The sequence below is a fragment of the Azospirillum sp. UENF 112521 genome (genome assembly GCF_058780665.1).
Genome location: NZ_JBSNCI010000004.1, coordinates 288,119 through 402,024 on the forward strand (window position 1 = coordinate 288,119; position 113,906 = coordinate 402,024).

The window sequence follows — 113,906 nt, forward strand, 5'->3', positions numbered from 1 at the left end:
CCGATTCCGGTGAACGGCAGATGCCACCTTCACCCAAAGCAAAGGGTCCTTCGGCGGCACGATGCGCATCATCACACCGACCACGGGAGTATCGCCTGCGATCCCGAGGATTCGGCGGGCCCGCTCACGGTCGTCCGGATCGAGGGCGGAGCGGAAGCCGGACATGTCGAACCCGCTGGGAATGACGGAAGATCTGGTGGACAGATCTACGCCCAGCCATTCCTGGTAATCGTCGATACAGGTCTGGGCCAATCCGGTGAGATGGACCTCCGGCCGCGTCAGAAGCTGCCGATAGCCCTCGCGGTACCAATGACAGGCGTCCTCATCGTCGATGAAGTCCGGCGGTTTCATATTGTAGGTGCCGATCAGCAGGCGGGGAACGCCGGTCAGAACCCCAGCTAAACCGGCGAGAAGGTTCGGCACCTCGAGATGGGCATAGACGACCGATGGCTTCCTATTGCGGAAATGATTGATCAGCCATTGCTGGGCGTTGGGCATTTGAAGCCAGGTATAAGGGGCGTCGATGTTCTGCAGTTCCGGCTGAACGATCACGTCCGCACGCGTGAGCCCGGCTTCCCGCAGATAGAAGCTGCTGCCCCGTTCGTCCGAGCAATCGAAAAGCAGGAGTTCCACAGGACGCGGTGCAAGGCGGGCACGCAGGCGCTTGAACGCCATGGCCACCAGCCGCTCGGCACCGCCGCGCGCCAAAGTCCAGCTGACGAATACAATCGGCCCGTCCGGTCTCGGTACAGCGAGGGGACTGTTGCGTACGATCTGTTCAAGCACCTTCACGTCGGGAGTCGTGGCGGGTTGTGCCGGATCGACCATGACCAGCGCAAGGGCATCGCCCAGCGTGCCCACGTCGGTCATACTGCCCAACAGGCTCAAGCTTTCGGCACCGTCCATTCCGGACAGTCCGAAAGGTGCGAGCAGCTGGGGGTCACGACGCACGGCATCGAGTGCGTCCTTGATCAGGTCCACATTCCCCGGAAATGCTGCAAGGCCGGCTATGAGCACAGCTACGGCCTCCTTCGGCAGTTCCGCCTTGATCAAGAGGCGGTAGCCGCACAGCGCCCCCGCCGGGTCGGAAACGCCCTGGACAACGGACGCAGCCGCGGCCAGCACATGGTTGGGTGCTCCTCCCTCGATAAGCGCATGCGTCACAAGACGCGCGAGCGGCGGCATGGTGATGCCAAGGAGCAGAACAAGCTCCGCTTCGGCCCTGGCCCAGTTCAGAGCACCCCGTTCGATCAGCAAGCTCAGGGTCTGCAGACGCAGATCCTCCGAGTTGGGATGATGGGCCCGGCCATGAAAAATGGTCCGCAGCGCCTTGTCGGAGTCGCCGAGCGACCGGTAAAGATACATGCAGCGCGTGAAAGCGAAAGCAGGGGGCTTCGGGGTCGCGATAAGCCGCTCGATCCATCGGATTGTCTCCGGGATGTCTCCCGCCCGTTCAGCGATCTGGCTGAGCGCGTCGAGCGCCACCACGTCCTCAGGAGAATCGGCAAGAAGCGCCTTGCAGAGACGCTCGGCCAGCCGGGTTTCATTTTCGCCGAGCAGGCGCGTGATGGCCTCATGCGCCGGCGCGGCATCGCCCGTATTCCGAAAGACATCCAACTGCGACCGGATCTCCGCTTCGCTCTGCACTGCATGAACACTCTGCATAAATCGACCGGCTTCTTTCCGAAATGGTTTGCCCTATCCGAGGATCGCCAAAAAAAATGACAACGCCGAAGATTGCGCAGAACCGCGCAACCAAGCGCCCGTTCCGGTTCCGGCGTCCTCGGCCTCCGGGTTATGCATCATCCTCTCGCGACGACGCCGGATTGCGGAGGAAAATCATGGTGGCTCAATAGTATGCGGGCAACGGCATCACTCACATTCCTGCGCCTGTAAGGTTCGGGAACCTCCCAGGCCGGAGCAAGCGCCAGGACGACGTCGACAGCCTGGAGGATTCCGTCTCGGGTCAGGCCGCTGATCATGTTGCTGCCGCAATCCAGGGTCTCCGGTCGCTCGGTGGTGTCGCGAAGCGTGACGTTCGGCGTGCCAAGGATCGCACATTCCTCCTGGACGGTTCCGCTGTCGCTGAGCACGCATCTGGCGTTCTTCTGAAGCGCCAAGAAATCCACGAAGTTGAAGGGCGGCAGGTAGCGAACACCGCTGTCCTCCTCCTTCAATCCGAAAGCCGTCATCCGGGCTCTGGTTCGTGGATGGGTGCTGACAACGATTGGCATTCCATGCCGCTCGCGCAGCGCTGCGAGCGCATTCATGAGGATGCCGAGCCTCTCCTCGCGGTCGACGTTCTCGGCACGATGCATGGTCGCCAGCATGTAGCGGCCGCGCTCCAGCCCGAGCTGACCAAGCGCTTCGGCCTGTTCGAACCGGGGACGCCAGTGCTCAAGCACTTCGCAGATCGGATTTCCCGTGACGAAGATGCGGTTTTGCTGGATGCCCTCGCGCAGCAGATAGGCACGGCTGTGTTCGGTATAGGGCAGCAACACATCGCTGGAATGATCGACGATGCGCCGGTTCACCTCCTCCGGTACCCGGCTGTCGAAACAGCGGTTGCCAGCCTCCATATGGAAGACGGCGATGCCCATGCGCTTCGCCACCATCGCGGACAAGGCCGAGTTGGTGTCGCCCAGGATGAGGAGGCGGTCGGGGCGGTGTTCGAGAAATGCGCGTTCGCACCCCGTCAGGATCTGGGCAATCTGGTCGGCCGGCGATTTTCCCTGAACCCCGAGATAGAGATCGGGCTGCCTGAGCCCGAGCTGCTCGAAAAAGATATCGCTCAGTCCGGGATCGGAGTTCTGCCCGGTATGGACGAGAACATGATCGCACAGCCGATCGAGCTTCGGGATGATCAGGCTGAGGCGGATGATTTCAGGACGAGTGCCAAGGACGGTGATGACCTTCATCGCAGCAGCTCACCTTTCATTGCCGAGTCGTTTCCGACCATCAACCCGCGGCTGAGGAGGAGTTTTCTGACCTGAGCGGCATCCATCAGCGCCCCTGCCGAACTGTATTCGCCCAAGGCAGGCTCTTGGCCCACCCCGCTGGAGGGGATCTCCGGAATGTCGGGACGAATGACGATCTTGCCGTTGCTGTGTCGAAAGGCGCGCATCCCTTCCTCCTCGGACACGAGGATTTCATGAATCTTCTCGCCGGGCCGCACACCAATGACCTCGATCTCGACCTCACGGCCGTCGATCAGCTGTTCCGCCAGATCGACAACCCTGGCCGACGCTACCTCGGGCACATAGATTTCGCCGGCCTTCGCGTGCTCGATAGCAGAGAAGACGATATCGACGGCATCGTCGAGGCTCAGGAGGAAACGTGTCATCTCCGCACTGGTGACGGTCAGCGGGCCTCCGGTGAGGATCTGATGATGGAACAGGGGAACGACCGAGCCGCGCGAAGCTAGAACATTGCCATAGCGAACGATGACGAAACGGGTGCTGGGACAGCTGAGATTGGCCGCAATGAACACGCGCTCCTGCAGCGATTTGGTCATGCCCATGACGTTGACTGGCTTGACCGCCTTGTCGGTGGACACCCCAACCACCGCCTCCACGTCGAGGCGCAGATCGCGGATCGCCCGCACAATATTCTCGGCGCCGCCGACATTGGTGGCAATAGCCTCGGACGGGAAGTACTCACAACTCGGCACCTGCTTCAGCGCAGCCGTGTGGATCACCACATCGATTCCGTGCAAGGCCCCGGCAACGCTGTGAAAGTCGCGCACATCGCCGATGCGGAACTGCAGGCATTCACGGGCGGCGAGAGCCAGCGCCGCTTCGCCTGGGGTCCGTGCCGTTGCGTAATGCACGCGCATGGAGTGATGCTTCGCCTCGTCGCGGGAGAAGACGACGATCTTGCGCGGCCGCCGGTCCACATCCTCGAGCAGGCGGCGGACCAGGGTCTTGCCGAGCGATCCGGTGCCGCCCGTGATCAGGACCGCCTTGCCAGTCAACGGCATGACTTGTTCTCCTCGGCGCGGGCCTGCTGTATCATATCGCTCCATCCGGGAGGGGCATAGTTGAAGGTCCGGCGGAAGAGGCTGGAATCGAGCGATCGGTCCAAGAGGAACGAATCGTCAGGCATGATCGGAATTGAGTGGTCATAGTTTGCAGAAACGAGCCGCAGCAGATCATATTTGCTTATCGGAGCCGCAGACACATGGTAAAGGCCCTCCGCCTGCGGGTACCCGACCAGCAGATTTTCGACGATCCGCGCCAATTCGACTGTGGTCACGCCGGAGAATATCGCAGAGCTGAAGCCTTTTACCGCCTCCTTTTGGTGGAGGAACCATTCAAGAAGCCCATGCCTGGTGTTGAGTTCGCGCCCGATGATCGAGGTCCGCAGCGTCAAACACCCAGGAGCGTTGACTTCGCCCAGCAGCTTGGTCATGCCATAGACGTCGACCGGATCGGGCTGGTCATCTTCGGTATAGTTGCCGCGACGACCTGAGAAGACGCAGTCGGTGCTGATATGCACGAATCGCGCGCCGGCCGTCCGGCAAAGACTGGCGAGCTGATGGGGGGCTACGCTGTTGACGATGCTAGACGCCACGACCGACTGCCCCATCGGCTTCTGCTTCACCAAGCCCGCGCAGTTTAGGACGGCATCCGGCTTGAACCGAATGAAGACGTCCATGACATCCGTCAAGTTGCATACATCGACATTCGGAAAACACATGTCTGACGGCAGCGCATCGGGCGGGGCATTGCCGCGAACGGTATACGCGACATTATGATTTTTAAGAAAATGCAATACCATTCGGTGTCCCAACATTCCGTTTCCACCGAGAATCAGTATATTCATTTCCTCACCACTCCTTTTTCTTCCATACGATTATTGTTCATCCTTGCCATCCGATGCCGGATGTCCTTTCCTTCACAATTTTCTCGGTTGGACTATCATCAAACCCCTACAAATTAAGTTCCGTTTCCTACCACAGTTCCCCTCATTCCGCGTAATAGGGAGGGTGGTTTCTTAAAGCTTTTTCCCCAGCGGCCGATGTAGTGACGGAACACAAAAAGCGAACCTAGGGAAAATTCAACTCCAAAACGTCTTCTTGCGCCGCACAAACCTAGATGAAATTTATTTAGAGCAAATACACGCGCCATTTCTTGACGTCACCCACAATCTCGCAAAATTCTTTACTGAGATACACGGAATAAACTTGGAACCATCGGAGAAAGCACAATCGATACTCAGCTCAATATTCCATGACATTAAGTAACAATGCATGACCTCCGCGAATCGTGGGCGGACTATACGACATGAGAGCCTCGGCAGGTAGAGCTAAAACCCATTTTAGCTCGAAGAATTCCAGCGTGACCTTGACCAATCGGTTATAATCGCCTGGCTTATGTTGAGTTTGAACACATTGGGCAGATTGAAGAGGCGCCGTTCGGTCAGCGCCGCGCATGGTGCCACGCAAGCGCTATTCGAACGTCCGGTAGTGTTGCTTGAGGATGCGTCAGTCAAACTTATGCACCTCCCGATTTCAATGCACTTAATATGCGGTGGGCATGCCGTTAAACGATCGGGGAGGCTCAGCCCTCCTGGCCTCATGAATTCATAGTTCACCACCAAGAAATTAATCTGAATACATTTCGTTTTCGTTCAGTATCTCAAAATTTCTCCCAAATTTATTATATCTACCCAATCAGATATTCATGCGAGATGCTATATAATTTACAATTGTTACAACTTGATCAATTTCTTATGCGGTGCGACTTTCTTGCAAAACGATCATTTTTCTTGCAGATACGAGGGAGCGCTGATACCCATTGGACGCTATATAGTTTTGAAGACGCGTTGAACCGAGTTGATTTTGATCCAAGGGGAGTAAGATAGCATGGCGGTGGATGTTACCCTCTCTGGCGGCAATGTCTCGAACCCCGAAACCATTGGGGTGAGTTCCTCCGTCATCGGAGCCGTGCTGTCGAACCCCGCCTTGATTCCACAGACCCAGCAGGGTCCCATCTACGTCGCGACCGGACAGGGCAGCGTCACCTCCACCAACATCGACGGCTCCGCCTTCGTCGTGACGGAGCGAGTCCTCGCTGTTACTGTCACGGGGTCGGCGGCGACGAACCAAATCATCGCCGGCAACGACGTCACCGGAACCACGATCAACACGACGACCGGGACCGGCACCGTGATCGCTGGCAATGCCAGCACGCAGGTCGGTCTGGTCGGCGACCAGAACGGGAATGGCGGCAGCTACGTCGTTTATGGCGGACCGCAGAATGACACCGTCCTCGCCTCCTCCGGCAGCAACACGATCACCGGCGGCGCTGGTTCCAATGTCTTCGGCCTGGCTGGCGGCAACAACGCCGTTTACGCGGCCGGCAACGACACTGTGTTTGCTACTGGCGGCACCAACCTGATCGGCGGAGGCACCGGCAACAGCACCATCGTCGCGTCGTCCGGCACCAACACAATTTTCGGCGGCAACGGCACCAGCAACATCTTCGCTCAAGGCGGCCAGTCGACGGTCTTCGCCGGCTCCGGCGTCAACCAGGTCTTCGGGATCGACAACAATGCCCTTTACGCAGTCGGCGGCAGTTCGTCCACCAACACGGCCACGATCGTCGGCGGCAATGCCAACGACACGCTGTTCGGCGGAACCGGCAAGAGCGTGATGTTCGGCGGCGGCGGTGAGAATCTCTTTGCCTTCAGCACCGTGTTCGGCGGCGGGCAGACGGTCATTGGCGATTTCAACGCCAGCGGCGCCAACAACAAGATTCTGATCCAGGGTTATTCGGGTGTGACATCAGCGTCGCTTCTGTCGAACGCGACCGTCACCGGCGGCAACACCGTCATTACGCTGACGGATAACACCACCATCACCGTCGCCGGCGTGACCAACCTGTCCCAGAATTCGATCATCGTACAGTAAGTCCACTGTAGCGGTCCTTCAGTCGTTGCCGGCAAAGGACCGCCCTTGGCAGGAAGCGTCCACGTGAGCGTCCGGCAGCCTTGTTTGTCTTGAGACTTGTGCGACCGTTTTATAGAAGATGGTGGATTTCGAGAGACTGTTCGCCGAATGCCGTCTGGCCGACGCTGAATCCCTGGCGACCCGCCGTTTGGGACAGAATCGCTGGCATGAAGAGGCTTTGACCGTCCTGGCGCGCTGCGCGCTGGCCCGTGGAAATTACGAAGCCGCCTTATCATTCGCCGACCGTAACCGGCGCCTTGAGCCCAAGCGCCTGTCTTTCGCCTGCTTCCTCAGCGTGATCGAACTGGCGCGCGGAAACGCCGCCGCGGCCCTCCAGGCGCTCGACGATTTCCCGGCAGAGTGCCTGAGCGCGGAAGCTGTGGTTGCGCGCACGCGGGCATTGATGCTTCTCGGCAAACAAGACGAGGCACTCGACCACGCGGCGCTGATCCTGCAGCGTTTTCCTGCTTTCCAGAACTCCCTTGTGCGTCGACCTGCTGAACGAGGTCACCGTCGCCTGCGCTTCTCCCGGCTGGGTAACGCCCGATCTTGACGGTAGGCTGAAGGGAACCTTGCACCCGTCCGTCTTTTCACCGTCGGAACGATTCGCCATCTTGCGGCTCGTGATCGAGGGAACAGTCGCCTTCGATCTGCCAACGGACGAATTCGCCAGCCGCTTCGGCGACATGGGTCCGCCGGGCTCCGCCCTGCCCTTCCACATTGCCGATCACCGGGTTGATCCAGGAAGCAGATTTGCGCTGTTTTTCGACGGGCGGCGCTTGCTCGGTTCAGGTGAGGCTCCCGATCACGTTCGGCCGGAAGGCGACTGCTCGATCGTCGAGGATCTGCTTTCAGGCTGGGTTTGGCTGCCGTCCTTGCCGGACAAGCGGCTGGCAGTCCGGGTTTCGGACCAGGGAGGACGGCAAGTCACGATTCAGGCCGACCGCCTGAACCCGCTTTTGCGCCGCAACAACATCGGTGACGGGAGATACGGCTTCTCCCTGGACCTGCGTCAGGCCGGGCTGCGACCGGGCCAGATCACCGCCTGCGCAGGCATCGATGGCCTGACGCCGGGTTCCGGAAAATGGTCCGGAGGGGCTGCCGGCATGGCGATCGGCGACGCTCTGCCATGGAGCGCCACGCCGGCTCGCCCGGCAAGGATTGCACTGACGCCCCGCCCAGAGGTGACAGCAGGTCCGGCCCGGCACGCCGACCGGATGGCGCCGCCGCCTGCCGTGCACATCGACGTCATCATTCCGGTTTACCGAGGGCGGGAAGAGACGCTGGCCTGCATCGAGTTCGGTTCGAGGCAGCGTGACCGGACCGGTGCAGATCATCGTCGTCGACGATGCCAGCCCGGACGCGGCGCTGTCGGACGATTTGAGGCGCCTGGCTGGAGATGGCATCATCCATCTCTTGGTGAATGACCGGAATCTCGGCTTTCCGAGATCCGTCAATCGGGCATTGTCGCTGCATCGCGGACACGACGTTGTGCTGTTGAACAGCGACACGGCGGTCAGCGGCGACTGGCTGGCGCGCCTTCGTCTCGCCGCCTATTCCCGCCACGACATCGGAACGGTCACGCCGCTGTCGAACGATGCGGAGATCCTGAGCTATCCATCGGCGCCGGCCCACCGCCGCGTTCCCGACACAGAAGAAGCTGCGGCGCTGCATCGCCTCGCCCGCAGCCAGAATGATGCCATCAGGATCGAAGTCCCGACCGCGGTGGGGTTCTGCACCTACATTCGTCACGACTGCCTCGCCGCGACCGGGTTGCTGGACGTCGCGCTGTTTGGCCGGGGCTATGGCGAGGAGAACGATTTCTGCCTCCGCGCCAGCGCGCTTGGATGGCGCCATTTGGCCGCAGCCGATGTCTTCGTCGCCCATGTCGGCGGCCGTTCCTTCGGGCGGCGGAAGGCGGTCCTGTCCGAAACGAACCTGGACACGCTCAACCGGCTACATCCGGGCTATGACGGGCTGATCCGGCAATTCCACCGCGACGATCCTCTGTCTGGGGTCCGCCGCCGCCTGGATCTCGCCCGTCATCGTGCCCGCCTTAGGGAAAGCCCTCCCGCTAAGCCCACGGTCCTGATCGTCACCTTCGGCAGAGCCGGGGGCGTGGCGCATTTCGTTTCTCGCAGGATTGAGACCCTCAAGAACGAGGGGCGGCGCGTCGTGGTTTTGACCACTGCCAGCAGTCTGCCCGGAGATGTGCGGCGGTGCCGCGTAGAGGATCGGGACCAGCCCGACCTCCAGGATCTGGTCTTCCAAACCAGCAACGAATTCGACCTGCTGACCGACTTTCTCAAAGGACTTCGCCTGGACTCCGTCGAGGTGCAGCACTACCTGGACCACGACCCTGCCGTGCTGGACCTGCTGGGTCGGCTGGGAGTTCCCTACGACGTCTATGTTCACGACTACAGCTGGTTCTGTCCGCAGATCGTCATGATCGACGCATCTAACCGCTATTGCGGCGAGCCGGACCTGGCGGCCTGCGAAAATTGCGCCCTGACGACACCACCCGCGACCGGCGAGAGGATTTCCGTAGCGGCGTTGCGCAAGCGGTCCGCGCATGTCCTGCACGGTGCCCGGCGCGTTGTCGTGCCGAGCCACGACGTCGCCGGCCGCGTCCGCCGCCACGCCCCCGCCGCGCGTCTGTCGGTGTTGCCCTGGGATGCGGTGCGTCCGCCAACATGCCCCGCTCCGGTCCAGGCATCGGCCGTCAACGGTCGGTGGCGGGTCTGTGTCATCGGCGCCATCGGCGCTCACAAGGGCCACTCGGTGCTGCTCGATTGTGCCTGGGATGCGGCAAGGCGCGACCTTCCCCTCGAATTCGTCGTCGTCGGCTATACCCTGGACGATACGGCGCTTTTTGAAACGGAACGCGTATTCGTCACGGGCCCCTTCTCCGAAGAAGAGGTGACGGACCTCGTCCGTCGCGAGCGCGTGCATCTGGCCCTCTTCCCGTCCCTGTGCCCGGAAACCTGGAGCTACGCGCTGTCCCATGCGTGGGCCTCCGGCCTGACGGCGGTGGGTTTCGATATCGGCACCATAGCGGAGCGTATCAGGGAGTCAGACGGCTATGTCATGCCTTATGACCTGACCGCCGAGGCAATCAATGACCGGCTGATGGCGATCCTGGCGGAAGCCGTTCCGCTGCTGCCCGGCCGAATGGACAATCGAAATTCCATTGGCAAGATCGCCGAGAACGCTGCCTTGGATGCTGCCGGGCTCCATTCCTTCTCCGGCGAGTCATCACTTGTGCAGGACATCCGCATCATTTTTTCAAGCGCGAAGGATTTAGCGAGCATGCCACCGTTCCAGACTTCCGATACCCAGGCACCGGCACAGTATGCGGCCTCGGCCCAGTTGATCACCTTCCATCCTGGCGTCTATGCCGTCACGGTGGTGCGCGGGGAAGCCACGGGGATCGGCGAGAACGGTATGCTGCCGATTCCCAGCATCCACCTGACTCCGCTTCCGGCCACGGCCGCGAACGTCCAGATGCTTGGAGACGGATGGTTGTTTAAAACCGCCGACGCGGTCGCGATTAAGGTTTCCGGCTCGCCTTCGGATGTTCTTCTCACCTCCTATCAGAGGACGGGCGACGGTCGCAGTTTGGGCGTGCAGATCACTCGGATCGACAGCAGCCCGTCCAAGGCACCGCAAACGCAGCCGAAGCCCCCTGCGGTGATCCGCACAAAAATGCTGGCCCATGTGCAGAACCGTGGCGACATCGAGGCACCGGACGGCGGATGGGCCGGCGCGCCGGATCAGAAGTTCGCCATCGAAGGATTCTCCATCACGCCTCTTGATGGGATGCCGGCCGACTTCATCGAATACAAGAGCCTGAACCTCAATGGGCAGGAAACCCCCTGGGTCGGCGGCGGCAGCCTGTGCGGCAGCCGTGGCTTGGGCATTCCGCTGACCGGGCTGGCCATCCGCCTGAAGGGTATGTTCGCTGAACGCTTCGACTGCGCCTATGAGATCGTCTTCCTGAGCGGCGCCCGCAGCCCGGTCCTGACCAATGGCCAGCCCTATCGGTCGGATATCAGCGCGGACCCCATCCTGGCTTTCACGCTTCGGATCGTCGAACGGGCGCCTGCCCTGCCAGCGCCGAGCTTTTCCTGATGCATGGGACGACCGCGAAGGCACAGGCAAGGCCCCGAAGCACGACAAACGCGGGGCTCCGGTGATGAGGCTGCTGAACATCGGTTGCGGTCCCCCTGGGCCTTCGCGCGTCGACCGTCTGTTTCCCGCTCCGGACTGGCAGGAAACCCGCATGGACCTGGACCGGCGGACTGGTCCGGACATCGTAGGCTCGATCACCGACCTGTCGATGCTTCCGGATTGTTCATATGATGCGGTCTGGGCCTCGCATCTGCTCGAACATCTGTACCGTCACGAGATCCTCGGGGCGCTGCGCCAGTGCTGGCGGGTGTTGATGCCCGGCGGCGCCCTGGTCGCGGCGGTTCCGGATCTGCAACGCGTCTGTGAACTGGTGGCGGCCGACCGGCTGGAGGAAACGATCTACACCGTCCCGGCCGGTCCGATCACGGCGCACGACATCATTTTCGGCTTCGGCACCGCCATCTCAACCGGAAACAGCTTCATGGCTCATCGCTGCGGCTTCACGCCGACCGTGCTGTGCCGGGACCTGCAGGGCGCCGGCTTCGATCCGATCCTGGTGCGCCGCCAGTCCATCCTGGAACTCTATGCCGTCGCCTACCGTCCGTCCTCCGACGGGCGGTACATCAATGGTCCATTCTCCTCGGCTTCCGGCGCCGCATGAATTTCCTTTTCATCCACCAGAATTTCCCCGGGCAGTTCCTTCATCTCGTGAGGCACCTGGTTCAGCAGGAGGACCACCGTGTCACCTTCATCACGCAGTCCAACGGCAATCGCATCAACGGCGTCGACCTGATCGTCTATCAGACCTTCCGCGAATCCTCGCCGCAGACCCACCATTACCTGTCCGACCTCGAACGGGGCGTCATCGCTGGCCAAGCCGTCTATGAGATCGGGCTTGGCCTGAAGAAGAACGGGTACCGGCCTGACGTTGTGATCGGACATTGCGGCTGGGGCGAGACCTTGTACGTCAAGGACGTCTGGCCCGACGTGCCAGTGCTGGGCTATTTCGAGTTCTACTATCTGTTCAGCGGGGGCGACATAGGCTTCGACCCCACCACACCGATCCATATCAACGACGCCCCCCGGATCCGAACCAAGAACGCCATCAACCACCTGAGTTTCGACAGCGTCGATTGGGGACTCACCCCCACCCGCTGGCAATGGTCGCTTTATCCGGACCGCATGCGCAGACGCATCAGCATCATTCATGAGGGGGTCGACACCGATATCGTCCGCCCCGAACCGGACGCCTGGATCATGCTCGCTGACGGACGGCGGCTGACGCGGTCCGACCGGATCGTCACCTATGTCGCCCGCAACCTGGAGCCCTATCGCGGCTTCCATATCTTCATGCGCGCCCTGCCCCGGATCCTGCACGACTGGCCGGACGCGCAGGTCCTGATCGTCGGCGGCGACGGCGTCAGCTATGGTCCCCCCCCTCCCCCGGGCAAGACGTTCCGTGAACTCATGCTGGGCGAACTGGGTTCGATCGACCTCTCACGCGTCCATTTCGTCGGCAGCCTGCCCTACGCACGCTATCTGAACGTGCTCCAGATTTCTGCGGCCCATGTCTACCTGTCCTATCCGTTCGTGCTGTCCTGGTCCTGCCTGGAAGCGATGGCGGCTGGATGCGCGGTAATCGGTTCAGCGACCATCCCGGTCGAGGAGGCCGTGGTCGATGGCGAGACTGGCCTGCTGTTCAATTTTTTCGACCCCGATGCTCTTGCCGGGCGGGTCGGCGAAGTGCTGGGCCACGAGGACCGCATGCGGGATATGCGCGACCGCGCGCGTCAATATGCGGTCCAAAATTACGACGTGAAGCTCGTAACGCTTCCACGACAACTAGAACTGATACAAAATGTTTCTGTTGGCAATCTATCAGGGTATGATACAACGAAATTCTTATAGCTTCCGCTGCTCTTTCGCCGACCGAATGAAAAATCCAAACAACAATCATAAATGGGCGTAATGAAAAAAGATAGGAGCGGCGCAATGCGATGTGGATTATATTTTATATTTTGTTTTTCGTATTGTTATTAGGGTTATTCTCGTCTTTTTGGCTCACAATACGGAAAACAAGAGATGCCATCTCTTAGCACGATCAAATGTCTAGTGACAGGCGCCGGCGGCTTCATCGGAAGCCACCTTGCCGAGGCGTTGGTGCGGGAGGGGGCATCAGTGACCGCCCTGGTTCGCTACAATGCGCAGGGCGCGATCGGCAACCTGTCGCACGCGGCGGCCGATACGGTCCGCGACATGCGGATCGTTTTCGGCAATGTCGAAGATTCCGAATTCGTCGATGGCTTGGTGCGCGATGCGGACATCGTGTTCCATTTGGCCGCCCTGATCGGCATCCCCTATTCCTATGCGGCGCCGCGCAGCTATCTGCGCACCAATGTCGAAGGAACGCTGAACATCCTGGAGGCGGCCCGACGGCACGGCACCCGCCGCCTGATCCACACCAGCACCTCCGAGGTTTACGGCTCCGCCATCCGCACCCCAATGGACGAACAGCATCCATGCCGGGGCCAATCCCCCTACTCGGCATCCAAGATCGGTGCGGACCGTTTCGCCGAAAGCTATTTCCGCTCCTTCAACCTGCCTGTGGTGACAATTCGGCCTTTCAATACATTCGGCCCCCGCCAATCGGCGCGCGCCTTCATTCCATCGGTAGCCTCCCAGGCGCTGAGCGATCTCTCATCGGTGCGGGTCGGCTCGCTGGACACGGTCCGCGACATGACCTTCGTCGAAGACACCGCGGCCGGCTTCATCGCCGCAGCGACGGCCGCCGGGGTGGAGGGGGAAGAGATCAATCTCGGCACTGGTACGGGCTACACCATGCGTGAGATCGCCCTGCGCATCCTGGCGCTGTCCGGACGCGGAGAGAACAGCCTCCAAGAGGAAGAGGCGCGCATCCGGCCGGCCGCCAGCGAGGTGAACAAGCTGATCTCGGACAATTCGAAGGCGCGCACCATGCTGGACTGGACCCCACGGTACGATCTGGACCAGGGATTGTCGCTGACCATCGACTTCATCCGTCGCAATTCTGCCCTCTACTCCACTGGACACTATGTGGTTTGAGCATCACAGCCTTCTTGTCAGACAATTAGCGGTACAGTGAGACATCGATGCATGCAGTCATCCTAGCGGGCGGGCGGGGAACGCGGCTGGCTCCCTACACCACGATTCTGCCGAAGCCGCTCATGCCGGTCGGCCAGATGCCCATCCTGGAACTTATTCTCCGGCAACTGCGTTCCCACGGATTCAGCGACGTAACGCTCGCGGTCGGCTATCTGCGCCACCTCATCAGAGCTTATTTCGGTGACGGAGAGCGGCTGGGACTCGACCTCGTTTACAGCGAGGAAACCGAGGCGCTCGGCACAGCCGGACCGCTTGCAAACATTCTGAACACCCTACCGGAAACGTTCCTGGTGATGAACGGCGATGTGCTGAGCGACATCAGCTACATCGATCTTTTCAACTGCCACCAGCGGGTGGGCGCGGCGGCCTCGATCGCCACCTTCGAACGTGAAACCAAAGTCGATTTCGGCGTCCTGCTGACCGATGAAAATGACAGGCTCGTCGAGTATCAGGAGAAGCCCGTCTACCATCATCGCATCAGCATGGGCATCTACATTCTCCAGCGCGAGAAGATCCGTCCGCTGCTGATCTCAGGCCATTATCTGGACATGCCGGATCTCGTGCGCGCCCTTGCGGAGCGGGGTGAGATCGTCCATTGCTACAAGGCCAACGGAATGTGGCTCGACATCGGTCGGCCGGACGATTACGAGTCTGCCCAGACATTGGCCGAGCAATGGACCGTCGACACCGCCGCGCGCTGATGCTGCCCGCCTGCCCCACACTTCTGGGATTTTCCCGTTCCATATCGCTTCGGATGTGACGGATGCGTTTGATCGTAACCGGTGCGCACGGTTTTATCGGGACATGGGCGACGGCGGAACTCCGGCGCCGCGGCCATGGGGTTCTGACGGTTGGCATCAACACTCCGAGCCGTATGCCCCGACCGGAGGCGCGCTATGACGGCATCCTGTCCATAGACCGGCCAGGGGAGGATTTTGCCGTCCTATTGGCGGACTGGCGGCCGGACGGCATCCTTCATCTGGCCGGCACCGTTGATGCCTCCAAACCGGAAAAGTTGTTCGCACTCAATGCCGGCTATGCAGCTATTCTGCTCGAGGCGCTGGCCCGGTCGGAATTTCGCCGGTGCCCGCTCGTCCTGGTCGGCAGCGCGGCCGAGTATGGGCCCTTGCCGAACAGCCTCGTCCCCCTGGATGAGACGGCGCCCACAGAGCCCCGCAGCCTTTACGGCATCAGCAAGCTGGCACAGAGCCGGATCGGGCTTGCCGCCGCCAGATGTGGGCAGCCCGTGGTGGTAGCGCGTCCGTTCAATGTAATTGGCGCCGGAATGCCAAGTATGTTGAGCCTGCCCAGTTTTGCCCAGCGGATCGCGGCGGCGGACACGATGGGACGGCCGCTGCCGGCCGGCAACCTGAACGCGGTTCGCGATTTCATCTCCGTCCAAAGCACGGCCGAGGCCCTGGCGACCCTACTGGAATGCCCGGGCGTCCATGGCCGTGTCGTCAATCTTTGCGGTGGACGGCCCTACCGGATCGGTGACGTGGTCGACCGCATGATCCACCTGAGCGGCAAAGCGGTCAACGCCGACATCTCGAACAGTTGCGACGGCATGACCGACATCGCTTACGGCGATCCAAGTCTCGCCGCCTCGCTGACCGGATGGCGGGCTCCGCCGCTGCGCGACGCCGACCTTCTGGCGGTGATGCGTGAGCACGGATGCCCGCTTGGCAACGGCGAGGAGGATGCCCCGGTGCCGGTGCTGCAGTCCAGCGCCATTCCCTTCCAGCCGACGCCCTGAAACCACGCGAGCCGAAGGCAGCCGAATGTTTCCTTCCGCCATTCACGATCACCATCTCAGCATCGTGGTCTGCGCCAGCCGCGAGGGCAACCTGCTGCACCGCACATTGGCCACCCTGTCCGATGCCATGGCCGATGCGACGCTGGGCGGTTTCCGGTGCGAATTGCTGATCGCCCTGCACAGGGCGGACGAACGGACGGCAGCCCTGGCCCATGACCGCAGAGACACGACAGCCAGGGTGATCGATCTCGGCGCCGTCGACCGGACCGAAGCCCGGAACGCCGCCGTGCAGGCCGCCACCGGTTACTCAATCGCCTGGCTGGATGCGGGCGATGTCTGCTCGAGCGGCTGGCTCCGCGCCGCCGCAGAACGAACGATCCACGACGACCGGGGCATCGTGTGGCATCCCGAGCACTGCGTCCTGCTGGCGGAGAGCTTCGCGGTGACGGCCTGCCGCGACCGTGTGGACGCCAGCCGGGAGCCGGCGACCTATTTCTGGGCGCCGCCCTATCCTTATGCGATGATCGCCCCGCGCGGCCTCCATCTGCAGTTCCCCTTCCGCCCTCATGACTTGGTCAACGGCTATCTTGGGGGCGACTGGCTGTGGATGAGCGAGACCATCCGCGCCGACGTGCCACATCTGACCATTCCACGCAGCATGGTCGCTCTTCTCCCCGACGCGCCTCCGGACCGCATCAATTTCGGGCCGCCGCCGGAGGGAATGCGCCTGGGTCCGGTGCGGCGGGACTGAAGCCGCGTCGCGGAAGCAATGACAACGACGCCGCACGTCTTGCAATGGGCGGCACAGCGGGTGCAACAGGATCGATGATGCGTGTCCCTTCCTTTTTCGGCTTTGGGCATTTGAAGACGGCGTTCCTTGCGAGCAAGGCAGCTCCCTATCTCTACGCCGCCGTCCCCCATGCCGCCTCCTCGGGCACGATGCGGCGTCTGTGGTCGCTGGAACACCGTTACGGCTTGGTAGGAGCGCCGGCGCCGGCGGATTACCGCAGCCTGCAGGACCGGAATGCCGGGATGCAGCCCTGGACCAGCATCGTCGGAGGCGAGCCGCACCGCTTCGTCGAACGATGCGAGGGAGGGGTGCGCTTCGCCTTCGTTCGCAATCCCTATCAGCGCCTGCTGTCCGCTTATCGCGCGCACATCGCAACCGATACCGTCGTCGGCCGCGCCTTCCGCAGGATTGCCGGGCGGGCGGCGACGGAAGAGATCGGATTCGACCTTTTCGTCGCACTGCTGGAAGCCATGCCCGAGCACCAGCGCTTCCCGGCCTTCGCGCCGCAGTCGGACTGGCTGCTCACCGACGACATTCCCTATCACCTGATCGGCGCGCTCGAGCGTTACGACGCCGACTATGCGGCAATCACCGCCCGCATCTCCGCCCCTGACGCGGCGGATCACACGGTGCGCTACGGATTCGATGCGGGTTTCTCCTGCCCGACGCCGACACGGGACGCCATCCTGCGCCTTTATGGCAGGGATTTTTCGGTGTTCGGCTACGATACCGATCCGGCGGCCATCGGCAGGCCGCCCCACGCCTCTGTCGAACGGCACAAAAGCGGCTCACTGTATTTCAAACCCTTCTGGTTCCTGGTAGATAGCCGGATCCAGCTTATGATGGGAAACCGGAGCGTCGCCGTTCTTCAGATCGAGAACGTGATCGAGAATGGCGAAGCCGGCCAAGCCGGACGGATGCCGGCTCTGCGGCTGGACCTGGCGCGGATCCATCTGGAAGCCGGAAGCATTGAGGCGGCGGCGGCGCTGCTGGAGCCGGTTTCCCGCGGCACGGAGCGCAGCAGCCTGCTTGCCGACATCCATCTGCGCCGTCACGCTCCGGAAGACGCATTGGCGGCCCTCAGGGACGGGATGGAACACGGCGTCCAGGACGCGTCCTATCTGCATGAGTTGGGGCGGCTCAGCGTCATGCATCATGATGTCGACCCGGTCCTGCATGCCGGACGCGCCATCGTCGCCACCACGCCACCTGGCAGCACGCGCAACTGGTTGCTCGACGCACTGGTGGACAGCCTCACCCATGCGAACGCCACCAAGTTCGCGCTGGCCGTTCTCGACGAGTTGGAGGGCGTCGAAGACGGCGGTTACGACATCGCCGGTAAATTGGCGGGACTGAACAAGCCGCGCAGCTGGCTGTCGGTCCAGCCCCCCGCTTCCGCAGGCAGCCCGCCCCGCCGGGTGGTCGCAGACGGCGAATTGCGGCGGCTGGCCGAGGAAACCGCGACGGCCATGGAAACTTTGCGCCGCGACCTGCTGCGCAAGGTTCTGGAGACCTATCCCCATCTGTTCGACGCCGACCATTACAGCCGCCGCTGTGCCGACCTCCCGAGAAGCGGCCTGTCGGCGGTCGAGCATTACATCAGGATCGGCAGCCGCCGGCCGGACGGCGAGGCCAACCGCTATTTCAACAACGGCTTCTACACCCATCACATGGCCCGCACCGACATGGGCCACCTGGACCCGCTGGTCCATTACGTCCTGGACGGCGCACCGAACGGCATCGATCCCGGACCGCATTTCGAGAGCGACCGTTTCTTGCGGCAGCGGCCAGACCTGCAGGGAAGCACAGCCAATCCGCTGAACGAATTCCTCGCGCAGGACGCCGACAGCCGAGGCTATTTCGGCGCGCTGCCCGAGCATGTCCTGACCGGCATGAAGGCGCTGTCTCTGTACGACAGAACGCTGTTTCCCCAGGATTGGCTGATCGGCCAGGACACCGCCCCACCCGCTTTCCTCATCGCGGCCAAGCGGCAGGGAGAGGTCTACGGACGCCTCGACCGGGATCTTCCCGACGGCTTCACCCATCTCGTGCTGGTGCCATGGGTCGCCCATCCGGGCGGGGCCGACCGCGTCAGCACCCATGTCCTGCGTCTGCTCGCCGAAGAGCTGGGTCCGCGAAAGGTGGTCGCCATCGGCACGGACCGTCCGGGCCAGGACGGTTTCCCGCTGCCTGCCGGTGTGACGATCCTCTCGCTCATGGATTATGACGCCACGCTCACGGTGACCGAGCGCGTTGAGATCATCGAGCGCCTGATCGTGGAGCGGCGGCCGAAGGTCACCTTCGTCCAGAATTCGGATGTTGCCTGGACGCTGCTGGCGGAACGCGCCGAGCGCCTGCGTTCCGTAACCGCGCTGTATGCCTTCCTGTTCGGAGCGGGCTTCAGCGAGGATGCCGGACCGGTCGGCTTCCACAACCGGCTCGGAAAATGCCTGGACGCCATGACCGCGCTGATCACCGACAACACGCGCTTTCCCGGCCTGCTGCCGAGACTGCTGCCGATGCTGCCGGCGGACGCGGCCAAAATCCACACGATCTTTACCCCCCGCTCCACCGACCTCGACCTGCACGCCCCCAACCCGAGAAGACGGCTCCGGCGGGCTCTGTGGATGAGCCGCTTCTCCAGCGAAAAGCGCATGGACGTTCTCGGACGGATCGCCGCCGCAACGCCGGACCGCGAATACGCGGTCTATGGTGCGCAGAACCCATTTCTGCCGCCAGTCGACATCGACTTCCTGCGGGAGCTTCCGAATGTCACGGTCCATGGATATTTCCGTGACCTGACGGCCGTCGCGTTCCAGAACTGCGACGCCTTCGTCTACACCTCCGATGCCGACGGTCTACCGCTTGCGCTGATCGAGGCGACAGCCATGGGATTGCCGATCATCGCCCCGGACGTCGGCGGGATCTCGGACATGATCACATCCGATACCGGCTGGCTTGTCTCGGGCCCAGACGCCGTCGACGAATATGTGGCCGCCCTGCGCGAGATCGAAGCCAAGCCCGATCTGGTGCGCCTGAAAGTCTCGAGGGCACAGGATCTGCTGATGACGCGCCACAGCTGGTCCGCCTTCAGGGACGCCTACCGGCGTGTCCCCGGATTGCTTCCCTCACAGCACATGCCCGCCCAGAGCACCATGTCCCCCAGGATCACAGCCGTCAGTCTGGGCGAGGATTGCCAGAGCACCTTCCAGATCAGGCGCTATCTGAAGGAACATGTTCCCGTTCCAAGTGGCTGGATCGATACCGCGTCGGAGAGCGCACCCCAGGGCTTCATTCCCTTTCCGCTGGATTGGCTGATAACCCCCCTGCAGTCCCTGCTGCAGGCGATCGACAGCGATTTCAGCGGCTTCCTGCTTCGCGACAATCTCGAATTCGTGGACGCTGAACCGGCACCCTATATTCTCGACAAAGGATACGGGACCATTTTCTATCATTTTTTTGATAGAAATGAGAACTTCCTGAAAGATTATGAAATAGTTTCCGCGAAGTTCGAAAAATCTCTAAAGAACTGGCGGGAAACCCTGCACAGTGGAAAGAAAATCGTCTTTGTCCGGCAAACCCGCTACTCCGGCCACGGCGCCAGGGAGATCGCATCCACCATCGAACGCGCATTTCCCGGTTTGACCTTCGTACTGCTCGTCGCCTCGGAACTGATCGATGAGAACAGCGTGGAAGGCAACATCGTGTACCGCAGCATACCGCTGATTCCTGGTAACTGGCAGGGGTACAATGGTTTGTGGGATGAGGCTCTCGATTTCTGCTGGCATCTTCTGGGGGAAAACGGATCGCGGGTCACTGCCGCAGCCTGACGCAGGAAAAGGCTCTGTTGCAAAGTTGACAGGCCGGCGGCGGAATGGCTGGATGTTAAATAGAACCAAGCGGTGTCGGACTTGAAGGGACATCACCCCGAAGGTGAGATCATGCTCTGCGCGGCGCGCTGGTACCGGCGATATGGCATCGGCTGCCACGATCTCGCGCAGAGGCCGACCACCGCGAGCTGAAGCAGTTGATCCGCCCGGCACGGGGCCTCATCAAGACCCTGAAAACGGCCACTGCGACGATCAAGGGATTTTGCGGTGATGCGGGCCCTCAGCAAAGGCCAAGAAGCGTCCAGCGTCACATTCACCCATGACATGAAAGGCGAAGCGCGCCTTGTCGGACGCGCCTTCAACGTCGGCCTCTGCATGCTGGCCGAAGTCGTGCAGTTCATCGGCCCGCAGTTCGAACTCTAGGCCGTTAGCATCGGCAGGGATGCCGGTGACCATCATCTCTCGCCTACAGTGGGATTTTTGACAGAGCCTCCTATGGCACGTCCTTGTCGATTTCACGCATAACCTCAATGGCACGAGGTTCGCCGGCATCGACAGCCTTGCTCAACAGTTCGCGGGCGCGACCCGGATTGCATGGAGAGCCCCAAATTCCTGCGTGCAACTCGCCCAATGCGGTGACCGCTGCGATCTCGCCTGCCTCCGCTCCCGCCGTCAACCAACGTTCAGCTTCGGCGAAATCCTGCTCGACACCCAACCCCTGCATGAGGAAGCGGCCAAGATTGATCTGCGCGCCCACGACCCCCTGCTCCGCAGCCATGCGGGCCCAGCGGACCGCTTCGCCATAATCCTGCTCCACCCCTGCGTCGCCGGTGGCGTAGATGGCGCTCAACCAGAGTTGGGACGCGGCGTTGCCAGCCGTCGCGGCGTCGCGGTGAGCCGCCACCGCCGCCGCGAAATCGACCTTGCCGCCATAGCCGGCCAAGTGGAGCTGTCCGATGTTGTGCAGGGCATGGTCGTCCCCCTGGTCGGCCGCCTTTGTGAACCATTCCATGGCGCGTTCTAAGGAGGATTCACCGCCGATCCCCTCGGCGTAAAAACGCCCGATCGTCAGTTGGGCTTGCCGGTCCCCCTGTTGTGCGGCCCGCTCCATCCAAACCCGGCTCTCCTGCGGGTCGACCGGCAGCCCCCGGCCCGAGAGATAGAGCTGTCCCAGGATGTTCTGGGCGTTGCGATGTCCGGCTTCCGCCGCCGCGCGATACCAATTCGCCGCTTCGTACAGGTTGGGTTCGAATTCCTCCGTCCCCTGCGTGTGCAAGTCTCCGAGAAGGGTCATGGCTTCGCCGTCGCCTTGCAGCGCGGCGCGGCGTAGCCAAGTCTCGCCATTCTGGATGTGCTTCACCACGGACAGGCCGTGCAATAGCAGCAATCCAAAATGTCGCTGGGCGGCGGCACTGCCGAGCAGCGCTCCCTTCTCGTAGCAGGCCGCGGCTTCGGCGAGCGAGGCTTCCCGACCAAACCCATGTGCCCACAGCTGGCCAAGATAAAACCAAGCGGTGGCAACGTCCTGCCGGGCCGCGCGTTCGAACCAGTCGAAGGCTTGCCCGTAATCCGCCATTCCCAGGTAGCCGCCGGCCAGCAGCGTCCCAAGCCCAAGCTGACCTTGAGGATTGCCGGCTTCCGCAGCTTTGCGGTACCAGCGTTCCGCTTCGAGGTAATCGATTCTCTCGCCAAAGGCATAGTGGCTGCCGGCCAGCGCCTGGGCGGTGGGAAGTCCCTGTTCGGCAGCGGCGAGTGCCCAGCGGAGCGAGGCTTCCGGATCCGCCTTGACCTCCAGACCGGCAGGGAACAGGGCAAGCATGGCGGGATCCCGGTCACTCATGCCGGGAGGGCGGATGCAACCGTTGGCGTGGATGATCGCCAGCCTTTCCTGAGCCTGCGCATGCCCGCTTCCAGCGGCCCTGCTGTACCAGCTCAGGGCGTCGATCGCGCTACCCACCACGCCCTTGCCCTGTTCGTAAAGCAGACCTATGCGATACTGCGCCTCCGCGTTTCCTTCTTTTGCCGCGGCGAGCCAGCAGGTCAGGGCACCCTTCACGTCGCCCTTCTCGTACCGTTTGAGTCCGCTTGCGACTTGGCGCGCCAGTGCGCCCGACCGCAGAAGGCCGACAGTTCCCTTGGCGATTTCCAGGACGCCCTTCATCGAACGGTCTCGCTCCATGATCCCTTCCCGGTCACGGCTCACGCATTCCTTCGGAGATGCTGACGATGGCCTTTTCGACGAGGTAGGACAGGATGGTGCGCGAGCCGACCACGATGTCGGTGGTAAGGGGCATACCAGGGACAAGGCGGAAATCGGACGGCACATTGTGCAGTTTGATGTCCGTCAATTCGATGCGGGCCCGGTAGAACGGCTTGCCCGATCCCACCCCGTCGCGCCGGGTAAAGGAATCCTCGCTGATGGTGCGGACGATCCCCCGGCCCATGCCATGTTCGACGTATTTGTAGGCGTCGAACTTGAGCTGCACGATGTCGCCCGCCTTGACGAAGCCCTGGTCGGCGGCATCGATCTCCGCCTCGACCTCCAAGGCGGTGTTCAGCGGGACGAGCGTCATGATCTTTTCGGCCGTCTGAATGACCGAGCCGACGGAAAGCGGCGCAACATCCAGCACGACGGCATCCTCGACGGCCCGCATCTCCACCAGATCGTGACGCTTGACCGCCTTGGCGTACTCCTCGCTAACGCGGTCGTGCTCGACACGCTTCGCGACAAGCTCCTGCATGATGCGCGAGCGCCACTGCTGGACATATACCTCCTGCTCCGACTGCAGCGCCTCCAGTTCGTGCCTGGCGGACTGGATGGCGCTCTCGCTGGCTGCCATGTTGCGGGAGGCCTCGACCCGAGCGTCACTGGCGAGGAGCGAGTTCAGGCGGCTGCCGGTCTTATTCTCCTCCAGGGTGCGCCGCATGCTTTCGATGTCGCTGATAAGGCGCAGGCGCGTTTTGTAATGGTCGGCGTCATCGCGGCTGCGGGCGAGGGTCGCACGCGCGGCATCCTGTTTCTGGCTGAAATTCACCATGCTGGACGCGTATTCGGTCTTTCGAGCCTTCCAGATCGCGGCCTGGAGCATGCTGTCCGCGTCGCCCGGTCGCTCCACGTAGGTCTTGCCGTCCAGTTCCATCTGGAGCCGCTCGATCTCCGCAGCAAGACTGTCGCGCTGGCGTTCGAAGCGCGCCACATCGGCGGCGGAGAAGGTTGGATCGAGCGACGCCAGCATGTCCCCCTTCCTCACGATCTGCCCTTCGCGCACCAGCGTGCTGCGAACGATGGAGGTTTCCAGTGGCTGGATGACAATCGTCGGGCTTTGCGAGACGACTTGGCCACGCGCGCTGACCACCCGTTCCAGTCGGGCAACGCTGGCAAGTCCCACGGCGACGATGACGAGGGTGGCCAGCAGCCACACGGTCAGACGGGCGGCCAGCGGATCGGCGGCACCGGTCAGCTCCGCGGTTTCCGACTGAAAGTCGTTGATCGTCTGTTCGGAATGGGACTTAGCCATTGATCGCCGTCACGGAATGATTTGCCACATGCATCGAGGGATCGGCGGCCAGATGCCGGTTCTGCTGGAACCAGAGATGGCGGTAGATGTCGCAACGGCCCATCAGTTCCTGGTGCGCGCCGCTGTCGTAGAGGCGACCACGTTCGAGAACGACGATCTTGTCGCAGTCGACCAGCGACGCGAGACGATGCGAAATGACGATGACCGTACGTCCGCGTGCGATCCGCTTGAGGTTGTTGTTGATGATCGCTTCGCTGTCGGGGTCGAGCGCGCTGGTTGCCTCGTCGAAGATCAGGACCGACGGCTTGCCGAGCAGAGCCCGCGCGATGGCGATGCGCTGGCGCTGACCGCCGGACAGGTTCGTCCCGCCTTCCTCGATGGGCGTCTCGTAGCCTTGGGGAAGACGGTCGATGAACTCCTCCGCCCCGCTCAGTCTGGCGGCTTCCGTGACCTCCTCGAAGGAAGCGTTCGGCCGGGTCACCAGAATGTTCTCCCTGATCGTCCCGCGGAACAGGAAATTGTCCTGAAGCACGACGCCGAGGTTCGAGCGGAGATGATGCAGGTCGAACTGGCGCAGATCGATACCGTTGATCTTGATCAGCCCTTCGTAGGACTGATGTAGACCCTGGAGAAGGCGGGTGACGGTGGTCTTGCCCGAGCCGCTCCGCCCCATGATGCCAACCAGCGTGCCAGCTTCGATGTCCAGCGAAATGCCGTCGAGCGCGAAGGTCACCGCTCCCGGATAGCGGAAGCGGACGTCGGACAGGCTGAGCGTCCCGTTGATGACCGGGCGCACCCCGTTCTTCACGGACTGCTCCGGCGGAATGTTGACGACCGATGCCACCTGGGCGATCGCCGAACGGATTTCCTCGGTGTGCTGGATCATGGCGGAAATCTGGACGAGGGGCGCGGTGGCGCGGCCCGACAGCATGGTAAAGGCGATCAGCGTGCCGGCGAACATCTCCACCTGCTGGGTAATCGCCATATAGGAACCCGTCATCAGAACGCCGGCATAGATCAGCTTCTCCAGCGGCTGGAGAATGGTCTGCGGCTGGTTGCCGAAAAGCATGAAAGCCGTCTTTGCACGCACGGCCTCGGCGACGCGGACATCCCATCCCATCTGCTTGCGGTTTTCCAGCGCCAGCGACTTCACGGTCCGCATTCCGTGAAGCACCTCGATCATGAAACTGCCCTTCTCCACCTCGGCCGCGATCACGCGCTGCTGGAGGCGCCCGAGCGGGCGCATGTAGGCGAGCACGATCACACACATCACAAGCCCGATACCAAGCACCATGAAAGTCAGGGTGCTGTTCAGCAGGAACATTGCCGGTATGATCGCCAGCAGAGTTAGCATGTCCAGCATCATCCCGAACATCTGTTCGGTGAGGAACTGGCGCACCCGCCAGATCTCGTTCAGCTTGTAGCTGATCGTTCCGGCAGGCGTCTGCTCGAAGAAGTCCAGCGGCAGCCGGACCATGCGGTTGAATATGTAGGTGTTGATCCGCGCATCCACCCGTGCCGTGCCCGTCACCACCAGATAGCGGCGCAGATAGCCGAAGACCGTGTCGAACAGGATGACGAAGAGAACCCCGACGACCAGCACATAGAGGGTCGAGAGCCGCTGGTAAACCAAGACCCGGTCAACGATGATCAGGTAGGTGAAGGGCGGAACGATCGCGAACAGGCTCATGATGAGGGCGGCGATGCCGACATCGCGGAAGATCCGCCGTTCGCGGGCGACCTGCTGGAGAAGCCAGGGGAAGCCGAACGGCTTTTCGTCGATGCTCGGCTTATGGCGGCGCTTGATGAAGATGGCCTGCCCGTCCCAGGCGGCGGCCAACCGGATCTCGTCGATGGCCAGACAGGATTCGTCGGACTGGTTGGCAGGACGCAGCAGGGCGACGTCGGCTTGGCCCTTTTCTCCCGGCCGATAGCCGACCAGCACCATGGCCGCGCCGTTGCGCAATTGCAGGATGATCGGGAGCGATTGGCCAAGTTGCGAAAGTTGCCGCCAGGACAATCGCGTGGAACGCGCCACCAAGCCGTTCTCATCCGCAATCTTCATGAGTGTGCGTATCGGAGTTTCCCGGCCATCGAGCCCATAGTCTCGGATGATCTGATCGACTGCAATATGCACGCCGTGTGACTGCGCAACCTTTTGCAATGCAGACAACGTCGAACACTGTCCGTCGCTTTCTGCTTTTCCGGACAATGTCTCATTTGATGTTTGGTCAAGCATCAGGTACGCCATCATGAAACGTGTTCGGCGGCGATCCTACCGGAGACCCATGAGAGGTGGCAAGCTGGTCGCGTCCCAACGGATGTACGGTCCGGCAGAAGTCACCTTTTGGTGATTTTTGTTTCATCCCGTTTCTGCAACATAAAAGCCCTATGGTTGATACTGGTGACGCGCTGGGAGCTGACGTTTCATTGCAGAGAATCTACTTGACCGTGACTATGGGATTTGGCCGAAATTTCTTCATGATGCGACTCGCTGGGAATCGTATCGAGACGCCTGCGGACGCTGCCAGCGGCTTTCGACATCGACGAAACTCTGCCTTTCGATTTCGACCGTTGCCGAGACGCAACTTGACGATGATTTTCTTCAGGAGGCGCGCTCGAAAATTGGCTGGTCTGGCTTTCACCGGTACGCTATCCAATCGGCCCAAGCTGCCAAAAGGCTTCAGCCGCGGCTTTTCGCGATTTCGCATCCTGCCGATCCACCCCGCCGCCCCCTGCCACCGGACTGGTCATGACGAAAATTCTGGCACTCGACGGTTCGGAATCCATCCATGGGCGCGGTTTCCTCGTCGTTTCCAGTCTTTACTGGTGTGTCGAGGCCCTTGAGGGCATTGATGTCCGCATTCTGGACGTCACCAGTCGTGACGTGCAGTTGGCTTTGGACGTGTTCCAATGGGATACGGGCGTCAGGTTGACTGTGCGGCCCGATGCCGAAGGACTGGAGGACGCCGCGCTCTATGGCGGAATAGCTTTCCGGTCGGCGGCGCATCTCCGGCTGTCAGAAGCGGCAAGGCACGATGTGCCGACGCTGGTCGCCATCCAGTTCCCGGCTCCGGAATGGATGAGCGCGCCGATTCTTGCTTTGGGCAACGCCGCCTTCGATCCGAAGCTTTTCGGTGAACGGCTCCGCGATGCCGTCCGCTCCTGGGGATAGAATGCCTGCCAATCCGACAAATCGCGCAAAGACGGCGCAGCCGGTGGTCCTGGTCGTGGGCATGATCAACAGCGTCCACACGGCGCGCTGGCTCGACATGGTCCGTGGACGTGGCATGAGGTTCGTCCTGCTCCCCGTCATCGACGCCGCACCCTGCCGCGAGCTTGTCGGCCTGCCCGAGGTGCGGAGCCGGAGCGAACTGGACGCGCTGCCGGAGAATCAGGTCGCTGTGTTCCCGCTCGCGGCTGTAGAGCCGGCCAGGGTGGCCGGTCTGGACGCCTATCTGGGCTATTCGCCCTGGCTGCCGAGTTTCCTGGACAGCGGCGAGTTGCTCGCTAGGCCGGCCCATGTGGCTCAGGCCATCGCCTCCCTGCGGCCCAGCATCGTCCACGCGCTGGAAACTCAATTCGCCGGCTATCTCTGCATGGAGGTCAAGCGCTTCCTGGGTGCTGCCATGCCAACCTGGATGCTCTCCAGTTGGGGAAGCGATTTCTACCTCTATCGCAAGGTACCCGACCAGATCGACCGGCTTCGCGAAATTGCCGGATCGGTGGATGCATACATGGCGGACGGCGAGCGCGATGTGACCCTGTTCCGGGAGTTCGGATTCAAGGGCATGACATTTCCGGCGATGCCGGCGTCGGGCGGGGTGAACATTGACGCACTGCCCAGGCTTGAAAACCTGGCCCCCCCGTCTCAGCGTCGGGAAATCATGGTCAAGGGCCTGCATGGCTGGTCCGGTCGCGCGCTGAACATCCTCAATGCGATTCACCTTGCGGCGCCGGAATTGCGGGGATTTTCAATCAGCCTGTTGAATGCGCCTGCGGTGGTGGCCGAGACCGCGCGGACGCTCGGCGAATGGGACGATCTCCGGATCGCGTGTCTTCCCTCGCTCCCGACCTACCGCGACGTGATAATGCGGATGGGCCGTGCACGCACGATCATCGGGTTGGGAATTTCCGACGGCACCCCCACCGTCATGCTGGAGGCAATGAGTGTCGGGGCCTTTCCCATTCAGAGCGACACGTCGGCGGCGACGGAGTGGCTTGTCTCCGGGGAAACCGGCTTCATCGTCTCGCCCCATGACATCGCCGGGCTGGCGGAACGCATCGTCCGTGCCGCGACCGACGACGCCCTGGTGGACGGCTGCGTCGAACGGAACCGCCGGCTCGTCGAGGAGCGTTGGAACCAGGAGACGAATGCGGTCCTCGCCGCGAATGCCTACCGTGCGGTGTTGGTCGCCTTCTGCGATCGGACCGTGACCGGCTCGCATGACGACATGGGAGGCTTTCCATGAAACGGCACGGCATCGCAATGATGGTGTTGGGCAACGGCGATGCAGCCGCCGCGGCATCAACCATCCAGAGCCTGTTGTTGCAGCGGAGGGTGGACATCGAGTCCGTTCTGCTGCTGGCCATGGCGGGCGAGAAGGCGAGACCGGCCAGCCTGCCGGACGGCTTCGGCGACAGCGTCCACTGGGTCGCGGCGGAGGATCGCGAGCCGGCGGGCCGGACCATGGCGCGGGCGTTGGCGCTGACGGACTGCCGCTGGGTCGGCTGGCTGCAGGCGGGCGACAGTCTCGACCCGCTGGCGCTGTTTTACCTTCTCGAGGCGCAGGCCCAGCAGGCTTCCCCGGCGCTGAGCCTATGCGCCCAGGTGCCGGATGATGGCGATGCGGCCGACAGCGGCGGTTCCGATGCCGACGTGCAGTCACTCCTTGGACGCATTCTGGGAGGCCGGGCGCAGTCGGGAGGTCTCTTGGTTCCACACGCAGAAATCCAGTTGGCCGGTGGATTCCGGTCCGATTGCCTTCTGCCGGAGGTTGACATGCTGGCGCGGCTGTCGCGGCGGCTGACGGTCCGCCATGTGCCCGCAGCCGGATACCGCCCCGTCCCTCCCTCCGTCCCCCCGCGGCGGAGCCGCGTTTGTGGCGGGAGGACCGCGAAAGGATTGCCGCCGCATGGCTCGCACAATCCGATGACAAGGCCCCGCGCTCTGAGCGCGCAGCGCTGATCGAGCTTCAGCGCAGCTTCCAGCCGTCGCCGTCGCCGGATTTGTCGGCGCTGCTCGCATGGCGGATGAGCCGTCTGATCGAACCGGGGGAACTGACCGTCGCCATCCTCGGGCCGTCTGACATTGCTGCGTCGGAACTTGGGGTGCCGGGCGCGCGGATGATCCGCGGAGTGGCATCGACGGTCGATCTGATGGCCGGCTTGGCCTCCTGCGACTCTCCATATGTCGTTGCGGTCGAATCGGGCGCCCCCCCGGCGGTTCCCACCCTTGCCGGCCAACTGCTCCAGCAAATGGCGCTGCGCAGCGTCGCCTGCTTCCCGCCTGCGTCACTGAACCATCTGACTGCCTCGACCTCCCTCGTCGTTGGCACACTGTTCCGCCGCGACGCCCTCACCCGTGACGTTCTCGGGCATTTGCAGCGGGGCGAAGGTGCCTTCTGGTATGCGTTGCAGCGCAGAGGCGTTCTGACTGTCGGTCCATGTCAGTCCGCGGCCGAGCGGGCAGGAGATGGCTTGACACCGAGAGGCCTGCTGCGGGAGGCCAAGACACTCGTCGATGAGGATTGGTACGCGCAGGAGTATCCCGACCGATTGCGCTCCGATATCGATCCGGCAGCACATTATCTCAGCTTCGGATGGAAGGAGGGGCTTAACCCTAACCCATGGTTCCTGACAGCCTGGTACTCTGCGGCCAACCAATTGGAAGGTGGGGACCGCTGCCCGCTTCTGCATTTCATCGAGAACGGAGCCGGAGAGGGGCGACAGCCTCACCCTCACTTCGATCTGGTCTGGTACGCAAGCCGGTATCTGGCTTCGAAGCCAGACCATCGAGCCCTGCGGCATTTCCTGGACATCGGCCGTTACAGTGGCGCTGCTCCGGAGCCGTTGATGAACGACCCATGGGTACGGCGTACGATTCAGCGCTTGCCGAACCTCCGCCGCAGCGCGGAGGAATTTGGCCGCCTGCGCGAAGCGCGAATCAGACAGGTTGCTGAAACTGCCAAGATGCTGGTGGATCGGGATTGGTACCTTGCCCAGTATCCGGATGTGGTCCAGGCGGGAGTGGATCCCTTCTGGCACTACTTGTCCCATGGCTGGAAGGAGAACCGCTCGCCTGGTCCCTGGTTCTCTGCTCACTGGTATCGCGACACCGCCATGGGTGGTCAGCTTCGGGACGTTTCGCCGTTAGAGCATTTCATCGTCGACGGAGCCACTGCCGGACTTCGCCCGACGCCCGAATTCGATACCGTTTGGTATTCGCAACGGTATCTCGGTCTGCGCCACCCCAGCGCCGAGGCCTTACGCCATTTCGTGACATCCGGTCTGGCCGAAGGGCTGGTCCCCGACCCGGCTCTCGACGGGGCGGGGTTGCGCTCGGTGCTTCGGGAAACACCGGCAAGCGAGCGCGCGGCGCTGATCCGGCGGCTGTGGGCGTTGCATAACTCCGGCAGGAGCCATGCACCCGTTACTGGTATCGATATGGTCGAGGACTGGGCGTTGCTTCTGCTGCGCCGCAAGCCGCCTGCCACCCAAGCTGTGCTGCTGCTTGCTCCGGACGCCAGTGATGCGGTGGCGCGTGCACGCGATGCGGCGCGGGCGCTCCCGTTGCATGAGACGGCACTGTTCATGGTGATGCGTGCCGCCGACCGGATCGAGTTTCGCGACCGGATGGAGGAAAATGCCGTTTCAGTGACGATGACACTGGACGACGCATTCCACCTCGTGCGCGCCATGAATTGTACGCGCGTCGCCGCCATCGATCCCGGCCTGCTCGCGGGTCCAGCCGGTGCCGCTCTCGTCTCCGCCCGCCTGACGCCCGTCATCAACGAAAACGGCGCCTGATGGCCCGTCCCTGCTCCCGGACCCTGCCACGATGAACGCCGAACCTCTCGTCTCGATCATCATTCCCGTCTACAACGGCGCCCGCTTCCTGGGCGAAGCGATCGACAGTGCGTTGGCGCAGACCTACGGCAACATCGAGATCATCGTTGTTGACGATGGGTCTGACGATAAGGGGGCGACGCGCGCCGTCGCTATGGGGTATGGGACGCGGATACGCTACGTCCAGAAACCCAACGGGGGCGTGTCGACCGCGCTGAACCTCGGCATCGCATTGATGCGGGGGTCTTTTTTCAGCTGGCTCAGCCATGACGACATCTATCTGCCGGACCGGATCGCATCGCAGATCGCCGTCTGGCGCCGCTTCGGCCGGCCCTGCGTGGTGGTAAGCGACTGGACCCTTATGGAGGAGAACGGCACGCCCCGTCCCGATGTTCTGCCCGACCTCTCGCATCTCGACATGACGGCGCGCCCCTTCGAGGCCTTCTTCCACGGCGCCTTCAACGGCTGCGCCATGCTGATCCCCCGTTCGGTGCTGTCGGATAACAGTTTCGATCCCGGCTTGCCGCGGACCCAGGATAATTTCCTGTGGTTCAAGTTGCTCGGTGTCATTCCATTTGTCCGTTGCAAGGGAATCGGCGTCAGCAACCGGATGCATCCGGGGCAGGGGTCGCGGGACGATGTGATGCTGGACGAGGCGGGGATGTGCTTCGTCCACGCGCTGGACAGGCTGACTCAGGAGACAGTGTTCGCCTATGGCGGTTCTGAGCCTGCCTATTTCTGGAAGTCGATGGAAACGTTGCCCGATTATCCCGGCATCTTTCCCTATGTTCGGCACCGGGTCGACGGGGCGCTGCAACGGCACCCCTTCACTCTCGCATTGATCTGTGCCGCTCCGGCCTCGGACCTTGCCCGGCAATTGGCTCGGTTGGATGCCCGACGGATCCGGCCGCAGCAGGTTCTGGTTATCGACCTTGGCATCACAGGTGAGCGCGGGCTGGTCGAACGGATGCTCGCGCCGTGGTCCGACTCCACCGTCGCGGCACCGGTCTCTCCGACACTCTCCGGATTTCTGGAAACCATCGCGTCCTTAGCCTGCAACGGGATCGTCATAACCGCCACAGCCGTTCCTGAAGAGGATCAGATCGCCGAGGCTCTGAAGGCCCTTCTGTGCACCGACGCCAGGGTGGCTCGTCCTCGGGAGCGGAAGCTTGCGGCTTTGTCCATCGACCGCCACGCATTCCGGCGCGATGCCGACGGATCGCTGGCCGGACTTGTCGAGATGGTCGGTTCCGTCCCCGTGAAAACCGGATTGGTTGAGTACCCGTTACAGGAACCGGAAAGAAGCCCGCCTCCCCGTCGCGCACTTCTGCCTCCGCATGGCTGGGATTTTACGTGGGAAGGCGACCAACTCTCCTTGCTCGACAAATGGCGGGACCGGATGGCTGCGGACCGACCCGCCATCCTGCTGATCACACGCATGGACAGCACCGTCGCCCTCTCGTACCTGATGCGGTGGATCGAGTTGGCCGGACGTGACCCGAACAAGCTGGTGGCCGTGATCGAAAGCGGGGATGCGCCAGCGCTATCGCTGTTCCCGGCGGCTGACAAAGGGGTTTTGCGCCTGCGTTTTCCGCTTCCGGACTCATTCGCCGGCTTGCAGCAGGCCCTGCTTCGCGTCGGCGTGTCCGTCATCCAGGCTCATGACGTGCGGGGCGTTGAAGCCCTTGTGCCCATCCTCGCAGGGCAATTACGCGTTTCTTTCGACATGGTGGTGGCCGACCATTCGATGGTTCCGGTCGACGAAGCAATCCATCGATCACGGCGTATCTTGACCCCCTCGCCGGCTCTGGCCACCCTGCTGCGCGGCCGCTTCCCAGGAACCCCGGTCCAGTGCGAGCCGCTTACCCAGCGCTATCCCCTGGAACACAGGAGCGTACAGCCTTTCGTTCATAGAGCCGGGGACCCCCTGCGAGTGCTCCTGATCGGCGATGCGGGCCAAGCGGAATGGAGCGGGGTGATTGCCGAGGTGGTGGACATCGTCAACCGGCGCAGCCTGCCTATCGAGTTTCATGCGCTGGGCGATATCGCCGGCTTATCTGGCAGCGGTCCGCTTCATTGCCATCCAGCCGTGGATGGCGGCGGGGCCTGGAGCGCGATTGGAGGCATCGCACCCCATCTGGCATGGCTCCCCTACCGAGAACAGAGGGATTGGCTGTGGGAGTTGGACATTGCCATGTGGTGCATGCTGCCGGTCTGTGGGTCGGCCATCGACGCCATGGTGGAGCGCTGTACGGGGCGACGGGACACGTGGCTTTATGCGCCCGATGCATCCGCAGAATTCTGGGTCACTGTTCTGCTGCGCCGGCACGCGGAACGGTGATATGAGGCGCTCCGTTGCAAAGTTTGCCAGGCACCGTCAAGTTCGAGTTGGCAAGGTGGCCGGGGTGACGGTACAGGGCGGGGATGACGACGCGCCCCGATCCGATGTACGCCGGCTACCGCTTCCCTGCCGAGGTAATCAGCTTTGCGGTGTACCTGTACTTCCGCTTTCCGCTGAGTCTGCGCATGGTGGAGGAGTTGCTGGCCTTGCGCGGGATCACGGTCAGCCATGAATCCGTGCGCCAGTGGGGCCTGAAAATCGGCCGAACGATTGCCAGCCGCATCCGGCAACGGCGCCTCGCCCGCGGTGACAAGTGGCATTTGGATGAGGTCGTCATCAGCATCGCCGGCAAGAAGCATTACCTGTGGCGGGCCGTCGACCAGGACGGCTTCGTGCTCGACGCGCTCGTCCAGAGCCGGCGCGACACCAAGGCGGCCAAGCGTCTGCTGCGCAAGCTGCTCAAGAAGCAGGGCCGCGCTCCCCGTGTCATAGTGACCGACAAGCTGAAGTCCTACGCCGCCGCCAAGAGGGACCTGAAGCTGCGCTGCGAGCACCGCCAGCACAAGGGCCTTAACAATCGTGCCGAGAACAGTCATCAGCCGACCCGACGACGCGAGCGGCAGATGAAGCGCTTCAAATCACCATGGCAGGTGCAGCGCTTTCTGTCCATCCACGACCCGATCAACAACCTCGTCCATCTCCGCCGCGATCATCGCTCAGCCTCCGAGTACCGCGCCGCCCGAATTTACGCGTTCGCCGCCTGGGCTGAGGTGTCCGGCGCGCCGCTGGCCGCGTAATCGTCCCGCCCAACGCACATTCCTGGTCAAACCGCGCCCCGCCCTCATCACCAGCGCCAACAACTTGACGGTGCCGCCCCGTCATCCACCCGGTCTCGGCAATCAACTGGATGTGGCAGTCGCGTTGGGTGGGCGCGGTTTCAGCCATGTTGCTGAGCACGGCATCGCGGTGCGGCGGCGCCACCACCGCGGCCTCAAGATGGCGTTCGTGGACCGCCGCATAGACCCCGCTTCGGTCATAGCCGCCGTTGTCGGTTACCGAGGCCATGGGCTCGGCGACGTGATCGAGCAAGTGGGGGCGCCGCTGCCTGCTCCCGGGCTGCCGTTATGAGGCTTGATGCAATCGGCATAGCTTCAGCCGAAAAGGTCCCAGATCCCCACCGTCAGGAACGGGAAGGCGCACACTGCCGCCAGGACCACCAGCACGGCCGCGACGAACACGCCGACCTCGCGGAACACGGCATAGGGCTGGACCTTGGCGATCTGCGCCGAGATGAAGACCAGGATACCGACCGGCGGGGTCACGCCGCCGAGCTGGAGGTTGATGATCATGATGAGGCCGAGCTGGATCGGATCGATGCCCGCCTGGGTCATCAGCGGCAGGAACAGCGGTGCCGCGATCAGCATGGCCGGCGTCAGGTCCAGGAACATGCCCGCCACGAACAGCGTGATGTTCATGATCAGCAGCAGGCCGAACTGCCCTTGCGCGGTCTCCCGCGCCCAGCCGATCAACTCCTGCGGCACACCCTCGGCGATCAGGATCCAGGCGAAGGGAACCGATGTCGCGATCAGGAAGCCGATCAGTGCGGAGTCCGTCGCGCAGTCGATGATGGCCCGGTAGAAGCTGCGCCAACCATAGGCACGATAGACGAATTTTCCCAGGATGAAGGCCCAGACCAGAGCCATGACGCCGGCTTCGGTCGCGGTGGTGATGCCCAGGCGGATGCAGCCCAGGATCAGCACGGCAATGGCCAGGGTCGGGGCTGCCTGCAGGAAGCTGCTCCAGACCACGCTGGCGGGCGCCCGTTTCTTGCCTCCCTCATAGCCGCGGCGGACGGCAAGGATGTAGACGACCACCATCAGGGCAATGGCAACCAGCAGGCCGGGAACGATGCCGGCGGCGAACAGGCGGGAAATCGACACATTGGAGACAGAGGCATACACCAGCATGGCGATGGCCGGCGGAATGATGTTCGGCAGGATCGACGAGACAGCCGTGATCGCGCAGGAGAAGGCCGGCGAATAGCCGCGCTTGATCATCTCCGGCACCGCGACCTTGGTGGTGCTGGCCGCGTCGGCTCCGGAAGACCCGGAAATGCCGCCGATCAGCACGCTGTTGACCACCACGACCTGGGCCAGACCGCCCCGGAAATGGCCGAACAGCGATTCGGCGAAATCGATCAGCCGCTCCGACAGGCGTCCGAGATTCAGAAGATAGCCGGAGGTCAGGAAGAACGGGATCGCCAGCAGGATGAACTTGGTCGACCCGGCGATCATGTTCTGCAGGATCGCCGGAGCCGGCAGCAGATCGGCGCTCCAGGTCGTGATGAACACGCCCAGCATCATGCAGAAGGCGATTGGCACACCGATCAGCATGGTGAGGAAGAACACCAGCGTCATCAGCAGGCTGGGCGACACATCCTGGAACGGCGACAGCGCCGTATCCTGCACGACCAGATACATGGCGCCGGCCAGCAGGACCGACCCGGCCCGCCGCAGCAGCCCGGCCATCGTCGTCTCGCCCAGCAGGAGGAACAGCAGCCCGATGCCGCCGGCCGCCGGCACGACACCATAGCGCAGGGCATTCGGCCATTGCAGCGTGGTGCTGACGCCGCCGATCCGGTCGGCCAGCTCGTAACCGCTGAAGGTGAACAAGAGGAGCGTCAGCGCCACCAGACTGTCGCGCAGGAAATCCACCGCCGGCCGCGCCGATGCCGGCAGATGGTCGACCAGCAGATCGACATGCACATGCCGTTTTTGCCGAATCCCGGTCGCGGCACCCAGGAAGATCAGCCAGGTGAAGGCCCAGATCGAGAACTCCTCGGTCCAGGTGAAGCCGCTGTTGAAGATGTAGCGTGCGATCACGCCGGTGAAGACGACGAGCGTCAGCGCGATCAGAACCACAAAGTTGACGGCTCCGACGGCGTTTTCGATCAGGCGGCAGACCGTTTCTCCCCAGGCCGGAGACGACCGGCCGGGCATTGTTTCAGAACTGGTGGCTTGGACTTCCGACATGATCGGACCTTTCCGATTGGCCAAATCCTTGGCCTAACGTCCCTGCGGGAAGCGCGGCGGTGCAGAACACCGTCCGCGCAAGCGATACCCCGCCCCGTCACTTCACCGCTTCGATTGCCGGGATCAGCGTGTCGGAACCCGGAATCTTCGGCGTGAACTCCGCCCAGACCGGCTTCATCAGTTCACGCCATGCCGCCTTGTCCTTCACCTCGTGGATGGTGGCGCCCTGGGCGACGGTCTTGGCGAGCGCCTCCTCGTCCTGCTTGGCCTGCAGCGGCACGATGTCCGCCTGCGCGTCATGCGCCGCCTTTTCGATGGCGGCCTGCTGGTCGGCGGTCAGCTTCTGCCACCACGGCTCGGACACCACCCAGGCGCCCATCGCGTAGATGTGGCTCAGCTTGGTGTAGTGCGGTGCCACTTCATAAAAGCGGAAGGTCAGATAATTGGTGGCCGTGTTGTCGAAGAAATCGACGACCCCGGTCTGCATGGCGTTGTATACCTCCGGCGCCGGGATCGGCACGGGATTGGCACTGACGGCCTTCCACAGCGCCACATGGATCGGGCTCTGGATCACCCGCATCTTCTTGCCCGCCGCATCGGCCGGGGTGACGATGGGGTTCTTGCTCATCAGCTGGCGGGCGCCGTTGACCGAGAAGCCCAGCAGATGGAAGCCCTTCTCGCGGAAGCTCTCGGACAGCGCCTTGGTCAGCACCGCGTTGGCTGCGACCGCATGCTGGTCGTCGCGGAACAGGAAGGGCAGGTCGAGCACCTGCACCTGCGGAACCCAGGTCGTGAACACCGAGCTGGTGATGATTCCCATCTGGATCGACCCGAGCCGGATGCCTTCCGCCGATTCCGACTCGGCACCCAGCAGGCTGTTCGGGAATATACGGATTCTTGACCGCCCCCTTGGTGGCGTCCGACACCGCGTCGGCGAAGCGGGTCGCGGCGATATGCTTGGGGTTGCCCTCCTGAACGTCGAGCGACATGCGTGCAGTGGTGGCGGCGACGGCCGGCATCGAGATGCCGAGGGCGACGGCTGTCAGAGCCAGCCCTGCCAACAGAGCCTTCTTCATGGTTTTCCTCCTTTTGGGATTGTTTTGAGCGCGACTGGTCGCGACCGGAGTTCCGTCGGCAACGCGACCTGCCCGCCGGGAAGTGGTTCCGGTCACAAGGTGAAGAGCGGCTCGACGCTGCAATCGAGCAGACGCGGGTCGATGCGGGCTTCCAGCTCGTCGAACATGGCGTCGACGAACTGGACGATTTCGTCGGAAGCCTTGACCGCATCGTCGGCGCGGCGGTTGGCGATGGCGTCGGTCAGTGCCAGATGGCAGTCCACGCTGCGGTGGAGCGTCGCCTCGCCGCCGATGTGGTTCTGGTGCAGGAAGCCGATGCGCCGGAAGATCGTGTGCAGCGGACGCAGCGCATTGCCGACGAAGGGCTCGTTGCCGGCCGCCAGGATCAGGTTGTCGATGCTGCGGTCGAATTCGTTGAACTGGTCGATGGTGATCGTCGCCCGCCGTTCCCGCAGCACCCGTGACAGGTGCATCATCTGGTTGCGCTGCGTCGGCCCCGACCGTTCGGCGGCGAGGCGCACGACGAAGCGCTCGATGTCGCGGCGCAACTCCAGCAACAGCCGGTCGCGCGCAAGATCGATGGGAGCGATCTGGATGCCGTTGCGCGGGTTGACGATCACCAGCGTGTCGCGGGCCAGCATGCTGACCGCCTGATGGACAGGCGTGCGGCTGAGACCGGTGATGTCCTGCAGATCCTGGATCGACAGCAACCGGCCGGGCGCCAGCGTGCAGTTGACCAGCAGCTCCTCGAGCTTGCCGTAAGCCAGCTCCAGCAGGTTGGCTTGATTGGCCCGCGCCTGCTTGCGGTCGATCGCGTCCCCCGGCCCGATCAGCACCGGCTTGCTGCGTCCACGTCCCATAACGCCGTCCTCCTTTACCGTAAGCTGCCCGCCATCGCTCGTGCTCGGCATGCGAACAGTGGTACATTAAAACATGTTGTGAAATATCACAAACGGAAATAGGATGCCCTAGCATGCATGGCCATGGGCACGCGGGGGTCGCATCCTGCCCTGATCCTCTGCCATGCCTTTGATTTCCCGAAACTTCTTTCCTCATTCATCGCGGGACGGCTCATGAAAATCACCGCCATCGAAACCCTTCGCACCGAAGAGTTCGCCAACGTCCTGTGGGTGCGGGTCCACACCGATGCCGGGATCGTCGGGCTGGGCGAGACGTTCTACGGGGCCGGTGCGGTTGAAGCCCATCTGCACGACACGCTGTCCACGCGGCTGCTGGGCCGGGACCCGCTGCGCATCGAGGCGATCAACCGCGACATGGTCAACCTGCCTTTGGCGCAGTCTTCGACCGGCACGGAATACCGGGCGGCTTCGGCCGTCGACATCGCGCTGTGGGACCTGTTCGGCAAGGCCTGCAACCAGCCGGTCCACCAGATGCTGGGCGGCCTCTGCCATGACCGGGTGCCGGTCTACAACACCTGCGCCGGCTACGGCTATGTCCGCTCCCATCGCATCAAGCCGGTCGACACCTGGAACCTGGGCGCCAGCCCGGGTCCGTACGAGGATCTGAACGCCTTCATGTCGGACGCCGGCGGACTGGCCGAAAGCCTGCTGGAGCAGGGCATCTCGGCGATGAAGATCTGGCCGTTCGATCCCGCGGCGATCGAGAATGACGGTCGCTTCATCACCGCGGAGCAGATGAAGCGCGCCGTCGAGCCGTTCGAGAAGATCCGCAAGGCGGTCGGCGACCGGATGCAGATCATGGTGGAGTTCCACTGCCTGTGGAACCTGCCGACGATCAAGCGGATCGCCCGCGTCCTGGAAGACTACGAGCCGACCTGGTACGAGGATCCGATCCGCATGAATTCGGTCAATGCGCTGACCGAACTGGCTGCCTCGACCAGCGTGCCGATCTGCGCTTCCGAAACGCTGGGATCGCGCTTCCCCTACAAGGACATGCTGGAGGCCGGCGCCGTCGGCGTGGTGATGACCGACTTGGCCTGGACGGGTGGGCTGACCGAAGGACGCAAGATCGCCGCTCTCGCCGACACCTACCACCGCCCCTATGCGCCGCACGACTGCACCGGCCCGGTGGCCTATGCCGCCGCGGTCCATTCCTCGCTGTCGCAGCCCAACACGCTGATCCAGGAATCGGTGCGCGCTTTCTACACCGGATGGTACAAGGAACTGGTCACCGAGGTCCCCCGCATCGAGGGCGGTTATGTCTATCCGATGGAAGGGCCGGGACTGGGCACAGACCTGCTGCCCTCGGTGTTTGAACGGTCCGACCTGACCCGTCGCGTCAGCTCCCTGGATTGAGGCCCCGCCGCCCGATGGAGACCCACCCCATGAAGACATCCCCGTTCGACCTTTCCGGCCGCACGGCCCTGATCACCGGCTCCGTCCGCGGAATCGGTTTCGCCTTCGCCCAGGGACTGGCGGAGGCCGGCGCCCGCGTCATCCTGAACGGACGCAACGAGGAGACGCTCGCCGGGGCGGTGACGCGGCTGACCGATCTGGGCCATGCGGCGGACGGCAGCCTGTTCGACGTGGTGGACGAGGCGGCGGTCGCCGCCGCCTTCACCGCGCTCGACGAGCGGGGAATTGCCGTCGACATCCTGATCAACAACGCCGGTATCCAGTTCCGCAAGCCGATGGTCGATCTGGCGCTTGCGGACTGGCAGCGCGTCATCGACACCAACCTGACCGGCGCCTTCATCGTCGCCCGCGAGGCGGCGCGGCGGATGATCGCGCGTGGGAGTGGCGGCAAGATCATCAACATCGGGTCGCTGACCAGCGAGGCGGCGCGGGCGACGGTGGCGCCCTACACCGCCGCCAAGGGCGGTATCAAGATGCTGACCCGGGCGATGGCTGCCGAATGGGCGCGCTTCGACATCCAGGCGAACGCCATCGGGCCGGGCTACATCGCCACCGACATGAACGCGGCCCTGCTTCAGGACGCCGCCTTCGATGCCTGGGTGAAGAACAGCAACCCGGCCCAGCGTTGGGGCCAACCGGAGGAACTGGCCGGGACCGCGGTGTATCTGGCGTCTTCGGCGTCGAACTACGTCAACGGACAGATCATCTATGTGGATGGCGGCTGGCTGGCCGTCCTGTGACACAATCGTCCTTGTGGCGTTGTCACGGGAATAGAGCCGGCGCGTAGACCCCCCAAATTTGCAGTTTCGCTCACGCTGCGGTGGTTGCGGCTTCGCAGCCGGCCACGGCCTGTACGCGGGGTGCAGCGAGAGATCAGGCGGAAACCAATGGCGGGCAAACGAGAGCTGCTGCATCCGAAGAAGATGATGTCAAGACCTGCGATCCGCCACTACTCCTGTGACAATGCCCAAACATCTGTTACGAAGATGAGGAACCTGCAAGGCCGGATTGAACACGAACCCAAGTCGTAAATCACCGCCGGATGCGCCTATAATCCTATCAATCCGGTTTGCCAACCGGAAGCTTCGCGCGGCCAGGAGGATCAGTTGCTGAAACCCATTAGCCGCTCACGGTTACTTGCGGTGCTGAGCGCTGATCCGATGGCACCCGTCCGGGTCTGGTCGGCACAACACCGTGACGCGCTGAGCGTGGCACGACAGACCGGCTGGCTGTCCGGTAATCACCAGTTTGCTTTTGGCCGACACACTGACGCCAGAGGACCAGCCGACGATCCCGATCACCCCAGCCCTTATGATTGGATGCGTGAAAGATTGGCGGAGTTGATGCCCCGTTTCTCGGGTGATTATCCCGTCTGGGGGTGGCTGAAGAGGCCGTCCACACGGCCGTCGATCTGGGGGAAAGCGGCGGGTGAGGCGACGGTCCTGGTCAGCGCCATTGTTCCTCGCCATCGCATCCTCCTCTCTGACTTCGACGACTGGCACGCTGTGTTGAACGACTGGTACCTTAGCCGGACGGAAGCGGAAGATAACGAGGTGGAAGCGGCCGGCGGGGCAACGACGTCGCAGCGGCGGAAAAGTTGGCTGCGGGTTTTCGAGACCGGCCACCCGCGCTCGCCGGAGGAGATGCAGTGGCGTGGCCCAGGCCATTACGTACAGGCCTGCATCGACCGCGTTCATCTCAGCGAAATTGTCCACGTGTATGAACAGGTCCAGGCGCCACGGCCCCACGTACGTGGGGTGAACGGTCCTGCGACTGGTTGCGTCGGCGCAGAGCTTGAACGCATCGGGTAGAATGCTGAAGCGGTGAGCACGAGCACTGAGTGAGCCCGCGTGCCGTCGGTTGCGGAAGACAGGAGTTTGATCGTATGGCCGCTGTGCGATCGATCCGAAACGGCACGATCATCATCGCCGAGCACCATGAACCTGATCGGATCATGGACGCCACAGACCACCTCGCTCTGCTGAGCCATGTCCGCTCATTGCCGGCATTCGAACCGGTTTTGACCGTAGCAGAGCTTATACGATGCCTCAGGCCTTGGGCTGACGTGTTGTCGCGCTTGGGGTGGTGCGATTTCAAAGCCTGGGACCGCGCGTTGGCACTGCCCCACCTGGCAGGCTGCGGAAAAACGAACATATTCTGGCCTTTTTCCTCCGTTGAGGCTTAAAAATGGCGTTTCTGACGGCCGTTTTTATCGGAATTGGGCGCCTTTTCGCGCTCCGAGGCCCCCGGAACCGCCGCTTAGGCGGACTCCGGGCATGATTATGCCGCCGCCAGCAGCTTGGGCAGGCGGATCAGGTTGTAGGCGGCGGCGGTCAGCGTGAACATCCAGCCGACACGGCCCGTGCCGCGATGGCGGGTCTTGCGCAGTCCGGCCGTCGATGGGCGAGCGGCGGTTGCGAGTGTTCTGGGCGACATGCGGAGCGGCGCCCAGTTGGCGCAGGTCGGCCACGAAATCCTTGGTGTCGTAAGCCTTGTCGGCACCCACCGTGATGCGGTGGCGGCCGGGGATGGCCTCGACCATGGACACCGCCGCTTCGCGTTCAGCCAGGCCGGTGGCCGCGGTGAGCCGGACATCCACCACCAGGGCGTGGCGGTTCTCCATCAACGCATGGTCCATGAAGGCCAGCTTCGCCGGTTGCCCGTTTCCCTTGCGGTACAGCCGCGCCTCGGGATCGCTGGTCGAGGCATGGGTCTCGTTGGACCGCTTCTCGCCATGGAAGTCGCGGTCGCTGTTGCGCCCCGGCCCCGGCGGCTCGCCGCTGCCGTCCTTGGGCCGGAAACTCTTCACCGACGCCCCGTTCGCCATCGGGCTCGAACCGGTGGCGTCTCGATGGCTCACCGATCAGCGTGCCGTCCACCGAGAAATGCTCGTCCGACAGCAGTGCCTGGACCTTCGGCCGGCCCAGCAGGGTGGCCAGAAACTTGGCCGCCACATCGCCGGCCAGCAGGCGCTCGCGGTTGTTGGTGAACACGGTAACGTCACACACCGGGGCGTCCATAGAAGGCCGCAGCAGCTTCTCCGGCGCGATCGACGGCCGCCCGATCTTGGAGTACAGCCTCTCGAACGCCGACGACATCACCTCCAGCGCCTCGTCCACGATGGCCCGGATCGCCCGCAGAGGATGATCGGCCGGAACCCGAGCCTCACAGCTCACGTGGCTGAAAAGACCCTCGCTCCGCTCATCCGTGCCCCGCATCGTCCCCTCGACACCCGTATTCTCAACAACCACAAAGAATCACGACCCGCCGGCCGGGAGCAGCCCTTTTCCCGCAGCCTGTTAAATCTCCTCCTCCAACCCTCCCTCCCCTCTCGATGCGTCATAGGCTCGCTGTGCTCTTTCCATCGCGGAGCCGTTGGCGAGCGACCAGTTGTAAAGGGCGGCGAAGGGTTCGCGCAGCGAGCAGCCAAGATCGGTAATCGTGTACTCGACGCCGATCGGCTGCGTCGGCAGGACTTTGCGACTGACGAGGCCGTTGCGCTCCAGACGCTTCAATGCCTCGGACAAAGCCTTGTGGGTGATGCCGTCGAGACGGCGCTTGAGGTCGTTGAACCGCGCCGGCTGCGTGCAGAGGACGCTCAGGATCAGCACCGTCCACTTGTTGGCGATATGTTCGAGGATGGGCCGCGTCGCGGTGACATCGAGCGGCAGATCGAGCACGTCTCTGGCCATGGGTATACACCTCAATATCTAGGCACTATCTGGTATCTGAGCACCATCAGGTGCCTTCTTGTAATTAGATATAGGAATGATAGCTGTTCGTCATCACCAGCGATGTGAGGACGCATGAGCGGGCTTTCAGGAAAAATCGCCATCGTGGTCGGTGGCCATGGCGGCATCGGTGGCGCCATCGCAGAGCGGTTCGCGGCGGAAGGCGCCACGGTTTACGCCACCAGCCGTCGCGCCGAAGAGGGAGAGGTCGAGCTTGGGGCCGGCAGGCTGCACTCGCGCCGCGTCGATGCTTCCGATCTGACGGCGCTCGCCGCCTTCTTCGAGGCGGTGGGCAGCGAGGCCGGGCGGGTGGACGTGCTCGCCGTCAACGCCGGCATCTCCGAGTTCGCGACCCTCGACGGCATCGGCGAGGATCATTTCGACCGGACCTTCGGCCTCAACGTGCGCACGCTGCTGTTTGCCGCCAAGGCTGCGGCGGCGATCATGCCGGATGGCGGCTCGATCGTGCTGGTGGGCTCGATCGCCGGCGCGATCGGCACCAAAGGCTATGGCGTCTACGGGGCCACCAAGGCCGCCGTACGCTCGTTCGCGCGGACCTGGGCCAACGAGCTGGCGCCCCGCAACATCCGCGTCAACGTCGTGGCACCGGGGCCAACCGACACCGCCATGATGGCGGCGGCGTCAGACGAGGTGCGCGAGACGCTGACGACGCTGATCCCGCTCGGCCGTATGGGTCGTGCCGACGAAGTGGCCTCGGCCGCACTGTTTCTCGTCAGCGACCAAAGCAGCTTCATCACCGGGGCCGAGCTGCCGGTCGATGGCGGCATGGCGCAGGTCTGATCCGTGCGCCGCCGGGAGGATCTGAGACCGTGGCGCTGATCCGGCCTCAGATCCTCCCGGCGGTCGAACCGGGTGCTGCCGTCGGCTCAGACCTGGTGCGACGCCTGACTGGCCCGCGCCGCGACGTTGTTGCAGCGAGGTGAGGATTGCGGATGGCGGGGTGGCATCGTAGGGGAGGCGTCGTTGACCTTTCCCTGTTCTGATCCAGCCGATGCCGTTCAAAGGCAACGCCGCGCGCCGTCATCACATCCCCAAGCAGCGATACAGGGTTCGCAACTGGCAGAAGCATGATGCTGCGCTGCGAGCGCGTGGCAGCCTGACCGTGTGGTTCAGCGACGAGGCCGTGCCGCCGCGCTCCACCACGGTGCCGAGCGATAGCGCGCAGAGCGATCCGACACCGCGGGACCGGCATCCGCAGGCCATCGCTGACGGTGGTCGCGGGGCATGGCAGGCAACATCCGGCTAAAACTTGCGCGCGCTCGTGGAGGCCATCTTCAGCCGCTACAAACACGTGATCGGGGATGGTCCGCGCTTCCATACCTCCGCGCTTCCATACCGACGACCGGCGGCAGACCGGGATCGGCGTCGCCGTCCCGGTCCTGAACCGCATGCTCGACCTCGGACGCCCGGACTCCATCCGCATCGAGTAATCAACAGCGTCGGCCACGCCGTCAGAAGCTCCACTGCCTCGATGCTGCAACGTCACCTGTCGCGCTCCCCTCGATTGACGTTGCCCTTGGCAGTCAGCGCAAGACTGGCAGGCCTTCCGCCAGCAACGCCCCGGCGCCAGGAACTGCGGGGGTCAGACCCAGACGGGAGAGCATGCCGTACACGGTGCAGACCGCCGTGGAAACGGTAGGAATGCCAAGCATCTCCTCGATGGGGCGGATCGCCGGCAGGGATGGCATCTGCACGCAGGCCGAGGCAACGACGACGTCCGCCCCGGCCGTCTTCAGCGAACGCACGTCCTCGACCAGCCGCATGGGGTCTCGGCGGCCGACCTCCAGGTTGTCGGCGATCTCGAAACAGCGCCAGTCGATCACCTCGATCCCTTCATGCTCGATGTAAGCCACCACCAGTTCGGTCAGGGGACGGGTGTAGGGTGCCATCAGGGCGATGCGGCGCGCGCCGAGCGCCTTCAGCCCCTCGACCAGCGCGCCGGCCGAGGTCATCACCGGCGCCGCGCAGTGGTTCGCGTGGGCGATTTCAGCCAGTTCGCGCTCCACTATGCGGTGGTGGCCGAGGCCCATCGCCATGATGGCGACGAGGCAGGCCGTGCTCATCACGTCGACGCGGGCGTCGGCGAGTTCGGCGGCACAACGCAGCCCCTCGCGGTTCATCGCCTCCAGCTCCTCCTTCACCACCCGGTGCATGCGCATCCGGCTGGAATGGAAGGTGAAGCGTTCCGGCAGCATCGCCTCGCGGGCGCGCAGCATGGCCGGGATTTCAGTTTCCATGGTCGTGTTGGAACTGGGCACGATCTGCCCGATGCGGTAGGTGCGGGTCATGATGCGGGCTCCTCAGCTGCGGGATCGGGCGGGTTGCGGGGCAAGAGCGCCGGCCGTGCTGCCGGCCGTGCGCGGCAGCCGGCCAAGCGCCCAGAGCAGCAGGTTGCCGGCCAGCGCGATCAGGCAGGGAATGGCGGCCACCACCAGAAGGTCGGCGGTGGACCAGTTCAGCCGCATCAGTTCCCCGCCGATGACCGGCCCGAAGATCGATCCCAGCCGGCCGATGCCGAGCGCCCAGCCCGCCCCCGTCGAACGAACCGGTGTCGGGTAGAAGGCGGCGGCGAGCGCGTTCAACGCGGACTGTCCCCCCAGGATGCAGAAGCCGGCCACCGCGATCACCGCGCCCGCGATCCCCAGCGAGCCGGAGACCTGTCCGATCAGCGCCACGCCGAGTGCGCCGGCCAGCAGATTGATCGCCAGCGTCGGGCCGAAGCCGTGCCGGTCGACCAGCCAGCCGAGCAGCAGGTTGCCGACCAGCCCGCCGACCCAGAAGATCGTTCCCACCATCACCGCTGCCGAGGCGGGATGACCGGCCTCCGTCATGATCACCGGCAGCCAGTTGGCGAGGAAATAGGCCGCAAGCAGGTTCATGAAGTTCAGCAGCCACAGCAGCGGCGTTGCCACCGCCATCGTGCCGCGGAACAGCTCCAGGATCGGCGCACCGCGCGCCGGACGGTCGTCTGCGACCAGAACCGTGTCGTCGCGCATGGTCAGGTCCGGCTCGATCCGGGCAAGCCAGCGCCGCACCTGCTCCAGCGTCCGCCCCCTCACCGTCAGGTATTGCAGGGATTCCGGCAGCAGGGCCAGCATCGCCACGCCCAGCAGCAGCGGGGCGGCCGCACCGGCGAGGAACACCGCATGCCAGCCATAGGCCGGGATGAGCAGGCCGGCGACGACCCCGCCCAAGGCTCCGCCGAGGATGAAGCCGGATGAGGCGACCATCATCAGCGTGATGCGCACCCGCGCCGGGCTGAACTCCCCGGCCAGCGCCACGGCATTGGGCACGATCGCACCCATGCACAGGCCGGTCAGGAAGCGCATCCATCGCAACTCCTCGACGCTGGCGGCCTGCGCGGTCGCGAAGCTGGTGAGTGCCAGACACAGCATGGCGGCGATCAGCACCGGGCGGCGGCCGAACCGGTCGGCGATCATGCCCATGACCAGGGCACCCAGGGTCATGCCCAGCAAAGCGGCACCGAATACGGTGCCGAGATCCGCCTTCTGGATGCCCCAGTCGCCGATGATCGCCGGAGCCACATAGCCCATGGCCTGGACATCGAATCCGTCGACGATCATGCACAGGGTGCAGAGCGCGACGACGCGCAACTGCAAGCCGCCCAGCCGGCTGCGCCCGATAACGTCGGAGACGCTGACAATGTTCATGCCGTCCTCCCCAGGGGTTCGTCGGTGTTCTGCGCCTCGTAGGCGGCGGTGAAATGCGGATCGCGGCGGCGCAAATCCTCGTGGCTGACCTGCCCGGTGCGCCGCATGTAGTCGTAGGCGAAGCCGACGGGGTCGAGGTGGAGCTTGCCGGCGACCGTCTCGTACCAGTCCAGGCTGCGCGCGGCGGCGCCCTGGAAGCTGGAGGAGGACCGGCGGCGCTGCGCCTCGAAGACGGCGAAGGCGGCGGTCAGGTCGCCGGGATGGTCGACGATCCCGCGGTGAAGCGCGATGGCGTCCTGCATGGCCATGCGGGTGCCGGACCCCAGCGAGAAGTGCACAGTGCGCAGCGCGTCGCCCAGCAGCACGACGTTTCCGTGATGCCAGCGCTCGTTGCGTACGATGTTCGCCTCGAACCAGTGCGACCGGTTGGTCAGCAACGGGTTGCTGCCAAGGTCGGCTTGGAATATCTCCGTGCAGGCGCGGCTGCTCTCCTCCTCGCTCATCCGGTCGAAGCCGGCGCGCAGCCACGTCTCCGGATCGACCTCGACCAGGAAGGTGCTGAACTCCGGGCTGTACTGGTAGCTGTGGGCGATGAAGACGCCAGCCGCGGTTTCGCGGAAGATCAGCGAGACGGGATGGAAGCGCTGGCGCGTGCCGTACCAGGCGAACTTGTTGCGTCGCCGTTCAAAGCTGGGGCGGAACTGTTCGGCGTAGTGCAGGCGCACCGCGCTGTTGGCGCCGTCGGCCCCGACCAGCAGGTCGGCGTCCTGCGCCAGCGCGTCGATGTCGGTGATGCGTTCGCCGTGGCGGATCTCCACACCCACCCGCAGGCAAGCCTGCTCCAGTGTTTCAAGCATGGCGAGCCGGGCGGTGCGGGAGAAGTGATTGCCGTGGATCTGCACGCGGGTGTCGCGGTGCACGATCTCCATGTAATCGCAGCATTCATGCCCGGCGGTGAATTCGGCGAAGAAGTCCGGGTCCGCCTCCTTCAGAAAGGAAAGGCCGACGTCGGAAAAGACGACACCCCAGCCGTAGGTGGCGCCCCGCGGGTTCTGTTCCAGGATTTGGATGTCGTGCGCCGGGTCGTGCTTCTTGGCGAGCAGGGCGAAATAAAGGCCGGCCGGCCCGCCTCCAATGATGGTGATCTTCATGCCGGGCCTCCTTCCGCCGCACGGCCTTCTGCCGCACAGGCGCCTTGGTAGCGTTCCAGCGCCTGCCGGAATGCCGGGGGGATGTCGATGGAGCGGCGTTCGCCGCGGGCGACGCAGACCGGGGTCAGATGTGCCAGGAACGCGATGTCGCCATCGAGCGTGCGGGCGCAGATCCGCAGCACGTAGGTGCGGCTCCGGATTTCCGCGACCGTAACGGTCATCTCGAACTCCTCGTCCGGCCGCAGCGACCGGCGGAAGTCGAAGTCGAGCGCGCGGGTGGGCGTGCCGAACCCCTGCTCGTCCTTGGCGCGCTGCGGGGTGGTGCCGAACAGGCTGCCGTAGAACAGCTCCGCGGCCGAGATGACGTATTCGCTGAAGGTGACGGTGTAGACGACGCCGGCCGGGTCGCATTCCCCCCATTTCACCCGGCGGCGGATCACCAGGGGGTTGGCGCCGACGATGTATTCGGTTGCTGTGAAGTCGTTGGGAGTCATGCCGCACCTGCCGTGGATTCAGCCGCCAAGATGTCGGCGATCAGTGTTTTCAGCGCCGGCTTGTTCAGCTTGCCGACGCGGGTGAGGGGGAACTCGTCCAGCACCTCGACGCGTTCCGGGCATTTGTATTTCGCAAGCCCGCAACCGGTCAGGAAGGCGCCCAGCTCCTGCACGTTCGGAGCCGGCATGCCTGGCCGCGTGATGATGAAGATGCAGCCCTTCTCGCCATAGACCGGATCGGGCATGGCGACCAGCTTGGCGTCGGCGACGCTGGGATGGCGGCTGACATAGGCCTCCACCTCTTCGCAGCCGATCTTCTCGCCACCGCGGTTGACGTTGTCGCGCAGGCGCCCTTCAAAGGCGTAGCAGGTCTGTCCCTCCACGACATGGGCCGTCATGATGTCGCCCGTGCGGTAGAAGCCATCGGACGTGAAGGCCCCGGCATTCGCCGCCGGGTTGTCGAGATAGCCGCGCAGGCTGGACGGGCCGCGGAAGCACAGCTCGCCCATCTGGCCGGGCGGCACCGGGGTCTCGCTTCCCGGTTCGAGCAGCCGGATCTCGTCGAACGGACAGCCGGATGTGCCCTGCGTGCGGTGCCGCCGCTCAGTCGGGGCGTCCGCCGGCGAGCCGAGAAGCAACCCCTCGGTGATGCCGTAAAGGTTGGAGCAGGGCACGCCGATGTGCTCCTCCAGCTTGTCGGCGCGGCTCATCGTCGCGAACAGCCGGAGGGAGGACAGGTCGTGCCGCCGGATGTCCGCATAGCCCATCAGCTGCGGCGCGATGGGGCCGACCGACAGCGCGTGGGTGACGCGGTGCGCCTCGATCAGCTCCAGCATGCGCCGGATGTCGACCTTCGGCATCAGGACGACGGTCGCGCCGCCGAGCATCATCGGCATCAGCGCATAGACCTGGGCGGCGTTGTGCAGCAGGGGCAGCGACCACAGGATGCGGCTGTCGGCCGTCATCCCGTAGAGCCCCATCAGGTGCCGCACATGGCCGAGATATTCGGCATGGAAGCGCGGAATGATCTTGGGCAGTCCGGTCGTGCCGCCGGACAGCTGGAAGGCCAGGACGTCCTGCGGACCGAAGGGCAGGCCGGCCAGCCGGGCGCGCGCGGTTTCCGCCGGAACGGCAGCGATCAGAATCCTCCAGCGCCAGTCCGGCGGACCTCCCGCCCCGCGCAACCACGAGATGCTGCAAGCCGGTGTGCCGTTCCATCATGGACATGGCGAAACCGACGAGATCGAAGCGGCTGAAGTCCGCCTGGACGAAGTAGCCGCGGGCGCCGCTCTGACGGGCCAGCTCGCCGATCTCCACCTCGCGGTGCTGCGGCAGCGTGCAGACGGGGACGATCCCCGCCTTGAAGCAGGCGGCGAGCGCGATGACGGTCTCGACCGTCGTGCCCATCTGGAATATCGCGCGGTCGCCGGCGGCAAGGCCCAGCGCCAGCAGCGCCGCGGCCAAACGGTCGCTCGCCCCGTCCAGTTCGGCGAAGGTGACGGTCCGCTCGTCGCCGATCAGGGCCGGCTTGTCAGGATGGCGCGCCGCGGTGGCACGCAGCGCGTCCCCGACGGTGGACGGGATCCAGGCTCCGTCGGCAAGGTATCGCTCGGCCTGATCGGCCGGCATGTAGACGACTCCGCTTATGGGATTGCGGATTCCTGTCATCTCTGTCCTCCCCTTGATGCGTTTCGATGCGCGGGCCGCCTTAAGCAGCGGGGGCGATGACGACGCGGTCGCGGTCGAAGATCTCGATCCGGCCGCGGATGCCGCCGGTGAAAAGTCCGTACCAGACCGCCGGCTTCAGCCCGAGCGCACGACGCTGGAACTCGACCGGCCCGGCGGCGTCGATACGGTCGTGGGTGTCCAGCGCGGTGACGGTGCAGTCGCCGCGCCCGCGGGCCGCGCGGGTCAGGCTGGCGAACTCCTCCAGCCGCGGCACGAAGATGCTGACCGCCGCGGAGGGGCCGCCGTCCGCATCGAGCAACCTGGACTTTCTTGTCCAGATCTCGTCGATGGCGGCGACGCGCCGGCCTTCGGCGGATGCCGCGTCTTCGGCATCCAGGGCGGCCCGCAGGGTCAGGGCGGCGTCGGTGGCATCGATGGCGTTCAGCGGCCGCAGCTTGCGGGTGATCTCAACGAAATAACCGTTGGGATCGCGCACGTAGATGGACTCGATCACCTCGTGCGTGGTCTCCACCGAAACGGTCAGACCCTCGGCTTCCAGGCGCCGCTTCCAGTCCTTCAGTTCCTCTTCGCTGTCGACGAGCCAGGCGGTGTGGGTCGCATCGAAGACGTGGTCGTCCGGCAGCGGCGGCATCGCGGCGCGCCCTTCCAGCGCCTCCGGCTGGTCGGACCCGAGATAATAGAAGAAGGCGATCGTGCTGCCGTTGCCGCTGTCGAAGAAGAAATGCAGGAAGTCGGGATGGGTGGCCGGGCCCCAGCCGCGCGCCGAGATGACATGGACGAGCGGCAGGCCCAGCTTGTCGCGGTAGAACTCCACGGTTTCGCGCAGTTTCCAGGTCGGGCGGGCGCTATGGTCCACGCCGCGCAGGCGGAGCCTGGTCGCAGATTGGTCAAGCATGCTGGTCTCCTTGAATTCCTATTCGTTCGCGGCGCTCAGCCGCCGAAATGGTCGCGCAGCCACCCGCCGACCGCCCGGCCTGCGGCGTAGCGCCCCGGCTCCTCATCCGGGGTCAGTGCGCGGCCGTGGTGATCGCCGCGGATGCGCAGATGCGTTTTGCGTCCTGTGGCGAAGCCGTCGAACAGAGACGCGACCCTCGACGGGAAGGTCGAGACGTCGCCGGTGTATTCGACCAGCAGCAACGGCTGTTCGACGGCTGCCGCGGTCTTGTGCAGGGAAGCGTTCGACGACAGGCCCGACCAGGTCGACAGCCACGCCTCAGGGGAGCAGACGCGGGCGAAGCCGACCGCGCCGTAGTTGGAGGCAAAGGGATCCCGCCCCCACAGGGAGCCATAGCCGCGGTCGGACGGATCGAGGCTGGGGTCGAAACAGTGCAGGTCGGCATCGGTCCGCCAAACGGTCATGAGTGGCGTGTGGGCGCCGCGCCGCCGGTCGTCGATGCCGCCGGTCTCCTTGGCGCGCTTGCGCGCCGCCAGCCGTTCCCCGATCAGGGCATGCGCCCGTTCGTCCAGGCGCGCGACCCGGGCCTGCTGCGCGGAGCGGTAGCGTTCGACGAAGTCCGGGGAGTAGCGGGACGGTCCCGGAGGCTCCGCGAAGCCGTTCGCCGGACTGAAGGGATCGAGCGCCGGATCCACCGACAGCGCGTCATCCTCGTCGGTCACCGACGGGTCGATGCATCCCATCAGCAGCATGCCCTGGCCGGGGTGTGGCGCAACCAGCACCAGCCCATCCGCCACCGGCATCTCAAGCGACGCAAGATTGGTCGGCCGCCCGCCGGGCGTGCGGGCGATCCGCCGATCCGGCGTCAACTGCGACTGCTGCATGTAGAAGGCGTAGAGACTGCCGCCGCCGGAGTTGCCGAGCAGGACGATGCGGCGGAAGCCCTGGGCGCGCAGGAAGGACAGCCCTGCGGCGACATCGAACAGAGCCGTCTCGTGCTCAAGCCGGCTGTCGTTGCCGACGGAGCGCGGCGACTGGGACCAGGCGGCGAAGCCGGCTTCCACGATGTCCGGGACAAGGTAATGGCAGGCCATGAATTCCCGCGGGTGCATGATGCACACGACCGTGTCGCTGCGCCCGCTGACATAGAGTGTGCCCCCCGTCGCCGCCCGGTCGGCCGTGCGCAGCGCCACGTTGCGCGTCAGCGTGCCGTCGGGAAGGTCGCGCGGGTTCCAATCGGTGTTGAGAAATCCCGCCGTCGCCGCCTGATCCGCCGACTGATGTGCGGCAGGCGCGGGTGTGCCCGAAACCGGCATGTCCATCGTCTCCCTTACGAAGGGCGGCGCGATCCGCCCGTATGTTGGTCTTGAGGCAGGCCGGCACGGCCATTCATCGATGCTGCCCGCCCTGCATATTTGACATGGTGACGAATAATTGACGGTACCGTCAATAGGTGGAAATTCCTGTCAAGGCGCGCTTTGTCGCACCTGCATTGTGGTCATTGCCGTTCAAGGCAACGTTTTCAAAGCCTTCGATGCCCTTTGGGATTGGGAAGCCCCCGTCAATCAACGCTTCAAAAATTTGACGTTCGCGTCAAAACCTCCCATCCTGCGGCATGGAGAAACCGGATAGGAGGACGGGGTGGGCAGAACATCGGCCAAAGCGGAAACCGGCCGGAAGGCGCTGCTGCGCCAGAGCGTGCTCGACGCGGCGGCAAAGCTGTTCGCAGAACGCGGCTTCGCCGGCACCAGCTTCCAGGATATCGCCGACGCGCTGAATGTCGGACGCACGGCGCTCTACTATTATTTCAAAAGCAAGGAAGAGATCCTGGCTTCGCTGGTGGAGGAGGTCACCGTCGTCAGCGATCGGCAATCCGCCATGCTCTCGGCCCGGACCGACGACGATCCGGTCGAGGTCCTGCGCTCCATGGTGAGCGGCCATGTCGAGCTTCTCCTCTCGCACGCCCTTCATTTCCGGGTCGTGGATCGGACCGAGGTGGAACTGCCCCCCGACCTGCGCGCGGTGCACGAGCGCTCCAAACGGGCCGTGCTCGACCATTTCACGACGCAGATCGCGCGAGGGATCCAGCAGGGCGTGTTCCGTCCTGTCGACGCCCGCGTCGCCGCTTTCGCGCTGATCGGCATGTGCAGTTGGACGACCTGGTGGTTTCACGATGGCGGGCGCAAGACGGCCAGGGAGGTCGCTGGGATTCTGGCGGATCTGGCAGTGCATGGCCTTTTGCGGACGGACGATCAGCGCAAGGCGGCCAGCGATCCCGGCAATCTGTTTCGCCAGTTGCACGAGAGCCTTGATTGCCTGGAACTCCTCTACAAGCGGCAGGATGCGGGAGCGTAAAGGGGTTCCGTTGACTTTGGCGGCACCGTCAAGTTGTTGGCGCTGGTGATGAGGGCGGGCGCGGTTTGAGCAGGAATGTGCGTTGGGCGGGACGATTACGCGGCCAGCGGCGCGCCGGCCACCTCAGCCCAGGCGGCGAACGCGTAGATTCGGGCGGCGCGGTACTCGGAGGCTGAGCGATGATCGCGGCGGAGATGGACGAGGTTGTTGATCGGGTCGTGGATGGACAGAAAGCGCTGCACCTGCCGTGGTGATTTGAAGCGCTTCATCTGCCGCTCGCGTCGTCGGGTCGGCTGATGACTGTTCTCGGCACGATTGTTAAGGCCCTTGTGCTGGCGGTGCTCGCAGCGCAGCTTCAGGTCCCTCTTGGCGGCGGCGTAGGACTTCAGCTTGTCGGTCACTATGACACGGGGAGCGCGGCCCTGCTTCTTGAGCAGCTTGCGCAGCAGACGCTTGGCCGCCTTGGTGTCGCGCCGGCTCTGGACGAGCGCGTCGAGCACGAAGCCGTCCTGGTCGACGGCCCGCCACAGGTAATGCTTCTTGCCGGCGATGCTGATGACGACCTCATCCAAATGCCACTTGTCACCGCGGGCGAGGCGCCGTTGCCGGATGCGGCTGGCAATCGTTCGGCCGATTTTCAGGCCCCACTGGCGCACGGATTCATGGCTGACCGTGATCCTGCGCAAGGCCAGCAACTCCTCCACCATGCGCAGACTCAGCGGAAAGCGGAAGTACAGGTACACCGCAAAGCTGATTACCTCGGCAGGGAAGCGGTAGCCAGCGTACATCGGATCGGGGCGCGTCGTCATCCCCGCCCTGTACCGTCACCCCGGCCACCTTGCCAACTCGAACTTGACGGCGCCGACTAAAAATCTAAGTATCAAGTCAATGTGTGAGGAGAATGATCATGCACGGGAAGGTCCAACGCAAAGCTGGACACCAAATCTTCTACCTGTTGCGGAGTAAGATAGCGCGGATTTAGCCCCCTCAGCATGAGATAAAGCTTCGCCGTTTCTTCCAACTCCTCGACGGCGGAAACCGCCGCCTCCAGCGACTCTCCGGCCACCACAGGGCCATGGTTGGCCAGAAGAACGGATGAATACCGCCCTGCCAGCCCGCGGATGGCGTCGGCGACGGCGGGGTCTCCAGGCCGATGGTAGGGGATTAGCGCGACTTGGCCCGCTTTCATCAAACAATAGGGTGTCATCGCCGGTAAAACCGCCGAGGGGTCTATCTCGGGCAACATCGTTACGGCAACGGCGTGTGTGGAATGCAGGTGCACGACCGCTCGGCTCTCCCGGCGGGTCTCATAGACGGCGCTGTGCAGTGGAATCTCTTTCGTCGCCGGATCACCGGAAAGCAACCGGCCGCCGGAGTCCAGCCGCGACAAACGGGCCGGATCAAGAAAGCCCAATGACGCGTTGGTCGGTGTCACCAACCAGCCCCCGTCGTCCAACCGCAAGGATATGTTGCCCGAGGAGCCGGGCGTCAGGCCGCGCTCAAACAGAGATCGGCCAAACCGACAAATTTCTTCCCGCCATCCGCTCTCCCTCATCTCATGCTCCCTGGAGATGTCAATGATACCGCTGGACCCACGTCCATCATCCGCAGCGCCTGTTCGAAAAAGTCGGGTCCGCCAAAATTTCCGGATTTGAGGGCAAGCGCCAGCGTTGGACCGGTGTGGGTCGCGACGACGGGAACACCTGGGGCAATCTCGGGTCCAACCCTCAGGGCATCGAGATGAAGTGCCGACACCACCGCCCCCGATGTCTCACCACCCGCAACGACAAGACGGGCGAGACCGCCCTCGACCAATCGGCACGCCAAATCGGCAAACAACGCATCAAGCGATTTCGCCACGGCGTCCGTGCCGTAACACGTCTGCGCCGCCACGACCTGTTCCGGCTCGCTGGACGAGTAAATCAGGGGCGCCCGACCGGAATTCTCGCGCACGAACGCAGCAAGGCGCTCCACGTCGACCTTGCCCGTCATGACGTCGGCCACGGACACATTGACGGCGGGATGGCTGATCCGATGCCGCGCAATCTGCGCCAACGTCGCCTTCGAGCAACTGCCGGCAAGGATTGCCTCCGGGCCACTCACCAACGGGAAATCCCGCCTGTCCGTCACGGCCTCCGACCACCGAAGGATGTTGTCCGGCAACCCAAGCGCCAACCCGGAGCCGCCGGTCAGGAGCGGCGCGTCGGCGCAGGATCGCCCAATTGCGACAAGGTCTTCGTCCGTGATCGCGTCAACGACGATCAATCTCTCACCACGGGCAGCGGCGGCGTCCAACGCGTTGCGGATTGCTCCAGAGCCACGCCGCACGATCTCCCATGGCACTAGGCCGACCGGATGCTCCGTTTGCAAACCAAGCCAGCGGCACAGATTGCTGTCGGTCATCGGGGTGAGCGGATGGGCGCGCATGCTGGACTCGGCCAACGGAACCCCATCGACGAAGAGGTTCCCGTTATAGAGCGTGCGTCCGGCTGTAGGAAAGGCAGGGCAGACAACGATCCCCGAGACGTTGAGCGCATCGCTGAGAGCGTCCGCGACCGGCCCGATGTTGCCGGCTGGGGTGGAATCGAAAGTCGAGCAATATTTGAAAAAGATCTGACGGCACCCTTGCGCCTGCAACCACCGCAATGCGTCCACGGATTGCCGAACCGAATCCGCAGCACCAATCGATCGGCTTTTCAGCGCCACCACGCCGGCTTGGCAGGCCGGATCGGCGGACTTCGACGGAACTCCCAGGAACAAGGTCGTCATCAGGCCACATGACCCGGGGAGCCCCTTGGTCAACGTGTTGGCGATGTCGGTGGCACCGGTGAAGTCGTCGGCAATCACGCCAAGAAGCATCACCGGCCTCCCAAGGTTTGAGGCGACGTTCCAAGCACGCGCTGACGCATCCTGGCCACGGCCGCGTCCGGGGCGGTCAGGACGGGCGCACCGATCTTCGTTCGCAGGAGCGGTGCCGCCCGCGAGGTCGAGAAATGCGCCAGCATCACGGCATCGTACCCCTCGAACTGCTTCCCGCGCTCCGCGATCAGCCCGTTGTGCGTCTCGACGTCATGGTGGCGAAGTGCCTCGATCGCTTCGGGAATGACGATGGACGTGAGTTGGGCCGATGCTCCCAGCCGTTGTGATTCCTCGGCGAATTCCTCCTGCATCGTCGCCAGGGCAGGCGGAAAGGTCGCGATCATGCCGATCCGGTTCCCGGCCTTGATCGCCGCCTGGAACATGGCCTCGTTGGGTTTCAGGACAGGAATGCTCATGTCGCGCGCGGCACGCTCGATCGCCGGGCCGAAGGCCGAGCAGGTCACGAGCAGTCCGTCCGCTCCGGTGCTCTCGGCGTACCGGCAGAGGCTGACAAACCGTTCGGTCATCGGTTCCGTAAGTTCGTTCATCCTCGCTCGATCGACGCTCAGCCCGTCATCAAGCAGGTTGACCAATTCGGCGTCGGGCCACAGACGGGCGAACGCGTCATGGACCGGTTCCATGGCCACCGGGGTCGCGTGCAGCAACGCAATGCGGGGGGAACTCATCATCGCACTCCTGTGAATTGAGCTCCCGCATCGCCGGGAGCGGTCGGCAACCATGAAAAACTGGCGGCCGTCGTCAGCGATGGGTGATATTCGCAGCCGATGTAGCCGATGTAGCCAACGGCCTTCAGCGCCTCGAAAATCGGATCGAAGGCGATGGTGCCGGAACCAGGCTCGTGCCGGCCGGGAAAATCGGCGATCTGGACATGCTTGATGATCGCCGCGTGTTCGGTGATCAGCCGAACCGGGTCGTGACCGAGGGACACGCAATGATAGACGTCCATCAGCAGCCCCACGTTGGGGCGCCGGAGGTCATGGATCGCCGTGATCGCCAAACGGGGATCGTCGATGATGTAATTGGCGATGGAGCCCGGGCCGATTGGCTCGATCAGAATATCGATCCCTCTGGTGGCCGCCGCGTCGGCCGCGAAGGCCAGGTTTTCGAGATAGGTTTCCCAAAGCAACGGGTTCGCCACGTCGGCGGGCCTGACGCCGGCCATTGCATGAACAAGGCGACAACCGATGGCTTCGGCATAATCCAAGGTCGGCTGGACGCTCGAGCGGAACCGGGCGACGTGTTCGGGAAGCGCCGCGAACCCTTTCTCGCCACGTGTCACGTCACCGGCGGGAAACCCCGTCTGCGCGAAGCGCAGCCCGGCATCCGACAAGCGACGCGCCAATTCCGGCGCCGGAGTGTCGAACGGGTTCGGATGCTCCACGGCGCCAAAGCCGACGCGGCGGGCCGCCTCCGGGCGCTCGGCGAACGCTTGTTCCGTGAACAGAAATCCAATGTGCGCGCTGAGACGCCCGTCGAAGGAACGAAGGCAGGGGATGGACATGCGCAACTCCGGCTTGGTGGGTCCAGCTCCGTCCATTCCGATCCCAAGGGCCGGCGTGGACGGGTGCCAGACGGCGGTTTGCCTTAGGACGGCCTGACGATCGCTGCCATCTCCTCCACCACCGCGACGTGATCGGCGAGCGGCAGGCGGTCAATCGTCATCTGGAGCTGACCGGGGCGGTCGACGCGGCTGTCGTCGATGGCTTGGCCAATGTTGACGGCGGCGTCCAGAATATCGTGTTCGGTCTTCCCGTTGAAATGCTTGAGCAGGGCGGGAGCGAGATCCGGACGTGCAGCGGCGACTGCTGCCAGCAACGCATAGGCGCCCCAGTTGGCGACACCGGCCACGATGAGAAAATCGGCGCCGGTGCGCGCCGCGATCAAGGCCCCGTTGGGAATGTCCTTTTCCACGATGTCGGCGGGCAGGACACCCATGCCGATCTCGTTGCCGCCATCGCCGATGCCGATGGTCTTCCAGGGCGCCTTCCATCCGGCATCTTCGAACAGATAGTCGAGCGGCGCGGTGTCGCCCGATATATCCCAACCATGCTCGCGGTGCGGCTTGCCATCCGAACCAAGGGAGCAACGCTCAATGGCGATCAGATGGGTGATCGGTGACTCGTCCGCCTCCAGCTTGTGGCGGAGCTGACGAACGGACTGGGGACTCACCGACACGATCTCAAGCCCGACATCGTGCGGCAGGACCTTGGTTACCGCCCACACAGCCTTGGCGCAGGGAGCGTCGGAAATGGCCGTCACCTTGATGCCGGCTTCCGTCAACCCGGCGGCCAATTGGCCCAGCCCATTGAGCCCGTCGGTTTCCGGCGACGGCGGTTCCGCATGACGGACGAAGAAGCCGGCGATGATTCCGACATGTGGCGCTGGATGCTCGGCAATGGATTTGGCGGCTTTCTCCAGGTTGCCCTGCGAAAAAGCGACAAGACGTCCGATATCGCGCCGGACCGTCCGCCCGGCTGCGGCTTCCAACAACTCGAAAGCGGTTTGCATGTTCGCCTCGGAATGTGGTTCGTATATGCGACGTATATTACTCTGTGGCGATAGCGTCAAGCGCGTCCCGCACCGTTGGGCGGAGGCAATAAACTGATGATCGACAAACAGGGATGGCTCGGGCACAACAGGAATGGTGGCAATTGCCGTATTTGACCGGCGTTTGCGATGCTCACATATACGCGCCCCTAAGAGGCAGGCATGACCAAAGAAATAACTCCGAAATCGACCACGAAACGGCGCGGGCAAGGGGGGCGGAAGGTGATGGCCGACATACCGGTGACCGAGGACTCTCACCGGACGGTGTTCAGCAGCGCATCCGATGACGCACGCCTGATATCGCAGACCGACGCCGCGTTGGATGTGATCCGCTCGCGAATCATCGACATGACGCTTGAACCGGGGAGCCGCATCGACGAGCGCATCCTGATCGACCGCTTCAAACTGGGCAGGACGCCGGCCCGGGAAGCCATCAACCGCTTGGTGGCGGAGGGTTTCGTGAAGATCATGCCGCAGCGCGGCGGTACTTATGTGCGCAAACTCGACTTCGACGAAATGGGCGAGATCGTCGTCGCGCACCAGCTTGCCGAGTCCATTCTCGGTCAGATGTGCCGTCTGGACGATCCGTCGCTGGCTCCTGACCTGATGGCGATCCAGCGCCGATATACCGACAGCGTGAAGCGTCGGGATTTTCTCGCGATCACGCAGCTCAACCAGGATTTTCATCTGCGGATGCATGACACCATCGGCAACGCGCTGTTTTACGACTTCGCCGAATCGACGCATCGGCATGTCCGCAGGTTGAATGTGTATATTTACCAAGCAGAACAAGCGGATCCCGAATTCCAGTCCGAACAGTTCGCCGCCAATCTCGACCAGCACAATCAGATCATCGAAGCTGTCGCCAGGCGTGACCGGCCCGCGCTCATCGAATTGCTGCCGGATCATGCCAAATACACCCAACGTCGCCTGGTTCGGCTGCTGCAAAACAAGTCGGTTGGTCCACTGCGCCCCAACCTGTCCGAGTTGAGATCACCCCTGGCCTGACGGGCCGGGTCCCGACGATCGATCGGCCTTTCCGCCGAACCCAGCCTCCGGGGACGGCCGACCCACGTCGCCGATCCACGTCGCGTACTGCGTTTCGTACGCATTTGCACGTTGGCGCTTCAACGCGTCCCTCCGTTTCCGGCGCGGCGGGGACGCGACATCAGCCTTGTCCCGAGCAGCCTTCTGCGGGCATTCAGCCTGTGTGATCCATGCGTCTACTTAAGATTCTTATCGACCATGATCTTCCGTCTTGACGGACTCGTATATGTCATGGATATTTAACCGGTGATGGCAACGCCGACGGGCGAAACGGGTCTTCGCTCCATCCGGCAACCAGCTGCGTCTTCAGTCCATTCCGCGCATCGACCTGCGCAATGCACCGGCACACCCACCACATTGGAAGGTGATGATTCACCATGAACAACCGGTCACTCTCGGTGATGAGCACACTTGGAATCCTCGGTCCGCTCAAGGAGAGGATCGGGCCCGCCTTTGAAGCGCAGTCCGGCCACCGGTTGGCCATGATATACGATCCCACCACCGTCCTTCTTCAGACAATCGCGGCGGGGCGGAGGGCGGATGTCATTGTCGCGATCGACACGGCGCTCGACGCACTCACCGGGAATCGAACCCTGCTGCCGGACAGCCGCGTGATCGTCGCGCGAACGGCAGTGGGTTTGGCCAAGCGGGCCGGCACCGAGGCCATCGATGTTTCGACACCGGACGCCTTCGTCAACGCGCTGCTCGCGGCAAAGTCGATCGTCTACTCGCAATCCGGTGCCAGCGGCATTTTCTTCAAATCTCTTGTCGAGAGACTTGGCATCTCCTGGGAAATCGGTCGGAAGGCGATCGTCATACCCAAGGGCTTCACGGCCGAACTGTTGATTTCCGGTGAGGCTGAACTGGCCGTGCAGCAGATGAGCGAGCTTATGGTGGTCGCCGGGGCCGACATCGTCGGCCCCTTTCCGGAACCCTACGGTGCCTACACCCATTTCGCCGCAGCGGTGTTCGCGCAGACCGACCAGCCCGAGCTGGCTCATCGCTTCCTCGATCATCTGACGGGTGAACCGGCCGCCGAAGCCTTCCTGGCGGCCGGATTGGAACCGCTCGGACGGTTGGGTTCCGCGCGCCATTCCGGCTCATCACCGGGAGGCTCCGATGGCTGGAGAGCTTGATTTCAGCTTCCTCAGCGACTATTGGCCGGCAATCGCCTGGGGTGTCGTCTGGACATTCGTGATGACGGTCGCGTCGTTGATCCCTGGGGCCGCGTTTGGCGTGTTGTGCGCCTTGGCCCGCGTCTATGGATCCCCAACAATCGCCCGCATCGCGGCCGTGTATGTGGAGGTCATCCGCAACACTCCATCCCTTATTCAAGCATTCTGGCTCTTTTTCGGGCTCGCATCCCTCGGACTGCGGTTGTCTCCCTTCATGGCCGCCGTCCTGGCGCTGAGCATCAACTTTGCCGCCTATGTTGGAGAGATCATCCGGGCCGGGTTGGAAGCGACGCCACATGGAGAGATCGAAGCGGCGGACTGCCTTGGGCTGTCGCCTCTGCAGCGGATCACAGCGATCGAGTTGCCTCAGGCGATTGAACGGGTGTTTCCGGCGTTGGTCGGACAATCGATCCTGATGATGCTTTCAACATCAATCATGTATCAAATTTCGGCTGAGGAATTGACGGGTGTTGCTTGGTACATCCAGTCGTTCACATTCAGAAGTTTTGAGATCTACATGATCGTTGCCGCGCTCTACATCGGAATGACGGGCCTGATGCGTGCGGCGCTGTCCAGTGTTGGTCTTTTGGTTTTCACACGTTACCGCCGCCTGCGAACCCCCTTGTGAGGCTGCAATGCTCAACCTGACCACGCAACAATCACTCTTCATCCTGCAAGGCGCTGGCTGGACGATCCTGCTCTCCTTGATCGGCTTTGTCGGCGGTTCTCTGCTGGGGCTTCCCTTGGCTCTCGGCCTGACCGCAAAATCGATGGCGACACGCCTGGCCACCGGCTTCGGCATCAACGTCGTGCAAGGCATCCCATTGCCGATTTTGATGTTTGCCGTCTATTTCGGTGCGGGGCTCGCCGGTTTCGACCCGCCAACCTTGGCAGCCGCCGCCTTGGCCATGACGGCCTACTCGGCAGCGTTTCTTGCCGAGATCTGGAAGGGCTGCATCCGCGCAGTGCCGCGTCTGCAATGGGAAGCGGCGGATTGCCTTGCTCTGACCAGCCTCGACACCCTGCGCCTCGTCATATTGCCGCAAGCGGTACGGATCGCTACGCCTCCGACCATCGGATTTTTTGTCCAAATCGTGAAAAACACCTCTTATGCAGTGGTGTTGGCCTTCATGGAACTAACCTACTCAGCCCGCATCGTGAACAACAACAGCAATGAACCGTTTGTTGTATTCACAATCGCGGGAGCCCTTTACTTCCTTATTTGCTTTCCTCTTTCCAAACTCAGCAGACGACTGGAACGCTCTTTTGGGAAAACACGAGAGGCTGCGAAATGACGGATCCGATTGTCAAGTTTGAAGACGTTCACAAGCGTTTCGGCACCCTCGAAGTTCTGAAGGGCATCTCGCTGTCGGTCGAAGAGGGCAAAGTTGTCGCCTTGCTTGGTCGCTCAGGGTCGGGGAAGAGCACGGCCTTGCGCTGCGTCAACGGGCTTGAAAAAATCGCCAGCGGCTCGTTGACCGTCTGCGGACGGGAGCTGGGGAAGATGAACGTCGATCTCCGTCGGCTTCGGCAAGACGTCGGCATCGTCTTCCAAAGTTACAACCTCTTCCCCCATCTCACCGTTGCTCAGAACGTCATGTTGGCGCCGATCCGGGTGCGCAAGCTCTCCAAGAGCGATGCCGGGAAATTGGCGGAGCATGTGTTGGATCGTGTCGGTCTGTCCGACAAGCTGTCCTGTTATCCGGAGCAGCTGTCCGGAGGGCAACAGCAGCGTGTCGCGATTGCGCGATCCCTGGCGATGCAGCCACGTGTGTTGCTGCTCGACGAGGTTACTTCGGCGCTTGATCCCGAACTGACCGGCGAGGTTTTGCGGGTGATTGAATCGCTCGCACGCGAACGGATGACCATGATTCTGGTGACGCACGAAATGGGGTTTGCGCGGAAGGTCGCCGACCAGATCGTGTTCATGCATCAGGGACGGGTCTGGGAAACGGGAGACAGAAGTCTGCTCGCCAACCCACAGACTCAAGAACTTACGCAATTCGTCGAGAGCGATCTTTAATCAACGATTTGAGTGATTCCTGCCTTTCCGGCCACATCATCGGCCAGATACTCTGTATCTCGAAAAACAAGCAAGCTCTTCCCGCTGTTTTGGAGACGGCTTGCAACAACAACCTACGAACAGGAGAGTAAGATGTTGAAATGGTTTTCCTGCATGGGCGTGGGAATGGCGGCTCTGCTGGTCGCCGCGCTGCCAGCGTCGGCCGCCGGCAAACTGGACATGATCAAAAGCCGTGGCAGCATCATCGTTGGAATTGATTTTTCACACCCGCCGTTCGGCTCGATCAACGACAAGGCCGAACCCATCGGCTCCGACCTTGAAACCGCTGAGTTGTTGGCGAAAGATCTTGGAGTGAAGCTGGAGACGGTCAATGTCTCCGGGCCCAACCGCATCCCCTTCCTGATCAGCAACAAGGTCGATATCGTCGTTGCCGCGGTTTCCATCACCGAGGATCGGAAAAAGGTAATCGACATTTCCGCACCCTACGGCACCATACCCCTGAACATTGCCGGACCGAGCAAGGAGACCATTCGCAATCCGGCCGACCTCGAAGGCAAGGCGATTGCCGTCGCCAGCGGCGTCACCGCGGACATTGAGCTTGCGCGGATTACGAAGGGCGTCCCGAACGTCACCGTTGTGAGATACGCCGATGAGGCGACGACGAAGACCGCCATGCTAACCGGTCAACAGAAATACCTGGCATCGACGCTCTCCGATCTTGCCGTGATCAAGGAGCAGAACAAGTCGCTCGATCTCGACTTTAAATTCACCATGAAAACCTACCCGATGGGTGTCGGCGTGCGCAAGGGAGAGCCGGAACTTCTTGGCTGGGTGAATGACTGGGTTCGCAAGAACATCGAGAACGGCAAGCTCAACACCATCTTCGTCAAATGGTTCGGCCAACCTCTTCCAGCCGATATGACCCATTTCGACTGATGCACTCCAAGTCACACGGAACATGGTCATGAACAAGACAACCGGTGCCGCAACCGCCACACCGAGCGCACGCGTCACGCCCGTCGTCGTCCATGCTGGTGTCGCGTATGTGAGCGGACAATTGCCCCGCATCGCCGGAGAATTGCAGGTTCGTGGAAAGGTCGGGGCGGAAGTCGATCTGGACACCGCCCGCCTTGCCGCTCGGCTTTGCGCCGAGGCGTGCATCGCCGCGCTTTCGGACAGTGTGGGCGAGGCGAACATCCAGCGTGTCATCAAACTGACGGGATTTGTCGCCTCCGCTCCAGGCTTCAACAGCCAGGGTGCCGTCATCGACGCGGCGTCTGATGTGTTCCTGGAGCGCTTCGGCTCACTGGCAGGTGCTCATGCGCGAAGCGCCGTCGGCGTCGCGGAGTTGCCGCACAACGCTCCCGTCGAGGTCGAACTGATCGCAATCGTTCAGTCGGTCTGATCAACCTGCCCCGCCACAGAACGGGTGCGACCCGCTGTGAGTTCCAACCAACGAAGGGCCATCATGTCGAGGACTATGGAATTGGGAGGGGTGCCGTTCCAGCGCAAGCTGATCGCGGCATCGGGATTGCGTTTCCACTGCGTGGTCGGCGGATCGGGACCAACGGTGGTGCTGATCGCAGGCTTCCCGCAGAGCTGGTACGCGTGGCGCCGGGTCATGCCGCTGCTTGCGTCGGATTTTCACGTCATCGCACTCGATCTTCCCGGACAAGGAGATTCCGACAAACCCATTGGGGGTTACGACACCCAAACGACGGCCCGTCGCGTCAATTCCCTGTTGAAGACGTTGGGCGTCGAACGACATTTTCTCGTCGGCCATGACGTCGGATCCTGGGTTGCCTATCCCTATGCGCATGAATTTGAAAAAGAACTGGGCGGTGTCGTGTTCCTTGATGCGAACATTCCCGGCGTCACCCTGCAGCCGACGATCAAGGTCGCTGATCCCGATTACTGGCGGAATTGGCATTTCCTGTTCAACATGATCGAGGACCTGCCGGAAGCGTTGTTGGCGGGTCGGGAACGTGTCCTCATCGAATGGTTCTTCAATCGGAAAACGGCAAACGCCATGGCAACTTTCGATGCCACCGACATTGAGGAATATGAACGTGTCTACGGGATGCTTGGCGGCATGCGCGGTATGCTGGGCTATTACCGGGCGGTCATTGAGGATATGGAGCAGAACAAGCAACTGTTCGCTCACAAACTCCAACTTCCAATTTTGGCGCTTGGCGGAGATGTGGGCAGTGCGCCAAACATCTTCGAGGCCATGCAACCATTGGGCAAGGATGTTAGAGGTGGTGTCATAGCGAAGAGCGGCCACTATATTCCGGAAGAGCAACCCGATGCCCTTGCTCGGGAACTCAAGACCTTTTTTGAAGGTTTGAAGCTCTAACCGGCGTTGGTGCACGGAGGCGGCGAAGGGTGGATTTGCTGATCGCGGGTAGTCCTGTAAAAGGGTGTCTCCACGATCTCCCGTGAATTGGTCATCCTCGGCATGCCGAACATACACAACGATGACCGGCGGCACCACATCCCGAAGATGCGGTTCCAGGTGACGAACTGGGCGGCGTATGAGGCCGGCCTGCGGCGGCGCGGCAGCCTGACGCAGTGGGTCAGCGACGCGGCGATCGCCGCGTGGCGAGCGCCACCGCGGAAGACGCCAAGCGGTCAGGCACGCTATTCGCAGACCGCGATCGACACTGCGGTCATGGTGCGCCTGGTTTTCCATCAGCCGCTGCGCCAAACCGAAGGGCTGCTCAGTTCGCTACTTGCTCTCATGGGCTTGGACCTGCCGGTGCCTGACCACACCACGATCAGCCGGCGGGCGGCCCGCCGGAAATCGGTGTTGGCGACGGCTTTGCCGGCGGGTCCGGTCACCCTGGTGATCGACAGCACCGGGCCCAAAGTCTATGGGGCCGGCGAGTGGCACCGCGACAAGCATGGCGTGCGCGGGCACCGGAGCTGAAGGAAGCTCCATCTGGCCGTCGATGCGACCACCAACACCATCGTCGCCGCTACGCTGACGACCACCGACGACGGCGACGCCTCCCAGGTCGGCCCGTTGCTTGGCCAGACCAGCGGCACCATCGCCGCCCGGGATGCCGGCGCCACGGTCGTCATCCCTCCGCGCGCTACGGCGGTGCCCAGGGTAACAGCCGCCACCGAGCCGACACAGCGGGACCGCCACATCCAGAGCATCGCCGAGCACGGTCGCCTGGGATAGCAAGGGCACACCGGCTATGGGAAGCGGAGCAAGGCGGAAACCGCGATGGCGCGCTACAAGCGCATCCTTGGCAACCAGCTTCGTGCCCGCATGTTGCCTGGCCAGCAAGCCGAGGCCACCATCCTGAATCGGATGATCGATCAAGCGCGCCCGAACTCCGTCCGCCCCACCTGAACCAAGGTCGCAGAGTGGCCCAGTGTGCCCCCGCTGCCATCCGTGCACCAACGCCTCGTCTCGCGCCTGCCGGCAAACTTTGCAACAGAGCCCCCCATGGTGCCCTACGGAGCACCGGAACAACCGCTCGACGCTACCCAAAGGGACGCTCGTGCCGCGCGGCGATCCACGATAACCTCCGGTTATGAACATCCGGCAGCTCGAAGCGTTCAAGGCCATCGTCGAATTGGGAAGCTTCACGCGGGCGGCGGAAAAGCTGCATCTGTCCCAGCCTGCGGTGAGCAAGCTGATCCTGCTGCTGGAGCGCTCCTGCGGCTTCTCCCTGTTCCATCGGCAGAAGAACGGCGTCATTCCGACCGCCGAAGGCGAGATGCTGTACTCCGAGGTCGAACGGGTCTTTCTCGGCGTCGATTCCGTGTCGGCACGGGCCCGCGCCATCCGGCAGTTCAACTATGGCGAGATCGAGATCGTCGCCTTTCCGTCGCTCGCGACCCGCGTCCTGCCGCCGATCCTGGCGGACTTCCTGCGGTCGAAGCCGGGGCTGCGGGTGACGCTGTCGAGCCGTAATTCCTGGCTTCTCGTCGACCGGGTCGCCTCGCAGGGGGTCGATGTCGGCTTCGGCATGGTCGCGTCCGAGCGTCCCGGGGTCCGTTTCGACAGGCTGTGCTCGATGGACGCGGTTTGCATCCTGCCGGCCGGTCACAGGCTGGCCGGTCGCCCGGTGATCGAAGCCGGGGATCTGCATGGCGAGCGTTTCGTCGCGATGGCCGAGGAGGACCGGGCCCAGCTCAAGGTCGATCAGGCCTTCTCCGAATGCGGCGCCGCACGCGACATCGTCCTGAAGGCGCAGTTGACCGAAGCCTGCTGCTCCTTCGTGGCCGCCGGAGTCGGCGTCGCCATCGTGGATCCGTTGAGCACGGTCGATTTCGCTCCGTCCCAGCTTGTCGTGCGCCCATTCCGGCCGCTGGTGACCTACGACATCTGGGTCGTCACGCCGAGCTTCCGCGACATCTCGCTAAGTTCGCAAGCACTGATCGCGCATGTCCGCACCCGGCTGGCGGCCAGGATCGCGGAGCTCGCGAAGCTGATCGGCGCGCCGGAATAGGCACCGCGAGGGGCATATCCCCTGGTTATGGCTGAGCCGCCATAAGCGATTTGACCCGACCGGCGCCCGAGCCCTCAATTCCAGCGGAGCAACCGGATCGCCGGCAGGAACGAAGTGCCTGCCCGATCCCCCCTTCGTTGACGATTCGAGGTGGTTGATGGCCGCAATTACAGTGCTCACCCCGACGGGGACGCTAGGATACGGTTTCGGCGACGACGCTTTGGCCCGCGGCATGTCGCTGGGACCGGCCGTCATTGCGGTGGACGCCGGATCGACCGATCCGGGACCGCATTATCTCGGCTCCGGCAAGCCGCTGGTGTCGGACGTCAGCATCAAGCGGGAACTGACCATGCTCATCCGCGCCGGCCGCACGGCCGGCATCCCGGTCATCGTCGGCAGCGTCGGCGGTGCCGGGTCGGGCGTCCAGGTCGAGCGGACGGCCCGGCTGGTCCGCGAGATCGCCCAGGAGCAGGGCCTGAACTTCAGGCTCGCGACCATCCGCTCGGACATCCCGATCGAGCGGGCCAAACGGGCGGTCGCGGCGGGCGAGATCGTCGATTTCGAAGCCGGTACCCCCCTGACCGCGGAGCTTCTGGACGAGACGGTGACGCTGGTCGCGCAGATGGGGCACGAGCCGATCTGCGAAGCGCTCGACGGCGGCGCGGACGTCGTCATCGCCGGCCGGGCCTGCGACGATTCGGTGATCGCCGCCTTCCCGATCTGGCGCGGGGCCGATCCGGCGCTGGCGATCCATATGGGGAAGATCCTCGAATGCGGAGCCTTCTCGGCCGAGCCCTTCGCCATGGACGTGATGCTCGGCACGGTGGAGGAGGACAGCTTCCTGCTGGAGCCCGGCAGCACGGCGAGGCGCGCCTCGGTCAAATCCGTCGCCGCCCATTCGCTGTACGAACGCGAGAACCCCTTCAAGCAATCCGGCCCTGGCCATGAGATCGATCTGTCCGGCTGCTCGTTCGAGCAGGTCGGGGAGCGTCAGGTCCGGGTGCGCGGCGCCACGTTGACGGAAACGACCGATTACTACGTGAAGCTCGAAGGGGCCAGGCTTGCCGGCTACCGCTCCATTGCCATCGCCGGCATCCGCTGCCCGACCACGATCCGGGCGCTCGACGCGATCCTGGACGACGTCCGCCGGAAGGCCCTGGACTACTTCGCCCCGGCGCCGGTCGCCGTGGCCTTCCACGTCTACGGCGGCAACGGCGTGATGAAGGAATTGGAGCCGGAGACGGCGCCCCAGCGCGAAATCGGCCTCGTGATCGAGGTGACGGCCGCCGACCAGGAACTGGCCCATGCGGCGTGCCACCAGATCAGCGGCGCGATGCTGCATTACCATTACCCGGGCATCATCAACACATCCGGCAACCTCGCCTTCCCCTATTCCCCTTCGGACCTGGATCTGGGACCGGTCTACGAGTTCAGCGCCTACCACCTGATGAAGGTCGACACCCCGACCGAGCTGTTCCCTGTCCGCTACGAGGATCTCTGAGATGAACACGCGCCCGCTCAAGGATCTGGCCGACATCGTCCGCAGCAAGAATGCGGGCCCCTACCGGATCACCTTCGACATCCTGTTCAAGGACAAGGATCGCTACGAGGCCGTTCGCGCGACCGGTGCGATCAGCGCGGAGTCGGTCGCCAGGGCCTACGGCATCGACGTCTCGCAGGTGTCGTCCTTCTTCGAGATCGACATGGCCAACGCGATCAAGATCACCATCAGGCGCGCGCGCGCCCAGGGTTCGTCCGGCGATGGCGACATGTACGGCTGCCAGCATCATGTCCCGCTGATGCTCATCGCCGTCCCGGTGGGCTGACCGCTGCCGATTGTCCGCCTTGATGAAGGGGTCTGCACTCTGTTTCGAACGCGGCGCCCGTCCGGCACCGTAAGCCAGCCCATTCCGGTGGGGAATGAGGGTCCGCTACCGGTCCGGCGCGGTCACCTCCAGCAGCCGGTCCCGGACCGCGACCAGCGGGGGTGCAGGTCGCGGTCCCCGGGGCGGAAAAGGTCGTAGTGCCGCCGAACGGACGGGCGCTGGAGCGGCCTTCAAGCTGCGTTGAGGGTCGACGCGAACACCGCCAGCCGCTCCAGCGTGAACGAGACGAAGCTGTCCACCAGATTGAACGAGCGCGCCGCCTTCGGCCGGATCAGCCAAATGTCGAATTCGACGGTGGGCTCGAACCGGCGGACGGCGATGCGCGTGTCGTCGTTGTTGAAGGCGCTGATCGGGTCGACCACGGCGACGCCGGCCTTGGCCGCAACGAAGGAAAAGGCCGTCTCCGATTGGCCGGCCTCGATGCGGCTGCGCCGGGGCACCTTGAGTTCGTCGAACACACGGTCGATCATGAAGCGCGAATGATCCTGCGGACCGAGCGAGATGAAATCCTCGTTCGCGAGGTCGTGGGCGCGGATGGTGTGCCGCTCGGCCAGAGGATGCCCGGCCGGCAGGATGCAGACCCCGCGCAGGCGGTGCAGATGCGCGCTGACCACCTCGGGACGGTCGCCCGGCAGGATGCTCAGGCCGAAATCCACATGCTGGGCCGCGACCGCGTCGATCAGGCTGCGTGAGCGCATGCTTTCCAGACGGAAGCGCATGTCTGGATGCGCCTCGCAGAAGCTCCACACGATCTCTGGCAGCACACGCCGGGCGATAGCCGGGAAGGCGCCGACGCTGACGGAGCCCCAGTTCTGGTCGCGCAGCGCCGTCGCCACCCGTGCGATCTGGCCGACACCGATGAACATGCGCTGGACCTCGTTGTAGAGCGCTTCGGCCTCGCGGGTCGGCGTGATCTTGCTGCCCTGGCGGTTGAACAGGCGGAAGCCGCAGCTCCGTTCGAATTGCGCGATCAACTGGCTGACGGCGGGCTGCGAGATGCTCAACCGCTCCCCCGCACGCGTCACGCTGCCGCTCGCCATGACTGCCTGGAAGGCCTCGATCTGTCGGACGTTCATCGGCCTCAGCCATAAGTTCAGCTTATTCTCAGGGGCAAATTATCTATTATGACATTATGAAAGACAACGCGATCATAGGCTCCGAAGCGCCGATCCCATCGATTTTTCGTGCGCTCAAGCAAAAGGGGATCTTCATGACGCCTCGTTTCGCCAAGCCGCTTGCCCTCCTCTCCCTGCTGGCGACCAGCCTCGTCTTTTGCGCCGAGGCAAAGGCCGATCAGCTCGACCGCGTCAAGCAGCGCGGCAAGCTGATCGCCGGCATCCGGAACGATTACGTGCCCTTCGGCTTCCTCGACCAGAAGGGCGAACTGACCGGCTTCGAGATCGATCTCGCGCGCGCCGTCGCCAAGGACATGTTCGGCTCGGAGACCGCGATCGAACTGGTTCCGGTCGTGGCCTCGAACCGCATCGAGCTGCTGAACGCCGGGCGCATCGACGTGATCTTCGCGACGCTGGGCAAGACGGCCGAGCGCGAGAAGATCATCGACTACACGGCGGAATACTATCTGATGGCCGGGATGGTGCTGCTGACGCCGAAGAGCGCGGAGTACAAATCCTGGGAAGACGTCAAGGGACACAAGCTCTGTGGAAGCCAGGGCAACGTCTACAACCGGACGCTGATCGAGAAATACGGCGCCGATCTGGTCCTGTTCACCGGAACCTCGGAGATCTACAAGGCCTTCCAGGACAACCGGTGCGACGCGATCGCGTATGATGGCCCGAACCTTCACATGAAGGTCGCCGAGGAGGGTTGGAGCGACAAGTACAAGATCGCGCTCGACACCTTCGACTACATCCCCATCGGCGGCGGCGTCCGCAAGAACGAACCCGCCTTCCTGAACGCCGTCAACAAGGCCATCATCCGGGCCGAGGCGTCGGGGCTGATGGTCGAGGGCGAGAAGAAGTACAAGCTCGGCGTCAGCGACTACGTGACCAAGCGGGCCGCCGACGCGAAGGTGAAGGCCGCCGCGGCGAACTGAGGCCCTCCACCGCGGCCGGCTCGTCCGCATGATCGGAAAGACAGCATGCACAAGATCGAGGTCACGTCGCGGCGAACGCCACGGGTCGTGGAGCAGGCCCTGTGCCTGAACGACTTCGAACCGATGGCGGAACGGAGGCTGCCACGGGCGATCTTCAAATACGTCTCCGGCCACGCCGAGGACGGCGCGACGCATCGCCGGAACCTGCAAAGCTTCGCCGAGCGGTCCTTCATCCCGAACGTTCTCGTCGACGTCTCCCGGACCGACGCGTCGACGCGCATCTTCGGGGTCGATTACGCCAGCCCGTTCGGCATCGCGCCCATGGGGTTCAGCCGGCTGGTGGCGCCGGACTGCGACGTGCTCTTCGCCCAGGAGGCGGCGAGGGCGAAGCTTCCGTTCATCCTGAGCGGGGCCTCGCTGACCCGGTTGGAGGAGGTGCGCCAAGCCGGCGCGACGAGCTGGTTCCAGGCTTACATTCCCGGCGACGAGGCGCGCATCCTTCCGCTGGTCGAGCGGGTGGAGCGCGCCGGCTTCGACACGCTGGTGGTGACCGTCGATACGGCGGTGCATGGTCAGCACGAACTCGCCGCGCGCCACGGCTTCCGCTCGCCGGTGCGGCCGACCGCCGATCTGGCGTGGCAGGGGGTGACGCGGCCGGTCTGGCTGTGGCGCGTGCTGCTGCGCAGCCTGCTGACGCGCAACGCGCCGCATTTCGAGAACATGGATGCGGAGCGGGGGCCGCCCGTGTTCTCCCGGACGCTCGTCCGCGACATCGGCCGGCGGTCGAGCCTGTCCTGGACGCACATCGAACGGCTTCGGCAGCGCTGGAAGGGCAAGCTCGTCCTCAAGGGGGTGATGTCCGCTCCGGACGCGCGAATGGCGGAAAAGATCGGCGTCGACGGCGTCATCGTCTCCAACCATGGCGGCCGGCAGATCGACTGCGCCCAAGGCTCGCTCGACCTGCTGGAGCGCATCGCCGATCAGGTTGACCGCTTGACCGTGATGTTCGACGGCGGCGTCCGGCGTGGCAGCGACGTCCTGAAGGCGGTCAAGCTGGGCGCCCAACTGGTTTTCGTCGGGCGGCCGTTCCTGCTGGCGGCGGCGGCTGGCGACCGGGTCGGCGTGGAGCATGCCCTGTCCCTGATGAAGGACGAGATCACCCGGACCATGGCGCTGCTGGGCATCAACCGGCTCGACGAGTTCGACGCGGTTCCGCTCATCCGTAACGGCCGGGACTGAACGCATGCAGAAACCCGCCAAACGTCAGACCGTGAGGATTCCGGCATGACGCTCGATTTCAGTTGGCTGTTCGATCCCCTCTATCAGAACATGGTTGCTGCGCGGCATCGGCACGACGATCCTGCTCAGTCTGCTGGGCATGGTCCTGATGTTCGCCATCGGCATCGCCGGCGCCGCCCTTCTTCACCTGAAGGTGCGGTTCCTGCAATCGCCGGTCACGATCTTCGTCGAACTGTTCCGCAACACGCCGCCGCTCGTCCAGCTGTTCTTCCTGTACTTCATGCTGTCGGAGATCGGCCTGACGCTCACCGATCCGGTGACGGGCGGACGGATCCCGCTGTTCACCGGCTTCACCTGCGTGGTGCTTTCGCTCGGCCTCTACAACGGCGCGATCGCCGTCGAGATCATCCGCTCAGGGCTGCTCGCCGTGCCCGCCCAGACCGTCGAGGGCGCCCGCTCGCTGGGGTATTCGCGGCTGCAGACCTTCCGCCACGTCGAACTGCCCATCGGCCTCAGGATGAGCATCCCGCCCATGACCAGCAACATCGTCAGCCTGATCAAGACCTCGTCCCAGGCCGTGCTCGTGGCCGTGGCGGACATCATGTACGGCGCGACGCAGATCATGCTGGAAACCTTCCGCAACCTGGAGGTCATGCTGCTGATCTGGGTCATCTACCTCGTGATCGCCAGCCTCGCCGTGCTGGTGGTGCGCCGTATCGCCGCCGCCTTCCGCATCCCCGGCTACGGGTCGTGACGGCCATGAACGCGGAACTCAAGCTCTTCGCGCTGGGCACCGCCGGTGTCACGCTGGTCCTCGCGGCGCTTCTCGTCACCGTCTACGGCGCGGAGACCGGACGCGTCCTCCAGGCGCTCGCCGCGCGGACGCCGTTGCTTCTCAGCGGCTCCCCGGACTTCAGCCGGTTCGAGGGCGGCTTCGCCGCCAACATCGTCATCAGCATCTGGGCGATGATGATCGCCGCCGTCGCCGGCACCGCGCTCGGCATCGGGATGATCTCCCAATCCCTCCTGGTCCGGGCCCCGTCGGTCCTGCTCATGAACGTGCTCAGGAACTCGCCGTGGCTCGTCGTGCTCTACGCGATGCTCTATCTGCTGCCGTTCGAGATCGAGGCGTTCGGGACGATCTTCTCGTTCTCGCCCGTGATCAAGGCGATCATCGGGCTGGCGCTGCCGGTGACGGCCAACATCGCCGAGGTGTTCCGCGGCGGCGTTGAGGCGGTTCCGACCGGCCAATGGGAATCGGCCCGCTCGCTGGGCTATCGCCGGCTGCAGATCCTGCGCCGCGTGGTGGTGCCCCAGGCGATCCAGTTCATGACCCCGAACCTGATGACGACCTACGCCATGCTGTTCATCGGCACCAGCCTGGTCGTGGTGACGGGCGCCAACGACATCCTCTCGGTCGCCCGCACCGTCATCGCCAGCGACGGCGCGCATTACGCGACGGCAATCTATCTCTACGTGCTGTTCCTCTTCTTCCTCTTCTGCTTCCCGATCGCCATCCTGACGCGGTGGCTGGAGCAACGGGTGCGAGTTCGCCAATGACCCATCACCGGCATTCCCAGCAATCCGCCCCGCTCATCGAGATCCGGGACGTCCACAAATCCTTCGGCCCCGTCACGGTCCTCAGGGGCGTGTCGCTGTCCGTCCGCGACGGCGGCGTGGTTTGCATCATCGGGCCGTCCGGCTCGGGCAAATCGACGATCCTGCGCTGCATCAACGGCCTGATGTCGATCGACCGGGGAACGATCCGCGTCGGCCCCTTCGCGGTCGAGACGCTGACGAGCGACAAGGCGCTGGTGCCGCTGCGGCATCAGGTCGCCATGGTCTTCCAGCAGTACAACCTGTTCCCGCACCGCACGGTGCTGCAGAACCTGACCATGGCGCCGGTGCAGGTGCTGGGCGAGAACCCGGCCGCTGTGCGCGAGCGGGCGCTCGCCCTGCTCGCCAAGGTCCGGCTGACCGGAAAGCAGGACGCCTATCCCGGCGAACTGTCCGGCGGCCAGCAGCAGCGCGTCGCCATCGCCCGCGCGCTCGCCATGCAGCCCAAGGTCATCCTGTTCGACGAGGTCACCGCCGCGCTCGACCCCGAGATGGTCAGCGAGGTCCTGAACGTCATCCGCGATCTGGCGCGCGAGGGCATGACCTGCGTGCTGGTCACCCACGAGATGCGCTTCGCCCAGGAGGTCGCGGACGAGGTCTTCTTCACCGACCGTGGCGTGATCGTCGAGCACGGCCCTCCCGGGACGCTCTTCCAGAATCCGACCGACCCACGGCTGAAAGCCTTTCTCGAAAAGGTCCTGTGACGGCCCTTTCCTCAAGGAAACCCCATGACCCACCCTCTCAAGGTCCTGGTCCCCGACGTTCATCTCCGCGACCTCGACATCGAGCGCGGCGTATCGGGAGACCGGCTGGACTACCTTGTGTTCGACGAGACCGACCCGGCGGCCATCCCGGACGAGGCTTGGCGCTCCTGCGACGCGATCCTGGTCTGGCACCGCATGCGGATCACGCCGGAGGTTGTCGCGAAGCTCGACAAATGCCGCGTGATCGTGCGGGTCGGCGTCGGGTTCGACAACGTCGACGGCGCGGCGTGCCGGGCGCGCGGCATTCCGGTCTGCAACGTGCCCAATTACGGCACCTCGGAGGTCGCCGACCACGCCCTGGCCATGCTGCTGCACCTCGTGCGCGGGCTCGGCTCCTACGAGGCGCGGCTGAGGGCCGATCTCGTGGCCGGCTTCCTGGCCGAAGACGTCCCCGTGGTGCGCCGCATCCGGGGCGCCACCTTTGGCGCGATCGGCATGGGCCGCATCGGCACCGCGATCATGCGCCGGGCCGCCGCCTTCGACATGAAGGTGATCTACGTCGATCCCTATCTCCCGGAGGGCCACGAACTCGGCCTCGGGATCGAGCGGGTCAAGACCCTGCCGGAACTGCTGTCGCGCTCCGACGTGGTCAGCCTGCACGTGCCTTTGTCCGAACAGACCCGCAACATCATCGGCAAGCCGGAACTGGCGTCGATGAAGCCCGGCGGCATCCTGCTCAACATCGCGCGCGGCGGCCTCGTCGACGTGGACGCGGTCCACGACGCGCTGAAGAGCGGGCATCTCGCCGCCGCCGGTCTCGACGTGCTGCCCAAGGAACCGCCCATGCCGCCGCCGCCGCTGATCGCGGCGTGGCAGGCGGAGGAGGCTTGGCTTGCCGGACGTCTCGTCCTGACGCCGCACGCCGCCTTCTACTCCGAGGCCGGCTATCGCGACATGCGCGTTTTCTCCGCCGAGATCCTGCTCGACTTCCTGTTCGAGGGACGGCTGCGGAACAACGTCAACCCGGGCTGGGACGCAAAGGCTTCCTAACCGCCGGACCCCGCCCTCCATCATCAGGAACGAGCCATGGCCTTCCAGCAGCACGAAACCCAATTCCGGGTCCTGAGCGACGAGGAACTCGACGCTTGGCGGGCGATTCCGCCGGCGGTCGCCTCCGACTGCATGAACCGCACCCAGGTGATGAACGCCACGATCAAGCCGATCGCGGATGGTCAGGTCCTGTGCGGGCAAGCCCGGACGGTGACGACCATGGTCGGGGATTGCGGCCCGATCTGCGCGCTCATCAGCAGCGCCCGGCCGGGCGAGATCGTGATGGTCGATGCCGGCGGTGTCGAGGACACGGCGGTATGGGGCGGCGTCATGGCGGAGGAAGCCATCCATCGCCGGCTGGGGGGCGCCGTCATCGACGGTGCCATCCGCGATGTCGCGGACATGCGCAAAGCCGGTTTCACGATGTTCTGCCGGTCGGTCGTGCCGCGCGGGCCGCATCACGGCTTCGGCGGTATCATCGATGGGACGATTTCGGTGGCGGGCGTCCCGGTGCGCTCCGGCGACATCGTGCTGGGCAACGACGACGGCGTGGTCGTCGTCCCCCTTGAGCAGGCCGCTACGGTGCTGGCGGCCGCGCAAGCCCACCTGCTCAAGGAGGAAGGCTGGATCCGGAACATCCGGGCCGGCGTGCCGATTCCGAAGTTGTTCGAGATGCCGAGCGCCAAATGACACCGCCGCGCGGTACCGCCCTCATCGGCCCGGCTCCCGCTCGGAGGTTGATGCGGCATGGGATCAGGACGGTGCCGCAGCCCCTTAAGATTCCGCATGTTGGCGGTCACATCGAGCGGCTGATCGGCCGCTTGATGGGCGATGTACACCTGATGTCCGGCACAACATTCTGCACTGAGCAACTTCACACTCAGACACCAAGTTCGTTTTCAACGTGGTTGGCGCGATAAACATCGCGGATCGCATCGAGCATTATTGCAATTTCTGGAGACGTGTCGTTGACCCGGTGGCTCATGAAAAGCGGCGAGACAGCATGTGCTTCTTCAAGTGGACGATACTCGACTTTGTCCCGCCGCAAATGCTGTACGGAAGCGGTCACCAAACTAAACCCGACATCGGCTGCCACCAAACCCAACGCCGTCTGCACATCCCGCACTTCCAGAATGGTGTCTGGCTTTAACCCTCGGAAGCGATAGAGCGCGAGCACCTGATCGGCAAAGCTCGGTCGCGGAGTTTTGGGGTAAACAACCAGTGTTCCGGCTGTCAGGTCGTCGAGACGGAGCGGGCGCTCCTGCTCCAGCAGTCGGTGCCCTGACGGAATGGCGGCAATGATGGCTTCGTAGCGGAGCAGAGTCCGCGTGATGGCGGCGTCCTCCAGCGGAATGCGGCCGAAGCCGACGTCGATGCGACCCTCTTTGAGCGCCGCGACCTGCTCGACCGTTGTCAACTCCACCAACGAGACTTCCACATTCGGACGGATCGAGCGGTAACGGCGGATCATCTCTGGCAGCCAGCCATAGAGTGTGGACGCCACAAAGCCGATGGTGAAGCGGCTATGCTCGGCGTGGCGCAGGCGGCGAGCCAACGCCTTGATTTCATCGACGCGCTCCAGCACGTGGACCGCCTGTTCATAGATCAAGCGCCCTGGCTCCGTCAGACGCAGGGGACGGCTGTCCCGTTCGATGAGTTGAAGGCCAAGCTCCTCTTCCAATTGCTGTATCTGTCGGCTCAACGGCGGCTGCGCCATGTTCAGGCGCTCTGCCGCACGCGTGAAGTTCCGCTCGTTCACGACTGCCATGAAGTAGCGGAGATGCCGAAGTTCCATGAACGAGCCTCTCCCTCATTGAGCACGGCGGCCGTGAGATAAGGCCGCCGCGCCATACCATACCTGGAGGGTATCAAACCAGACCAACACGGTCTTTCACAATACGCATGGCAACAGATAGCGTGGTGGCACAACAAAGTTTTGCCGAGGACAGCCGCAGGATGACCAGAATTGACGGCATCGAGACCCTCATTGTCGATGTGCCGACCATTCGGCCGCATGTGCTCTCGATGGCCACCATGCACCGGCAGACCATCGTCGTAGTCCGGCTTCGCTGTTCCGACGGCGTTGTGGGCATCGGTGAGGGGACAACGATCGGGGGATTGAGCTACGGCGAAGAATGCCCCGAAGGTATCAAGCTGGCGATTGACACTTACATAGCCCCGGTGCTGCGAACCAGCGACCCCACCCGCGTTGCCGCAACCATGGCACAGGTCGGCAGAGCCGTTGTTGGCAACCACTTTGCCAAGGCGGCGGTCGAGACGGCGCTCTTGGACGCCATGGGAAAGCGGCTCGGCCTCCCGGTTTCCGAACTGCTGGGCGGGCGTCACCGTGACACGCTGCCGGTCGCTTGGACGCTCGCCAGCGGCAACACGGCCAAGGACATCGACGAAGCCGAGCGCATGCTGTCTTTGCGGCGGCACAACATCTTCAAGCTGAAGATCGGCAAGCGTCCGGTGGCTGACGATGTCGCGCATGTTGCTCAGATCAAACGCGCGTTGGGCGACCGAGCAAGCGTGCGCGTCGACGTCAACCAAGCCTGGGATGAAGCCACCGCGTCGCGCGGAATTGCAATGTTGGAGGACGCAGGCGTCGATCTGATCGAACAGCCGGTGGCGCGCAGCAATCGCTCGGCACTGGCACGCTTGGCCGCACGCTTCATCGTGCCGATCATGGCCGACGAAAGTCTTCACGGGCCAGAGGATGCCTTCACCATCGCATCGCAGGCGGCAGCCGATGTCTTCGCCGTCAAGATCGCCCAGTCCGGCGGTCTCCAGGCTGCGGCCCGCGTCGGTGCCATTGCGGATGCGGCGGGGATCGGGCTTTACGGCGGCACCATGCTGGAAGGGGGGATCGGCACCATCGCCTCCGCTCACCTCTTCGCCACGTTCCCGCGGCTCGCCTGGGGCACGGAGCTGTTCGGTCCGCTGCTGCTGACCGAGGAAATCCTGACCGAACCCCTGGCTTATGGCGATTTCAGCCTTCAGATCCCCAACAAGCCGGGCCTCGGCATCGACTTGGACGAGGACCGCATCGCCTTCTTCCGGCGTGACGGCCGGTAACACTCGCACACCCCCCTTGATCGAGGCCAAGACCATGCTGTTCCAGGTCGAAATGGATGTCCGCCTGCCGCCTGACATGGCGCCACAGGTGGCAGACGAGTTGAAGCGGGTCGAGCGCGAACGCGCCCAACAGATGCAGCACGAGGGCAAGTGGCGGCACCTTTGGCGTGTCGCTGGCCGCTACGCCAATGTCAGCATCTTCGATGTCGAAAGCGCGGACGAACTTCACGCGCTGCTCACCTCGCTGCCGCTTTTCCCCTACATGGCGATGACGGTTACCGCCTTGTGTCGCCATCCCTCGTCCATCCGCGACGATGACCGCTGAGCCGGTCGCCGCCTACCCGCCGCTGAGGCAGCCATAACCGAAGTTTAGGGAGAAAACGATGAACAAGAACCAGATCCAAGAGTTCGCGAAGCGCATCTCCGGCACCCAAATTGCTCCGGCTAACGAGCGGGTGAAAGCGGTCGTCGACCGCATGCTGCTCGATCTCTTCGTGCTGATCGACGAGATGGACGTCACGCCCGAAGAATTCTGGTCGGCCTGCAGCTATGTCACCGAGCTCGGGAAGTCCAATGAAGTCGGACTGCTGGTGCCGGGTCTTGGTGTCGAGCATTTCCTTGACCTGCGCCAGGATGAGAAGGAGCGTGCTGCCGGAATGGACGGCGGCACCCCGCGCACCATCGAGGGTCCGCTCTATGTGGCCGGTGCTCCCGTCTGCCAGGGCGAAGCCCGGCTCGACGACGACACTGACGACGGCGAAATCCTGTTCATGGATGGCCGGGTCCTCGACACCCGTGGCAACCCGGTTGCCGGTGCGCAGGTCGAGGTCTGGCACGCCAACAGCCGTGGCAACTACTCCTACTTCGACCAGTCGCAGAGCGACTTCAACCTGCGCCGCACCGTCGTCACCGATGCCGAGGGGCGCTACCGCTTCCGCAGCATCATGCCGTCGGGCTACAGCTGCCCGCCCAACGGGCCGACCCAAAAACTCCTGACCCTACTGGGCCGCCACGGTCATCGTCCGGCGCACATTCACTTCTTCGTGTCGGCACCGGGCTATCGGACGCTGACGACGCAGATCAACATCAAGGACGATCCCTACGTCCATGACGACTTCGCCTTCGCCACCCGCGACGGCCTGATCCCCGGGGTCGAGCACCACACGGACCCGACCGCCCTCCACGACATGGGCGTGAACCGGCCCTTCGCCACCATCACCTTCGACTTCGTTCTCCCGTCCGCACTGGATGGCGTGTTGAACACGCTTCCTGAGCGTCCGCGCGCCACGGCCGCCTGATCTTCCGGGGGGCCATGCCCGGCCCCATTCCCGCCATCTTGTGGAGGACCAGATCATGACTGCCAATCTCATGGCGCGGCTGGACGGCGCTGTCGTTGAGGACAAAGAGCAGGGCATTTATCGGTGCAGGCGCGACATTTTCACCGACCCTGAGCTGTTCGAACTGGAGATGACGCACATCTTTGAGGGGAACTGGATCTACCTCGCCCACGAAAGCCAAATCCCCGGCAAGAACGACTACTTCACCACCTTCATCGGCCGGCAGCCGATCATCATCGCCCGCAACAAGGACAACGAGCTCAACGCCTTCATCAACGCCTGCAGCCACCGTGGCGCGATGCTGTGCCGGCACAAGCGCGGCAACAAGGCAACTTACACCTGTCCGTTCCACGGATGGACTTTCAACAACTCTGGTAAGCTGCTGAAGGTCAAGGACCCGGAGTCCGCCGGCTACCCTGACGCCTTCAATCGGGAGGGATCGCACAACCTGACAAAGGTTGCCCGGTTCGCATCCTACCGCGGCTTCCTGTTCGGCAGCCTGAACGCCGATGTGGCACCGCTCACCGAGCATCTGGGTGAGGCCGCCAAGATCATCGACATGATCGTCGACCAGTCGCCGGATGGGCTGGAGGTGCTGCGCGGCTCCTCGTCCTACATTTATGACGGCAACTGGAAACTCCAGACCGAGAATGGAGCCGACGGCTATCACGTCAGCGCCGTGCACTGGAACTATGCGGCAACCACCAACCACCGCAAGACGGCCGCCGCCGGCGACAGCGTGCGGGCGATGGACGCCGGAAGCTGGGCCAAGCAGGGCGGCGGCTTCTATTCCTTCGAGAATGGTCATCTGCTGCTGTGGAGCCGCTGGGCCAATCCCGAAGACCGCCCTCTCTATGAGCGCCGGGACGAGTTGGCGGCACAGTACGGGGCCGCGCGGGCCGACTGGATGATCGGCAATTCGCGCAACCTGTGCCTCTACCCCAACGTCTACTTGATGGACCAGTTCAGCTCGCAGATCCGCACCTATCGGCCGCTGTCTGTCGACAAGACTGAGGTCACGATCTACTGCATCGCGCCGAAGAACGAGAGTGCGGAGGCCCGCGCCCGCCGCATCCGCCAGTATGAGGATTTCTTCAACGCCAGCGGCATGGCCACCCCCGATGACCTGGAGGAGTTCCGCTCCTGCCAAACCGGCTATCTCGGCAGCGCCGCCCCCTGGAACGACCTGTCACGCGGAGCGGCCCATTGGGTGGAGGGTGCCGACGAGGCGGCCAAGGCCATCGACCTGCAGCCGCTGATGAGCGGCCTGCGCACCGAAGACGAGGGGCTGTTCGTCGTCCAGCACCAGCACTGGCTCGACACCATGCGCCGCGCCGTGGCGGTGGAAGAGGCATCGTCCGGCCTGAAGACGCTGGCTTGACGGGGGAACGCATGACCATCACTCCTGAGACTCTGCAGGCCTTCCTCCACCGCGAGGCCCGCCTGCTCGATGAAAAACAATGGGACGACTGGGTGCAGCTTTACGCACCGGACGCTGTGTTCTGGATGCCCGCCTGGGATGATGACGGCGCGCTGACCACCGACCCGCAGCGCGAGATCTCCCTGATCTATTATGGCAACCGCGGCGGCCTTGAGGATCGCGTGTTCCGCATCAAGACGGAACGGTCGAGCGCCACCAGTCTGCCGGAACCGCGCACCTCGCACAATATCAGCAACCTCGAAGTCATCGAGCAGCGTGACGGTGTCTGCAAGCTGCGCTTTAACTGGTTCACGCTGAGCTTCCGTTACAAGGCGACCGACACCTATTTCGGCACGTCCTTCTACACGCTGGATGTTTCGGGTGAGACACCACTGATCAAAGAGAAGACGGTGGTTCTGAAAAACGACTACATCCACCACGTCATCGACATCTACCACATCTGATCGGCCGGGCGGGATCGATCATCCCGGACGGGCGACAACTGGCCCGACGCCCTTCTGTGCGTCTCAAAGCCAGGGAGACGACTCATGAGCTTTCACATCGCGCTGACCTTTGAGGACGGACTGACCCGCTTCATCGATGCCAACCTCGGTGAAACGGTCGCGGATGCCGCTTATCGGCAAGGCATCAACATCCCGCTCGACTGCCGCGACGGCGCCTGCGGCACCTGCAAGAGCTTTTGCGAGGCCGGGCGCTATGACGGCGGCTCTTACATCGAGGATGCCCTGACAGACGCGGAGGCGGAGGAGGGCTACTGTCTGACCTGTCAGATGCGTCCGGCATCCGACATCGTCCTGCGCATCGCCGCATCGTCGGACATCTGCAAAACAAGGGCGATGAACGTCTCGGCCGAGGTGGTGTCCGTCACCCGCCTGTCGGACAGCAGCATCGGACTGTCCCTGGCCTTGGACAATGCCGCGCGCCTGGCCTTCCTGCCCGGACAGTACGTCAACATCGAGGTGCCTGGCACGGGACAGACGCGCTCCTACTCCTTCAGTTCGCCGCCAGGGGCAGAGCTTGCGACCTTCCTGATCCGCAACGTGCCGGGCGGGCTGATGAGCGGCTACCTGACAGGCAGGGCCAAGCCGGGGGACCGTCTGACCCTGACCGGACCGCTCGGCAGCTTCTATTTGCGCGAGGTCCGACGGCCGGTACTGATGTTGGCCGGAGGTACAGGGTTGGCGCCCTTCCTGTCGATGCTGGACCGCATCGCTGCGGTGGAAGGCAGCAATTCGCACCCGGTTCACCTCATCTACGGTGTCACCCTGGACCACGATCTCGTTGAGGTCGAGGCGCTGCAGAGATTTGCAGAGCGAATCCCAGGCTTTACCTTCACCACCTGCGTGGCCGACCAGGGCAGCAGCCATCCGTTGAAGGGATACGTCACCCACCATCTCCAGCCGGAGCATCTGAACGGCGGGAATGTCGACGTGTACCTCTGTGGCCCACCGCCGATGGTTGAGGCCGTGCGCACCCATTTCCGCGACTGCGGCCTGACCCCGGCAAGCTTCCATTATGAGAAATTCGCCGCCAGCGAAGGGAATGGCCGATGACCATGAGCGGACGCTTCGATAATCAGGTGATGATTGTCACCGGTGCCGCCCAGGGCATCGGGCGAGCGGTTGCCGCACGGGCGGCAGGTGAAGGAGCCAGGCTGCTGCTGGTCGACCGTTCCGAATTGGTGCATCAGGTGGCGGAGGAGTTGTTGGGCCAGGGCGCCCCGGCGCTGGCGCTCACCGCCGATCTGGAAACCTATGCCGGCGCTCAAGCCATGGTCGATGCCGCGATCGAGGCGTTCGGGCGCATCGACATCTCCGTCCACAATGTCGGCGGCACCATCTGGATGAAGCCCTTCTGGGAATACCAGGAGGAGGAGATGGTGAAGGAGATTAACCGTTCACTCTGGCCGACCCTCTGGTCTTGCCGGGCGGTGGTCCCGGTGATGATCGCGCAAGGCGGTGGCAGCATCGTCAATGTCGGCAGCAACGCCACCCGCGGAATTTACCGTGTTCCCTACTCCGCCGCGAAGGGCGGGGTGCATGCCATGACCACCTGTATGGCGATGGAACTGGCGGACAAGGGGATCCGCGTCAACGCGGTCTCCCCGGGGGCCGTCGACAATGGACAGCGTGCCATCCCGCGCAATCCAAAGCCGATGAGCGAACAGGAGACGATCTGGCAACGGGAAACCTACGACCAGGTCATGCGCGACACGATGATGGGACGGATGGGCACCCAAGAGGAAATCGCCGCTGCGATCTGCTTCTACGCGTCAAACGACGCATCGTACATTACCGGCCAAACCTGCTTCGTTGCCGGTGGCAGCATCGGCTGAACACCCTCGGCTGACCGCCGAGAGCGGAAGACAAACCCATCGCCAAATGACGTGAGGGGCGCCCACTGCCAAGTGGGCGTCGGCCGAACCGTCGGCATCCAGGCCCATCAACCCTAAAGCGTTGCCCTGCTCCGCGGGAGCACGCGGGTGGGTCCACTGCGCAACGACGCAGCCTTTTTTTCCGGTCCATCGCGTCAACAGGGAGGAACGCCCGTGTCATCGACATCACGCGTCATCGACGTCCAGGACTTCATCAATGCCCACAAGGTTTCCGCATTCCAGGTCACGTTGATCGGCCTTTGTTTCCTGATCGTCGCCATCGACGGCTTCGACACGGCGGCGATCGGCTTCATCGCTCCGGCGCTGCGCGCCGAATGGCAGCTGGCGCCGGCCCAACTGGCGCCACTGTTCGGTGCCGGCTTGTTCGGGCTGATGATCGGGGCGTTCATCTTTGGGCCTCTGGCCGACAAGATCGGGCGCAAGCGCGCGCTGATCCTCACCGTCCTGTTCTTCGGGCTGACCAGCTTGGCGTCCGCCTGGGCGACGAACATCACCGAACTGACGGTACTGCGTTTCCTGACAGGCATGGGGTTGGGCGGAGCGATGCCCAACGCCATCACCTTGACTTCAGAGTTTTGCCCGGACAAGCGGCGGTCTTTCCTGACCAAGTTGATGTTCTGCGGCTTCACGCTCGGCTCGGCGCTGGGCGGGTTGGCGGCGGCACAGCTGGTGGCCGGCTACGGCTGGTCGTCGGTTCTGCTGCTCGGCGGCGTCGTGCCGTTGCTGCTGGTGCCGGTTCTGCTGTTGACCTTGCCTGAATCGGTGCGCTTTCTCGTACTGCGGAATGCCCCGGCAGAGCGGGTGGCAGCAATCCTGAAGCGGATCGCTCCGGAGGCGGAACTGGCCGGCACGCGGTTCATCGGCGTGCACAGGCCGGCAGGCTCGCCGGTGGGGCAGTTGTTCCAGCCAGGGCTGGTCGCCGGCACGCTGCTGCTGTGGCTGACCTTCTTTATGAGTCTGCTCGTCTTCTACCTGCTGTCGAGCTGGCTGCCGACGGTGATCAGCAGCGCAGGCATGACCCTGAAGGATGCTTCGCTGATGACCATGATGCTGCAGTTCGGCGGCACCGTCGGCGCTTTGGTGATCGGCGCATCGATGGATCGTGTCGACCCGCACAAGGTTTTGGGAATCGCGTACGCGACCGCCGCCCTGTTCATCGCGCTGATCGGCAGCGCCACCACCTCCCCTGCCCTGCTTGCCACCGCCGTGTTCGGCGCCGGCTTCTGCCTGGCCGGTGCGCAGGTTGGCGTGAATGCGCTGGCGGCGGGCTTCTACCCGACGGCGAACCGGGCAACCGGCGTGGCCTGGGCCAACGCCGTCGGGCGCAGCGGATCGGTTCTCGGCTCCATGGTCGGCGGCACCGTTCTGTCCAGCGGCCTCGGCTTGCCGACCGCCTTCGCCATCGTCGGTATCCCGGTCATCCTGGCCGGGCTGTTCATGGTGGTGAAAGGCAGGTTGGCTCCGCAGCCAGCTCATCGGACGGCTGCCTCCTCGTCCTTCGCCGGCCCGCTGCCGGCCGCGAGCAGCATCGACTGACCGGGCTGCTGCTCCCGCCAACCACAACAGCGGCGTCCCGGCCTTAGCGGTGCGGGACGTCGTCCCTCTCTTGTTGAGGAACGAGATCGTTGCAAAAGAACCTACAGGATTACATCGACGCGGCGCCGATCGGCTTCTTCCAATGGCGCCTTTATCTTCTCTGCTTTCTCTGTGCGCTGTTGGACGGGTTCGATACACAGGCGATTGCCTATACCGGCCCGTCGATTGCCAAAACGTTCGGGCTTGCCCCCAAAGGCGGGTTGGCCGGCATTCTGATGGCCGGCACCATCGGAATGATGGTGGGAGCGATGACGCTGGGTCCGATCGGTGATCGTCTCGGCCGCAAGCCTGCCATTCTCTCCGCGCTGTTTCTATTCGGCATCAGCTCACTGGCCACTGGCTTTGCCACCGCTCCCGAGCACGTCGTCGTCCTGCGCTTCCTCGCCGGCCTCGGAATGGGCGGAATGACGCCGGTTCTGCTGTCGCTGGTTGCCGAATACAGCCCGGTTCGCCGGCGCGGAACCGTGATGACCGGTATTCTGCTGGGCCTCCCGGCCGGGGCGATGCTGGGTGGGCTGTTGGCTTCCTCCTGGCTGCCGGCGATCGGTTGGGAAGGTATCTTCTTTGCCGGCGGAGCGGCCCCCCTTGCGCTTCTGGTGGTTGCAGGCCTTCTTCTCCCGGAATCGCCGCACTTCCTGGTGGCCCAGGATCAGGAGCGGAACCGTGAGCAAATCCTGCGGCTGCTGGAGAGGACGACCGGTGAGCGGCCTGCGCCGGACACCAGCTTTGTCGTTCCGGCGCGCCTGGAGAAATCGCGTGTGTCAGCCCTGCTGGCGCCGGAATGGCGGCTGCGGACGTTGGCCATCTGGGCGACGTATTTCTTCAATTGGATCGCCTGGTACATGTTGCTGCTGTGGCTGCCGACCGTGCTGATCTCCGCCGGTTTGGCGACCGAACGGGCTGCTCTTGGGACGGTGACGGTCAATGGCGTCTTCATCGCCTGCGCCATTCCGCTGTCGATCGCGCTGGCGCGGCTTGATGTCCGACGCATCCTCCTCGCCATGTTTGCCTGCGGTGTTGCCACCTGCTTGGCTCTGGCTTTCGCCGCCGGCGACAACTGGGCACTGGTGTTCGTGCTGGTTGGGGCAACCGGGTTTGGTGTCGGCGGCCAACAGATCGCGCTCAACTATCTGATTGCCAACGTTTACCCGACCAGTTTGCGTGCCACTGGCACGGGCTGGGCGATCGGCATGGGGCGCGTGGGCTCGATCATCGGTTCAGCAGCCGGCGGCTGGTTCCTCCAAGCTGGGGGGATCACCGGCTACTACGTCGCCATAGCCATCCCACTGCTGGTTGCAGCGCTGGCCGTTGGGCTGATCCGCACCCGTAAGGAGCCCGTCGGGCGAGAAGCTTTGTCCGCGGCGCACTGATCTGCGTCGGACCGGCCAATCGGTCTTCTGAGGTTTCATCAGACCTGAGCAAGAAAGGAAGCAAACAATGGCGAACTTGTCGTCTCTGCACGAGGCGGTTCGCGACCTGATCCATGACGGCGACACGGTCGCCCTGGAAGGATTCACCCACCTGATCCCCCATGCCGCCGGGCATGAGATCATCCGGCAGGGCCGTCGCAGCCTGACGCTGGTGCGCATGACGCCGGACCTGATCTACGACCAGCTGATCGGCATGGGCTGCGCCGCGAAGCTGATCTTCTCCTGGGGCGGCAACCCCGGCGTCGGCTCCCTCCACCGCTTCCGCGATGCGGTCGAGCAGGGCTGGCCCCACCGGCTGGAGACCGAGGAGCACAGCCATGCCGGCATGGCGAACGCCTATGTCGCCGGCGCCTCCAACCTGCCCTTCGCCCTGCTGCGCGGCTACACCGGCTCCGACCTGCCGAAGGTCAACCCCAACATCCGCTTCGTCGAGTGCCCCTTCACCGGCGAAAAGCTGGCCGCCATCCCGTCGGTCCGGCCGGACGTGACGGTGATCCACGCCCAGAAGGCCGACCGCCGCGGCAATGTGCTGCTCTGGGGCATCCTCGGCGTCCAGAAGGAAGCCGTGCTGGCCGCCAAGCGCTCCATCGTCACGGTGGAGGAGATCGTCGACGACCTCGAGGCTCCGCCCAACGCCTGCGTGCTGCCCTACTGGGCGCTGTCGGCCGTCTGCCCTGTCCCCGGCGGCGCCTATCCGTCCTACGCGCAGGGCTATTCGGAGCGCGACAACCGCTTCTACAAGGCCTGGGATCCCATCGCCCGCTCGCGCGAGACCTTCCAGGCCTGGATGCAGCGCCATGTGCTGGACACCGACGATTTCGCCGGCTTCCGCCGCGTGCTGGCCGAAAGCATGGCCCAGATCATGAAGGAGGCCGTGTGATGGGTTCCGAAGACTTCACCGCGACCGAGATCATGACGGTGGCGGCCAGCCGCCTGCTGAAGGACGGCACCGTCTGCTTCGTCGGCATCGGCCTGCCCTCCACCGCCGCCAACCTCGCCCGGCTGACCCATGCGCCGGACGTCGTGCTGATCTATGAATCGGGCCCCATCGGCGCCAAGCCGACGGTGCTGCCGCTGTCGATCGGCGACGGCGACCTCGCGCTGACCGCCGACACCGTGGTCGGCACGCCGGAGATCTTCCGCTACTGGCTGCAGGGCGGGCGAATCGACGTCGGCTTCCTCGGCGCCGCCCAGGTCGACCGCTTCGCCAACATCAACACCACCGTCATCGGCCCCTATGACGCGCCCAAGGTGCGACTGCCCGGTGCCGGCGGCGCGCCGGAGATCGCCTCCCAGGCCAAGGAGGTCTTCATCGTCCTCAAGCAGAGCCCCAAGGCCTTCGTCGCCACGCTGCCCTTCGTCACCTCGGCGGGCTATCTCGACGGCGGGGATGCCCGCGCCAAGGCCGGCATCCCCGGCGCCGGACCGACCGCGGTGATCACCGACCTCGGCATACTCACCCCCGACCCGGTGACCAAGGAACTGACCCTGACCAGCATCCATCCCGGCGTGACGGTGGAGCAGGTCAAGGCGGCCACCGGCTGGGACCTGAAGATCTCGCCCGACCTGAAGACCACCGAAATCCCGGACGCCGGTGCGCTGGCCGCGCTGCGCGACCTCCAGGCCCGCACCGCCGCCGCCCACGGGCAGGTCGGCGGGGAAGGATGACATCATGCGTGACGCCTATATCTGCGACGCCATCCGCACCCCCATCGGCCGCTATGCCGGATCCCTGGCGTCGGTGCGCGCCGACGATCTCGGCGCCGTGCCGATCCGCGCCCTGATGCAGCGCAACCCCTCGGTCGACTGGGCCGCGGTGGACGACGTCATCTATGGCTGCGCCAATCAGGCCGGCGAGGACAACCGCAACGTCGCCCGCATGTCGGCGCTGCTGGCGGGATTGCCCGACGCGGTGCCGGGCACGACGATGAACCGGCTCTGCGGCTCCGGCCTCGACGCGCTCGCCACCGCCGCCCGCGCCATCATGGCGGGAGAGGCCGATCTGATGATCGCGGGCGGGGTGGAGAGCATGAGCCGCGCCCCCTTCGTGATGGGCAAGGCCGACGCCCCCTTCTCCCGTCAGGCCGAGATCTTCGACACCACCATCGGCTGGCGCTTCGTTAACCCGGCGATGAAGGCGGCCTACGGTGTCGATTCGATGCCGGAGACGGCGGAGAATGTCGCCGACAACTGGAAGATCGCCCGCGCCGACCAGGACGCCTTCGCGCTGCGCAGCCAGGAGCGCGCCGCCCGCGCCATCGCCGACGGCAGCCTGGCCCGCGAGATCGTCCCCGTCACCATCCGCACCCGCAAGGGCGAGACGGTGGTGACGACGGACGAGCATCCCCGCGCCACCACCATCGAGGCGCTGTCGGCGCTGAAGCCCATCGTCCGCCCCGGCGGCACGATCACCGCCGGCAACGCGTCGGGCGTCAATGACGGCGCCGCCGCCCTGCTGGTGGCCTCCGAAGCGGCGGTGAAGCGCCATGGCCTGACCCCGCGCGCCCGCATCCTCGGCGGCGCCACCGCCGGCGTGCCGCCCCGCGTGATGGGCATCGGCCCGGTGCCTGCCACCCGCAAGCTGCTGGAGCGGGTCGGGCGCAGCGTCGGCGACATCGACCTGATCGAGTTGAACGAGGCCTTCGCCGCCCAGGCGCTGGCCGTCCTGCGCGAGCTTGGCCTGCCGGACGACGCCGCCCATGTGAACCCGAACGGCGGCGGCATCGCGCTCGGCCACCCGCTCGGCATGAGCGGCGCCCGTCTGGCGACCACCGCACTCCACCAGCTCGAACAGTCCGGCGGCCGGACGGCGCTCTGCACCATGTGCATCGGCGTCGGCCAGGGGATCGCGGTGATGATCGAGCGGGTGTGAGGGTCACAGGAGAACAACCATGCACGCTCCGTTTGCTGAGCGGAAATGACGACATGTGAGGAGGAAGAAAGATGGCGTTTGTTCCGGCAGGCGATATTACAGTTCACTTTGAACTGGCTGGTCCATCAGATGCCCCGGTGGTTCTGTTCGCCAATTCAATTGGCACGAACTTCCACATCTGGGACGAACAGGTGAAAGCCCTTGGTAGCCACGTTCGAACTCTGCGCTACGATATGAGGGGTCATGGACTGACAGATGCGACGCCGGGGGCTTACAGCATGGACATGCTGGCTGGCGATGCGCTGTGCCTGCTGGATGCACTTGGCATTGAGCAGGCTCATGTCTGTGGTCTCAGTATCGGCGGAATGATGGCGCAAAGACTGGCCGTCAAGGCACCGGACCGTGTCCTCTCGCTGGTGCTGGCCGATACGGCAAGCGTGATTGGTCCGCCGGAGATTTGGCAAAGCCGCATCGAGGCCATTCGGGCCGGGGGCATGGCAAGCATTGCTGCCGGCGTGATGCCTCGCTGGTTCACATCCGCCTTCCTGGAAAAAGAAACTGAGCGTGTGCGTGGGTATGTGAACATGGTCGCACGGACCTCTGATGCCGGTTACATCGGATGCGCCATGGCGATCAGTGATGCTGATCTTCGTGGTGACTGCGCGCGGATTGCTTGTCCGACGTTGGTGGTCGTGGGCGAGCAGGATCAGGCAACTCCACTGCCTCAAGCAGAGGCACTCAGACACGCCATCTCCAATTCTCAACTAAAGGTTATCACCGGAGCAGGGCATTTGCCGTGTGTTGAACAGCCAACGGCTTTCACAGATGCAGTTTTCAACCACTTGCAGTCTATCGGCGTCGTCGCACCGAAGGAAACTGTTCGAGGAAACCGGATTCTGGCATGCTCCATAACCCACTACGAAGTCGCCTGAAATAGCCTGCTCGGGGACGTTGGTGCAGAACTCGGCGCGTTGACGGACACCGCTCTGAAAAGTTGTCGTTCAGGCGACCTTGCGGGTGGCCGGCATGCCGAGGCCGGTCATCCTGTTCATGACCTTGCAGCCGACCGCCGCCTCGACTTTCTGGGCAGGCAGAGTCCGGGCGCGCAAAGTGCGCCCGATCAGCTGCTTGTAGCGCATCATCGCGACCTCGCCCAAGGAGCGGCGGCCGTAGCGGACGTCCCGCTGCCAGCCCTGCCGGCCACGCTCGGCAATCCTCCGGATGTGGCGGTCGCGTTGGCTGGGTGCGCCGGTAGCAGTCTCGCTCGGCACCGCGGTGGAGCGCGGCGGGATGATCACCTCGGCGTCGAGGGTGTGGGCGGCGACGGCGCGGTAGACCGGCTCACCATCGTACGCACCGTCGGCCAGCATCGTGTCGATCGGGCGCTTGATCTGGTCGAGCAGCGGGCCGACCAACGAGGCATCGCCGTCCTGCGTGGTCGTCAGTTCCGCGGCGAGGATCTCGCCGGTATCGGGATCGACTGCCAAGTGGAGCTTTCTCCAGCTCCGACGCGCTTGGCCACCATGCTTTGCCAGGTGCCACTCGCCAGTGCCGAACATCTTCAACCCGGTCGAATCGATCACTACGCTGACCGGCCCGTCTGTCCTGACCAGCGCTGACGCGACCTCCAGATTGGCGCTGCGCCGGGAGAAGGTCGTGTGATCTGGAACCGGCAGGTTCAGGCCGAACAGGCCCATGAGCGAACCCAGCAAACCCTCGGTCTGCCGCCACGGCCGGCCGAACGCCAACCGCAACATCAGCCCGGCTTCGATCGCCACGTCCGAGTAGCGCGCTTGCCGACCGCGGCGGCCCGAAGCCGGCGGCGTCCACGCAGCGATCGCCTCCGGCGTCACCCAGATCGTCAGGTCACCGCGCCGGCGCAGCGCCGCATCGTAAGCCGCCCAGTTCTCTACACGATAGCGGGCTTTCGGGATCTTGTGGCGGCGGGGGCTCATTGGCCTTGTACGGCATCAGCGACTCGACTTCAGCGGGCCGCCTCTATAACCGATCGCCCTCCCGACCACCACCAGCTCGGGCTTTGTGCACCAACGTCCGCCCAGGCCATTGGCCGGTCGCGGGGCGGTCGAACCACCAAAATCCACGCCCTGAGCGATGAGCGCGGTCGGCCGCTCGCCTTCCTGCTGACGGGAGGCCACGTCGCCGACTGCACCGCCGCCGACCGTCTGCTCGACCGGATGCCCGCCACCGATCTCCTGCACGGTGACAAGGGCTACGACAGCGCCGCCGTCCGCCGCAAGATCGAGGACGCGGGTGCCGCCCCCAACATTCCGCCGCGTGCCAACAAACGCTGGAAAAACTGTTTCTCTCCCTACCTCTACCGGAACCGAAACGTGATCGAGCGTATGTTCGGACGCCTCAAGGATTTCCGACGCATCGCCACACGCTACGACCGATCCGCGACCAACATCATGGCCGCCGTCTGTATCGCCGCAACCGTCGCATACTGGTTATGAGTCCGGACCCTAGCAGCCGTCAGGCGGCTCATTCCTCGTGAGCTCAGCGCAGAAATCCAGGAAGGCACGGACTTTGGCCGCCGGGTGGCGGCGGGACGGTTGAATGGCGTAAAGTGGAAAGGTTTCGTCAGGCCAGTCCGGAAAGAGATCGATCAGCGCACCGCTTGCGATCCAGTGCCCGATGCCCAGGGACATAACCTGTGCCACGCCGGCTCCTGCAAGACAGGCCTGCAGCATGGTGTTGACATCGGTCAGCAGGAGCGGCCCTGTCGTCGGGACAGGGAGGACCTGTTTGCCGCGCTGGAATTCCCACTCGAATGGCCGTCCCGTCAGGGGATCGCGGAACTGGATGCAGGCGTGGCGGGAGAGATCCTCCGGACTTTTCGGCTTGCCGTGAGCCGCGAGATAAGAAGGCGCCGCCACCGTCAGGATGCGCGTCTCCAGCAGGTGCCGTGAAATCAGCGACGACGACGGCTGCGGCCCGAAGCGGACGGCGACGTCCATACCTTCCGAGACCAGATCACCCACATCGTCGCGGGTGTGAATCTCGATCTGAAGCTCGGGATAACGCTCTGTGAAACCGCGCAGATGCGGTGCCAGCACCAGCCCGGAAAAGAACGGATCGACATTGACCCGCAAACGGCCGCGCACCGAACCGGCAGCCCCCGATGCAGCGCCAGCCGCTTCTTCAATGCCTTCCAGATGCGAAACGACGGCCTCATAGAAGCGCGCGCCCTCATCGGTCAGGTGCAGCGATCGGGTCGTCCTATCGAAAAGCCGGATACCCAGCCGGTTCTCCAGCCGTGAAATCGAGCGACTGACCCCGGAAGGGGTGAGGCCGAGCATCTCGCTTGCACCGGCAAACGTTCCTCTTTCGACGACAGCGGCCAGCACGCCAACGCCGGACAGGATACGACCGTCGAAATTCATCCCCGACACTCCGGATGTCCTGCTTTTCCTCGTCACGCAATATGTGATTTTCAGTCATGAGTTAAACGACAAATCGACGTTACGCGCAGCAATCAATTTCCGGCATGGTCGTCGAACCCCAAAGCCGGAGATTTGGCATGACTGAAAACGCCCTTCATCAGCATCATGGTGAATCCGCCCCAAGAGATGCCTTCATCGAAGAAGTCAAACGGCGCTCGCCACTGGCCGAAGCGCTTGCGGTCGTTGCCCTGTCGCTCGGAACATTCGCCTTCGTCAGCACTGAACTGATGCCCATCGGCATTTTGCCTCAGATGGCGGATGGCGTCGGCGTATCGCTCGGTCAGGCCGGGTTCCTGGTCACGGGGTTTGCCTTGCTCGTGGCGATTGCGGCAACTCCGCTCACGGCGGCGACACGCCGCTGGAACCGCAAGTGGCTGATGCTCAGCCTTCTTCTGGCCTGCACGCTCGGCAATGTTCTGACCTGTTTCGCGCAGACCTATGCCGTGCTGTTGGCAAGCCGGCTGATCGTTGCCGCCGCCATCGGAATTTTCTGGTCGACCGCGGCCAGCATGGCGGTGCGGATCGTTCCCGGAAAACACGCCGTCCGGGCCACGTCAGCGGTCTATGGCGGCTTGGCTCTCGCCTCCGTGCTCGGCATTCCCGCTGGCACCTTCCTTGGCAATTACGCCGGCTGGCGCATCGTCTTCGTCGCGCTCGCGGTCCTTTCTTTCGCCGTCTTCATCAAGATGTGGCTGACCCTGCCCAATCTCGGCGCGGCCCATGACGGCAACCACAGCACGGTCGCGCAGGCATGGCGGGAACCGCCCCTGCGTGCGGCGGTCTATGTAACCGCACTCATCATGACGGCGAATTTCCTTGCCTTCACCTATATCGCGCCGTTCCTTGAGCAGATCACGGGCTTCGGGACGTCATGGATCGGCGGCATGCTGCTGGCCTATGGCGCCGCGGGTCTGGTGAGCAATTTCGGCATCGGGCCGATCATGGCGCGCGCATACCGGCCGACGCTCTTCGTCACGATGATCGTCCTGATCGCCAGCCTCGCCGCACTGAGCTTTGCCGGCACGAACCGTGGGCTTGTCATCGCGCTTCTCCTGGTCTGGGGTGCCGCCTATACCGCTTTGCCGGTTCTTATGCAGACCTGGGTATTCAAGGCGGCGGCCCATCTGAACGGACCCGAGGCGCCGTCCTCGCTTTACGTGGCCGCCTACAACGGCGCCATTGCGGCCGGCGCCTTTGTTGGAGGGGTGATCGTCGATCACGCCGGGCCGTGGTCGATCATGCCGATCTCCGCGGTCATCGGCATTCCCGCATTGCTGATCGCGCTGAAACACGCACCGGAATGAGAGGGCATTGCGGAAGACTTCCCAACAGAAGGAGAGGATCATTGGCACGCATATTCATCACCGGCTCCTCGACGGGTCTTGGGCTCATGACAGCCTCCTTGCTGGCGGAGAGCGGGCATGAGCTCGTCCTGCACGCACGAAACAGCGAGCGGGCCAAAGCTGCCGCGGGCTCTCTGCCTGCGGCCCATGCGGTGGTCGAGGGTGACGTCTCGACCATTCGCGCCACCAGGCGGCTTGCCGAGAAAGCCAACCGGCATGGCCCCTATGACGCGGTCATCCACAATGTCGCCATCGGCTATCGCGAGCCGCGGCGCATCGAAACCGCCGATGGCCTGCCGCATGTCTTCGCCATCAACACGCTGGCGCCGTTCATCCTGACCGCGTTGATCGAACAGCCGAAACGGCTGGTCTATTTGAGTTCCGGGCTGCATCGCACCGCATCCGCGGGTCTGGACGACATCACCTGGGAGACGCGCCGCTGGGATGGAACCCAGGCCTATTCGGAGAGCAAGCTGCACGATGTGCTGCTGGCCTTTGCCGTTGCCGGATATTGGCCGGATGTCCTGTCGAATGCGCTCGAACCGGGCTGGGTGGCGACGCGCATGGGCGGTCCCGGGGCTCCCGACGACCTCGACCAGGCGCACCGGACACAGGCTTGGCTTGCGGTCAGCAACGATCCGGCCGCGTCGGTGACGGGGCGCTATTTCTATCACATGCAGCCCCGCGAGGTTCATCCAGCCAGCCGAGACCGCAGGCTTCAGGAGCGGTTGATCGCGATCTGCGAACGTCTCTCCGGCGTGAAGCTTGCCCCCTGACCGGCCGGCAACGAAGTGGAGGGCATCAAGGGCGCCGTTCGCGAGAACCCCGAACGGCTGCACCGGAAGATCCGCAAAGGCGTGCCGGGTCCGTCTTTCGGAAGGTCGGTAACCGGGCCGGTTCATGCCACCCTCGTTTAGAACCCCGCCTTTCCGATCGAAGCCCCACCATCGACATGAATCGTCTGGCCGGTGATGAAGCCCGCCTCGTCGGACAAGAGAAAGGCGATCGCCGCCGCGATGTCATCCGGCTTGGCGAAGCGGCGCATCGGTACGCCTGCAAGGTAGCGCGCCTCGCCAACGCTGCCGGGCGGATTGTTGGCGCGGAACAACTCCGTTTCGGTCGGCCCCGGCGACACGGCGTTCACGGTGATCCCGTCGCCCGCCAACTCCAGTGCCCAGCCGCGCGCGAAACTCACCAAAGCGGCCTTGGCAGCGGCATAGGCGGTGCGCTCCACGGCGCCGAGCACGGTGAGACTCGACACATTGATGATCCGCCCCCAGCCGCGCGCCTTCATTCCCGGCAATGCCGCCTGCACCACCGTCAGCGCCGGGTGAAGATTGACCCGCATCACCTCCTCCAGCACTGGCAACTCGACTGCGCCGAGCGGCTGCGGACGCACGAGGCCGACGTTGTTGACCACGCCGTCGACAGCGTGGCGGGCGACGAGGTCGGCAAGAGCGCTGGTTGCCGTTTCGCCGGCCACATCGAGTGGGTAAAGCGTACCTGGAAAATCATCGGTCGGGGTACGTGCGATGCCGATAACCGTGTGTCCGTGTGCGGCGAGCCGGTGGGCCAGGGCCAGGCCGATGCCCTTGCTCGCGCCGGTGATCAGGAAGCTGCGTTTCATCGTTGACCTCCAGCCTCCGCTCCGCTGAGGGGCGGGGGGCATTGTTGAAGCGAGGGGGATGAGTGTAGATCAGGCGGCCGCCATCCGGCTGGCGCTGCGCAGGGCCGGCAGCATGTCCTCGGGTTCGGGGCGGCGGGTGTAGTCCGGATTGACCTCGGCGTAGAGGATCGTGCCGTCCTGCTCGATGACGAAGCGGGCCGGCATCGGCAGGGTCCAGCTCGGATCGCCGTTGAACGCCGGCAGGTCGTTCTTCAGCCCCTTGTAAAGCTCGACCAGATAGTCGGGCAACTCGAAGCGCAGGCCGAAAGCGGCGGCGACGTCGTTGCGCGGGTCCGACAGGATCGGGAAATCGAGCGCATTCTGACGCACCGACTTGCGGCTGTTCGGGGCCGTCTGGGGCGAAATGGCCAGCAGGTTTGCTCCGAGGGACTGGAAGGTCGGCAGTGCCGCCTGCAACGCCTGCAGTTCCATGTTGCAGTAGGGGCACCAGACGCCGCGGTAAAAGCTGACCACCAGCGGCCCCTCCGCCAGCAGGGCGGCGGACGACACCGCCTTGCCGTCGGGGTCGTTGAGCGTGAAAGCGGGAGCCTTGTCCCCGGCCTTGAGCGCACGGCCGGCAGCGCCCGAGGCGATCAGTTCGGCGGTGGCGCGGTGCATCGTGTCGATCACCGAGCGGGGCACGTTGTAGGGCGGCTTGCCCGCTTCGAAATCGGCCTTGAAGGCGTCGAGCTCTTCCTGGAGCGACATGGGGATCTCCGTGGTCGTAGGGAGTGGAGGGAAAAATGCGGATCAGCCGTTCGCGGCGGCGGAGCGGGCGACCTCGGCCGCGCTGATGCCTTCCAGCGCCAGGCCGTAGCCGGCGCCTTCGTCGACGATCCGGCGCAGCTTCTGCGTCAGCGCGATGCGCGTGTAGCGACTGGTGAGCGGCGGCAGGGCGGCCAGTCCTTCGGCGATCTCATGCGCCCGGGCGAGCAGCTGGCCGGAGGGCACGATCTCGTTGACGGCGCCCCAGTCCTTGGCGGTCTGGGCTTCGAGGATTTGACGGGTCAGGATGAAATGGCGGCCGCGGATGCTGCCGATCACCTCCGGCCAGAGCAGGTTGACGCCGTCGCCCGGGACGATGCCGAAATCGAAATGCGGCTTGTCCTGAAAGACCGTTTCCGGCGTGGCCAGCACGATGTCCGCGAGCAGCGCATATTCGGAATGCAGCAGCACCGGCCCGTTGAGGGCGGCGATCACCGGCACCTCGATGTCGAGGATGTTCATCAGCACTTTCTTGCCTTCGCGGAAGATCTTGTCGTAACCGCGCGGACTGAAGAAATCGAAGCCCTCAGGGCTGATGGCGTCCATGAAGGCATCGCCCGATCCGGTGAGGATCACCACCCGGTTTTCAGGATCCGACCCGATCTGATGGAACAGGTCGACGAACTGCTCGTGGGTATGGCCGTTGAAGACGAGCTTGCCGCCGTCGGTGTGCAGCTTCACTTCCAGAACGCCGCTGTCCGAACGGGTCAGGCGTGCATTGGCGAAGGCGTTCCGGTAGCTCTCGAAACGGGACATCAGGGTCACTCCTTGGATTGGCTTGGTTCGGATCGGCGGTGTCAGGCAACCTGGGGGATGAGAGCCTCGACGCGGGCGATCGCGCGTCGAACGGCGGGCCGGGCGGCGACGGCGTCGAACCAGCGGACGAGGTTCGGGCGGCTATCGAGCGTCATGCCTGGGAACTCCCGGCGCCACAGCCAGCCGAAATGGGCGATGTCGGCGATGGTGAAGTCGTCGCCGGAGACGAAGCGGCGCTCCCCGAGCAGCGCGTCGAGCCGGTCGAGCACGCGGTTGGCCTCGGCGGTGAAGCGCGCTTCGGCGAGCGGCTGCGGCTCGGCGGCGAGGCGCTTGAAGAACCCCGCGTTACCGAAGGCCGGGCTGAGTGCAGAGGCGTGAAAGAACAGCTGCTCGAACACCCGTGCCCGGTCAGTGCCGTCTTGCGGAAGCAGCCTGCCGGTCTTCTCGGCAAGGTGGACGAGGATGGCGGCGCTTTCCGTCAGCACCAGAGCCCCGTCCACGAGCACCGGCACCTTGCCGTTCGGGTTCAGCGCGAGGAAGTCCGCGGCCTTCTGTTCGCCCTGGCGGATGTTGACGGGCTTCAGGTCATAGGAAAGGCTCATCTCCTCAAGGGCGATCGGAACCTTGACGCTGTTCGGCGTCGCAAATGCATAAAGCTCGATCATGGTTCGCTTCTCCCTTGCAGCGTCGCCGCCGATGGGAGAGTTATCGCCATTCCAATCTCCGGGCGGCAGACCGGCCGGAGCGATAACGGCAATTCCTGTCAGGAATAACGATGGACCGATTGCAGGCGATGGCCAGCTTCGTGCGGGTGGTGGAGACGGGATCCTTCTCAGGCGCGGCCCGGCAGCTGGGGGTGGGCCAGCCGGCCATTTCCAAGACGATCGCGCAGCTGGAGGAGCGGCTGCAGGTGCGCCTGCTGCTGCGGTCAACCCATGGACTGATGCCAACCGAAGCGGGGCTGCGCTTTTACGAGCGCGCGCGTCTCGCCATCCGGGAGGCCGATGAAGCGGAGCTGGAGGCACGGGGCGCCGGGGCCGGGCTGTCGGGCCGGCTACGCATCTCCGCCGCGACCACCTTCGCCCGGCTGATGATCGTGCCGCGCCTGCCCGAATTCCTGAGCCGGCATCCGGAATTGGACATGGAGGTGATTCTGGACGACCGGGTGATCGATCTGGTGTCGGAGGGGATCGACGTCGCCCTGCGCATGGGCATGCTGTCGGACTCGACGGCGGTGGCGCGGCGGATCGCCAGCGGTGGCCGCTCGGTCGTGGCGACGCCCGCCTATCTGGCCCGCGCGGGCGTGCCGCGCACCCCGGCCGATCTCGCCGATCATGACGCGGTGGTCTACAGCCAGCTCAGCAACGGCTGGGCGTTCCGGCGGGGCGGGACCGAAGCGTCGGTGGTGGTGCGCGGCCGGCTGCGGGTCAGCGCGGCGGAGGGCATTCGGGCGGCGGTGCTGGCCGATCTGGGGCTGGCGGTCGCGTCGGATTGGATGTTCGGTCCCGAGCTTGCGAATGGTTCAGTGCGGCGCGTGCTGGAGGATTGGACGCTGCCGCCGATCGACCTGTGGGCGGTGTTCCCCACCGGCCGGCTGGCCAGCACCAAGGCACGCGCCTTCGCGGAGTTCGTCGGCACCATCGTGAACGGCGAAGGCGCGCCAGCGGAGGACGCAGACTTGTGTGGACGTCATTCCCAGCAGGATCATTCCCAGAAGGCATAGGCATTAGTCGCGCGGCCCGCCTACGCGCTGTCTCTGGAATGGGTCAAGGTCCGATCCGTCGAACGCAACCGACGGAACAAGGACCCGCCACCATGACCCAGTTCACCAGCCATACCCTCGACACCGCCCCGGAGGCCGCAAAGCCGATTTTCGAGGGCGTGAAGGCCGCTTTCGGCTTCGTGCCCAACCTGCAGTCCTATATGGCGGAATCGCCGGAACTGCTGGCCGGCTACACGGCGCTGTGGGACCTGTTCGCCAAGACCACGCTCAGCGCCCATGAGCAGCAGGTCGTCTATCTGACCGCCAATTTCGAGAACGAGTGCCACTACTGCATGGCCGGCCACACCACGCTCGCCCGGATGCAGAAGATGGGCGAGGACGTGATCGCCGCGCTGCGCGCCGGCAGCGAACTGCCCGACGCCCGGCTGGAGGCGCTGCACCGCTTCGCCACGCTGGTGGTGCGCAATCGCGGCTGGGTCGCCGACGCAGATGTCGATGCCTTCCTGGCGGCCGGCTTCACCCGCCGCAACGTCCTGGAGGTGGTGCTCGGCGTCGCCACCAAGGTGATGAGCAACTACACCAACCACATCACCCACACGCCGCTCGACGCCTTCATGAAGGGCAACGAGTGGAGCAAGCCCGCCGTCGCCTGACGCAAGGCGAAATGCTGTTCTCGTCCCCATCCGACAGGTCCCATTCCACAATCGATCCATACGGAGCTGACATGATTCTCTCTGGAAAACGCGCGCTGATCACCGGCGGCTCCAGCGGCATCGGCTTTGCCACTGCCCGGGCGCTCGGCGAGAAGGGGGTGGCCCTTGCCATCACCGGTCGGCGCACCGACCAGTTGGCCGGTGCGGTCGAGGCCCTGCAAAGGGCTGGAACATCGGTGACCGGCATCGTGGCCGATGTCGCGACCACCGAGGGGCGCCGGCAGACGCTCGACCACGCGCTCGGCGCACTGAGCGGGCTCGACATCCTGGTCAACAACGCCGGCGGCGTCCGCGCCGGACGGCTGGAGCAGGTCACCGAGGAGGACATCCTCGCGATGATCGCCGTCGATCTGGCCGCGCCCATCCTGCTGACGCGGACCGCTCTTCCGGTGCTGCGCGCCAGCGGCGAGGGGATGGTGGTGAATATTTCGTCGGGCCTGGGGCTCGTCGGCGCGCCGTTCTATGCCACTTATGCCGGCGCCAAGGCCGGTCTGGCCCGGTTCGGCGAAGCCTTGCGCCGCGAACTGAAGGGCGAGGGCGTCCATGTGCTGACCGTCTATCCCGGCGCCACGGACACCCCGATGATGGCGTCGAACACCGCCGGCCCGGAGTTGGGCTTCACCCGCGAAAGCGCCGAGGCCGTGGCCGCCGCCATCGTGGCGGGGATCGAAGCCGAGGCACTGGAGGTGATCCGCGGCGGCGAAGCAAGGGCGGCGATGATCACGCTCAACCGCGACGACCCGCTGGCCATCGACGCGCGGTTCCTCAATCTCAAGGCTCGCCTCGAGGAGGCGGTCAAGGAGCATGCCGCCTTGTGAACAAGGATCGGCAGCGGGGGGGGCGATCAAACCACTCCTGGCCGATCCTTCGTGAGTGTCTCTCCGCCACGTCTATGGGCGTTGGCTTTGCGGTGGCGCACTGAGGCTTTTAATTCCGAGTATCAGCAACCCTCACATTCCTGTCCGTCAAAGGGTGGGAAAGCGGACGCTCTGATCCAGACGGATCGGAGTGTCGCGAAAAGGAGGGCCCGCGGCATGAGCACCGTACCCATGGTGACGGGCTGGGCGCCGCTGGCGCCACCCCGGTCAATCAGCCGGCTCTGTTGCAAAGCTGGTCGGCATCCGGCGGAATGGCCCGAACGAGAGAGGGAGCCGGGCCGTGACGGATTTCAAGGGTCGCCACTTCGGGGGCGAGATTGTGCTCTGGGCGGTCCGCTGGTACTGCCGGTACGGGATCAGCTACCGCGACCTCGAGCAGATGATGGCCGAGCGCGGCGTCTGTGTCGACCACACGACCATTTACCGGTGGGTCCAGAAGTACGCTCCCGAGATTGAGAAGCGGCTGCGCTGGCAATGGCGTTGCCCGCAGTCAACGAGCTGGCGGGTGGACGAGACCTACGTAAAGGTCGGGGGCAAGTGGGCCTACCTGTACCGGGCGGTCGACAAGCACGGCAACACGATCGACTTCTACCTTTCGCCGACCCGGAACACCGCCGCCGCCAAACGCTTTCTCGCCAAGACGCTGAACGGCCTGAAGGAATGGGAAAAACCGACAATCATCAACACCGACAAGGCGCCGACCTATGGGGCGGCTTTGGCGGAACTGAAGACCGAAGGCAAGTGTCCTGAGGACACGGAGCACCGGCAAGTCAAATATCTGAACAACGTCGTCGAGGCCGACCATGGCAAGCTGAAGCAGCTGATCCGCCCGGTGCGGGGCTTCAAAACGTTGAAGACGGCTTACGCCACCATCAAGGGGTTCGAGGTGATGCGCGCGTTCCGCAAGGGACAGGCGGCCGCCTTCAATCTAACCCGTGACATGCGTGGTGAGGCTCGCCTGATCGAGCGCGCCTTCGGGCTCGGCCCTTGCGCGCTTGCTGAGGTCGTGCAATTCGTCACCACGCAACTGGAGCTCCAGGCCGCTTGACCCCGGCAGTGATGCCGGCGACCGGCCTCAGGTACCTTCGTCCAAACTTTGCAACAGAGCCGTTTTATGGTTCCATCCAGACCAGATCTGGAAGGAACCATAAAGTGCAATTGCTACCCTTTGATTTCATTGGGAAATCGCCGAAATCTGGAACCATAAAACGCAACGCTGGAACCATAAAATGGTTTCTGAAGGCTGTTTTGGAACCATAAATTAGTTCAGTAAAATCTTGGGAATAACAATGATAATCTGTATATCATGCGCGTGTTTTTATACACTTGAAGCGCGAGTTTTGTCTCGAGCGTTGATGGCTGTAAAGGCACAAAATCATTGATCAGCATGTCGGAACTTTGCCATTTCATTCCAGAATGAGTCCAGCGCAGGCAATGACCTTGTCCCCGTCTCCAACGTGATGACCACTCGTAAGTTCAGTGATGCCGAACCACTGCGAGCCGATATGACCAAGCGGAGCATTTCAGCTACAGGCTCCCACATTTCTGATTGATGGCGAGCTTGCCGCTTCAGGCACTTGTCTCTCACCTCCGCGACATTCTGCTCTTTCCAGATCAGAATGTTCGCTCTATCACCCGATACTGTTGGCGAATCATTTGAAACGAATTGAGTAGGAAACTGTACACGAATAAGGCAGGGTCGGTTGCTCAAGCGGCCAGTGCGGCAAAGCGAGAGCGGCGGCTCGGGGCGAGTGGCCGCCCTCGCAGCCACGCGGCGATCCAGTCGAGGTTGAGGGCCGCCGCGATGGCCACGTGCTGCAGGTGCTTTGGCGATGCCCCTGTACCGGGCGCGGCGCAGTCCGAAGCCGCGCACCGCTTGGGACAAGGTGCCTTCCACTAACTGGCGCAAGGAGTAAAGTGGCTGTTCGCTGTCTGCCTCCTTCCGCGCTCGGGCGGCCGTCAACGCCTCGTGCTCGTCGCGCGGGCATAGCCTGAGATTGCGCCCCCACTTCTCACCGGTCACTCGGGTGCATTGCGCGCGCACCTCGCAGGCCCGACAGTCGGCGGGATTGAACCGGACCTTGACGTAGGGGCTCCCCGACTTGTCCCTATAATCGCGCCAACTCTGGCTTTGTTTGTCGCTTGGGCAGATGGCGCAGCTCGCTTCCCAGTCGATCCAGAAATCGACGGCGCGGAAGCCGCCGCCCTGGCGCTGCTGCCAACTCAGGTTCTTCCGGTGGGACCGACGAGGTCGATTGCGAACACCTCCTAGGAGTGAAGTCGATAGTGCCCTACGAGCGATGGCACCGCTCGCAAAGTTCACGGCGTCTTGCCCAGGAACGAGCGCATCATTTCGTATGGCAAAGGTGCGTCGAAGTCATTGCCCATGCTTATTTGGCCATGCAGGAGACCGAGGGGCCGGGGTGTGGTGCGACGGCGTAACGCAACCAGCCGTGCCATCGGACGACCAGCTTTGGAAATGATGATTTCCTCGCCTGCTGCAGCACGCTCCAAGAGCTGCGATAGGTGCGCCTTGGCATCGGAGAGGCTCACAGTGGTCATGATGCATGCCCTTTTCCAACCCGTCCCCCAGATTAATCTAATTCTAACGAAGTGATCTATTTATATATTTCCTGCCGCTTTTTAATCTGATGCTTGAGTAATATCAAAATCAGCATGACGGTTTCATCATGCTACGATACTCATTCCATCGCAGGCGCAAACCAGAGAATTGCGCCGGTTTCAGTTCGACCCACAGCATAAACCAGACACTCCTTTTCAGCATTGCGCAGGCTGCCGCTTATTCTCAGACAAAACGTCTTGAAATTGCTTTTGTGCATATCCAAAGATTTCTGTGAGCATATAATTTGCCCAATTTCTTGCGTTGACAATGGATAAGATTTCTCTCTCAACACTCTCAATGCCGAGTCCCTAATTTCACCACGTCGAAAATCTGGAAGCATCCGGAGAGGTGACGAAAAGAACTGGGGGATGCTTGGAGATAACATATCTCTCGAAAGTAATTGGATGGTGCCTTGAAGCAATTCCATCTCTTTCTCGGTGTTGGCCAACTGCTCCATGAGCTTCTGACGATGTGCGTCCAACTCCGCACGTTTGGCGTCAAGAACAGCTAGAACATTGTCCCTGCTCGTAGCTGAGGTCACATGTGAGGCATCTGATTGCAATGGCATGGTCATAGCGAGGTGGTCATGAGCCACGGAAAGGGAAGAGAGCAATATCCGATTTTGGGATAATCCGGAAATGGGTTTAGCGGAGGTGCCGGCTTTTTCTCCTTCGGCGCCCGCTCGTGAAGTCCATCCACACCTCTGCTTACCGTGCTCTGATCACGGTTCTGGTGGACGCCAGACACAACGCCGGATTGACACAGGATCAGTTGGCAAAGCGCTTGGGCAGGTCTCAATCCTTTGTGGCAAAGTACGAGAACCGAGAGAGGCGTCTCGATGTAATAGAGTTCCTTTCTCTTAGCAAAGCACTGGGGTTCGACGCGTGTGAAGCAATTCGTCTGATTGAAGAACATATGAAGTAGATTAAATTTATTTTTTGATACAATGATAGAGGGAATTTCATATCTCCATTATTTTATCAATTCTTGTGGATTTGATCATGCCAATGCTTTCGTTACCTGCGGCTAGATTGCATCCGTCATCACATGGTTTCACCTGCATCCCACTTCATACGGTATGTTTGTAGTTCCCCCTTGATGTTAGTATAGACGGTCCATGTTACATTCATAACAACAGGGGCTGGAGTGTAGCGCGGTGACCATACCGACAACCTGATCCATCGCAAGAAGAACAGGGAAATGGCTTGGCCTCGAATCACAAGAGGTAAAGGCGCGATGACCAATCTACCCCTCACTTCTGAGCAGATTGCCGCAGCCCTCGCTGATATTGACTGGGAAGCTATCGATGCCATGACTGACAAGGACATAGCCCACCAAATCGCCGAGGACCCTGACGTTCCCCGTGATCTATCCGGCGCCCCGCCCGAACTGGTGCGCGTCATTCACCCCCCTGGCGGTGTCAACGTTCGCGGAATCCGCGCTAAGCTTGACCTGACTCAGGAAGAATTCGCCGTCCGCTTCGGATTTTCGGTTAATCACCTGCACGATTGGGAGCGGAGCCGGACTCAGCCTGACGCCTCCACTCAGATTCTGCTTCTGGTGATTGAGCGAGAGCCGGAACTGGTGGCCGCCGTGGTGGCGCAGAAGAGCGTCGGCTGGTCAGCGTAGCCGGCACGCTGAAACTCACCTCCCGCGGAGTTGCACAACCGGCGGCAAAATGGACAATCTGGTCCTGAGGGATCAGAGTGTCACGAAAAGGAGAATGAGCGAGATGAACGAACCCACGCCTCGGGCGGGATTAGCGCAGGCACGGCGCCTATGGCTGCATTACCGATCATTGGCCGAGTCCGGTCGACCGATTGATGCGGTATCGGTCGCTGGTGATCTGGAGCGGCTGATCGCTGTGCTTGAGCATGATGCCGACAAGCTAGACCTTTCCCGATAAGCCTTCGCCACTCCGGTGGCGATATGGTCTCCCTGCTAAGACTGCTGACGCCACCAGTTCCCCCGTGCCAAGTTCCGCGTGACGAATTGGTCGGCCTATGAGGCCAGTCTGCGCCAGCGTGGCAGCCTGACGATCTGGTTCTGTGATGAGGCCATTCAGGCTTGGCGCGCCGCCCCGCGGACTACTCGTGGCGGACAGCCGCGCTATTCAGCCGTGGCAATCGAGACGGCGCTGACGCTGCGGGCGCTCTTCCATATGGCCTTCCGCCAGACTGAGGGGCTGATTGGCTCGCTGATGCAGTTGCTCCAGCTCGACCTGCCGGTGCCGGACCACACCACCCTGAGCCGCCGCGCCCGCACTCTGGCCGTGCCAATTCGTCCGTGGACCGCTGGCCCATGGCACCTGCTGGTCGACAGTACGGGGCTGAAACTCAGCGGACCCGGGGAGTGGCTGGTCGAGAAGCACGGTTCCAAGACGCGCCGATCCTGGCGCAAATTCCATGTCGGCGTCGATGCCGGCACGGGGCAAATTGTCGCTCTGGCGTTGACGACGCCCGATGTCGACGACGCCTCGCAAGTCGGCCCCTTGCTTGATCAGGTCAACGCTCCGGTAGAGGTGCTGATCGGCGACGGCGGCTACGACCGAACCGACGTGTGCGCAGTCGTGTCCGCCCGCCACCCGGAAGCGGCGGTGATCGCCCCGCCGCGGCGCGATGCGGCCCTCAGCGCCACCGCGGAGGCGGCGCCGACCCAGCGCGACCGCCATCTTCTGGCGATTGCCGAGACCGGCCGCATGGCTTGGCAGCGAACGTCCGGCTACAACGCGCGGGCCAAAGCGGAGGCGGCGATCGCGCGCTACAAACAGGTCATTGGCGATCGCCTGCGCGCCCACAGCGACGACGGGCGGCGTACCGAGCTCATGATTGCGGCCAACCTGCTCAACTGCATGTTCGGTTTAGCACGCCCGAGCTATGTCCGCGTCTCTTGAAAAGACCGGAACACGGGTTCCGTCCGTCCCCGCTCACCTCGATGCACCACGGTGGCACATGCGCCCTTTTCGCGACAAGGGCGGCCGACGCCGCCCCCCCAGGTTTCAGGCGGCGTTGAGGGTGGGAATCTCGGCGAGATCGGCGGCCATCTCGCGGCCAAGCCGATCAAGGTCATGCTTGGCTTGAAGGTTGAGCCACAGCTCCGGCCCGTTGCCGCACAGCTTGCCCAGCCGCAGGGCCATGGCCGGGGTGACTGGCTGTTCTTCCCTCAGAAGGGCATGCAAGGTCTGGCGCGACACGCGCAAGAGCTTGGCAACCTCAGTAACGGGCCGATCCAAAGCCGGGAGTACGTCCTCGCGCAGGAGAGCGCCGGGGTGGAGCGGGGCAAGGCCGCGCCGCAGAGGGGTTTCAGTCATCAGTGATAATCCTCCAGATCGACAGCGATGGCGTCGGGAGCGTCCCATGCGAAGGTGACGCGCCAGTTGGCAGTGACCCGCACGGACCAGCGTGGCGGAGCGCCTTCCAGCCCATGGAAGTAAAAGCCGGGCAGATTCAGATCCTCCGGCTTTCCGGCGGCATCGAGCGCCAGCAGGATGCGGCCAAGGCGGGCAATGTTGGCTGCCCCCTGGATTGGCAGCTTATCCGCCTTGCCGGTCTCGAAGAAGCGCCGGAGCGCCTTGTCTTGGATGGTACGGATCATGGGTGTAAAGTGGTGGTTTACACTCGGTGTGTCAATGGAATTCTGTAAGGCATAGCTTTACACATTGGTCATGCACCCCCCCCCCCCCCCGACCGCTCCCTTTCGCAACATCCTTTCAGCGGGAGGATCCTGCAGCGCGTATGCCCGCATGCGTGCAAAATCCGATCCTCAACGGCATGCCGGCGCGGTGATCCCCGGGGCGGGGCGGTCGACGCCGGGATGTGCAGGACCTGGAGGAAGCAGCGGCCGGCCGGGGGCGGCGGCTTGTGAGGCAAAACGGCATCCGTCGAAGCTTCAGGCGAGGGCCGGGTTCACTCCGGCAACCCAGCCAGTCTCAGCCCCTCCGCAAGCCGCCTGATATCCTCGGGACGGTGGATCGGCAGCCACTCCTTGAGCGTGGAAACGCGCAAGGTCGGGTCGAGTGCGCGCAGCCCCCGCATCGCTTGCCGCGCGTCCTCCATCCGCCCGGCGAGCGCGTGGCTCGCCGCCGTCAGGGCGATAGCGACCAAGAGGCCGGGCAGGTTACCCAACGCCTTGTCCGCCCAGGCTGCGGCGCAATCGTAGCGCCCGGCGAAGAAATGCGCGAGCGCCGTTCCTGTCTGCATCCGGAACATCTCCGGATCCAGCGGGCTCAGGCGGGCGGCATGGGCGAAATGCTCGCTCGCGCTTTCCGTTTCACCGCGGAAAGCGCGCAGGTAGCCGCCGAGGAACCAAGCCGGGGCGAAATTTGGGTTGAGCAACACGGCGCGGTCGATGAGCGCGATGCCGCCATCGAGATCGGCAACGAAGTGACCGAGCGCGTGCCCGGCTCTCGTCAGGGCGACCGCGTCGTCGCGGCCGAACTCCACCGCCAGCCGCGCCAGCCGGACCCCCTCGGCGATTTCCCGAGGCCGATCGGTCATCCAACCGTTCACCTTGCGCCAGAGTTGGCACCAGGCCGCCCCGCCATAGGCCGATGCGAATTCCGGATCGAGTTCGGTCGCCTTGTGGAACAGGGGCAGCGCCGCGTCGATCGCCTCGCGGGTTCCGCTGTGCAGCTTCGCCGTGCCGCGGAGATAGTAATCGTAGGCGTCCAGGCTTTCCGTCGGCTTGCGCTTGGCGCGCTCGATCTCCGCCCGCTCGATCTGCGGCGAGATCGCGCCGACGACGCTTTCGGCGATCCGGTCCTGCAATTCGAAAAGGTCGTCGAGCATGCCCTCGAAACGCTCCGCCCAGAGATGCGTCCCGCTCGTCGCGTCGATGAGCTGTCCGGTGATGCGCACCCTGTTCCCGGCCTTGCGGATGCTGCCTTCGAGCACGTAGCGGACGCCCAGTTCACGGCCGACCTCCGTCACGTCCACCGCCCGGCCCTTGTAGGCAAAGCTTGAGTTGCGCGCGATGACGAACAGCCAGCGGATGCGCGACAGGGCGGCGATGATGTCTTCCACCACCCCGTCAGCGAAATAGTCCTGCTCGGCGTCGCCGCTCAGGTTCTGGAAAGGCAGCACGGTGATCGAGGGCTTGCCCGGCAGGGCCGGACCGGACGGTGTCTCCCTGTCTTCGCCGGACGCGTGGCTGGCGATTTCCGATCCGCTGGGCTGCCGTGTCTCCCCGGTCGCGCCGCCTTCGATCGCCCCGACGAAGCGGAACCCCTTGCGGGGGACCGTGCGGACCAGGCGCTGCTCATCGCCGCTGTCGCCGATGGCCTTGCGGACCGCGTTGATGTGGCTGGTGATGGTCGATTCCGAGACGATCCGTCCGTTCCACACCGCCTCCAGCAGGTCGTCCTTGCTGACGACGCGGTCGTGGTTGCGGACGAGATGCAACAGCAGGTCGAAGACCTGCGGGCCGACGCCCACGACCTGCCCGCGCAGCGTCAGTTCCCGGCGCTCCTGATCGAGCACGCACTCTCCGAACATGAACCGCAAGGTCGCCATCTCCCCCGGGCCGATCCCCCTCGGCTCCCTGTCCGGGGCGACGGGTGAACGCTCCATGCCAGTGATAGCACAGCGGCGCATTGCCGGCTGCACCGTTCGCGTCAAGGCGCGCCGCATGGCTTCCTTGGACGGAAAAGCAAGCGTTCTTGAACGGCAATCCAAGCCCGCCGCAAGGACTTCCCCGGTACGCCCAGGCATTCTCCATCCCATCGGCGGCGCTGGTTCCCGTCGAGAGAAGCGGAGAAACCCATGAAGATCGTCGTCATCGGAGGCACCGGCCTCATCGGATCGAAGCTGGTGAAGACGCTGCGCGAACGCGGCCACGATGCGCTCGCAGCCTCCCCGAAGACGGGGGTGAACACCATCACCCGCGAGGGTCTGGCCCAGGCGATCGACGGAGCCGCCGTTGTCGTCGACGTGGCGAATGCGCCGGTGTGGGAGGACGAGGCCGTCCTCGACTTCTTCGAGACCTCGGGCCGCAACCTGCTCGCCGCCGAAGCGGCCGCCGGCGTCCGCCACCACGTCGCCCTCTCGATCGTCGGCAGTGAACGGCTTCCCGACAACGGCTATTTCCGGGCGAAGCTCGCCCAGGAAAGCCTCGTCAAGGCGTCCGGCATTCCCCACACCATTCTGCGCGCCACGCAGTTCTTCGAATTCGTCGGCGGGATCGCGCAGTCGGCCACCGTCGGCGGGGAAATCCGCCTGTCGCCGGCGCTGATCCAACCGATGGCCTCCGACGACGTGGTGGCGGCGCTCGCCGACGTCACCCTCGCGCCGCCGGTCGGCGGCACGCTCGAGGTCGCCGGTCCGGAGGCGATCCCGCTCGACGATCTGGTCCGGCGCTTCCTGCTGGCGACGAAGGACACGCGCAAGGTCGTGCCGGACATCCACGCGCGCTACTTCGGCGACGTTCTCAACGATCAATCGCTGACCCCCGGCCGGAATCCCCGCCTCGGCACCATCCGGTTCGAGGACTGGCTCGGCCAGCAGACCGAGCGCTGACGGACTTCAAAAACACCCCTGCGGCGGCCATGGGCCGGCGAAGCGGCTATCGCAATCGATCATATCCAGGAAAGGTAAAGAACATGGCACGCTTGGCTTGGCACGAGGTCGCGCCCAATGGCGCGAAGGCTCTGTTCGGCGTTCATCAGTACGTCACGAAGAGCACCAACCTGCCCGAGGAACTCATCCATTTGGTGTTCCTCAGGGTTTCGCAGATCAACGGCTGCGCCCACTGCATCGATCTGCACAGCCGCGACCTCCGCAAGACGATGTCGGTCGACAAGGTCACGCTGGTGCCGGTGTGGGAAGAGGTCCCGCATTTGTTCTCCGATACGGAGCGCGCGGCCCTGGCCTGGGCCGAGGAGGTGACCCGCGTCAGCGAAACCCACGCGTCGGACGCCGCCTATGCGGCGGCATCGGAGGCGTTCGAACCGAAGGATATGGTTGATCTCACCATCGCCATCGCCGCGATGAACGCCTTCAACCGGATGGGTGCCCCCTTCCGTCTCCCGGTGGCCGCCAAGGCCTGAGCGGATGCGGAGGGGAGCGGCAGCGATCGGCCGCCGCTCCCCTCCGGCGACACTCCGACGCGGCGGTGGCGGCCGGTCACACCCAACAGGGAATAAGGGAATGGACAGGATCGAGGGCAGGGGGGCCGCCGTCGCTGACGCAAGCGTCACCGGCGACCGTTCCGCGGTCGGCGCCGCCGCGGCGCCCCCCGGCAAAAGAAGGACCGCGGGCGTGCTGCTGTGCCTCGGAGCCGTGCTGGCCGCGACGGGCGGATGGTTCTGGGCTGGTTCGAACGGCGGGACGGCGACCGACAACGCCTATATCCGCGGCGACGTGACCTCGCTCGCCCCCAAGGTTGCCGGCTACGTCATGACCGTCGAGGTCGAGGACAACCAGACCGTCAGGGCGGGCGACATCCTGTTCCGGATCGATGACCGCGATTACCGCGCGCGGCTTGCCCAGGCGTTGGCCAACCTTGACGCCGCCTGGGCCCGGCTTGCCGACGTCGATGCGGAGACCCGGCTTCAGTACGTCCTGATCCGGCAGGCCGAAGCCCAGGGACGGTCGGCCATGGCCGAGATGACTCTCGCGGCCAAGGCCTACGACCGCCGCCGCGAACTGATCCGCGGCAACGCCGTCAGCCAAGCCAACCTCGATGAAAGCGACGCGGCGCGCTTGAAAGCCGAGGCAGGCGTGTCGGCCGCCTCGGCGGCGGTCGATGCCCAGCAGCAGCGCCTCGCCGTCCTGGCGGCGCAGCGCGACGCCGCCGCCGCCGCCGTGGCCCAGGCTGAGGCGGCGCGCGACCTCGCCCGGATCGATCTCGAGAGCACCGTGGTGCGCGCGCCGGTCGGCGGCATCATCGGCAACCGCCAGGTCCGCGTCGGCCGCCTCGTCGCGCCGGGCGCCTCCCTGCTCGACATCGTTCCGGTCGACGATGTGTGGGTGGTGGCGAACTACAAGGAAACCCAGCTCGAACACATCCGGCCCGGTCAGCGCGCCCGCGTCACCGTTGACGGTTATCCGGACGGGACGCTCGACGGCGTGGTCGACAGCCTCGCGCCCGGCAGCGGGTCCGCCTTCAGCCTGCTGCCCGCGGACAACGCGACGGGGAACTTCGTTCGCGTCGTCCAACGCGTGCCGGTGAAGATCCGGCTCGTCGGCAACCGGCTGCCCGGCCGCCTCGTGCCCGGCCTGTCGGCGCGTGTCGAGATCGCCAAGGGAGTTGCCCAGGGAGGCGACCGATGACCGCCGCCCCCACCACGGCTCCCGCCGCCATGCCGGTCCGCGAGGGGGCTGCGGCCGAAGTTTTCCTCGTCGCCGGCATCCTGCTCGCCACACTGACGGAGGCTGTCGCCGGTACCGTCCTGTCGCTCGGGCGCGGCGACATCATGGGCGACACGCATGCGACCCCCGACGAGTTTGCCTGGCTGGACATCGGATACACCACGCTCAAGCTCATCGGCTTCATGGCCGCCCCCTGGCTGACGGCCCGCATCCCTCCGCGCGGAGTGGTCGTTGCCTCGACCCTGGTCATGGGCATGGCGTGCGGCATCGCCGCCCTGACCGATCGGCTGGACCTGCTGGTCGCCCTTCGCGCCATCCAGGGCTTCGCCGGCGGCATCCTGCTCGTCGGGGGACAGGCGATCCTTTTTCTCGCCTGCCCCCGGTCCCGTCAGCCGGTCCTTCAAGCCCTGTTCGCCATGGGAGCCGTCGTCGCTCCCGCGACCATCGCCCCCGCCTTCCAGGGGTGGCTGTTCGACAGCCAATCCTGGAACTGGATCTTCTTCAGCGTCTTTCCGCTGGCCCTGGCGGCAGCGGGACTGCTGCTGATCGCCGACGGGCCGATGCCCGCCGCGACCGCGCCCCGTCTTTTCGATGGGATCGGCTTCGCCTTGATCGCCGTCACGTTCTTCTGCGTCACCTGCGTCCTCAGCCAGGGCAGCCGGTGGGACTGGTTCGAGGAGCCCCGCCTCCTGTGGCTGGCCGTGACCGGCGGAGCCGCCCTGCTGGTCTTTCTGGCCCAGCAAGCGTCGATGAAGGGCCGGGGGTTGCTCGACGTCTCCCCCTTCGCATCGGACGCCTTTTCCTTCGCCTTCATCGTCAGCTTCGTCGCCGGAGCCGCCCTGTTCGGAAGCG

The 113,906-nt window shown here is 63.9% G+C and carries 107 protein-coding genes and 5 pseudogenes (2 of these 112 running past the window's edge); 71 read left to right on the forward strand and 41 right to left on the reverse strand.

Features of this window, described 5'->3' with window-relative positions; translation table 11 throughout:
• The 4 genes from ACWPN8_RS21985 to ACWPN8_RS22000 form a co-directional block, all read right to left on the reverse strand.
• Window positions 1-1,665, reverse strand: partial view of a glycosyltransferase gene (locus ACWPN8_RS21985; RefSeq protein ID WP_492242284.1) — the 5' portion only. The gene continues 438 nt to the left of window position 1, outside the view; the window shows 1,665 of its 2,103 coding nt (coding positions 1-1,665); the start codon lies at window positions 1,663-1,665; the stop codon falls past the left edge of the window.
• Between the two features lie 137 nt (window positions 1,666-1,802).
• Complete coding sequence (wecB, locus tag ACWPN8_RS21990) at window positions 1,803-2,918, reverse strand: non-hydrolyzing UDP-N-acetylglucosamine 2-epimerase (RefSeq protein WP_492242285.1); 1,116 nt, start codon at window positions 2,916-2,918, stop codon at window positions 1,803-1,805.
• A complete protein-coding gene (locus ACWPN8_RS21995) occupies window positions 2,915-3,979 on the reverse strand; it encodes a polysaccharide biosynthesis protein (RefSeq protein WP_109450313.1) in 1,065 nt (354 codons plus the stop codon). The genes wecB and ACWPN8_RS21995 overlap by 4 nt, the downstream gene beginning before the upstream one ends.
• Window positions 3,970-4,824 carry a dTDP-4-dehydrorhamnose reductase family protein gene (locus ACWPN8_RS22000; RefSeq protein WP_492242286.1) on the reverse strand — a complete coding sequence of 285 codons (855 nt, stop codon included), beginning with the start codon at window positions 4,822-4,824 and terminating at the stop codon, window positions 3,970-3,972. The genes ACWPN8_RS21995 and ACWPN8_RS22000 overlap by 10 nt, the downstream gene beginning before the upstream one ends.
• A 1,042-nt stretch (window positions 4,825-5,866) precedes the next feature.
• Between ACWPN8_RS22000 and ACWPN8_RS22005 the strand changes: the two genes are divergently transcribed.
• From ACWPN8_RS22005 to ACWPN8_RS22055, 11 genes are all read left to right on the forward strand, one after another.
• On the forward strand, window positions 5,867-6,913 hold the full coding sequence (locus tag ACWPN8_RS22005; RefSeq protein WP_146208080.1) for a calcium-binding protein: 1,047 nt from the start codon (window positions 5,867-5,869) through the stop codon (window positions 6,911-6,913).
• Between the two features lie 118 nt (window positions 6,914-7,031).
• Complete coding sequence (locus ACWPN8_RS22010; RefSeq protein ID WP_492242287.1) at window positions 7,032-7,505, forward strand: tetratricopeptide repeat protein; 474 nt, start codon at window positions 7,032-7,034, stop codon at window positions 7,503-7,505.
• 61 nt (window positions 7,506-7,566) lie between these two features.
• Window positions 7,567-8,379, forward strand: a complete 813-nt coding sequence (locus ACWPN8_RS22015) for a hypothetical protein (RefSeq protein ID WP_492242288.1) — start codon at window positions 7,567-7,569, stop codon at window positions 8,377-8,379.
• Window positions 8,279-11,083: a glycosyltransferase gene (locus tag ACWPN8_RS22020; protein ID WP_492242289.1), complete on the forward strand. Its 2,805-nt coding sequence runs from the start codon at window positions 8,279-8,281 to the stop codon at window positions 11,081-11,083. The genes ACWPN8_RS22015 and ACWPN8_RS22020 overlap by 101 nt, the downstream gene beginning before the upstream one ends.
• A gap of 151 nt (window positions 11,084-11,234) precedes the next feature.
• On the forward strand, window positions 11,235-11,744 hold the full coding sequence (locus ACWPN8_RS22025) for a class I SAM-dependent methyltransferase (protein WP_492242290.1): 510 nt from the start codon (window positions 11,235-11,237) through the stop codon (window positions 11,742-11,744).
• Entirely contained in the window at window positions 11,741-12,991 is a 1,251-nt protein-coding gene (locus ACWPN8_RS22030) for a glycosyltransferase family 4 protein (RefSeq protein ID WP_109450303.1), read from the forward strand. Before ACWPN8_RS22025 ends, ACWPN8_RS22030 begins: the two co-directional genes overlap by 4 nt.
• A 174-nt stretch (window positions 12,992-13,165) precedes the next feature.
• The gene (locus ACWPN8_RS22035) at window positions 13,166-14,164 is read left to right on the forward strand and encodes an SDR family NAD(P)-dependent oxidoreductase (protein WP_109450301.1); all 999 of its coding nucleotides are present in this window, start codon (window positions 13,166-13,168) and stop codon (window positions 14,162-14,164) included.
• A 47-nt stretch (window positions 14,165-14,211) separates the two neighbouring features.
• The gene (locus tag ACWPN8_RS22040; RefSeq protein WP_492242291.1) at window positions 14,212-14,925 is read left to right on the forward strand and encodes a sugar phosphate nucleotidyltransferase; all 714 of its coding nucleotides are present in this window, start codon (window positions 14,212-14,214) and stop codon (window positions 14,923-14,925) included.
• A 62-nt stretch (window positions 14,926-14,987) separates the two neighbouring features.
• Window positions 14,988-15,980 carry an NAD-dependent epimerase/dehydratase family protein gene (locus ACWPN8_RS22045; protein WP_492242292.1) on the forward strand — a complete coding sequence of 331 codons (993 nt, stop codon included), beginning with the start codon at window positions 14,988-14,990 and terminating at the stop codon, window positions 15,978-15,980.
• A gap of 25 nt (window positions 15,981-16,005) precedes the next feature.
• A complete protein-coding gene (locus ACWPN8_RS22050; RefSeq protein WP_492242293.1) occupies window positions 16,006-16,731 on the forward strand; it encodes a glycosyltransferase in 726 nt (241 codons plus the stop codon).
• 74 nt (window positions 16,732-16,805) lie between these two features.
• Entirely contained in the window at window positions 16,806-20,600 is a 3,795-nt protein-coding gene (locus ACWPN8_RS22055) for a glycosyltransferase (RefSeq protein ID WP_492242294.1), read from the forward strand.
• 252 nt (window positions 20,601-20,852) lie between these two features.
• Here the strand turns inward: ACWPN8_RS22055 and ACWPN8_RS22060 are convergent, their stop codons facing one another.
• Genes ACWPN8_RS22060 through ACWPN8_RS22075 form a run of 4 tightly spaced genes read right to left on the reverse strand, consistent with a single transcriptional unit; the run spans window position 20,853 to window position 26,372 of the window.
• Complete coding sequence (locus ACWPN8_RS22060) at window positions 20,853-21,059, reverse strand: hypothetical protein (RefSeq protein WP_492242295.1); 207 nt, start codon at window positions 21,057-21,059, stop codon at window positions 20,853-20,855.
• 34 nt (window positions 21,060-21,093) lie between these two features.
• Window positions 21,094-22,761 carry a tetratricopeptide repeat protein gene (locus ACWPN8_RS22065; protein ID WP_492242296.1) on the reverse strand — a complete coding sequence of 556 codons (1,668 nt, stop codon included), beginning with the start codon at window positions 22,759-22,761 and terminating at the stop codon, window positions 21,094-21,096.
• A gap of 31 nt (window positions 22,762-22,792) precedes the next feature.
• Complete coding sequence (locus tag ACWPN8_RS22070; protein WP_109450289.1) at window positions 22,793-24,118, reverse strand: HlyD family type I secretion periplasmic adaptor subunit; 1,326 nt, start codon at window positions 24,116-24,118, stop codon at window positions 22,793-22,795.
• A complete protein-coding gene (locus tag ACWPN8_RS22075) occupies window positions 24,111-26,372 on the reverse strand; it encodes a peptidase domain-containing ABC transporter (protein ID WP_247873201.1) in 2,262 nt (753 codons plus the stop codon). Before ACWPN8_RS22075 ends, ACWPN8_RS22070 begins: the two co-directional genes overlap by 8 nt.
• Window positions 26,373-26,870: 498 nt before the next feature.
• Here ACWPN8_RS22075 and ACWPN8_RS22080 point away from each other — a divergent pair, with 498 nt between their 5' ends.
• From ACWPN8_RS22080 to ACWPN8_RS22105, 6 genes are all read left to right on the forward strand, one after another.
• Entirely contained in the window at window positions 26,871-27,293 is a 423-nt protein-coding gene (locus ACWPN8_RS22080) for a hypothetical protein (RefSeq protein WP_109450287.1), read from the forward strand.
• 1 nt (window position 27,294) lies between these two features.
• A complete protein-coding gene (locus ACWPN8_RS22085; protein WP_492242297.1) occupies window positions 27,295-28,590 on the forward strand; it encodes a glycosyltransferase in 1,296 nt (431 codons plus the stop codon).
• Window positions 28,587-29,306, forward strand: a complete 720-nt coding sequence (locus tag ACWPN8_RS22090; RefSeq protein ID WP_492242298.1) for a hypothetical protein — start codon at window positions 28,587-28,589, stop codon at window positions 29,304-29,306. The genes ACWPN8_RS22085 and ACWPN8_RS22090 overlap by 4 nt, the downstream gene beginning before the upstream one ends.
• Window positions 29,219-31,147: a hypothetical protein gene (locus tag ACWPN8_RS22095; RefSeq protein WP_492242299.1), complete on the forward strand. Its 1,929-nt coding sequence runs from the start codon at window positions 29,219-29,221 to the stop codon at window positions 31,145-31,147. Before ACWPN8_RS22090 ends, ACWPN8_RS22095 begins: the two co-directional genes overlap by 88 nt.
• 31 nt (window positions 31,148-31,178) lie before the next feature.
• Window positions 31,179-33,527, forward strand: coding sequence for a glycosyltransferase family 2 protein (locus ACWPN8_RS22100; RefSeq protein ID WP_492242300.1), 2,349 nt, complete (start codon window positions 31,179-31,181; stop codon window positions 33,525-33,527).
• A gap of 83 nt (window positions 33,528-33,610) precedes the next feature.
• Entirely contained in the window at window positions 33,611-34,324 is a 714-nt protein-coding gene (locus ACWPN8_RS22105) for an IS6 family transposase (RefSeq protein ID WP_492242301.1), read from the forward strand.
• A 354-nt stretch (window positions 34,325-34,678) separates the two neighbouring features.
• On the opposite strand, the gene ACWPN8_RS22110 is transcribed toward ACWPN8_RS22105, so the two are convergent.
• The 3 genes from ACWPN8_RS22110 to ACWPN8_RS22120 all read right to left on the reverse strand — a co-directional run bounded on the left by ACWPN8_RS22110 (window position 34,679) and on the right by ACWPN8_RS22120 (window position 38,495).
• Window positions 34,679-36,559, reverse strand: coding sequence for a TRAP transporter large permease (locus ACWPN8_RS22110; RefSeq protein ID WP_492242302.1), 1,881 nt, complete (start codon window positions 36,557-36,559; stop codon window positions 34,679-34,681).
• Between the two features lie 97 nt (window positions 36,560-36,656).
• The gene (locus ACWPN8_RS22115; protein ID WP_492242669.1) at window positions 36,657-37,556 is read right to left on the reverse strand and encodes a TRAP transporter substrate-binding protein; all 900 of its coding nucleotides are present in this window, start codon (window positions 37,554-37,556) and stop codon (window positions 36,657-36,659) included.
• Between the two features lie 171 nt (window positions 37,557-37,727).
• A complete protein-coding gene (locus ACWPN8_RS22120) occupies window positions 37,728-38,495 on the reverse strand; it encodes a GntR family transcriptional regulator (protein ID WP_109450259.1) in 768 nt (255 codons plus the stop codon).
• 213 nt (window positions 38,496-38,708) lie between these two features.
• Here ACWPN8_RS22120 and ACWPN8_RS22125 point away from each other — a divergent pair, with 213 nt between their 5' ends.
• From ACWPN8_RS22125 to ACWPN8_RS22135, 3 genes are all read left to right on the forward strand, one after another.
• Window positions 38,709-39,911, forward strand: a complete 1,203-nt coding sequence (locus ACWPN8_RS22125; RefSeq protein ID WP_492242303.1) for a mandelate racemase/muconate lactonizing enzyme family protein — start codon at window positions 38,709-38,711, stop codon at window positions 39,909-39,911.
• 29 nt (window positions 39,912-39,940) lie between these two features.
• Complete coding sequence (locus ACWPN8_RS22130; protein ID WP_492242304.1) at window positions 39,941-40,711, forward strand: SDR family oxidoreductase; 771 nt, start codon at window positions 39,941-39,943, stop codon at window positions 40,709-40,711.
• 366 nt (window positions 40,712-41,077) lie between these two features.
• Complete coding sequence (locus ACWPN8_RS22135; RefSeq protein ID WP_492242305.1) at window positions 41,078-41,782, forward strand: DUF3841 domain-containing protein; 705 nt, start codon at window positions 41,078-41,080, stop codon at window positions 41,780-41,782.
• Between the two features lie 469 nt (window positions 41,783-42,251).
• Here the strand turns inward: ACWPN8_RS22135 and ACWPN8_RS22140 are convergent.
• Window positions 42,252-43,189, reverse strand: a pseudogene (locus ACWPN8_RS22140) (transposase).
• An 81-nt stretch (window positions 43,190-43,270) separates the two neighbouring features.
• Entirely contained in the window at window positions 43,271-43,663 is a 393-nt protein-coding gene (locus tag ACWPN8_RS22145) for a winged helix-turn-helix transcriptional regulator (protein ID WP_109450266.1), read from the reverse strand.
• A gap of 114 nt (window positions 43,664-43,777) precedes the next feature.
• On the opposite strand from ACWPN8_RS22145, the gene ACWPN8_RS22150 reads away from it, so the two are divergent.
• The 3 genes from ACWPN8_RS22150 (at window position 43,778) to ACWPN8_RS22160 (ending at window position 45,153) form a co-directional block, all read left to right on the forward strand.
• The gene (locus tag ACWPN8_RS22150) at window positions 43,778-44,503 is read left to right on the forward strand and encodes an SDR family NAD(P)-dependent oxidoreductase (protein ID WP_492242306.1); all 726 of its coding nucleotides are present in this window, start codon (window positions 43,778-43,780) and stop codon (window positions 44,501-44,503) included.
• 211 nt (window positions 44,504-44,714) lie between these two features.
• Window positions 44,715-44,969: a hypothetical protein gene (locus tag ACWPN8_RS22155; protein ID WP_492242307.1), complete on the forward strand. Its 255-nt coding sequence runs from the start codon at window positions 44,715-44,717 to the stop codon at window positions 44,967-44,969.
• 55 nt (window positions 44,970-45,024) lie between these two features.
• A complete protein-coding gene (locus ACWPN8_RS22160; protein ID WP_492242308.1) occupies window positions 45,025-45,153 on the forward strand; it encodes a hypothetical protein in 129 nt (42 codons plus the stop codon).
• 93 nt (window positions 45,154-45,246) lie between these two features.
• Here ACWPN8_RS22160 and ACWPN8_RS22165 read toward each other — a convergent pair whose 3' ends face one another.
• The 8 genes and pseudogenes from ACWPN8_RS22165 to ACWPN8_RS22200 form a co-directional block, all read right to left on the reverse strand.
• Entirely contained in the window at window positions 45,247-46,011 is a 765-nt protein-coding gene (locus ACWPN8_RS22165) for a maleate cis-trans isomerase family protein (RefSeq protein ID WP_492242309.1), read from the reverse strand.
• A gap of 12 nt (window positions 46,012-46,023) precedes the next feature.
• A complete protein-coding gene (locus ACWPN8_RS22170) occupies window positions 46,024-47,394 on the reverse strand; it encodes an MFS transporter (RefSeq protein WP_492242310.1) in 1,371 nt (456 codons plus the stop codon).
• Window positions 47,391-48,545, reverse strand: coding sequence for an FAD-dependent monooxygenase (locus ACWPN8_RS22175; protein ID WP_109450270.1), 1,155 nt, complete (start codon window positions 48,543-48,545; stop codon window positions 47,391-47,393). The genes ACWPN8_RS22170 and ACWPN8_RS22175 overlap by 4 nt, the downstream gene beginning before the upstream one ends.
• Window positions 48,542-49,039, reverse strand: a complete 498-nt coding sequence (locus ACWPN8_RS22180) for an acyl-CoA thioesterase (RefSeq protein ID WP_492242311.1) — start codon at window positions 49,037-49,039, stop codon at window positions 48,542-48,544. The genes ACWPN8_RS22175 and ACWPN8_RS22180 overlap by 4 nt, the downstream gene beginning before the upstream one ends.
• Window positions 49,036-50,223: an AMP-binding protein gene (locus ACWPN8_RS22185; protein ID WP_492242312.1), complete on the reverse strand. Its 1,188-nt coding sequence runs from the start codon at window positions 50,221-50,223 to the stop codon at window positions 49,036-49,038. The genes ACWPN8_RS22180 and ACWPN8_RS22185 overlap by 4 nt, the downstream gene beginning before the upstream one ends.
• 124 nt (window positions 50,224-50,347) lie before the next feature.
• Window positions 50,348-50,707, reverse strand: a pseudogene (locus ACWPN8_RS22190) (AMP-binding protein); the annotation flags it as partial.
• Between the two features lie 40 nt (window positions 50,708-50,747).
• Window positions 50,748-51,623: a VOC family protein gene (locus ACWPN8_RS22195; protein ID WP_492242313.1), complete on the reverse strand. Its 876-nt coding sequence runs from the start codon at window positions 51,621-51,623 to the stop codon at window positions 50,748-50,750.
• 35 nt (window positions 51,624-51,658) lie between these two features.
• Window positions 51,659-52,939 carry an alpha/beta fold hydrolase gene (locus tag ACWPN8_RS22200; protein WP_492242314.1) on the reverse strand — a complete coding sequence of 427 codons (1,281 nt, stop codon included), beginning with the start codon at window positions 52,937-52,939 and terminating at the stop codon, window positions 51,659-51,661.
• A gap of 325 nt (window positions 52,940-53,264) precedes the next feature.
• Here ACWPN8_RS22200 and ACWPN8_RS22205 point away from each other — a divergent pair, with 325 nt between their 5' ends.
• Window positions 53,265-53,978, forward strand: a complete 714-nt coding sequence (locus ACWPN8_RS22205) for a TetR/AcrR family transcriptional regulator (protein WP_492242315.1) — start codon at window positions 53,265-53,267, stop codon at window positions 53,976-53,978.
• Between the two features lie 95 nt (window positions 53,979-54,073).
• Here the strand turns inward: ACWPN8_RS22205 and ACWPN8_RS22210 are convergent, their stop codons facing one another.
• The 6 genes from ACWPN8_RS22210 to ACWPN8_RS22235 form a co-directional block, all read right to left on the reverse strand.
• Window positions 54,074-54,787: an IS6 family transposase gene (locus tag ACWPN8_RS22210; protein WP_492242316.1), complete on the reverse strand. Its 714-nt coding sequence runs from the start codon at window positions 54,785-54,787 to the stop codon at window positions 54,074-54,076.
• 71 nt (window positions 54,788-54,858) lie between these two features.
• Window positions 54,859-55,533: a 3-oxo-tetronate 4-phosphate decarboxylase gene (gene otnC / locus ACWPN8_RS22215; protein ID WP_492242317.1), complete on the reverse strand. Its 675-nt coding sequence runs from the start codon at window positions 55,531-55,533 to the stop codon at window positions 54,859-54,861.
• The gene (gene otnK / locus ACWPN8_RS22220) at window positions 55,530-56,837 is read right to left on the reverse strand and encodes a 3-oxo-tetronate kinase (RefSeq protein WP_492242318.1); all 1,308 of its coding nucleotides are present in this window, start codon (window positions 56,835-56,837) and stop codon (window positions 55,530-55,532) included. Before otnK ends, otnC begins: the two co-directional genes overlap by 4 nt.
• Window positions 56,837-57,526 carry an aspartate/glutamate racemase family protein gene (locus ACWPN8_RS22225; RefSeq protein ID WP_492242319.1) on the reverse strand — a complete coding sequence of 230 codons (690 nt, stop codon included), beginning with the start codon at window positions 57,524-57,526 and terminating at the stop codon, window positions 56,837-56,839. Before ACWPN8_RS22225 ends, otnK begins: the two co-directional genes overlap by 1 nt.
• The gene (locus ACWPN8_RS22230) at window positions 57,523-58,359 is read right to left on the reverse strand and encodes a hydroxypyruvate isomerase family protein (RefSeq protein ID WP_492242320.1); all 837 of its coding nucleotides are present in this window, start codon (window positions 58,357-58,359) and stop codon (window positions 57,523-57,525) included. Before ACWPN8_RS22230 ends, ACWPN8_RS22225 begins: the two co-directional genes overlap by 4 nt.
• An 83-nt stretch (window positions 58,360-58,442) precedes the next feature.
• On the reverse strand, window positions 58,443-59,366 hold the full coding sequence (locus ACWPN8_RS22235) for a glutamate cyclase domain-containing protein (protein WP_109450243.1): 924 nt from the start codon (window positions 59,364-59,366) through the stop codon (window positions 58,443-58,445).
• A 264-nt stretch (window positions 59,367-59,630) separates the two neighbouring features.
• Between ACWPN8_RS22235 and ACWPN8_RS22240 the strand changes: the two genes are divergently transcribed.
• The 12 genes and pseudogenes from ACWPN8_RS22240 (at window position 59,631) to ACWPN8_RS22295 (ending at window position 69,942) form a co-directional block, all read left to right on the forward strand.
• Window positions 59,631-60,413: a GntR family transcriptional regulator gene (locus tag ACWPN8_RS22240; protein ID WP_109450241.1), complete on the forward strand. Its 783-nt coding sequence runs from the start codon at window positions 59,631-59,633 to the stop codon at window positions 60,411-60,413.
• A 416-nt stretch (window positions 60,414-60,829) separates the two neighbouring features.
• Window positions 60,830-61,588 (forward strand): molybdate ABC transporter substrate-binding protein, encoded by a 759-nt coding sequence (locus ACWPN8_RS22245; RefSeq protein WP_492242321.1) that lies wholly within the window; start codon window positions 60,830-60,832, stop codon window positions 61,586-61,588.
• Window positions 61,572-62,255 carry an amino acid ABC transporter permease gene (locus ACWPN8_RS22250; RefSeq protein ID WP_492242322.1) on the forward strand — a complete coding sequence of 228 codons (684 nt, stop codon included), beginning with the start codon at window positions 61,572-61,574 and terminating at the stop codon, window positions 62,253-62,255. Before ACWPN8_RS22245 ends, ACWPN8_RS22250 begins: the two co-directional genes overlap by 17 nt.
• A 7-nt stretch (window positions 62,256-62,262) precedes the next feature.
• A complete protein-coding gene (locus ACWPN8_RS22255; protein WP_109450235.1) occupies window positions 62,263-62,922 on the forward strand; it encodes an amino acid ABC transporter permease in 660 nt (219 codons plus the stop codon).
• Window positions 62,919-63,650, forward strand: coding sequence for an amino acid ABC transporter ATP-binding protein (locus tag ACWPN8_RS22260; protein ID WP_109450233.1), 732 nt, complete (start codon window positions 62,919-62,921; stop codon window positions 63,648-63,650). The genes ACWPN8_RS22255 and ACWPN8_RS22260 overlap by 4 nt, the downstream gene beginning before the upstream one ends.
• A 132-nt stretch (window positions 63,651-63,782) precedes the next feature.
• Complete coding sequence (locus tag ACWPN8_RS22265; RefSeq protein WP_199237687.1) at window positions 63,783-64,586, forward strand: transporter substrate-binding domain-containing protein; 804 nt, start codon at window positions 63,783-63,785, stop codon at window positions 64,584-64,586.
• A 28-nt stretch (window positions 64,587-64,614) separates the two neighbouring features.
• A complete protein-coding gene (locus tag ACWPN8_RS22270) occupies window positions 64,615-65,055 on the forward strand; it encodes a RidA family protein (RefSeq protein WP_109450229.1) in 441 nt (146 codons plus the stop codon).
• A 90-nt stretch (window positions 65,056-65,145) separates the two neighbouring features.
• Window positions 65,146-66,006, forward strand: a complete 861-nt coding sequence (locus tag ACWPN8_RS22275; protein WP_247873199.1) for an alpha/beta fold hydrolase — start codon at window positions 65,146-65,148, stop codon at window positions 66,004-66,006.
• A gap of 102 nt (window positions 66,007-66,108) precedes the next feature.
• Window positions 66,109-67,011 (forward strand): annotated as a pseudogene (locus ACWPN8_RS22280) (IS5 family transposase).
• Between the two features lie 184 nt (window positions 67,012-67,195).
• Window positions 67,196-68,116: a LysR substrate-binding domain-containing protein gene (locus ACWPN8_RS22285; RefSeq protein ID WP_109450227.1), complete on the forward strand. Its 921-nt coding sequence runs from the start codon at window positions 67,196-67,198 to the stop codon at window positions 68,114-68,116.
• 157 nt (window positions 68,117-68,273) lie between these two features.
• Entirely contained in the window at window positions 68,274-69,617 is a 1,344-nt protein-coding gene (locus ACWPN8_RS22290) for an acyclic terpene utilization AtuA family protein (RefSeq protein WP_492242323.1), read from the forward strand.
• A gap of 1 nt (window position 69,618) precedes the next feature.
• The gene (locus ACWPN8_RS22295; RefSeq protein ID WP_492242324.1) at window positions 69,619-69,942 is read left to right on the forward strand and encodes a DUF4387 domain-containing protein; all 324 of its coding nucleotides are present in this window, start codon (window positions 69,619-69,621) and stop codon (window positions 69,940-69,942) included.
• 230 nt (window positions 69,943-70,172) lie between these two features.
• Here ACWPN8_RS22295 and ACWPN8_RS22300 read toward each other — a convergent pair whose 3' ends face one another.
• Window positions 70,173-71,078 (reverse strand): LysR substrate-binding domain-containing protein, encoded by a 906-nt coding sequence (locus ACWPN8_RS22300; RefSeq protein WP_109450223.1) that lies wholly within the window; start codon window positions 71,076-71,078, stop codon window positions 70,173-70,175.
• Between the two features lie 134 nt (window positions 71,079-71,212).
• On the opposite strand from ACWPN8_RS22300, the gene ACWPN8_RS22305 reads away from it, so the two are divergent.
• The 7 genes from ACWPN8_RS22305 (at window position 71,213) to ACWPN8_RS22335 (ending at window position 77,358) form a co-directional block, all read left to right on the forward strand.
• Window positions 71,213-72,058 (forward strand): transporter substrate-binding domain-containing protein, encoded by an 846-nt coding sequence (locus ACWPN8_RS22305; RefSeq protein WP_109450221.1) that lies wholly within the window; start codon window positions 71,213-71,215, stop codon window positions 72,056-72,058.
• Window positions 72,059-72,103: 45 nt separating this feature from the next.
• Complete coding sequence (locus ACWPN8_RS22310) at window positions 72,104-73,297, forward strand: alpha-hydroxy acid oxidase (RefSeq protein ID WP_492242325.1); 1,194 nt, start codon at window positions 72,104-72,106, stop codon at window positions 73,295-73,297.
• A 94-nt stretch (window positions 73,298-73,391) separates the two neighbouring features.
• A complete protein-coding gene (locus ACWPN8_RS22315; RefSeq protein ID WP_492242326.1) occupies window positions 73,392-74,051 on the forward strand; it encodes an amino acid ABC transporter permease in 660 nt (219 codons plus the stop codon).
• A gap of 5 nt (window positions 74,052-74,056) precedes the next feature.
• Window positions 74,057-74,857 (forward strand): amino acid ABC transporter permease, encoded by an 801-nt coding sequence (locus ACWPN8_RS22320; protein WP_109450217.1) that lies wholly within the window; start codon window positions 74,057-74,059, stop codon window positions 74,855-74,857.
• The gene (locus ACWPN8_RS22325; protein ID WP_109450215.1) at window positions 74,854-75,618 is read left to right on the forward strand and encodes an amino acid ABC transporter ATP-binding protein; all 765 of its coding nucleotides are present in this window, start codon (window positions 74,854-74,856) and stop codon (window positions 75,616-75,618) included. Before ACWPN8_RS22320 ends, ACWPN8_RS22325 begins: the two co-directional genes overlap by 4 nt.
• 24 nt (window positions 75,619-75,642) lie before the next feature.
• Window positions 75,643-76,668, forward strand: a complete 1,026-nt coding sequence (locus ACWPN8_RS22330) for a C-terminal binding protein (RefSeq protein WP_492242327.1) — start codon at window positions 75,643-75,645, stop codon at window positions 76,666-76,668.
• Between the two features lie 36 nt (window positions 76,669-76,704).
• Window positions 76,705-77,358: an RraA family protein gene (locus ACWPN8_RS22335; RefSeq protein ID WP_492242328.1), complete on the forward strand. Its 654-nt coding sequence runs from the start codon at window positions 76,705-76,707 to the stop codon at window positions 77,356-77,358.
• 190 nt (window positions 77,359-77,548) lie between these two features.
• On the opposite strand, the gene ACWPN8_RS22340 is transcribed toward ACWPN8_RS22335, so the two are convergent.
• Window positions 77,549-78,463 carry a LysR family transcriptional regulator gene (locus tag ACWPN8_RS22340; protein WP_109450209.1) on the reverse strand — a complete coding sequence of 305 codons (915 nt, stop codon included), beginning with the start codon at window positions 78,461-78,463 and terminating at the stop codon, window positions 77,549-77,551.
• Between the two features lie 161 nt (window positions 78,464-78,624).
• On the opposite strand from ACWPN8_RS22340, the gene ACWPN8_RS22345 reads away from it, so the two are divergent.
• From ACWPN8_RS22345 to pcaD, 13 genes are all read left to right on the forward strand, one after another.
• Window positions 78,625-79,746: a muconate/chloromuconate family cycloisomerase gene (locus tag ACWPN8_RS22345; RefSeq protein WP_492242329.1), complete on the forward strand. Its 1,122-nt coding sequence runs from the start codon at window positions 78,625-78,627 to the stop codon at window positions 79,744-79,746.
• Between the two features lie 16 nt (window positions 79,747-79,762).
• Window positions 79,763-80,071 carry a muconolactone Delta-isomerase gene (gene catC, locus ACWPN8_RS22350; protein WP_425486013.1) on the forward strand — a complete coding sequence of 103 codons (309 nt, stop codon included), beginning with the start codon at window positions 79,763-79,765 and terminating at the stop codon, window positions 80,069-80,071.
• Window positions 80,072-80,129: 58 nt separating this feature from the next.
• Window positions 80,130-81,044: a catechol 1,2-dioxygenase gene (catA, locus tag ACWPN8_RS22355; protein WP_492242330.1), complete on the forward strand. Its 915-nt coding sequence runs from the start codon at window positions 80,130-80,132 to the stop codon at window positions 81,042-81,044.
• A gap of 55 nt (window positions 81,045-81,099) precedes the next feature.
• Window positions 81,100-82,464, forward strand: a complete 1,365-nt coding sequence (benA, locus tag ACWPN8_RS22360) for a benzoate 1,2-dioxygenase large subunit (RefSeq protein WP_199237685.1) — start codon at window positions 81,100-81,102, stop codon at window positions 82,462-82,464.
• 11 nt (window positions 82,465-82,475) lie between these two features.
• A complete protein-coding gene (benB, locus tag ACWPN8_RS22365) occupies window positions 82,476-82,967 on the forward strand; it encodes a benzoate 1,2-dioxygenase small subunit (protein ID WP_109450203.1) in 492 nt (163 codons plus the stop codon).
• A gap of 84 nt (window positions 82,968-83,051) precedes the next feature.
• Window positions 83,052-84,077: a benzoate 1,2-dioxygenase electron transfer component BenC gene (benC, locus tag ACWPN8_RS22370; protein ID WP_109450201.1), complete on the forward strand. Its 1,026-nt coding sequence runs from the start codon at window positions 83,052-83,054 to the stop codon at window positions 84,075-84,077.
• Window positions 84,074-84,859 (forward strand): 1,6-dihydroxycyclohexa-2,4-diene-1-carboxylate dehydrogenase, encoded by a 786-nt coding sequence (locus ACWPN8_RS22375; protein WP_492242331.1) that lies wholly within the window; start codon window positions 84,074-84,076, stop codon window positions 84,857-84,859. Before benC ends, ACWPN8_RS22375 begins: the two co-directional genes overlap by 4 nt.
• A gap of 147 nt (window positions 84,860-85,006) precedes the next feature.
• Complete coding sequence (locus ACWPN8_RS22380; RefSeq protein WP_492242332.1) at window positions 85,007-86,455, forward strand: MFS transporter; 1,449 nt, start codon at window positions 85,007-85,009, stop codon at window positions 86,453-86,455.
• An 89-nt stretch (window positions 86,456-86,544) separates the two neighbouring features.
• Entirely contained in the window at window positions 86,545-87,885 is a 1,341-nt protein-coding gene (locus ACWPN8_RS22385) for an MFS transporter (protein ID WP_492242333.1), read from the forward strand.
• A gap of 67 nt (window positions 87,886-87,952) precedes the next feature.
• On the forward strand, window positions 87,953-88,825 hold the full coding sequence (locus tag ACWPN8_RS22390; RefSeq protein WP_492242334.1) for a CoA transferase subunit A: 873 nt from the start codon (window positions 87,953-87,955) through the stop codon (window positions 88,823-88,825).
• On the forward strand, window positions 88,825-89,613 hold the full coding sequence (locus ACWPN8_RS22395; RefSeq protein ID WP_492242335.1) for a CoA-transferase subunit beta: 789 nt from the start codon (window positions 88,825-88,827) through the stop codon (window positions 89,611-89,613). Before ACWPN8_RS22390 ends, ACWPN8_RS22395 begins: the two co-directional genes overlap by 1 nt.
• A 4-nt stretch (window positions 89,614-89,617) precedes the next feature.
• Window positions 89,618-90,817, forward strand: a complete 1,200-nt coding sequence (gene pcaF, locus ACWPN8_RS22400; protein ID WP_492242336.1) for a 3-oxoadipyl-CoA thiolase — start codon at window positions 89,618-89,620, stop codon at window positions 90,815-90,817.
• A 71-nt stretch (window positions 90,818-90,888) separates the two neighbouring features.
• Window positions 90,889-91,749: a 3-oxoadipate enol-lactonase gene (gene pcaD, locus ACWPN8_RS22405; RefSeq protein ID WP_492242337.1), complete on the forward strand. Its 861-nt coding sequence runs from the start codon at window positions 90,889-90,891 to the stop codon at window positions 91,747-91,749.
• A 69-nt stretch (window positions 91,750-91,818) separates the two neighbouring features.
• Here pcaD and ACWPN8_RS22410 read toward each other — a convergent pair.
• Window positions 91,819-92,788: pseudogene (locus tag ACWPN8_RS22410) on the reverse strand (IS5 family transposase).
• A gap of 83 nt (window positions 92,789-92,871) precedes the next feature.
• Between ACWPN8_RS22410 and ACWPN8_RS22415 the strand changes: the two are divergent.
• Window positions 92,872-93,291: pseudogene (locus tag ACWPN8_RS22415) on the forward strand (IS5 family transposase); the annotation flags it as partial.
• 9 nt (window positions 93,292-93,300) lie between these two features.
• Here ACWPN8_RS22415 and ACWPN8_RS22420 read toward each other — a convergent pair.
• On the reverse strand, window positions 93,301-94,221 hold the full coding sequence (locus ACWPN8_RS22420) for a LysR family transcriptional regulator (RefSeq protein WP_492242338.1): 921 nt from the start codon (window positions 94,219-94,221) through the stop codon (window positions 93,301-93,303).
• Window positions 94,222-94,358: 137 nt separating this feature from the next.
• On the opposite strand from ACWPN8_RS22420, the gene ACWPN8_RS22425 reads away from it, so the two are divergent.
• Window positions 94,359-95,585 (forward strand): MFS transporter, encoded by a 1,227-nt coding sequence (locus ACWPN8_RS22425; protein WP_492242339.1) that lies wholly within the window; start codon window positions 94,359-94,361, stop codon window positions 95,583-95,585.
• Window positions 95,586-95,626: 41 nt separating this feature from the next.
• Complete coding sequence (locus ACWPN8_RS22430; protein WP_492242340.1) at window positions 95,627-96,400, forward strand: SDR family NAD(P)-dependent oxidoreductase; 774 nt, start codon at window positions 95,627-95,629, stop codon at window positions 96,398-96,400.
• A gap of 137 nt (window positions 96,401-96,537) precedes the next feature.
• Here the strand turns inward: ACWPN8_RS22430 and ACWPN8_RS22435 are convergent, their stop codons facing one another.
• The 4 genes from ACWPN8_RS22435 to ACWPN8_RS22450 form a co-directional block, all read right to left on the reverse strand.
• Window positions 96,538-97,251, reverse strand: a complete 714-nt coding sequence (locus tag ACWPN8_RS22435) for an SDR family oxidoreductase (protein ID WP_492242341.1) — start codon at window positions 97,249-97,251, stop codon at window positions 96,538-96,540.
• 69 nt (window positions 97,252-97,320) lie between these two features.
• A complete protein-coding gene (locus tag ACWPN8_RS22440; RefSeq protein ID WP_492242342.1) occupies window positions 97,321-97,998 on the reverse strand; it encodes a peroxiredoxin-like family protein in 678 nt (225 codons plus the stop codon).
• A 42-nt stretch (window positions 97,999-98,040) separates the two neighbouring features.
• Window positions 98,041-98,811, reverse strand: a complete 771-nt coding sequence (locus ACWPN8_RS22445; protein ID WP_109451950.1) for an enoyl-CoA hydratase/isomerase family protein — start codon at window positions 98,809-98,811, stop codon at window positions 98,041-98,043.
• 41 nt (window positions 98,812-98,852) lie between these two features.
• Window positions 98,853-99,476: a glutathione S-transferase family protein gene (locus ACWPN8_RS22450; RefSeq protein ID WP_492242343.1), complete on the reverse strand. Its 624-nt coding sequence runs from the start codon at window positions 99,474-99,476 to the stop codon at window positions 98,853-98,855.
• A gap of 110 nt (window positions 99,477-99,586) precedes the next feature.
• On the opposite strand from ACWPN8_RS22450, the gene ACWPN8_RS22455 reads away from it, so the two are divergent.
• From ACWPN8_RS22455 to ACWPN8_RS22470, 4 genes are all read left to right on the forward strand, one after another.
• Complete coding sequence (locus ACWPN8_RS22455; protein WP_109451946.1) at window positions 99,587-100,534, forward strand: LysR family transcriptional regulator; 948 nt, start codon at window positions 99,587-99,589, stop codon at window positions 100,532-100,534.
• A 92-nt stretch (window positions 100,535-100,626) separates the two neighbouring features.
• Complete coding sequence (locus ACWPN8_RS22460) at window positions 100,627-101,187, forward strand: carboxymuconolactone decarboxylase family protein (RefSeq protein ID WP_109451944.1); 561 nt, start codon at window positions 100,627-100,629, stop codon at window positions 101,185-101,187.
• A gap of 71 nt (window positions 101,188-101,258) precedes the next feature.
• Window positions 101,259-102,065: an SDR family NAD(P)-dependent oxidoreductase gene (locus tag ACWPN8_RS22465; protein ID WP_109451942.1), complete on the forward strand. Its 807-nt coding sequence runs from the start codon at window positions 101,259-101,261 to the stop codon at window positions 102,063-102,065.
• 340 nt (window positions 102,066-102,405) lie between these two features.
• Window positions 102,406-103,173 (forward strand): IS6 family transposase, encoded by a 768-nt coding sequence (locus ACWPN8_RS22470; RefSeq protein ID WP_492242344.1) that lies wholly within the window; start codon window positions 102,406-102,408, stop codon window positions 103,171-103,173.
• 327 nt (window positions 103,174-103,500) lie between these two features.
• On the opposite strand, the gene ACWPN8_RS22475 is transcribed toward ACWPN8_RS22470, so the two are convergent.
• The 3 genes from ACWPN8_RS22475 to ACWPN8_RS22485 form a co-directional block, all read right to left on the reverse strand.
• Complete coding sequence (locus tag ACWPN8_RS22475) at window positions 103,501-104,448, reverse strand: transposase (protein WP_492242345.1); 948 nt, start codon at window positions 104,446-104,448, stop codon at window positions 103,501-103,503.
• Window positions 104,445-104,687, reverse strand: coding sequence for a type II toxin-antitoxin system Phd/YefM family antitoxin (locus ACWPN8_RS22480; protein ID WP_492242346.1), 243 nt, complete (start codon window positions 104,685-104,687; stop codon window positions 104,445-104,447). The genes ACWPN8_RS22475 and ACWPN8_RS22480 overlap by 4 nt, the downstream gene beginning before the upstream one ends.
• A gap of 140 nt (window positions 104,688-104,827) precedes the next feature.
• Window positions 104,828-105,322 (reverse strand): hypothetical protein, encoded by a 495-nt coding sequence (locus tag ACWPN8_RS22485; RefSeq protein WP_492242347.1) that lies wholly within the window; start codon window positions 105,320-105,322, stop codon window positions 104,828-104,830.
• Between the two features lie 158 nt (window positions 105,323-105,480).
• Between ACWPN8_RS22485 and ACWPN8_RS22490 the strand changes: the two genes are divergently transcribed.
• The 4 genes from ACWPN8_RS22490 (at window position 105,481) to ACWPN8_RS22505 (ending at window position 107,641) form a co-directional block, all read left to right on the forward strand.
• Window positions 105,481-105,672, forward strand: a complete 192-nt coding sequence (locus ACWPN8_RS22490; protein WP_492242670.1) for a helix-turn-helix domain-containing protein — start codon at window positions 105,481-105,483, stop codon at window positions 105,670-105,672.
• Window positions 105,673-105,984: 312 nt separating this feature from the next.
• On the forward strand, window positions 105,985-106,377 hold the full coding sequence (locus ACWPN8_RS22495) for a helix-turn-helix domain-containing protein (RefSeq protein ID WP_492242348.1): 393 nt from the start codon (window positions 105,985-105,987) through the stop codon (window positions 106,375-106,377).
• Window positions 106,378-106,471: 94 nt separating this feature from the next.
• Complete coding sequence (locus tag ACWPN8_RS22500; RefSeq protein WP_492242349.1) at window positions 106,472-106,654, forward strand: hypothetical protein; 183 nt, start codon at window positions 106,472-106,474, stop codon at window positions 106,652-106,654.
• Between the two features lie 78 nt (window positions 106,655-106,732).
• A complete protein-coding gene (locus ACWPN8_RS22505; RefSeq protein WP_492242350.1) occupies window positions 106,733-107,641 on the forward strand; it encodes an IS5 family transposase in 909 nt (302 codons plus the stop codon).
• Between the two features lie 105 nt (window positions 107,642-107,746).
• On the opposite strand, the gene ACWPN8_RS22510 is transcribed toward ACWPN8_RS22505, so the two are convergent.
• From ACWPN8_RS22510 to ACWPN8_RS22520, 3 genes are all read right to left on the reverse strand, one after another.
• Entirely contained in the window at window positions 107,747-108,058 is a 312-nt protein-coding gene (locus ACWPN8_RS22510; protein WP_109451931.1) for a HigA family addiction module antitoxin, read from the reverse strand.
• Entirely contained in the window at window positions 108,058-108,342 is a 285-nt protein-coding gene (locus ACWPN8_RS22515; protein WP_109451934.1) for a type II toxin-antitoxin system RelE/ParE family toxin, read from the reverse strand. The genes ACWPN8_RS22510 and ACWPN8_RS22515 overlap by 1 nt, the downstream gene beginning before the upstream one ends.
• Before the next feature lie 311 nt (window positions 108,343-108,653).
• On the reverse strand, window positions 108,654-110,375 hold the full coding sequence (locus ACWPN8_RS22520) for a winged helix-turn-helix domain-containing tetratricopeptide repeat protein (RefSeq protein ID WP_492242351.1): 1,722 nt from the start codon (window positions 110,373-110,375) through the stop codon (window positions 108,654-108,656).
• A gap of 132 nt (window positions 110,376-110,507) precedes the next feature.
• On the opposite strand from ACWPN8_RS22520, the gene ACWPN8_RS22525 reads away from it, so the two are divergent.
• From ACWPN8_RS22525 to ACWPN8_RS22540, 4 genes are all read left to right on the forward strand, one after another.
• The gene (locus tag ACWPN8_RS22525; RefSeq protein ID WP_109451936.1) at window positions 110,508-111,260 is read left to right on the forward strand and encodes an SDR family oxidoreductase; all 753 of its coding nucleotides are present in this window, start codon (window positions 110,508-110,510) and stop codon (window positions 111,258-111,260) included.
• Window positions 111,261-111,343: 83 nt separating this feature from the next.
• On the forward strand, window positions 111,344-111,790 hold the full coding sequence (locus ACWPN8_RS22530) for a carboxymuconolactone decarboxylase family protein (protein ID WP_109451938.1): 447 nt from the start codon (window positions 111,344-111,346) through the stop codon (window positions 111,788-111,790).
• 100 nt (window positions 111,791-111,890) lie between these two features.
• The gene (locus ACWPN8_RS22535; protein ID WP_492242352.1) at window positions 111,891-113,015 is read left to right on the forward strand and encodes an HlyD family secretion protein; all 1,125 of its coding nucleotides are present in this window, start codon (window positions 111,891-111,893) and stop codon (window positions 113,013-113,015) included.
• Between the two features lie 29 nt (window positions 113,016-113,044).
• Window positions 113,045-113,906, forward strand: the 5' portion of a protein-coding gene (locus tag ACWPN8_RS22540) for an MFS transporter (protein ID WP_492242353.1). It continues 731 nt past the right edge of the window; the window shows 862 of its 1,593 coding nt (coding positions 1-862); it begins with the start codon at window positions 113,045-113,047; its stop codon lies beyond the right edge, outside the window.

Coding starts and splice junctions, on each gene's coding strand:
- ACWPN8_RS22050 (WP_492242293.1), top strand. CDS start 16,006: ATGTTTCCTTCCGCCATTCACGATCACCATCTCAGCATCGTGGTCTGC.
- ACWPN8_RS22320 (WP_109450217.1), top strand. CDS start 74,057: ATGAACGCGGAACTCAAGCTCTTCGCGCTGGGCACCGCCGGTGTCACG.
- ACWPN8_RS22250 (WP_492242322.1), top strand. CDS start 61,572: ATGGCTGGAGAGCTTGATTTCAGCTTCCTCAGCGACTATTGGCCGGCA.
- ACWPN8_RS22395 (WP_492242335.1), top strand. CDS start 88,825: ATGGGTTCCGAAGACTTCACCGCGACCGAGATCATGACGGTGGCGGCC.
- ACWPN8_RS22200 (WP_492242314.1), bottom strand. CDS start 52,939: ATGCCGGTTTCGGGCACACCCGCGCCTGCCGCACATCAGTCGGCGGAT.
- ACWPN8_RS22060 (WP_492242295.1), bottom strand. CDS start 21,059: ATGATGGTCACCGGCATCCCTGCCGATGCTAACGGCCTAGAGTTCGAA.
- ACWPN8_RS22420 (WP_492242338.1), bottom strand. CDS start 94,221: ATGAATTTCGACGGTCGTATCCTGTCCGGCGTTGGCGTGCTGGCCGCT.
- ACWPN8_RS22445 (WP_109451950.1), bottom strand. CDS start 98,811: ATGTCCCGTTTCGAGAGCTACCGGAACGCCTTCGCCAATGCACGCCTG.
- ACWPN8_RS22065 (WP_492242296.1), bottom strand. CDS start 22,761: ATGAAGGGCGTCCTGGAAATCGCCAAGGGAACTGTCGGCCTTCTGCGG.
- ACWPN8_RS22005 (WP_146208080.1), top strand. CDS start 5,867: ATGGCGGTGGATGTTACCCTCTCTGGCGGCAATGTCTCGAACCCCGAA.
- ACWPN8_RS22035 (WP_109450301.1), top strand. CDS start 13,166: ATGCCATCTCTTAGCACGATCAAATGTCTAGTGACAGGCGCCGGCGGC.
- ACWPN8_RS22285 (WP_109450227.1), top strand. CDS start 67,196: ATGAACATCCGGCAGCTCGAAGCGTTCAAGGCCATCGTCGAATTGGGA.
- ACWPN8_RS22075 (WP_247873201.1), bottom strand. CDS start 26,372: ATGATGGCGTACCTGATGCTTGACCAAACATCAAATGAGACATTGTCC.
- ACWPN8_RS22290 (WP_492242323.1), top strand. CDS start 68,274: ATGGCCGCAATTACAGTGCTCACCCCGACGGGGACGCTAGGATACGGT.
- ACWPN8_RS22110 (WP_492242302.1), bottom strand. CDS start 36,559: ATGTCGGAAGTCCAAGCCACCAGTTCTGAAACAATGCCCGGCCGGTCG.
- ACWPN8_RS22245 (WP_492242321.1), top strand. CDS start 60,830: ATGAACAACCGGTCACTCTCGGTGATGAGCACACTTGGAATCCTCGGT.
- ACWPN8_RS22070 (WP_109450289.1), bottom strand. CDS start 24,118: ATGGCTAAGTCCCATTCCGAACAGACGATCAACGACTTTCAGTCGGAA.
- ACWPN8_RS22375 (WP_492242331.1), top strand. CDS start 84,074: ATGACCATGAGCGGACGCTTCGATAATCAGGTGATGATTGTCACCGGT.
- ACWPN8_RS22155 (WP_492242307.1), top strand. CDS start 44,715: ATGCCGTTCAAAGGCAACGCCGCGCGCCGTCATCACATCCCCAAGCAG.
- ACWPN8_RS22520 (WP_492242351.1), bottom strand. CDS start 110,375: ATGCGGCGCGCCTTGACGCGAACGGTGCAGCCGGCAATGCGCCGCTGT.
- ACWPN8_RS22325 (WP_109450215.1), top strand. CDS start 74,854: ATGACCCATCACCGGCATTCCCAGCAATCCGCCCCGCTCATCGAGATC.
- ACWPN8_RS22055 (WP_492242294.1), top strand. CDS start 16,806: ATGATGCGTGTCCCTTCCTTTTTCGGCTTTGGGCATTTGAAGACGGCG.
- ACWPN8_RS22235 (WP_109450243.1), bottom strand. CDS start 59,366: ATGCAAACCGCTTTCGAGTTGTTGGAAGCCGCAGCCGGGCGGACGGTC.
- ACWPN8_RS22295 (WP_492242324.1), top strand. CDS start 69,619: ATGAACACGCGCCCGCTCAAGGATCTGGCCGACATCGTCCGCAGCAAG.
- ACWPN8_RS22425 (WP_492242339.1), top strand. CDS start 94,359: ATGACTGAAAACGCCCTTCATCAGCATCATGGTGAATCCGCCCCAAGA.
- benB (WP_109450203.1), top strand. CDS start 82,476: ATGACCATCACTCCTGAGACTCTGCAGGCCTTCCTCCACCGCGAGGCC.
- ACWPN8_RS22165 (WP_492242309.1), bottom strand. CDS start 46,011: ATGACCCGCACCTACCGCATCGGGCAGATCGTGCCCAGTTCCAACACG.
- ACWPN8_RS22500 (WP_492242349.1), top strand. CDS start 106,472: ATGAGCGAGATGAACGAACCCACGCCTCGGGCGGGATTAGCGCAGGCA.
- ACWPN8_RS22255 (WP_109450235.1), top strand. CDS start 62,263: ATGCTCAACCTGACCACGCAACAATCACTCTTCATCCTGCAAGGCGCT.
- ACWPN8_RS22230 (WP_492242320.1), bottom strand. CDS start 58,359: ATGTCCATCCCCTGCCTTCGTTCCTTCGACGGGCGTCTCAGCGCGCAC.
- otnK (WP_492242318.1), bottom strand. CDS start 56,837: ATGCTTCTTGGCGTGATTGCCGACGACTTCACCGGTGCCACCGACATC.
- ACWPN8_RS22310 (WP_492242325.1), top strand. CDS start 72,104: ATGCACAAGATCGAGGTCACGTCGCGGCGAACGCCACGGGTCGTGGAG.
- otnC (WP_492242317.1), bottom strand. CDS start 55,533: ATGAGGGAGAGCGGATGGCGGGAAGAAATTTGTCGGTTTGGCCGATCT.
- ACWPN8_RS22010 (WP_492242287.1), top strand. CDS start 7,032: ATGGTGGATTTCGAGAGACTGTTCGCCGAATGCCGTCTGGCCGACGCT.
- ACWPN8_RS22150 (WP_492242306.1), top strand. CDS start 43,778: ATGAGCGGGCTTTCAGGAAAAATCGCCATCGTGGTCGGTGGCCATGGC.
- ACWPN8_RS22025 (WP_492242290.1), top strand. CDS start 11,235: ATGGACCTGGACCGGCGGACTGGTCCGGACATCGTAGGCTCGATCACC.
- ACWPN8_RS22535 (WP_492242352.1), top strand. CDS start 111,891: ATGGACAGGATCGAGGGCAGGGGGGCCGCCGTCGCTGACGCAAGCGTC.
- ACWPN8_RS22125 (WP_492242303.1), top strand. CDS start 38,709: ATGAAAATCACCGCCATCGAAACCCTTCGCACCGAAGAGTTCGCCAAC.
- ACWPN8_RS22175 (WP_109450270.1), bottom strand. CDS start 48,545: ATGAAGATCACCATCATTGGAGGCGGGCCGGCCGGCCTTTATTTCGCC.
- ACWPN8_RS22515 (WP_109451934.1), bottom strand. CDS start 108,342: ATGATCCGTACCATCCAAGACAAGGCGCTCCGGCGCTTCTTCGAGACC.
- ACWPN8_RS22195 (WP_492242313.1), bottom strand. CDS start 51,623: ATGCTTGACCAATCTGCGACCAGGCTCCGCCTGCGCGGCGTGGACCAT.
- ACWPN8_RS22080 (WP_109450287.1), top strand. CDS start 26,871: ATGACGAAAATTCTGGCACTCGACGGTTCGGAATCCATCCATGGGCGC.
- ACWPN8_RS22390 (WP_492242334.1), top strand. CDS start 87,953: ATGGCGAACTTGTCGTCTCTGCACGAGGCGGTTCGCGACCTGATCCAT.
- ACWPN8_RS22305 (WP_109450221.1), top strand. CDS start 71,213: ATGACGCCTCGTTTCGCCAAGCCGCTTGCCCTCCTCTCCCTGCTGGCG.
- catA (WP_492242330.1), top strand. CDS start 80,130: ATGAACAAGAACCAGATCCAAGAGTTCGCGAAGCGCATCTCCGGCACC.
- ACWPN8_RS22170 (WP_492242310.1), bottom strand. CDS start 47,394: ATGAACATTGTCAGCGTCTCCGACGTTATCGGGCGCAGCCGGCTGGGC.
- ACWPN8_RS22300 (WP_109450223.1), bottom strand. CDS start 71,078: ATGAACGTCCGACAGATCGAGGCCTTCCAGGCAGTCATGGCGAGCGGC.
- ACWPN8_RS22345 (WP_492242329.1), top strand. CDS start 78,625: ATGACCAGAATTGACGGCATCGAGACCCTCATTGTCGATGTGCCGACC.
- ACWPN8_RS22210 (WP_492242316.1), bottom strand. CDS start 54,787: ATGACGACGCGCCCCGATCCGATGTACGCTGGCTACCGCTTCCCTGCC.
- ACWPN8_RS22495 (WP_492242348.1), top strand. CDS start 105,985: ATGACCAATCTACCCCTCACTTCTGAGCAGATTGCCGCAGCCCTCGCT.
- ACWPN8_RS22180 (WP_492242311.1), bottom strand. CDS start 49,039: ATGACTCCCAACGACTTCACAGCAACCGAATACATCGTCGGCGCCAAC.
- ACWPN8_RS22340 (WP_109450209.1), bottom strand. CDS start 78,463: ATGGAACTTCGGCATCTCCGCTACTTCATGGCAGTCGTGAACGAGCGG.
- ACWPN8_RS22525 (WP_109451936.1), top strand. CDS start 110,508: ATGAAGATCGTCGTCATCGGAGGCACCGGCCTCATCGGATCGAAGCTG.
- ACWPN8_RS22145 (WP_109450266.1), bottom strand. CDS start 43,663: ATGGCCAGAGACGTGCTCGATCTGCCGCTCGATGTCACCGCGACGCGG.
- ACWPN8_RS22240 (WP_109450241.1), top strand. CDS start 59,631: ATGGCCGACATACCGGTGACCGAGGACTCTCACCGGACGGTGTTCAGC.
- ACWPN8_RS22130 (WP_492242304.1), top strand. CDS start 39,941: ATGAAGACATCCCCGTTCGACCTTTCCGGCCGCACGGCCCTGATCACC.
- ACWPN8_RS22485 (WP_492242347.1), bottom strand. CDS start 105,322: ATGACCATGCCATTGCAATCAGATGCCTCACATGTGACCTCAGCTACG.
- ACWPN8_RS22530 (WP_109451938.1), top strand. CDS start 111,344: ATGGCACGCTTGGCTTGGCACGAGGTCGCGCCCAATGGCGCGAAGGCT.
- ACWPN8_RS22260 (WP_109450233.1), top strand. CDS start 62,919: ATGACGGATCCGATTGTCAAGTTTGAAGACGTTCACAAGCGTTTCGGC.
- ACWPN8_RS22330 (WP_492242327.1), top strand. CDS start 75,643: ATGACCCACCCTCTCAAGGTCCTGGTCCCCGACGTTCATCTCCGCGAC.
- ACWPN8_RS22090 (WP_492242298.1), top strand. CDS start 28,587: ATGAAACGGCACGGCATCGCAATGATGGTGTTGGGCAACGGCGATGCA.
- ACWPN8_RS22435 (WP_492242341.1), bottom strand. CDS start 97,251: ATGAAACGCAGCTTCCTGATCACCGGCGCGAGCAAGGGCATCGGCCTG.
- ACWPN8_RS22465 (WP_109451942.1), top strand. CDS start 101,259: ATGATTCTCTCTGGAAAACGCGCGCTGATCACCGGCGGCTCCAGCGGC.
- ACWPN8_RS22225 (WP_492242319.1), bottom strand. CDS start 57,526: ATGATGAGTTCCCCCCGCATTGCGTTGCTGCACGCGACCCCGGTGGCC.
- ACWPN8_RS22100 (WP_492242300.1), top strand. CDS start 31,179: ATGAACGCCGAACCTCTCGTCTCGATCATCATTCCCGTCTACAACGGC.
- ACWPN8_RS22000 (WP_492242286.1), bottom strand. CDS start 4,824: ATGAATATACTGATTCTCGGTGGAAACGGAATGTTGGGACACCGAATG.
- ACWPN8_RS22335 (WP_492242328.1), top strand. CDS start 76,705: ATGGCCTTCCAGCAGCACGAAACCCAATTCCGGGTCCTGAGCGACGAG.
- pcaF (WP_492242336.1), top strand. CDS start 89,618: ATGCGTGACGCCTATATCTGCGACGCCATCCGCACCCCCATCGGCCGC.
- wecB (WP_492242285.1), bottom strand. CDS start 2,918: ATGAAGGTCATCACCGTCCTTGGCACTCGTCCTGAAATCATCCGCCTC.
- ACWPN8_RS22120 (WP_109450259.1), bottom strand. CDS start 38,495: ATGGGACGTGGACGCAGCAAGCCGGTGCTGATCGGGCCGGGGGACGCG.
- benA (WP_199237685.1), top strand. CDS start 81,100: ATGACTGCCAATCTCATGGCGCGGCTGGACGGCGCTGTCGTTGAGGAC.
- ACWPN8_RS22040 (WP_492242291.1), top strand. CDS start 14,212: ATGCATGCAGTCATCCTAGCGGGCGGGCGGGGAACGCGGCTGGCTCCC.
- ACWPN8_RS21995 (WP_109450313.1), bottom strand. CDS start 3,979: ATGCCGTTGACTGGCAAGGCGGTCCTGATCACGGGCGGCACCGGATCG.
- ACWPN8_RS22030 (WP_109450303.1), top strand. CDS start 11,741: ATGAATTTCCTTTTCATCCACCAGAATTTCCCCGGGCAGTTCCTTCAT.
- ACWPN8_RS22450 (WP_492242343.1), bottom strand. CDS start 99,476: ATGATCGAGCTTTATGCATTTGCGACGCCGAACAGCGTCAAGGTTCCG.
- ACWPN8_RS22480 (WP_492242346.1), bottom strand. CDS start 104,687: ATGACCACTGTGAGCCTCTCCGATGCCAAGGCGCACCTATCGCAGCTC.
- ACWPN8_RS22045 (WP_492242292.1), top strand. CDS start 14,988: ATGCGTTTGATCGTAACCGGTGCGCACGGTTTTATCGGGACATGGGCG.
- ACWPN8_RS22085 (WP_492242297.1), top strand. CDS start 27,295: ATGCCTGCCAATCCGACAAATCGCGCAAAGACGGCGCAGCCGGTGGTC.
- benC (WP_109450201.1), top strand. CDS start 83,052: ATGAGCTTTCACATCGCGCTGACCTTTGAGGACGGACTGACCCGCTTC.
- ACWPN8_RS22460 (WP_109451944.1), top strand. CDS start 100,627: ATGACCCAGTTCACCAGCCATACCCTCGACACCGCCCCGGAGGCCGCA.
- ACWPN8_RS22440 (WP_492242342.1), bottom strand. CDS start 97,998: ATGTCGCTCCAGGAAGAGCTCGACGCCTTCAAGGCCGATTTCGAAGCG.
- ACWPN8_RS22265 (WP_199237687.1), top strand. CDS start 63,783: ATGTTGAAATGGTTTTCCTGCATGGGCGTGGGAATGGCGGCTCTGCTG.
- ACWPN8_RS22160 (WP_492242308.1), top strand. CDS start 45,025: ATGGTCCGCGCTTCCATACCTCCGCGCTTCCATACCGACGACCGGCGG.
- pcaD (WP_492242337.1), top strand. CDS start 90,889: ATGGCGTTTGTTCCGGCAGGCGATATTACAGTTCACTTTGAACTGGCT.
- ACWPN8_RS22455 (WP_109451946.1), top strand. CDS start 99,587: ATGGACCGATTGCAGGCGATGGCCAGCTTCGTGCGGGTGGTGGAGACG.
- ACWPN8_RS22270 (WP_109450229.1), top strand. CDS start 64,615: ATGAACAAGACAACCGGTGCCGCAACCGCCACACCGAGCGCACGCGTC.
- ACWPN8_RS22510 (WP_109451931.1), bottom strand. CDS start 108,058: ATGACTGAAACCCCTCTGCGGCGCGGCCTTGCCCCGCTCCACCCCGGC.
- ACWPN8_RS22105 (WP_492242301.1), top strand. CDS start 33,611: ATGACGACGCGCCCCGATCCGATGTACGCCGGCTACCGCTTCCCTGCC.